The organism is Planotetraspora sp. A-T 1434 (assembly GCF_025420585.1).
Classification (GTDB): domain Bacteria; phylum Actinomycetota; class Actinomycetes; order Streptosporangiales; family Streptosporangiaceae; genus JAOEGB01.
Map to the genome: position 1 here is coordinate 1 of NZ_JAOEGB010000015.1, position 113,572 is coordinate 113,572.

The window sequence follows — 113,572 nt, forward strand, 5'->3', positions numbered from 1 at the left end:
AGCCAGGTCCCCGGCAAACGTCCGACCGGGCAGGTCAACCAGATCCGACTCTCAAGCATCTAAGTAGCGCTACGGCGATCACGCCGGCGACGCGCGGAGGATCGGGGAAGGATCGGACATGGTGGTCAACACGTCCGCGACCGGGGATATTCCCGTCGCGGCGGCGACTCCAGAGGTGGCCGGTCGCCCCGCGCAACCGAACGTACAGTCGTCCGCAATCGCCCCGCGTTACGAACAAGGTGTGAGAGTCCCCGCTCGGCGCCAACCCGGCCGCCCGGACTCTCGCCGGTGGAGGTGGCCATCATGACGCGGTCGGAGTTCGACGACATCCGCGCACACATCGCGGCCGAGGCCGGGCACGCGGGCGACCTGTTTCAGATCGCGCAGGAGCTGCTCGACGACCTGGAGCAGGTCCGCATCCGCGAGGCGACTCTGCGCTCCTACTACCTGGGGCTCCTCACGGCGGCCCGCGCGACCGTGGCCGCGGACACCGCCGGAGACGCCGAGCCTCTGACCTTCCTGGTGCACGAGCTGGCCAAGCACGGGCAGCTGCCGGAGGGGGAACAGGTCCAGCGCATCCTCTCGGACGCCCGGACCGCACAGGCCCTGCTCGCCTACATGGAGGAGCAGGCGCCCCGTCGTTCCACGCCCGGCAGCCGTGCCCGCCGCTGCGGAGGCGTCAGCCGTACCCTCAGAGGCTGAGAGCCGTCCTGGACCTCATCCCGCGGGGATGAGGTCGTGCACGAAGACCACATTGGGGTAGGCCGGGTTGTCGGTGTACCCCTGGACGTTGCCGAGGTAGGCACGCTGGTAGTTGGACACCCACGGCACGGCCACGACGGCCTGCTTGTCGATGAGGGTCGACTGGAGATCGGCATACGTCTTCTGCGCGGCGGCGCGGTTGGTCGCGACGAGTGACGGCAGCCTGTCGATCTGGCCGTCGAGGTCCCTGTCCTTCAGGTAGGTGAGGTTGAAGGACACCGGATCGGCGCTGTGGAAGACGTTGAGGAACCAGGAGTACGCGTCGGCGTAGTCGGGCCACCAGTACATGACGAAGATGTCCTGGCGCTTGGCCGGGTCCTTGGCCTTGCCCTGGTCCCACTGGGCGTTCCACTGCATCGCCCATGCGTGCACCTCGACGTTGAGCCGGCTCAGCGCGGAGGTCAGCAGGGTGACCAGGAGCCGCTCGTCGTCGTCGCCCTGGGCGTAGGTCAGCGTGAGTTCGAGCTTCTTGCCGCCCGGGCCGTACCCCGCCTGTCTGAGCAGCTCGGCGGCTCCGGCGAGGTCCTGGTGCGGGGCGACCTCGGGGGTGTGCCCGAGGAGTCCTTCGGGGACCAGGCCGTTGGCCTTGGTGCCCGACCCCTTGAGCGCCGCCACGACGCCGTCGTAGTCGATCGCCTTCTGCACGGCCTGCCTGAGCCGTACGTCCTTGAGCGGGCCCGAGGCGGAGTTGAAGAGCACGAGCATGTTCTGGAACGAGGGGACCTGGAGCGTCCGGACCCCGGCGGTCGTCCTCGCCTTGTGGAACAGCGACGGGTTGAGCCGCTCGACGAAGCTGGCCTCACCCCGCAGCAGGAGCTGCCAGGCCGTGGTGAGGTTGGGCGTGACCCGGAACTCGACGTTCTTGTAGTGCGCGCCGTCCCAGCCGCCCCAGTAGCCGTCGAATGCCTTGAGCGTGAGCTCGTCGCGGGAGCCCTTCCTCCAGTTCGCCACCGTGTACGGCCCTGAGCCGGCGTCCCTGCCCTGCTGGAACCACTTGGTGAGGTCGCCCGAGCCGGCGGCCGCGGTGTCGTAGACGTAGCCGGCGTAGTCGGCGGAGGCGATGAGGTCGAGCGGCGCCGGATACCTCAGTGTGAACTCCACGGTGAGCGGATCCTTGACCGTGATCTGCCGCACGCAGTCCCAGATGTAGGCCGCTCCCGCGGACAGCCGCTTCGTGCGCTCGATGGACGCCTTGACGGCGGCGGCGTCCACCGGCCTGCCGGTGTGGAACCGTACGCCGTCGCGAAGCGTGAACGTCCAGGTCTTGCCGTCGGCCGACGTCTGCCACCGGGCCGCGAGGCGCGCGCTCGCCCTCTTGGTCACGGGGTTGTAGACGGTGAGCGAGTCGTAGATGTTCTGCATCGCGATGATCTCGTTCGAGTACGACGTCGCGGGGTCCCAGTCGGTGACGACGTCGAGGTTCGAGAGATAGACGAACGTGGCGTCCTTGATGGAGCTCGGGGAGCTCTCCACGGTGGTGTCGCGGACGGCGCCGCCGCCACAGCCTGCGAGGGCCAGCACGGCCACGGCTCCGATGACTCTCAGGACTCCCAAGGTGAGGAAACGGCGCATGCGGCTGCGGGGTCCTTTCCACCGTGAACTACCATGATCAAGCTACTGCAAGATCAGGAAACGAACGATATTTCCTGATATCTCATCTCAGAACTCTCATTTGGCACACACCACTGCTAACCTCTCTCCCTGTCTCACAAGAGCTTTCGGAAGCTCGCCACCCTCAACGGGACGAGGTGCGATGAGTCCTCGTAGGCGCGATCGGCCGATCAGGTTCAGGCTCATCGGCCTACTGCTCGTGCCGCTCTTCTCGCTGATCGGCCTCTGGGCGGTCACCGCCGGTGTGACCATCGGCGACAGCCTCCGCCTGCGCACGTACAACACCCTCTGGTCCACCCTGCGCCAGCCCGCCGACCTGCTCATCGTCGAGCTCCAGAGCGAGCGCCTGGCCTCCGCGCAGTACCTGGGGTCCGCCGCCCACGAGGGCCGTTCCGAGATGGGGGTGCAGCGGCTGCGGACCAACGCCGCCCGCGACTCCGTCCGGAAGCTGGCCCTCTCCGAGCCCTCCCGCGCCGCCACCACGCCCGCCATGCGCGCTCAGGTGGACGAGATGCTCGCCGGGCTCAACCACCTCGACGAGATCCGGGCGGAGATCGACGAGGGCCTCTCCAACCGGCTGCGGGCGATCGAGACCTACAACCTGATCTCCGACGCCATCTACCGGATGCACTACAGCCTGGCGCTGATCGACGACATCCCGATCTACCAGCAGTCCCGCGTGGTGATCTCCCTCGGGTACGCCAAGGAGCTGCTGACCCGGGAGCAGGCGATCGAGGCGGGCGCCGCGGCGTCCGGCACGATGACGGAAGAGGAGCGCAAGCTCTTCACCCAGCTCGTCGGCAACCGCCGCTTCCTCATCGACCAGGCCCTTCCCGAGCTGGACACGGGCCTGCGGCAGATGCACGTCAACCTGATCACCACTCCGCTCTACCAGCGGCTCCGGCTGCAGGAAGAGAAGATCATCTCCGGCGCCCCGCTCTCCGCCAGGACTCAGCGGGTCTGGCAGGCCACCTCCGACGACATCGCCGAGTCGTTCCAGACGGCCCAGACGGACGCGGGGTCACGGCTCGCCGAGCGGGCGGCGCCGATCGCCGACGCGATCCTCAGGCGGGCCGTCCTCGCGGGCGGCGCCGGTCTGCTCGTGGTCATCGTCTCGATCCTCATCTCGCTCCGTGTCGGCTCCCGCCTCGCCCGCGAGCTGGCGGGTCTGCGCCACGCCGCGCTCGACCTCGCCAACGTACGGCTGCCGCGCGTGCTGGAGAAGCTCAAGAAGGGCGACGACGTCGACCTCGCCACCGAGGCGCCCGCGATCCAGACGGCCGGCGGAACCACCGAGATCCAGGACGTCGGCCGGGCCTTCTCGACCGTGCAGCAGACCGCCGTCGAGGCCGCGATCGGCCAGGCACGCCTCCAGCGAGGCGTCAGCCAGGTCTTCCTCAACCTGGCGAGGCGGAGCCAGACGCTCCTCCACCGGCAGCGCACCCAGCTCGACGGCATGCAGCGCCGTACGACCGAGCCGGACACCCTCGAGGACCTCTTCCGTCTCGACCACCTGACGACCCGCATGCGCCGCCACGCCGAAGGCCTGATCATCCTCTCCGGAGCGGCGCCGGGCCGGGTCTGGCGCAAGCCGGTCGCCCTGTACGACGTCGTACGGGGCGCCGCGGCCGAGGTGGAGGACTACAAGCGGGTGACCGTGTTCCCCATGGCGGACAACAGCCTCGACGGCGCCGCCGTGGCCGACGTGATCCACCTGATCGCGGAGCTGATCGAGAACGCGACGATCTACTCCCCGCCGCACACGACCGTGTCGGTCAGGGGCGAGATCGTGGGGAACGGCTTCGTCGTCGAGATCGAGGACCGAGGGCTGGGCATGACCCCGGAGCGGCTCGCGGAGCTCAACGAGCGCCTGGCCAGCCCTCCCGAGTTCGACCTGGCCGACACCGACTGCATGGGACTGTTCGTCGTCGCCCGGCTGGCCGCCCGCCGGGATATCCGGGTGACGCTGCGGCCCTCGCCCTACGGAGGAACCACCGCAATCGTGCTGATCCCATCCGCCCTCGTCGTGGGCCCCAAGGACCCGGATCTCGTCCGCCTGGCGGACGAGGAGGTCACGCCGGAGGACATCATCCTCGCCTCACTGAGCCGGTCGGACATCCGGACGGATATCGGGTCCGACATCCGAATTAACAAGGACAACAAGCAGCCGGGTGAGGAGGAGGCATGACCGATCGGATCCACGACCAGTGGCTGGACGAGGAGGCCGGTCCGGTCGTCCCCGCCTACGCCCTGACGAAGGGGCGGGTCCGGCCGTCCAGCAAGGCGATCGACCTGGTGGCGATCGTGATGGCCACGGGAGGGCCGACTCCGGTCAGCCTCGGGCCGGAGCAGTGGATGATCCTCAGCCTCTGCGCCCGGGCGACTCCCCTGGCGGACATCGCCGCGGCGATCGACCTTCCGCTCGGCGTCGTGCGGGTGCTCGTGGGGGATCTCCACGAGCAGGGGCTGGTGCAGGTGCGGCCGCCGGCCAACGTGGCGCAACTGCCCAACGCGACCATCCTCACCGAGGTGATCAGCGGCCTGCGCGCGCTCTGACGCCGTCGCGCCGCGTGGGTTGATACGGGGGTTTGATGGGGGGTTGATCTCGCCTGGCCGGTGGTACGCCGGCCGGTGCGCGATCAACCCCGGCACTCAGGGGGGCGTCAGCCGCCCGGGTTGTAGATGACCTTCTCGGGAGTGATCCGGACGGTGATCCGCTGCTCTCCCTCCTGCCGGAAGGGGTAGGAGTCGACGCCCAGATACTTCTTGGCCAGGCCGTCGATCACGCCGTCCGCGCCTTCCAGCTCCAGGGTCGCCGTTCCGGAGACGCTGACGAAGTGGTAGATGTTCTTCGGGTCCAGAACGCTGATCGACACCCGGGGGTCGTTGCGGAGCTGCCGCTCCTTCGCCCGCCCGACGGCGGTGTTGAAGACGACGTCGTCTCCGTCGACGTCGACCCATACAACCGTGTTGTGCAGCGATCCATCGGCGCGGACAGTCGTGGCCCAGGCGAGGAGCGGCTGGCTGAGCAGTTCCTTCGCGGCGTCGGTGAGCTTGCTCATCGTGTTCTCCCAAGATCTCGGGGGGCAGTGAACATCGTCAACCTGATCTAACCGCATCCCGTTTCGCGTCAGAACGCGTGGGGGTAGTGCCTCCTGGCGTGCTCCGGCGTGATGTAGCCCTCCCGCAGATCCGCCCGTACGGCTTCCGCGTCCCGCTCGGACGGCGGGCCGTATCCACCTCCCGATCCGGTGCGCAGGTGCACGACCGAGCCCTTGGGCAGGAAGATCCGCGTCTTCAGCGAGAAGTCCTCGGCGTGGCCGTCGGGATACTCCACCGTGAGCCGGTTCGGCCGCCCGGGGAGGCCGCCCGACATGCCCCACGGGTCGAGGGCGGTCCGGGCGAGCCCGGCCGTGAGGTACTGGTCCTCCAGCACGCGGAAGGACAGGTCCAGGCCGAGGCCGCCGCGGTGCCGTCCGGGGCCGCCGGAGTCCTCCGCGAGGGCCATCCGCTCGATCCGCCAGGGATTGCGCGACTCCCACACCTCGGCGGGGGTGAACCGGGTGGCCGACTCCGAGATGTACATCAGCGCGCTCGCGCCGTCCGCGGACCTGGACGCCCCCTGCCCGACGGGGTGGGGCGCGCCGTCGGCCCAGGGCTCGCCGGTCTCCTCCCGGTTCCCCCACCACACCAGGGCGTTGATGTCGCCGCCGCTCGCCGCGGGGACCGAGTCGGGCACGGCTTCCGCCAGCGCGCGGATGATCAGCTCGATGGCGTGGTCGGACGGGATCCCGTACATGAAGCAGGGGGCCGGCCGTACGGGATGGAAGAGGGAGCCCTCCCGCGTGACCAGTTCGAGCGGCCGGAAGTGGCCCTCGTTGGGCTGCTCACCCGCTCCCGCGAGGAAGGCGACGGCGATCCGGACGGCCGCCACGGTCGATGGGAGAGGACAGTTGACCGGGCCGCCGACCTGGTCGGGGCAGTTCGTGAGGTCGACGGTGACCGACGACCCGCCGACCCGCACCTCGACGCCGAAGGGAATCGGCAGGCCGTTCACCCCGTCGGAGTCGATCACGCTATCGGCCGTGTAGACGCCGTCCGGCAGCCGTTCGAACCAGCTCCGGACGAGCGCCTCGCCGTGGGCGTACATCCGGGCGACGGACCGGCGGAACATCTCCGGGCCGTATCTGCGGATCAGCGCGGTGAGCGCCTCGGCCCCCGTCCGCGCCCCGGCGACCATGGCGTTGATGTCGCCGATGACCATCTCCGGCATCCGGCTGTTCGCCAGGATCATCCGGTAGATGTCGCTCACCAGGCGCCCGGCGTCGTAGAGCTTGACGCCGGGGAAGATCGTGCCCTCCTGGAAGACGTCGACCGTGTCCGTGCAGTAGGGGTCCTTGCCGCCGATGTCCAGCCAGTGGGCCTTGATCACCGAATACCCGGCGAGCAGGTCGTCGTAGAAGACCGGCACGACCATCGCGGCGTCCTGGGGGTGCGAGCCGGTGCCGTACGGGTCGTTGTAGAGGATCACGTCGCCCGGGGAGAGCGCCCCCTGGCCGCCCACGCCCTCCACGGCCTCCCGGACGCAGAAGCCGAGCGTGCCCATGAACGCCGGCAGCGTCGGCGCCTGCGCCAGCATGCACAGGTCGGCGTCGTAGAACGCCACCGCGAAGTCGAGCGCCTCATAGATGATCGGCGAGAACGCCGTGCGGATCAGCGACTGCTTCATCTGGTCGGCGGCGGCGTTGAGGCCCTGCCGGATGATCTCCGTGGTCACCGGATCGGCCCCGTCGGCGAGCCCAGGATTGACCTCCGCGTAGCGGGTCCGGACGATCCTCGTCATCGGTCGCCGTCCTTCCGTGTGATGATCAGGCACCCGCTCGGGTGCGCCTCCACGGCGAAGCCCGCGTCCACGTAGGTCGTCGCGGTCGGCTCGATCACGAGCAGCGGGCCCTCCATCGGGCCCGCGAGCCCTTCCCGCGGCACCACCGGGGCGTCGGCATGGGCACGCTCGCGGAACGACCAGAGCCTCGTCGTGCCCAGCGGGGTCGCGCCCGCGGGGGGCGCGGGCACCAGAGGGTGCTCGTCGTCGAGCACCACCCTGCTCGTCGCCCGGACCGTGACCACTTCCAGCGGGTCGGGTAACTCGTGGCCGAACGTCCGGTGGTAGGCGCCGGAGAAGCGGGCCCCGACGGCGGCCACGTCGTCGTCTCCGAGCCGCAGCGGGATCGTCAGCGTGTGCTCCTGCCCGCGATGGCGCAGGTCCAGATCGACCTCCCGTACGGCTCCCGCCCCCGGAGGCGCGTCCGAGCCCGCCAGGCGCTCGAACAGTGAGGCCGCCAGACGCTCGATCACCGGCAGGGCCTCCTCGTCGAGGGCGCGGACCAGCGTCCGGGCGGCCGAGCGCACGATGTCGGCCTGTACGAGCCCCACGGCCGAGAAATTGCCGGCGTTGGGCGGGATCACCACGGTGTCGACGTCGAGCTCGTCGGCCAGCAGGCAGCCGAACAGCGGCCCCGCGCCGCCGAAGGCGACGATGGCCGTGCCGCGCGGGTCCACGCCCCGCTCGACGGTGACTCCCCGCACCGCCTGGGCCATGTGGGCGGCGGCGATCCTGATGACACCCTCGGCGACGGCGTCGGTGCCGTCGATCCCCGTCGGCCCGGCCAGCGGCGCGAGCGCCTCGGCCGCCTTCCCGGGGGAGAGCGAGATCCCGCCCGAGATGTGGCCCGCGGGGATCATGCCGAGGTGCAGCGCGGCGTCGGTGACCGTGGCCTCGGCGCCGCCGCGCCGGTAGCTCACCGGGCCGGGGTCCGCGCCCGCGCTGCGCGGCCCGACGCGGAGCAGGCCACCGGAGTCGGCGTACGCGATCGAGCCGCCGCCCGCGCCGACCGACCGCACGTCGACCCACGGGCTCTGCAGCGGAAGGCCGACGACCTCTCCCTGGAACAGCAGGGGCAGCCTGCCGTCCTCGATGAGCGCCGTGTCGAAGCTCGTCCCGCCGACGTCGGCGGCGACAGCCGTACGCAGTCCGAGGGTCGCCGAGAGCCGCGCGGTGGCGACCGCCCCGGCCACGGGCCCCGACAGGATCGTCTCGAACGGCCGGGCCGCCGCTTCGGAGAGGGTCAGCGCGCCGCCTCCGGACCGGGTCACCAGCAGGCCGCCCCCGAAGCCGCGGGCGCGCAGCTCACGGTTGAGATTGTGCAGGTAGGGGCCCATGCGGTGGCGGACGAAGGCGTCCACGACCGTGGTGCAGGTGCGCTCGTACTCCCGGTACTCCCCCGACACCTCATGTGACAGCGAGATCGGGCCGTCGAACCCCGCCTCACGGAGCAGGCCGGCCGCCAGCGCCTCGTGGGCCGGGTTGGCGTACGAGTTGACCAGCACGATCGCGACGGCGTCGACTCCCTCGGCGGCGAACAGCCGGGCCGCCTGCCGTACGGTCTCGGGGTCGAGCTCCCGCACCACCGAGCCGTCGGCGGCCACCCGCTCGGCCACCTCGGCGCGCAGCCGTCTCGGGACGAGCGGCGGCGGCGGGGTCCAGAACAGGTCGTAGGGGTCGTCGCGGTCGCCGCGCCGGATCTCCAGGACGTCGCGGAAGCCCGCCGTGGTGATCAGCCCGACGGCGGCGCCTCCTTTTTCCCGGCTGAGGGGGCGTTCGAGCAGCGCGTTCAGCCCCACGGTGGTGCCGTGGACGAAGTGGTCGCAGCGGGCCAGCAGCTCCGCGGGGACCGCCGCGTCCACCGCGGCGAGGACCCCCAGCTCCGGCGCGGCCGGAGTGGTGGGCTGCTTGGCGACCCTGATCTCACCCGTCGCGGCGTCGTGGAGGACGAGGTCGGTGAAGGTCCCGCCCACGTCGACTCCGATGACCGTTGTCATGCCTGGCAAGGTAAAGCGGGGCCAGAGTGCCGTCGATGTGGCCTCACAACGACGCGGCGGCCCCTGTTGTGCCCGGGAGACATTCCCGATCGAGGACGACATGGCAGGCGAGCTGAAGGGCGAACCGGGTCTGCGGATCGGACAGGTCCGCGCCGAGCGCGTCGGCGATGCGCCGGATCCGATGGGCGACCGCGTTGGGGTGCAGGCTGAGCAGCTCGGCCGCCCGGGTCCGCGAGCCCCAGCTGTCCAAATACGCCTTGAGGGTCGGCACGGCATGCACCGCCAGCGCGCCCAGCCCGTCGAGCGGGGCCAGCATGTCGCGGGCGGCCATCAAGGCGCTGTCGCTGCCACTCAGCTCGGCGAGGATCGCGTTGACCCCCAGCCGGTCGAACCGCACCATCTCGCCGGCGCCCGCCCGGCCCGCCGCCGCCCGCGCCTGCGACGCCGTACGGCGCAGCCCCTCCGCCCCCACCTGACAGGTCCCCACCCCGGCTCCCAGGGCGCCCCACTGGCCGGAGAAGGGCCAGGACCCGACCCGCTCGTCCGTCGTGACGACGACGAGGATGCCGTCCTGCCAGCGCGTGACGACCGGAGGCCCGGCCAGGTCGCCGGACCCCGGCAGGCCCGCGACCATGCGCCGCACCTGCCGCGAAATAGCCTCGCTCGGCCCCACGGAACCATCCTGGCCGCCGGATTCGACGGCCGCGCCGCTTCTGCCGCCGGCGGCTGCCTCGTGAGGTAAGCCGGGGTCACGGACACCGGCGTCGCACGCAGCGGGGTCGCGGAGGAAGACGGCGATGTGCCAGCCGTCCACCGGGACGCCTTCGTGCCGCGCCCGGCGGGCCGCCCCTGCCAGGTCCTTGGCCCCGGCCCGCAACAGGACCAGCAAGGCCCGCTCGCGCGCCCGCTCGGCGGCGCGGGCCGCCGCCCGCACTCTGCCAAGAGTGGTGGCCACCACCCCGGCGACGATGGCCGCGGCGGGGTCCTCGCCGTCCCAGCACACGAAACCGTCGGGCCGCCCGTCGACGCGGATCACGGCCGAGTTGACGGCCGGCTCCGCCACCTCGGCCACGCCGTACTCCACGCCTATGGACCGGGAGGCAGCCCGCAGGATGTCCTCCTCCCCCGCCCCCTCGATCGCGCCCAGCCCCTCGATCGCCTCGCGGGTACGGCGGAGCAGCAGGCTGGGATCGGCTCGCAGCGCGGCGCTGAGCCCCAGGACGGTGTCCGACAGCGAGTGGTCCGATGCCCCGGCGAGCAGGGCCACCCCTACCTGACGGGCGAGCCCGACGACGTCCGGTGAGGTGCCGGACGGGCCGGGGAGCACGATCGCCGCCGCGCGCCCGCGTCCGGCGATCCGCAGCGCGTCGAGCACACTCGACGCCTGGATGGCGTGGCGGGACAGGATCGCCAGAGCTCCCGGTGGGGCCGACTCCAGCTCGCGCATCTCGTCCACCAGGACCACGCCCTCCACTGGCCGGGCGTCCCAAGGACCCGCGACAAGGGTGAGACGGCGGCCCGCGGGCGTCCGGAGCAAATCACTCACATGGCGCATAGGGGTCTCACCTGTCGCTCAGCGGGCCGTTCGGCAAGGCGCGCAGCCGGTGGGTCCACAGCTGGAGTCAGCGGGAGACCGGCCGGTTGGGGACACCGGCCAGCACCTCCTCCGCGCGATGACACGCAACCCTACGCCCCTCCACCTCACGGGCGGCGGGCGGCTGGTCCCGGCAGACGTCCGTGGCGAGCGGGCAGCGGAGCCGGAACGGGCAGCCCGACGCGGCGGGCGCGGCCTCCGTCCGCCCGGACGGGCGCGGCGGTTTCCCCCCGAGGCGCGGTACGGCGTCGCGCAGAGCCAGCGTGTAGGGGTGAGCCGGGCGCGTCAGCAGGTCCCGCGTGGAGCCCGACTCGACGACGCGGCCCGCGAACAGCACATGGGAGGTGTCGCAGAGCCGGTCCACGACCCCGAGGTTGTGCGTGATCAGGAGGTAGCCGAGCCCGTGCTCGGCGGCCAGCCTCTCCAGCAGGTCGAGGATCCTCGCCTGAACCGTGACGTCGAGCGCGCTGGTCGGCTCGTCGAGGACCAGGAGGCGGGGCTCGACGGCCAGGGCCCTCGCGATGGCGACGCGCTGCCGCTGACCGCCGGACATCTGGTGCGGTTTGCGCACGGCGACGGCCGGATCGAGGCCCACGTCCTCGAGGAGGCTGGTGACCCGTGCCCGCCGGGCGGCTCGGTCCATCCGGTGGTGCGTGGTGAGCGCCTCGCTGATCGAGGCCTCCACGGTCATGCGGGGATCGAGCGCCTCGCTGCCGTCCTGGAAGACCGGTTGTACGGCCCGCCGGAACTCCGCGCGTCCCTTCCGGTCAAGGGAGCCCAGGTCGCGGGAGCCGTACCGGATCGTGCCTGAGTGCGGGCGCAGGAGCCCGAGGAGAGCGCGGGCCAGCGTGGTCTTTCCCGAGCCGCTCTCCCCGATCAGGCCGACCCCGCCGTCGCCGACGGCCAGGGCGACGTCGTGGACCACCACTGTCGAGCCGTACGCGAGCGTCACCCCGTCGGCCCGCAGCATGGCGCCGCGAGGCACAGCGGCGTCCACGGCGGCGGTGCCAGGCACAGTCTCGTCCGCCGCCGTGGGATCCGATGCGGCGGGACCCGGCGCAGTGGTGGCGCGGGCTGTGGGGTCTGAGGGCACCAGCGGGCTGGACAGGTCGTCGCCAGGTCGCTCGGTCATTTCTTGTCCTCCGCTGGCTCCGCCGCGAGGCGGTCGGGGAGTTGGGGGACGGCGGCGATCAGTTCTCGGGTGTAGGCGTCGCCCGGCCGGGCGAAGACGTCGGCGGCGGGGCCGCTCTCCACCACGGCGCCGTCCTTCATCACCACAACTCGATCGGCGATCGTGGACACGAGGGCGAGGTCGTGGGAGACGAGCAGCACGGCCAGGCCGCGCTCGTCCCGCAGGCGCCGCAGCACCGCGACCACCTCCGCCTGCACGGTCACGTCGAGCGCGCTGGTGGGCTCGTCGGCCAGGACGACCTCGGCCCCGAGAGCGATGGCCAGCGCGATGGCGAACCGCTGCGCCTGGCCGCCGGACACCTGGTGCGGGTAGCGCCGCAGGATGGCGGGTTCCAGCAGCACGGCCGTGACCGCGTCGGCCGCCCGGCTCCGCGCCTCCGCGCCCTTGACACCGTGGCGGGCGAGCGCGCGGCGCATCAGTGTGCCGAGCCGCATGGTGGGGTTGAGCGCGGCCTGGGGGCTCTGCATGACGAGGGCGACCCGGGAGCCGCGGATCCGCCGCAGCTCCGCGAGCGGGGCCGAGAGCACGTCCACGCCATCAATAGCGATATTTCCGGAGATGTCGGCGCCCTCGATGAGGCCGAGGGTCGCGAGCAGCGTCGTCGTCTTGCCCGACCCGCTCTCGCCGACGATCGCGACGCACTCCCCGGCGACGACGTCGAGCTCCGGAACGGACGCGATCACGCGGTCGCCCATCCGGACGGCGAGGTCCCTGATCCTGATCATCGTGCCACTCATCTGGCCAGCCTCGCCCTCAGTCCCTCGCCGAGCACGTTGAACGCGAACGCCGTGACGAGGATCGCCAGGCCGGGGAAGGTCACGACCCACCAGTCCGTCGTGAAGAGCGACTGGCCCTGCTGCACCATGAGCCCCCACTCGGCCGTCGGCTCGTGGGCTCCCAGGCCCAGATAGGACAGCGCCGCCGCGGTGAGGATGACCCCGCCGCCGTCCAGCGAGAGCTGCACCAGAACCGGGGTCAGCGAGTTGGGCAACACGTGCCGGAACACGATCAGCGGGGCGGGCACTCCCAGGCAGCAGGCGGAGTCGACGAACCCCCGGGTCGAGACCGAGGCGGCGACCGACGCGGTGAGCCTGGCGTACCACGGCCACCAGGTGACCGCGATGGCCACGATCACAGTGGTCACGCTCGGCTGCAGCACCACGGCCAGCGCCAGCGAGAGGAGCAGCGCGGGAAACGCCAGGAAGACATCGGTGACCCGCATGATCACATCGCGCTCCCAGCCGCCCGCGTATCCCGCGACGACCCCGAGCACCACGCCGACGATCCCGGACAATGCCAGCACCGCCACGGCGATCACGAGCGAGGTCCGCGCGCCGTACAGGACCCGGCTGAGCACGTCGCGCCCGACCTGGTCGGTGCCGAACCAGTGCGCGCCGCTCGGCGGAAGCAGCGCCTCCAGTGGATGGGTGGCCGAGCCGCCGTCGTCCGGATAGGGGGCGATCCACGGGGCGAGCAGCGCGGCGAGCACGATCAGCCCCAGCAGCACAGCGCCCGCCAGCGCGAGCCGGTCCACCCCCGCCAGGCCACCCACGAGACGACTCAGTGCCGTACGGCGGAGCGGGAGCGGGGCGACGGGCGCGCCCGACGGGCCGGGGGCGGTCAACGTGTCCTCACTCTCGGGTCGATCACGCCCTGGAGCAGGTCCACGGCGAGGTTGGCGAGGACGTAGAGCACCGCGACGAGCAGCGTGACCCCGGCGATCGCGGGGGTGTCCAGGGAGCGGATGGAGTCGGCGGCGTAGCGGCCGAGGCCCGGCCAGTTGAACACCGCCTCCACGAGGAAGCCGTTCACGATGGAGTACGCGAAGACGAGCGCGATGAGCGACAGGACCGGGTTGAGCGCCGGGCGCAGGGCGAACCGGGTCAGCACGGCGGTCTCGCCGAAGCCCAGCGCCCGCTCCAGCCGGGCGTGGTCGCGGGCGGACTCCTCGATGAGGGCGGCCCGGGTCATCTGGGCGACCACGCCCGCCGGGTACGCCGCGATCACCAGGGCGGGCAGGACCAGGTGCGAGAGGGTGCTCCCCAGGATCGGCCAGTTGCCGGTGAAGAGAGCGTCCACGGCCGTGATGTTGGTGTAGACGTGCAGGGGGCTGGTCCTGTCGAGGCCCGTGTCGTACTCCCCCGCGACAGGGAACCAGCCGAGCGCGCTGGCGAAGATCGTCTGCAGCGCCAGGGCCAGCCAGAACACCGGCACGGAGACCGCCAGCATGGAGGAGAGCCGGATCGACAGATCCGGAAATTTCCCCTTGTAGCGGGCGGCGGCGACCCCCAGCGGGATCCCGGCGACGACCGCGATGACGAGCGCGGCGCCGACCAGCTCCAGCGAGGCGGGGAACGCCTGGAAGAGGTCGTCCTTGACCGGCCGCCGGGTGTGCAGGCTCACGCCCCAGTCGCCCCCGAGCAGGTCGCGGACGTAGTTCCAGAGCTGCACCGGCACCGGGTCGTCCAGCCCGAACTGCCGGCGCGCCGCGGCGAGCTCCGCCGGAGACGCCCTGGGCCCCGCGTAGGCCACGGCGGGGTCCCCGGGGACCAGCCGCATGATGACGAACGTGAGGGTGACCACGCCGGCCACGACCAGGAGAGCCTGGCCGAGCCGGCGGATCAGGTACCGCGACATGCCTCAGGCACCGGGCTTGAGGTCGTAGGCGAACACGACGTTCGGGTAAGCCGGGTTGTCGGCATACCCCTGCACCGACTTGGCGTAGGCGCGCTGGTAGTTCTGCACGTACGGCACCGCCACGGCGGCCTTCTCGCCGATGATCTTCGTCTGGAGGTCGGCGTACGCCTTCTCCGCCGCGGCCTTGTCGGTGGCCGTCAGCTCGGGCAGCGAGTCGATCTCCTTGTCGATCGCGTCGTCCTTCAGGTAGGAGAGGTTGAAGGACACCGGATCGGCGCTGTGGATCACGTTGACGAACCAGGAGTACGCGTCGGCGTAGTCCGGATACCAGTACATGACGAAGATGTCCTGGCGCTTGGCCGGGTCCTTGGCCTTGCCCTGGTCCCACTGCGTGGTCCACTGCAGGGGCTTGGCCGACAGCTTGACGTTCAGCTTGTCGAGCGCCGAGCTGAGCAGCGTGACCAGCACTTCCTGGTCGGCGTCGCCCTGGGCGTAGGTCAGGCTCAGGTCGAGCTGCTTGCCGCCGGGCCCGTAGCCCGCCTCCTTGAGCAGCGCCTCCGCGCCCGCGAGGTCCTGCTTGGGCGTCTGACCGGGGGTGAAGCCGAGCAGGCCCTCGGGGACCAGGCCGCTGGCAGGGACTCCGGCGCCCTTCAGCGCGGCCACCAGGCCGTCGTAGTCGATCGCCTTCTGCACGGCCTGGCGGAGCCGCACGTCCTTGAGCGGGCCGTTAGCCGTGTTGAACAACGTGAGCAGGTTCTGGAACGACGGCGTCTGCGAGGTCTGGACGCTCGGGGTGCCGCTCGCCTGGGCGTAGAGCTGCGGGTTGAGCCGCTCGACGAAGCTCACCTCGCCGCGCTGCAGGAGCTGCCACGCGGTCGTGAGCTCCGGGGTCACCCGATAGGCGATCTTCTTGTAGTGGGCGCCGTCCCAGCCGCCCCAGTAGCCGTCGAAGGCCTTCAGCGTGAGCTCGGTCTCCTGCCCCTTCTGCCACGTGTCGATGGTGTACGGCCCGGAGCCGGCGTCGTGGCCCTCACCGAACCACTTCTTCAGGTCGTCCGAGGTGGCCGACGTGTCGTAGACGTACGACGCGTATCCGGCCGAGGCGACCAGGTCGAGCGCGGTCGGATACTTGAGCGTGAAGACCAGCGTCGTGGGGTCCTTGGCCTCGATCTTGTCGACCGCGCCCCAGATGTAGGCCGCGCCCTGCCCGATCTTCATGGTCCGCTCGATGGAGGCCTTCGCCGCGGCGGCGTCGACCGGCTTGCCGGTGTGGAACTTCGCACCCGAGCGCAGGGTGAACGTCCACGTCTTGCCGTCCGGCGAGGACGTCCAGGAGGTGGCGAGCCGGGGCTCGGCCTTCTTGGTCTGGGGGTTATAGCGGGTCAGCGACTCGTAGACGTTCTGCATCGCGATGATCTCGTTGGAGTACGAGCTCGCGGGGTCCCAGTCGGTGACGACGTCCAGGTTGGGGACGTAGACGAAGGTCGCGTCAGTGGTGCCCGCCGAGGACGTGCCCGGCTGAGGCGAGCCTTCGGCGCCGCGAACCTTTCCGCCCGCGCACGCCGCGGCGGTCAGGGCCACGGCCGTCACGGCTCCCGCCGCGAGCAGACGCTTGTGCCAGCGCATGTATGGGGGGTTCCTTTCGTATCCACCGGCCTACCGGGCGAGGGGACCGGCGGCCTTGACGTGCAGGCGAACAGCGGGCTCAGGCAGGTAGCTGAGAGGGATCTCACTGAGCTCCACGATCTGGACCGACGCGGGGTCGGCCCCGGCGGCGACGGCCCTGGCGGCCGCCTCCTCCTTGGCTTTTTCGATCAATGTAGCCCTGCCGGTTTCGCCGCCCGCGGCTGGCACGATCGTTTCGAGCCTGCCGCTGGCGAACGCGATCGCCGCGCCCACCGCGTTGGCGACCTCCGCGTGCGCGGGCCGGATGACCTCGCCGGCCCCGGGGACGTCTCCTGCCAGTAGAAACGCGCCGCCGCCCACGGCGATGAGGGGCCGGTCCGCCTTGCCGAGCGCCACCCGGTCCACGGCGTCGGCGACCTGCTCGTCGGCATTTCGTACGGCTCGCGCCAGCCGTTCGCGCCACTCGTCCGGCACCCCGTGGGTGCCCACGGAGCCCCTACCGGCGGCCACGGCGGCGTCGGTCATGGTGGGCGTCGAGCCGCCGAAGACCAAAGCCTCCCGGCCGATCCGGTAGCCGACGGACCGCGGCTCCTCGCCCACCACCGTGCCGCCGCCGAGGGCGATGGACAGGATGTCGGGCATCCGGAAGTTGGTCGTCACACCGCCGATCTCCACGGCCGCGGCCGACTCCCGGGGGAACCCGCCCACGAGCACGCCGAGGTCCGTGGAGGTGCCCCCCACGTCGGCGACGATGGCGTCCTCCACGCCGGACAGGTACGCCGCGCCCCGCAGGGAGTTGGCCGGTCCCGAGCCGATGGTGAGGACGGGATAGCGGGCGGCGTAGTCCACGGCCATCAGCGTGCCGTCGTTCTGGGCGAAGAACGTCTCGACCCTGAGGCCCCTCGATTCGAGGGCGCTCCGCAGAGCCGTGGTGACGTCGCGGGCCACGCCGTACAGGGCGGCGTTGAGGACCGTGGCGTTCTCCCGCTCCAGCAGTCCCAGCGAGCCGATCTCATGGCTGAGGCTCACCGCCACGTCCCCGAGCTCGCCGCGGACGATCTCGGCGACCCGGTTCTCCTGGTCCGCGCTCGCCGGGCTGAACACCCCGGTGACGGCCACGGCGTCGGCCTCGACGCCGGAGAGGAACCGCTTCACGGCGTCGACGTCGAGCGGGGCGATCTCGCGGCCGTCGACGAAGTGGCCGCCGCGCACGATCGCCGTCCCCGCCGCCACGGCCTTCCTCAGGTCGTCCGGCCACTCGCTCAGCGGCGGCACGGAGGTCGTCGCGGGGGCCCCGAGCCGGAGCACGGCGACCCGGCCGAGCGCGCGGCGCTCCAGGATGGCGTTGGTCGCGTGGGTGGTGCCCAGCATGACCCGGCGAACCCGGCCGGGCTCGTCGAGCTCGGCCAGCACGGCGTCGAGCGCGGCCCGCAGCCCCTCGGTCACGTCGGGGCTGGTGGGCCGCTTGGCCTTGGCGACGACGCGGTCGGTGTCGTCGAGCACCACGGCGTCGGTGTTCGTCCCGCCCACGTCGATGCCGATGCGCAGGCCGTTTCCCCCGCTCATGAGGCGATCTTCTCGACGGGGAGGTAGTCGAGGTCGTAGCCGAAGGCCCGGGGCCCGGCCGTCTCCAGGCCCTTGGGCGTACGCCACAGGGGGTCGCACGGCCAGGCGAGCACGGTCACCCGCTGGCCGTAGCGCAGGCCCTCGGTCTGGACGGCCGTCGCCGTCTGGGTGTCCACCACCGTGATCAAATCCGGCACCATCGCTCGCACCCGGCCGTCCTCGACGGCGACCAGGTTCTCGTTCTGGATCTCCAAGGTGAGCGTCCTGCCGCGGTCGTCACCGGTCCCCTCGATCGTCACGGTCCCCCGGACGAAGCCGCCCGTGGTCCGCCGCTCCAGGTCCGTGAGCTTGCCGGTGACCAGCCGTACGGCGCCGAGCTCCTCCTGGAGGGCGGCGAGCGGGTCCTGCGCGCCCTCGGTGGCCCGGCCGATGGCGATCGCCCTGGTCACGGTGCCCTCGATCACCGCGCCTTCGCACTCGCGCGCCGTGAGGACGTAGTCGGCCATCAGCGCGCTCGATCCCGAGGCCACGCAGACGGCGCGGGCGATCTGCTCCGACCACAGCCCGTCGACCGGGCGGATCGTCACGACGTTGCCGACGACGTCGGACATGATGACGAGGTTGGCCGGGATTCCGGCGACGTACATCGACACCATCTGGACCTCGGGGAACGCCCGGCCCATGGCGTCGGCGTCGAGCAGGGGCAGGCCGAGCCGAGCCGCCCAGGCCACGGGCGCGACGCCGTTGGCGCCGCCGATCTCCGACGACATCACGGCAGCCGGCGCCCGGCCGAAGATCCGCTCGATCTCGTCGCGGATCCGGACGGGCTCGTCCTCGGAATGGATCATCTCGTGGCTGACCGTGGGGGCGCCGATCCCGGAGAGCGGCAGGACGAGGGCGTCGCCGGGCAGGTCCCGGAGGCCGACGACCGGAACCTCGCCGTGCTCCCGGATCGCCCGGCGGGCGGCCAGGGCCCCGGCGCGGACGTCTCCGCCGCCGCCGGTCCCGAGCACGGCGCAGCCGCGGGCCAGGGCGGAGACGTCCTCCAGCGAAATGTCGAGCGATATGCGGGCCTGCATGGCGAGAGCCTTCACCACCGACCTGGGCACGCTCAATGTCACCCTTCAACACCTGTCCGACATTTGTTGTCGTACCACGACAAAAGCCGCACGGACTGGTCAATCGGAGAAACACAGAAGGCCCGGAGGAGATCCTCCGGGCCTTCTTATCGTGGTAGCGGGGACAGGATTTGAACCTGCGACCTCTGGGTTATGAGCCCAGCGAGCTACCGAACTGCTCCACCCCGCGTCGGTGTGTATGCCTTAACCATAGCCGCTCCGGGGGATCAGCCGCAAATCGATTGCCGGAACGACGAAGGCCCCGGCCGTCCGGTTTCCCGGACGGCCAGGGCCTTCATTCAGTAGCGGGGACAGGATTTGAACCTGCGACCTCTGGGTTATGAGCCCAGCGAGCTACCGAGCTGCTCCACCCCGCGTCGGTATGTTTAGAGGCTATCCGGCATGCGCGCTGGAGGCAAATCAGCCCACGAACACCGGAACCCCGCGCTCGACGAGCACGGGGTTCCGGGCGTTCTTTTCGACGGTTCAGCCCGTCGGCGTGGGACTAGGACTCGCGCTCGGAGTAGGGCTCGCGGTCGCCGGCGGCGGCGTGGACGTCGCCGGCTGCTGGCCCTGGAGCCTGTTCAGCTCGTCCAGCGCCTGCTTCAGCGCCGTCTGCGCCTTGCCGTACGCGTCCCAGTCGGCCGGGGTGGATGCCAGCGCCTTCTGGGCGTCCGCGTACGCGCTCTGGGCCTTGGCGACGATCGCCGCCAGCGTGGCGTTCGCCGGAGGATTCTGCGCGGGATTGACCGGGTTAGCCGGATTGACCGGGCCCTGTCCCGTGCCGAAGACCTGGCTGAGCGCGTCCTTGAGGGTGTCGGCCGAGCCCACCTTGTCGCCGAACATGACCAGCACACGGCGGAGGATGGGGTACGGCTCCTGCCCCGCCCCGGCGGCCGTCTGCACGTACACCGGCTCGACGTAGACCAGCCCCCCGGCGAACGGCAGGGTCAGCAGGTTGCCGTACAGGATCTGGGCCTTGCCGAGACCGAGGATGTTGAGCTCGCCGGAGAACCGGTTGGTGAAGGTGTTCTGCACCTGGCCGGGTCCGGAGATCGTCGTGCTCGCCGGCATGCGGAGGATCTGCAGCTTGCCGTACCCGTCGCCGGGCGTGGCGTCGACCGCCATGAACGCCGCGAGGTTCGGCCCCTGCCTCGGCACGAACGTGGTCGTCAGTGAGAACGACGACGACAGCGCGCCGGGCATCTTGACCGACAGGAAGTACGGCGGCTGCTTGATGTTCTTCTCGCCCGACGACGGGTCGTCCGGGACGTTCCAGAAGTCCTGGCCGCTGTAGAACGACCGCGCGTCCGTGATGTGGTAGCGGGACAGGACGTCACGCTGCACCTTGAACAGGTCTTCGGGGTAGCGCAGGTGCTGCTTCAGCTCCGCGCTCATCTTGTCCTTCGACTGGACGATGCCCGGGAACGCCTTCTCCCAGGCCTTCAGGATCGGGTCGGTGGAGTCCCACTCGTAGAGCGTCACGGTGCCGTCGTAGGCGTCCACCGTGGCCTTGACCGAGTTGCGGATGTAGTTGATCTGGTCCCGGGGCGGCGGCGTGATCGCCCTGGGGTCCGTCGCGGTGTCCCGGATCATGTCCGAGAAGCTCTTGCTCTGCGAGTAGGGGTACTCGTTCGCGGTCGTGTAGGCGTCGATGATCCAGACGATCCGCCCGTTCACGACCGCGGGGTAGGGGTCGGAGTCGAGGTTGAGGAAGGGCGCCACCTTGGCGACCCGCTCCGCGGGATCCCGGTCGTACAGGATGCGGGACTGGTCGTTGATGTCGCCCGACAGCAGCAGGTTCTTCTCGCCGTACTTCACGGCGTAGAGCAGCCGGTTGAAGAAGGAGGCGAGGGGCACGCCGCCCTTGCCGGTGTAGGTCGTGTTCTGCTGCCCCGTCCCGCTGCTCTCGGGGTAGTCGAGCTCCTGCGGCTTGTTGGGCGAGCCTCCGGCGATGACGTAGTCGGTGCCGCGCTCTCCGAAGTAGACACGGGGCTCCTTGAGGCCCGTGGCCGTGACCAGAGGGCCGGTGACCGGCATGTCCTTGGCGTCGAAGTTGGGCAGACCCTCGGTGTCCACCTCGTTGCCGGGGGCGGCGACGAACCCGTATCCGTGGGTGTAGACCAGGTGCCGGTTGATCCAGTTGTCCTGCTCGGTTGGCGGCCCGGTGAGCTCGCGCACGGCCACGATGTGGTCGCGGACGTTCCCGTCCTGGGCCTTGTACCGGTCGACGTCCAGCGGGTCGGCGAAGTCGTAGAAGCCGCGGATGCGCTGCTTCTGCTGGAAGGTCTTGGCCACCAGCACCGGATCGAGCAGGCGGACGCCGGAGACGGTGTCGTCGTTGGCCGCCTGGCCCTGCTGGGGTGTGCCCTGCGCCTGGTAGGCCACGACGCCGGCGTCCGCGACGCCGTACGCCTTGCGGGTCTCCGCGATGTTCCGCGCGATGTACGGCTCTTCCTTGCCCTGCTGGTTGGGCCTGACCTGGAACTGCTCGACCAGCGCGGGATAGACGCTGCCGATGAGGATGGCCGAGAGGACCAGCAGCCCGAACGCGACACCCGGCCACATCCCGCCCGGCCGGATGACACCCGCGAAGAAGATCAGCGCGCAGATGAGCGCGATGACCGCCAGGATGCCCTTGGCCGGCAGCACCGCGTTGACGTCGGTGTAGGAGGCGCCGTGCACGAAACCGCGGCTGGAGAACACCAGCTCATAGCGGTCGAGCCAGTAGGCCAGCGCCTTGAGCAGAACGAACACGCCGAGCAGCACGGAAAGGTGAGCGCGGGCCGCCCGCGACGCCTGCAGCCCGCCGGGCGACTGGAGCCGGAACCCGCCGTAGAGGTAATGGACGACCGCCGCCGCGATGATCGACAGGATGACGGCCGTGAACAGGAAGTTCAGCACCATCCGGATGAACGGAAAGGTGAACATGAAGAAGGACACGTCGATGCCGAACTGCGGGTCCTTCTGACCGAACGGCGTGGCGTTCTCGAACAGCAGCCAGGTCTTCCACTGCCCGGCGACCGACGATCCCGTGAACAGGGCCAGGACGCCCATGCCGATCAGGAACACGAGCCGCCGGTGCGGGTCCACCGCGACGCGGTAGCGGTCCGCCCCCTGGGGGCCGCCGAACATCCCCGGGCCGAACATCGGCCGCATCCGGTGCGCCAGCACCATGTTGCCGCCCACGATGCCGACCATGAGGAGGGCGCCCACCAGGAAAAGCAGCACCTGGGTGACGAGCATCGTGGAGAACACCGACGAGAAGTCCACCGAGTCGTACCACAGGTAGTCGGTGAAGATCCCGGCGAAGATCAGGAGTAACACCACGACCGTCACGACGGCGATCGTGACGGGAATCAGTAGTCGCGGCCTTCGGGGCAAGCGCATCGCCCGTCCGGCCCCGGGGCTCCGGAAGCTCAACGCCAACCCCTTGTCTCAGAGCAACGGTCCGTGCCTGGCAACCTACACCGCGATAAGCGCGGTCGTGATCCAGAAGCCGGTCCCCCTCAGGCTAGCTCGCAGGGCAGGCGGGCACGTCGCCGGAGCCGGTCCGCAGCGCGTCCATCGCCTTGATCGCGCCTTCGAGCGTCTCGACCTTGACCAGGCGAAGCCCCTTGGGGACGGCCCGCACGGCGTCCGCGCAGTTGCCGGAGGGCGTGAGGAAGATCGTGGCACCGGCGCTCCGCGCGCCGACCATCTTCTGCTGGATTCCGCCGATGGGCCCGACGCTGCCGTTGGGGTCGATGGTCCCGGTGCCCGCGACCGACTTCCCTCCGGTGATCCCACCCGGCGTGAGCTTGTCGTAGATGCCCAGCGAGAACATCAGCCCGGCGCTCGGCCCGCCGACCTGGCCCACGCTGATGTCGACCTTGAACGGGAACTTGTACGCCGACTGCATCCGCACGCCCACGAGGGCCTTGCCGTCGTCGGATCTGGCCGTGGTGATCGTGACGTCGGTGGAGGCCGTCCCGCGCTTCACCGTGAACCGGACCGGCTCACCGGGCTTGTGCTCCTGTACGGCCGCCGCGACCGACTCCAGCTCGGCGACCGGCGTGCCGTCGACTGCCGTGATCTCGTCCCCCGGCTTGAGCTTGCCGTCGGCGGGCTGCCCCTTGTCGGTCTCCGCCACAGAGACCGCCTTCTGGATGGGGATCTTCAACGCGTTCAGCGCCGCGGCCGTCGCCGACTGCTGGGAGTCGGTCATCTCCTGGGTGTTCTGCTCCTCGACCTCCTTGGGCGTCGAGGCCTTCGGGAAGATCGCCTCTTCGGGGACGACCGCGACGGTCGGGTCCACCCAGCCGCGCAGCGCCGTCAGCAGGTCGAGGCGGTTGTCCGGGCCGCCCTGGTAGGCGACGGTGACGAGGCTCAGCTTGCCCTCGGTCGGGTAGGTCTGGTGCCCCGAGATGCTGATCACCGGCTTGCCCTTTACGTCCCCGATCGTGTTCTCGGTGGGCCCCGGGCTCAGCACGACGTACGGCACGGGCAGCACGGCGCTGATGAGCGCCAGCGTGAGCGTGAGGAAACCCGCCACCAACAGGGTCAGAGCGCGTCGGGACATGAGGGAACTCTATGCGGTCCCCCGGGACCCTAATCGCAGGCGCCAACCCACTCGGCGTCACCGTCGGCGAACACCTGGTGCTTCCAGATCGGGACCTCCTGCTTGAGATCGTCGATCAGCTTCCGGCAGGCCTCGAACGCCTCGCCCCGATGGGGGCACGCCACGGCCACGACGACCGCGATGTCGCCCAGCCGCAGGTCGCCGACCCTGTGCACGGCCGCGAGCGCCGTCACCGGGTAGTCGCCCGCGACCTTCTCCGCCACCTGGCGGAGCACCTCCCCGGCCGACGGATGGGCCGAGTAGGACAGGAGCGTCACCGGGCGGCCGTGATCCTGCTCGCGCACGGTCCCCACGAAGACGGCCGTGCCCCCCGCCGCGTGATCCCCGACGGCGCCCAGCACTTCGTCCACGGACAGCGGAGTGTCCCGAATCCCCAGCAACCGGATGACATCCACCCCCCGAGACTAATACGCCCACCCCCACCACAAGCCCGCGACATTGCCCTACTAGGGCCAGCCGTCCTGCGAGGGGCGCGGCGGTGTCTGGACTGAGGAGTCGAGTGGGGAGCGAGGAACGAGCGACCCCGAGCGACGAGGGCTGTGCTCATCGCGCGCCTGCGGCACGACCACGCGGCCTCAATGGCGCCCCGAGCCCGCCGAGCCGGAGGCGCGGCAATTGAACACAGCGAGCGCGATCAGACACGCCGTTTGCGGCGGGCGGCGCGGACGATGGCGGCGGTGCCGATGACGGCCACGGTGGCGCCGGCGGCGGTGATCGTGGCCTCCTTGCCGGACAGGCGGCGGCCGACGACGGCGTGCCTGCCCTCCCTCAGCTCCAGCAACTCCTGCAGGGCCGCGGCGTTCGTCCAGCTCGGTTTCCACCCGGCCTCGCGGAGGGAGGCGCAGTCGACCACCCATGGATAGACGACGTAGTGCAGGTCGGTCGCGGGGGCCGGGGTGATGCCGAGCCGGTGCAGGCGTTGCGCGGTGCCGAAGGTCAGCCCGGCGGGCAGCTCCAAGCGGCGCAGCCCGGAGATCTCCTCGACCTGGTCCATCTCCAGCCAGCCGTCCGAGCCGACCGCGACCACGCCCGTCACCTGGCCGAGCGCGGCGAGCTCCAGCGCGGACACGAGGTCGTCCACGTGGCAGAACTGCCATCGCGGCAGGCAGCCCTTGACCACGAGCAGCCGGGGAGCCTCGAAGTGGCGGGTGACGACGGTGTCGACGCCCTGTCCCACCAGGGCGGCGGGGCGCAGGACGGTCACTTCGAGACCGGGGTGCGAGCGCAGCGAGCGCCGGACCAGCGCCTCGGTCTCCAGGTAGTCCCCGACCACGCCGGTGTCGGGCTCCGCCGCGACGGGAGAGTCCTCTGGCAGCGGCACCGCGTTGTCGGCCGCCGCGCCGTACACCATCGCGCTGGTGACCAGCACGACCCGGCGGACGCGCGCGGCCGCGCAGGCGGTGAGGACGGTCTGGGCGGCGCGGAGGTTGTAGCGGCGGCGCTCGGCCGCGTCGGAGTTCAGCGACTCATCCGTCCCAAGATGGACGAGGACGTCCACATCTGAGATTCGGTTCGCCAAGAGCGGATCACGGATGTCAAGGACGCGCCAGGTGACGTCCGGGACGTCACCGCGGTGGTCGTCGATGGCCACGACTCGGCGGAAATCCGCAGACGAGGCCACTTTCGCGAGGAACGCCCTGCCGATTCCGGAGGCGGCGCCGGTGACGGCGACGACGGGCGGACGAAGGCGTTTCGAGGTAGGCACGAGGTCCTCACTTTGCACTGACCCGCCCCACGGCGGATAACGTGGCGGATGTGGACTCCTCCATCCTGCACGAGGTGGCGCGGTGACTGACCTGCCAGGTCGCGAAAACGACCCCAACGAGAATCCGTTCGCCATGTTCGGCAGCCCGGAGCAGATAGCCGCGGCCATGCGGCAGTTCGCGGACATGCTGTCCGCCTCACCGGACGCCGGACCCGTCAACTGGGACATGGCGAAGAACATCGCCCGGCACGCCGTGGTCGCCGAGGGCGACCCGAGCGTCATGGAGGGCGAGCGACGCCAGATCGTCGAGGCGCTCAACCTCGCCGATCTGTGGCTGAACGAGGTGACGACGCTCCCGAGCGGCGTGGTGAACCCGCAGGCGTGGAGCCGGTCGGAGTGGATCGAGAAGACTGTCCCGGTCTGGAAACAGCTGTGCGACCCGGTCGCCAACCAGATGGTCGAGACCATGGGCGGCACGCTGGGCGCGGCCGGGCTGCCGCCCGAGGCGCAGGCCATGGCCGGGCCGCTCATGGGCATGCTGAAGCAGATGGGCGGCATGATGGTCGGCCAGCAGATCGGCCAGGCGATCGGCACGCTCGCGCGGGAGGTGGTCGGCTCCTCCGACATCGGCCTGCCGCTCTCCGACACGGCCGCGCTGCTGCCCGGCGGGATCGCCACGTTCAGCGAGGGCCTGGAGACGCCGTCCGAGGAGATCAGGCTCTACCTGGCTCTGCGCGAGGCGGCGCACCACCGGCTGTTCCAGCACGTCCCGTGGCTGCGGGCGCACCTGCTCGGCGCCGTGGAGGAGTACGCCAGGGGAATCACCGTGGACGTGTCCGCCCTGGAGGAGAAGCTCCAGGGGCTCGACCTGAGCAACCCGGCGCAGATCCAGGAGGTCCTCGGCGGGGGCGAGTTGCTCAAGCCCGAGGAGACCGAGCAGCAGAGGGCCGCGCTGAGCCGTCTGGAGACCGCGCTCGCGCTGGTCGAGGGCTGGGTCGCGACGGTGGTCGACTCGGCCGCAGACGGCAAGCTGCCGTCCTCCGCCGCCCTGGCCGAGACCGTACGGCGCCGCCGCGCGACGGGGGGCCCCGCGGAGCGGACCTTCGCCACGCTGGTCGGCCTGGAGTTGCGCCCAAGGAGGCTCCGCGAGGCCGCCGCGCTGTGGAAGGCGCTGGGCGACGAGCGCGGGATCGACGGCAGGGACGCCGTATGGAACCACCCCGACCTGATGCCGACGGCGGACGACCTCGACCACCCCGAATCGTTCGTCAAGGGCGAGGCCGAGCTGGACCTGTCCGCGCTTGAGGAGCCCAAGGACGACACGGGCGACCAGGGCCCCAGCGAGACGACCTAACCCCCCCCCCCCCCCCCCCGGCCCACCCCTTGGGGGTGATCATGCACAAGTTCCCGCATGCCGCGCCCGACATGCGCCCCGCCGTTTCGTGATCATGCACGGGTTCCCGCATTCTGGGTTGACGTGGGGATTTGCGGTTCGTGATCTGACACTGCGGCAATGCATGATCACGGATGACATCCGTACAGGTCAGGGGCAGGTACGGGAAAGCGTGCATGATCACGCGCGGGAGGCGGCAGGACAAGGGACCACTGCGGGAATGTGAGCATGATCACGGCCGATGGTGGGGGTAGGCTGCCGCGGTGAGCCTGCATCGTGACGCGCAAGCCGTGCTGACCGGGTGGTCGGCGCCCACGGCCGAGGAGGAGCTGCTCCGCAAGGAGTTCCTGGACCACCTGCACGCGCATGACGACGCCATGTGGCGCGCATGCGTGCCGGGCCACCTGACGGCGACGACGGCCGTGCTCTCCCACGATGGCGCGCGGGTGCTGCTGACCCTGCATCCCAAGGCGGGCATGTGGCTCCCGATGGGCGGCCACTGCGAGAGTGACGATCTCTCGCTCTCCCGGGCCGCGCTGCGCGAGGCGACGGAGGAGTCCGGCATCCCAGGTCTCGTGCTGCTGGACGGTCCGCTCGCGCTGGACCGGCACCAGGTCTGGTGTCACCCTCCGCACAGCTGGCACCTCGACGTCGAGTACGGCGCGGTCGCCCCGGCCGGAGCCGAGGCCGTGATCAGCGAGGAGTCGCTCGACCTGCGCTGGTTTCCCATCGAGGAGATCCCCGAGCTGAGCGACGAGGCGACCCGCCGGCTAGCCCGGCGAGCACGGGAACGCCTGCACGCCGGCTGACCGCCGAGGGCGCCCGGCCCAATGTCACCGTACGGCCGGGCCGGGGCCTGCACATGATCTGCACACGTGTCTTACGTCCCCTTTCATCTTCGCCGGTTAGGGTCGGCCCCATGACGAAGGTCGACGTAGGCGGGGTGGTCGCGGCTCCTCGGCGGCGGCGTCGGCGGGTGCCCGCCGCGCTCGCGTGGGTGGCCGTGACACCGTTCGTGGTGTGGGCCGTGGCACGGCTGGCGGGGCTCGACCGCTGGCCGGTCATCGTCGAGTTGATGACCGGCACCCCCTACGTCGCGGCAGCCTCACTGGGTGCGGTGCTGATCGCGGTGGCCTCTCGCAACCGGGCCGCCATCGCCGTGGCCGCGGTCACGTCCGTCCTCATGGCCTGCGTGGTGCTGCCACGGGCGCTCGGCTCCACGCCGACGCCCACCGGCCCGACGCTGAAGATCCTCACGAGCAACCTGCTCTTCGGGAGCGGCGACGCCCAGACCGTGGTGGACCTCGTGCGGCGCCTCGGTCCGGACGTCCTCACCACCCAGGAGCTCACTCCCGCCGAGGTCGAGGACCTGAAAGCGGCCGGTCTCGGCACGCTGCTGCCGTACGAGCACCTGGAGGCCGGTGAAGGCCCCTCCGGCAGCGGGATCTTCTCGCGCTACCCGCTGACCGAGCTGCCGGACTTCGCGCCCAGCGGGGGCCACAACATGCCGTCGGCCCGGTTGACCCTGCCGACCGGGCGGGTCGTCGAGATCGTCGATGTCCACACCCTCGCGCCTCTTGGCCCGGACGTCGCTACCTGGCAGGCGGACCTCAAGTCGCTTCCCTCGCCGGCCACCGGCGTGATCCGGATCCTCGCGGGCGACTTCAACGCCAGCCTCGACCACTCCGCGCTGCGGGAGGTGCTCGCCCGGGGATACGTGGACGCCGCCGACGCGACCGGGACGGGCCTGAACACGACCTGGCCCGCCAACAGGCGGCTCCCTCCGTTGATCACCATCGACCACGTGCTGTACGACCAGCGGGCGTCGGCCCTGAACACAAGCGTGCACGCCGTGCCCCGAACCGACCATCGCGCCCTGTTCGCCGAGCTCCGCCTGCCGTGAAGCCCTAGCTGAGGAGCGCGCGGGTGTTGTCCCAGCCTTCGAGGCCGGGATCGAGGCGGGCGATGTCGGCCGGCTTCCTGAGGCGGTGCCAGCCGGGGCCGGTGGCGACCATGCGAGGCCCCGGGGCCTGACGGCGGAGCCGTACGACCAGGTCGGGCTCGTCGAAGCCGGGAACCGCCCAGTCCGGGAACGGCAGGCGCGCCGCGAGTGCCACCGCTCCCCCGCCTTCGGCCGGGCAGACGGTGATCTGGGCCCGGCCCAGCTCCCGGAAGAGCTTCCCGATCAGCAGGGGCGGCAGGTCCGGCGCGTCGCCGCTGATCACCACGCCCTCGGTTCCGTACGGCAGGGCCGCGAAAGCCTCGGAAGGGGAGCCGATGGACAGCACCGGCGTGCCGGGCCAGGCGATCGCGTCGAGCCCCGGCACTCCGGCGGACAGGATCACGGGCTCGACCAGCTCCAGTCCGGCGGCCATCTCGTAGGTGTCCTCCGCCATGGCCATCAGGAACTCGGCGGGATCGACGCCCGGGGGCGCGGCGTCCGCCATCGAGGGCGTGACCAGGACCGCGGCGATCCGGGTCAACACTCCTCCGGGGAGCCGCTGGCCGCCATGGAGAAGCCCTCGAGGAAGCCTCTGGCGCGTTCCGCCCGCGGGTAGCGCTCGACCAGCGCCCAGAACCGCGGCCCATGACTCGGGACGAGCAAGTGGACCAGCTCATGCATGATCACGTAGTCTACGACCCAGGCGGGCATGCCCCGGAGCCGCGCGGAGAGCCTGATCGTTCCGTGGTCGGGCGTGCAGGAGCCCCACCTGTGGAGCTGGTTCTCGACCCAGCGCACGCTCGTGGGGGTGGCCCTGCCGTCCAGGTAGCGGTTCGACAGGTCCATCGCTCGATCGAGCAGGTCGTCGTCGCTCGGGCGCCTCCGTTGCTCCTTGGCGGCAAGCCGATCGAGCATGCGGCGCACCCACTGCTCCTCGTCGGTCGAGCTGAGACCGGCAGGGAGCAGCACGATGGTTTTGTCGCCATCGCGGTACGCGGAAACGGTTCGCCGCCGACGTGCGCTCCGACGAACCTCGACTGTCTCGGGGGGCACATATGAAAGGTAGCCGACACGCGCGGATTTCCACAGGGGGTGGAACACGTTCTCCCTGGTCAATCGTGCAAACGCAACCTTGCGGGCATGGAAACTCCGCCGTCCCTCACGTTCAGCAGCCCCCCTCACCCCGGTAATTATCCACAGCCCCCGGGATTCGGGCCCGCATGGGTGGCAAGTGTGCCAAGGTCTGGCGGCTATGAGACCACGCCTGAAGCCGGTCCTGCGCCGCGTCGAGCGGGACGGCCACACCCTCCAGTTCGGCGTCCACCCCCACCGCGCCGTGGTGCTGACCGATCTGGAGCCGGCCGTACGCCGGCTGATCGACAGCCTGGACGGCACCCGCACCCTGGAGCAGGCCGTGGCCGAGAGCGATCTCGACGATGCGGCGGCACGTGAGGTGATCGCCCTTCTCGCGGCGCGCGGCGTGATCGACGACGCGACGGTCCGGCCTCGGCCGCTCGCGAGCCTCACCATGGCGGAACGGGAACGGCTCCGCCCCGACCTGGACAGGCTCTCGCTGACCTCGGCGGACGGTGGCATGGGGGCGCTGGAGCGCAGGAGGGCCGCCCGGGTCCGGATCTACGGCGCGGGCCGGGTGGGCGCCCAGGTCGCCGTCCTGCTGGCCGCCTCGGGCGTCGGCCACGTCTGCGTGGTGGATCCCGGCGAGGCCCGGCCGGAGGACGTGGTGCCGGGCGGACTCGGCTACGCGGATGTGGGGGCGGCCCGTGAGGAGGGGGCGGTCGCCGCCGCCCGCGTGATCGCGCCCAGTGTCAACGCCTGGACGGGCCGGACGGCGTCACGGCTCAGCGACGGCGCGTCCCGGCCCGATCTGGTGATCATCGCTCCTGTGGGCCCGCTCGACTCCGTGCTCGTCCACGAGATCGGCACGGAGCGGATCCCGCATCTGCTGGCGACGGCCTTCGAGGGCTGCGGCTCCGTCGGCCCCCTCGTGATCCCTGGCACCACGCCCTGTCTGCACTGTCTGGATCTCACCCGGCGGGATCGCGACCCCTCCTGGCCGGCCGTCAGCGCCCGGCTCGGCGGCTACCCGGTGGGGGAGATCGCCTGCGACACGACACTGTCTTCGCTGGTGGCGGCTCAGACGGCCGGACACACGCTGACCTACCTCGACGGCGGGGATGTGACGAACGGCACACTCGACCTGATGCCCGACTGGCGTTGGCGTCACCGCTCCTGGGAGCGTCATCCGCACTGTCCTTGTAGTCGAAACGACCTGACTTCGCTAACAATGGTCACGTGAGCGACCTTCCCCATCGTGCGGTGACCCGTTCGGCCAAGCTGGCCACGCTCCCCCTCGGGTTCGCCGGCCGTACCGCACTTGGCCTGGGAAGACGGCTCGGCGGCGCGTCCGCGGAGATCGTCGCGCAGGAGATACAGCAGCGCACCGCCGAGCAGATCTTCAAGGTCCTCGGCGAGCTGAAGGGCGGGGCGATGAAGCTCGGCCAGGCGCTGTCCATCTTCGAGGCGGCCCTTCCGCCCGAGATCGCGGGGCCGTACCGGGCGACACTGACCAAGCTTCAGGACGCCGCGCCCCCGCTCCCGGCGGCCGCCGTCCACAGGGTCCTCGCCGAGCAACTCGGCGAGGACTGGCGGGAGAACTTCGTCGAGTTCGCGGACAGGCCGACCGCGGCGGCCTCCATCGGGCAGGTCCACAGAGCGATCTGGCACGACGGACGCGTGGTGGCCGTGAAGATCCAGTACCCCGGCGCGGGCAAGGCGCTGATCTCGGACTTCAACCAGCTCTCCCGGCTGGGCAAGCTCTTCGGGGCGCTGCTGCCGGGACTGGACATCAAGCCGGTCCTGAACGAGCTGAAGGAGCGGGTGGCGGAGGAGCTCGACTACTTCAAGGAGGCCGAGGCCCAGCACGCCTTCGCACAGGAGTTCAGGAACGATCCAGACTTCTTCGTGCCCGATGTCATCGCGGCCAACGAGCAGGTCCTGGTCACGGAGTGGATGACGGGCACCCCGCTGTCAAAGATCATCACCGACGGCACCAAGGAGGAGCGTGACCGGGCGGGCCTCCAGCTCGTCCGCTTTCTCTTCTGCTCCCCGGCCCGCGTGGGCCTGCTGCACGCCGACCCCCACCCCGGCAACTTCCGGGTCATGGAGGACGGCCGGCTGGGCGTGCTGGACTTCGGGGCGGTCAACCGGCTGCCCGACGGCTATCCCCGCGTCTTCGGCACCCTGACCAGGATCTTCAACCAGGGAGACATGGAGACGGTCGTCCAGGGACTGCGCGCGGAAGGCTTCATCCGGCCGCACATCGAGGTCGACGTCGACGCGCTGCGCGGGTTCCTCGCCCCCTACGTCGAGCCCACCCGCGTGGAGGAGTTCACCTTCAGCCGGGACTGGCTGCGGCAGCAGGCGGCGACCGTCGCCGACCTCCGGCCGAACAACGTGGTCCGCCACCTGAACCTGCCCGCGTCGTACGTGCTGATCCATCGTGTCCACGCCGCCGGGGTCGGTGTGCTGTGCCAGCTCGGCGCCACCGCCCGGTTCCGCGACGAGGTCGTCCGCTGGGTCCCGGGCTTCGCGGACGACCCCGGCGACCCCGAGGACACCCCTCTCGCCGTTGCTTGAACCCCTGTGGAAAACTTCATTGAGTGTTGGACCGATCCCGTAGAGTAACCATCATGGTCACCCCCGAGGAGATCCACGCTCGCCAGGACCTGTGGATCAACATGCTGCACCACTACGAAGAGAACACGGAGAACCACTTCGCCCGGATCGATCGGCAACACGAAGCGATCCGCGGCGACATTCGCGCACTCCGCGACTCACAGGCCAGGACGGAGGGAGCCATCACATGCCTGGAAGGTAACGTGGCCGTCCTCCAGCACGACATGGCCCACCTCAAAGAGGACGTTGCCGTACTCCGGACGGACGTCAACCAACTCCAAACGGACGTCGCCGTACTCCGAACCGACGTCAACCAACTCCAAACGGACGTCGCCATACTCCGAACCGACGTCAACCAACTCCAAACGGACGTCGCCATACTCCGAACCGACGTCAACGCCCTCCAAGCTGACGTCGCCATACTCCGAACCGACGTCAACGCCCTCCAAGCTGACGTCGCCGTACTCCGAACCGACGTCGCGACGCTCAAGGACGACATGAAGGATGTGAAGGCGGCGCTGTTCGAGGTGCTGCGGCGATTGCCGCCTCCGAGTCCTAACTGACGCGTGAGGCAGTGCCGTATGGGACAGAAAGGCCCGGGCCGATGGCCCGGGCCTTTCTCATGTGGGTCGTCTCCCACCCATGACTGCCGTCACAGGCGATTCACGCGGGTCCCGCCGATCCCTCGGCGGTCACCAAGTCACGAGGGTCACCAGGGTTTCGTCATACGCGCGAGAGCGCGTAGCGGAGGCGCTCGGAGGCGCGCTCGACCTGCCGGCGCGCTTTTCGCACGCTCCTGATCCGGCTGGCGAGTCGCTCCTGTTCCGCCTCTCGGTGGAGGTCCCGTATTCGCTCGTCGACCAGTTCATGATGCAGATACAGGGAGGTCGCCGGGGAGATGGTCATTGCAGGTGTCCTTTCACGGTGGTGCGTAAGCATGGGTCAGGCAGCGACGGGCGTCTTGCGGGGGCGTCCACGCGGACGCTTCCGGGGGACGACGGCCCCCCGCAGGATGAGCTCGCCGCCCCAGACGCCCCAGGGCTCCTCGCGCTCCAGCGCGCGGGCCAGGCAGGCCTTCTGGATCGGGCAGCCTCCGCAGAGCGCCTTGGCGAACTCCACGTCCTCCGGAGACTCGGCGAACCACAGGTCGGGCTCGGTACGACAGGGGATTTCGGCTTCGATCAGGTCCATGACCGGGGCCGCCATCTGCGTCACCTCTTCGAATGGGTTTGGTCGGTTTGTCCTCGTGGTGGCGGATTCGTGGCCGGAGAAACAAGAAGGCCGCGGATCCTGTGCGGATCCGCGGCCTGGAGATGGAGACCGGTCAGGTTGTGACGGGTTCTCTCCAGGCATAATGCGGACCCTGCACTCCACCATTGGCGGTGTGGTCGGTCTGCTCATCGCCCATCGGCCGGTCCGTCAGGATCGGTCGGTAGGCGGGGATGCCGTAGCTGGCCACGTCGGCGAGGATGCCGAAGACAGCCGCGCCAGGCTCACTGACGATCAGCGCCTGGGCGCGGGCGGCCTTCGCACGCCGCAGTTTCGACTGCGTGACGACGGAGGCGGCGGCTGGGCATGCGGAAGCGAGCCACGGGGTGGCAAACATGATCGTGCTCTCCACAGGACTCACCTCCACTCGGAATGCGATGGCCGGACAGGACCATCCGGCTGACTTGATGAAGACCCTAAACTGATCCGCAGAACCGGGCAACCTATTTTCTACCTGCGATTTTCACGGCTTCGTGACATCTTCGCTGACGCGGATCATGCACTCCTGCACCACCGAGACGACGAGCTCGCCGGAGGGCGTGAACATCTCACCGCGGGCGAGACCGCGGGCGCCTCCCGACCACGGCGACTCCTGGGCATAGAGGAGCCACTCGTCCGCGCGAAAGGGACGGTGGAACCACATGGCGTGGTCCAGGGACGCGCCGGTCACGTTGGACGAGCCCCACGCCAGCCCGTGCGCGAGCAGCACGGTGTCCACAAGCGTGAAGTCCGAGGCGTAGGCCGCCAGCACGACGTGCAGCAACGGGTCGTCGGGCAGGTCCGCGTCGTACCGGAACCAGACGCTGTTCTCGGAGCTGATGAGGCTAGGGTCCTTCTGGGCCTCCCAGGGGAGCGCGTTCACGTATCGGGAGTCGACCGGGCGCGGCTTGGACAGCCAGTCGCGCCACATGGGGTCGTCGCCGACGACGCTGAACATGCGCTCGTGGAAGGTGGGCAGCGCCTCCGGAGCCGGGACCGACGGCATCGTCACGGCCTGGTGGGAGACGCCCTCCTCCGTGATGTGGAACGACGCCGACATCGTGAAGATGGCCCTGCCGTGCTGGATGGCCACCACGCGCCGGGTCGTGAACGAGCGCCCGTCCCGGACCCGCTCGACATTGAAGACGATCGGGATCGCCGGGTCGCCCGGCCTGATGAAGTAGGCGTGCAGGGAGTGGACCATGCGGTCGGACGGCACCGTGCGGCCCGCGGCCACGAGGGCCTGCGCCGCGACCTGGCCGCCGAACACCCGCTGGAAGCGCTCCTCGGGGCTGCGTCCCCGGAAGATGTCGAGCTCGATCTGCTCCAGGTCGAGCAGATCCAGCAGCTCCTTGAGAGCCGAGTTCACGGGGGCCTCCATCGAGCGGGGGTATTACTGGCCAGTAACACTAGTCGCGGCGCGGCACAGGTCGAGCACCGCTTCGCCGTACCGGTCAAGTTTGACGCGTCCGATTCCGGCGATGGCGAGAAGGCCCTCCTCGGAGGTCGGCACGCGCTCCGCGATGGCCTGGAGGGTCACATCGGTGAAGACGACGTACGCGGGGACCTTCGCCTCCTTGGCGACGGCCGTACGCCAAGACTTGAGCTTCTCCAGCAGTTCCTCGTCGTAGTCGGCGGGACAGGTCGAGCAGCGGCCCAGCTTCTGCTCGGCGGCGACGGCCAGCGTCCTGCCGCAGATCCGGCAGTGCAGCGGCGCCGCGAGCTTCTTGCCGCCTCCGGCGGACCGTTCCGTACGGCTCACGCTCGCGGTGCGCGGCGAGAGCCCATCCAGGAACCGTGACGGGCGCCGGGACCGGCGGCCCCCAGGAGAGCGGGCCAGCGCCCACGACAGGTGGAGGTGCTCACGGGCCCGGGTGATGCCGACGTAGAGCAGCCGGCGCTCCTCCTCGACCTGGTCGGGGGTCTCGGCGTAGATGATCGGAAGCATGCCCTCGGTGAGGCCGATGAGAAAGACGGCGTCCCACTCCAGGCCCTTGGCCGCGTGCAGCGAGGCGAGCGTCACGCCCTCGACGGGCGGCGCGTGCTGCTCCATCGCCCGTCGCTCCAGCTCGGTGACGAATCCCGCCAGGTTGGCGCCTTCTGCCGCCATGTCCTCGGCGAGATCGGCGAGCGCCTTGAGCGACTCCCACTTCTCCCTGGCCTTGCCACCGCCCGGCGGCTCGGGGGTGAGCCCGATGCCGGACAGGATCGCGTGGACGCCGGGGGCGAGCGGCTCCTCGTCGTTGGCCGAGCGGGCGGCCCCCCGCAGCAGGACGACGGCCTGCCTGACCTCGGGCCGCTCGAAGAACCGCTCCGCGCCGCGCAGCAGATAGGGCACGCCGGCCTCGGTGAAGGCCTGCTCGTAGGCCTCCGACTGGGCGTTGATCCGGAAGAGCACGGCGATCTCCCGGGTGGGCACGCCGTCGGCCATGAGCTTCTTGACCGTCAGCGCGACACCCATCGCCTCGGCCGGCTCGTCGTCGTACTCGGTGAAGGCGGGCTCGGGGCCGTCGGGCCGCTGCGCGACCAGCTCCAGCCGGTGGACCGACCGGGCGATCACCCGGTTCGCCAGCGACACGACCTGCGGGGTCGAACGGTAGTCACGGACCAGTTTGATCACGTTGGCCGAGGGGTGCTCGACGGCGAAGTTGGTCAGGTAGTGCGGGGTCGCTCCGGTGAAGGAGTAGATCGTCTGGTTCGGATCGCCCACCACGCAAAGATCGTCGCGACCGCCGAGCCAGGTGTCGAGCAGCAGCTTCTGCAGGGGATTGACGTCCTGGAACTCGTCGACCACGAAATAGCGGTACTGCTGGCGGATCTGGCCGCCCACCTCGCGGTGCTCCGTCATGACAGCCGCCGTCAGCTCCAGGATCGTCTCGAAGTCGATCAGGTTGCGCTGGCGGCGGAGGCTCTCGTAGGCGTCGTAGAGCCGCCCGACCTCCTCCGGCGCGATCGGCGGGGTGCGCCGGGCCTTCGCCGCCGCGGCCGGGTAGTCCTCCGGGCCGATCTGGGTGACCTTGGCCCATTCGATCTCGCTGGCGACGTCCCTCAGCTCGCCGCGGTCGGGGTTCCTCCGGAGGTGCCGGCAGGCCTCGATCAGCAACGGCAGCTTCGACTCCACCACCTGCGGCGGGTCGCCGCCGATCACACGCGGCCAGAAGTAGGTGAGCTGGCGCAGCGCGGCGGCGTGGAACGTGCGCGCCTGGACGCCGGGCGCCCCGAGGCGGCGCAGCCGCTGCTTCAGCTCGGCCGCCGCGCGGGTGGTGAACGTCACCGCGAGCACGCCCTGCGGCTCCACGACCCCGCTCTGCACCGCGTAGGCGATCCGGTGTGTGATGGCCCGCGTCTTTCCCGTGCCGGCCCCGGCGAGAACGCACACGGGACCGCGCACCGCCTGGGCGACCTCGCGCTGCTCGGGGTCCAGACCCTCCAGGACGTCCAAGTAGGGCTCCCAACATGCGATGCGGACGGATGTGCTGGCATCATCCTTCCAGCAGCGGACCGGGCGTGTCCCCGGACCGGGTCGGCAAGACGGCGACACCAAGGCATACCAAAGGCGTACCAAAGGCGTACCAAAGGGGTACCAAGGCGTTACGGCGGCACTACGACGGCCGCAGCGGGGAGGACACAGCCGTGAGGACAAGGGTGGGAACAGCGGTAGGTGCCGGAGCGCTCGCCCTCGCCGCCGTTCTGCTCGCACCGGCCCATGCGGGGGCCTCGGCGGTGGCGAACGCCACAGTGGAGACAAAGGCGGGAGCCAGGGCCGGAACCAGGGCGGAGCCGACGCCCACCGTCACTCCGACGCCCAGCACCAGCCCCAGCGCCGGCCCCACTCCCACCCCGACGCCCACGACCTCGGCGCCGTCCGACATAAAGATCCGGACCTTCTCGTACGGCCCGCACGTCCGGCAGCGGATGGACGTCTGGTGGCACACCACCGGCGCGCGGCGCCCCGCCGTCTTCGTCATCCACGGCGGCTGGTGGTCGGGCGGCGACAAGAAGTACATGACCGAGGTGAGCCGCAGCTACGCCCAGCTCGGCTACACGGTCGTCAACCTCGACTACCGGCTCTCGGGGGACGCGGCGTGGCCGGCGCAGCGGACCGACGCGATCGACGGGATCGCGACCGTGCGAAGGCACGCCGCCCTGTTCAACACCGACCCGGACCGCTACGTGGTCGTCGGCTTCTCCGCGGGCGGCCACATCGCCGCCGCGATCGGCACGTACGGCGACGGCCTTCCCGGGCTCCGCGGGGTCGTCGGCGTGTCCCCCGTCATCTCGCCGCTCACTGCGTACACCGACGGGGACGAGGGCGGCGACGCCGAGCAGCGCAAGCTCCGCCGGGCGGCCATCGTCCTCGCCGGTGGCTGTCAGCCGGCCGAGTGCCCGAAGACCTGGTCGAGCATGGAGGTCCCGTTCCACGCCACGGCCGGGGACGCCCCGGTGCTGACCGTGCACTCCACGGACGAGTTCGTCCCGCCGTACCAGAGCGAGATGCTCAGGCAGGCGCTGGGCGCGGTGGGCGTGCCGATGACCATCAAGACCATGCCGGGCACCGAGCACAGCGCGCCGCTCTACCGGGAGCCCGGAGTCGCGGAGACCGTCCAGGCGTGGATCGCCGCGAGGCTCGCTCGCTAGAAGCCCTTCAGGAAGGCACTGAAAGCCCGGTTTGTGCGGGAACACGGGGATCACGGGCCGTGTTGCCAATGACTGCTCGCGTTCGCGCACCGAAAGGGACGATCATGGCGCTCACGGTCTACACCACGAGTTGGTGCGGCCCCTGTAAGCGGCTCAAGAGCCAGCTGACCCGCGAGGGCATCGCCTACAGCGAGGTCGACATCGAGCGGCACCCGGACGCCGCCGAGTTCGTCATGAGTGTCAACAACGGAAACCAGGTCGTCCCGACGGTGGTCGCCGACTGCCACACGATGACCAACCCGTCCGTCTTGGAAGTGAAGCGCCATCTCCAGGGCGCCTGCTGAGCGGTCGTCCCCGGATCACCACTCGCCCGGGATGGCCCCGCCGTACCAGGTCTCGATGAGCCTCCGCGCGATCGAGACCTGGCCCGGCAGGGCCAGCTCCCCCGACTCGACCTGGGCGGCCAGCTCCTCCCTGGACAGCCAGCGCGCCTCGGCGATCTCCTCGCGGTCGGGGCGGAGCTCCGTCGTGGTGGCGCGGGCGACGAATCCGAGCATCAGGCTGCGCGGGAAGGGCCACGGCTGGCTCCCCATGTAGCGGGGAGCGGTGACGGTGACGCCGACCTCCTCCAGGACCTCGCGCATCACCGCGTGCTCCAGCGACTCCCCCGGCTCGACGAAGCCCGCCAGGACCGACATCCGGCCTTCCGGCCATTCCGGGCCACGGGCGAGCAGGACGCGGTCGTCGTCGTCGAGGACCAGCATGATCACCGCCGGATCGACCCGGGGGAAGTGCTGGCTGCCGTCCTTCGGGCAGATCCGCATGTGGCCCGACGCGGTGATGTCCGTACGACTCCCGCAGCGCGGGCAGAACTCGTGGGTCTCGTGCCATGCCTCAAGGGCCACGGCGTAGACGAGCAGCCCCGCGTCGCGGTCGTCGAGCTGCGCCCCGGCCTGCCTCAGCCCCGCCGCCTCGCCGGGCGGGAGCGGGGCCTTGACCGCGAAGTACGGCACGCCGTCCGCGTCGACCCCGAGCAGGTAACGGGGGCCCTCGGGAGCCTCCAGCGGGGACACGAGCACGAGGGCCGCGTCCTCGCTGAACCGGCGGATCAGGGTCTGGCCCTCGTTCACGATCAGGACCCGGGTCTTCTCGTCGGCCCAGGCCCGCTCCAGCCACTCCTCGTCGCCCCGCAGCGCCGCCGAACGGTCGATGGCGCTCCGCGCCAGGAGCAGGGGACCGAGCAGACCTTCCGAGATTTCCACGGCGTCATCCTTCCACGAGTTCTTTCCGGGAGTTCTTCCGGGAAGTTCTTCGGGGAGCTCCTCCGGGGAGCTCCTCCGGGGGTTCATGCGGGTGGGGTTCATGCGGGGGTTCATGCGGCAACACGTGGCCGCCCGTGGGGATTCCGGCGCGCGGACCGATCTCCATGAGGCTAGGATGTGCCGAGTTAGGTAAGCCTTACCTATGGAGGCTCCGCGTGCGGCTCTACCTCACAGCGCTCAACCCCACGGACTCCGTCCTCGGCGGCTTCCTTCCCGCCGCCGCGTCACTGGGCTGGGATGTCACCGTCCTCACCGACCAGCCGGACGGCTACCCGGGCCAGGAGGTCATCGAGACCAACGTGCGTGACACGCGAGCGGTGATCGACGCCATCGCCGGGCACCACTGGCCGGACGTCGTCTTCTCCAACTCCGACCACCTCCAGGCCGAGACCGCCCTGGCGGCCGGATATTTCGGGCTGCCGGCCAAGGACTGGCGGGCCTGCGTGACCGCCAAGAACAAGGCCCTCATGCGCCGTCGCCTGGCTCCCGTGGAGTCCGTCCGGTCCGTACGGCTCCCGCCCGGGACCGGCCTTCCGCCGGCCCTGCCGTACCCGGTCGTGGTGAAACCGGCGGCGGGGGTGGCGAGCGAGGACGTCATGCTCGCGGCGGACGCCGGAGAGCTGACCGTGGCCGTCGCCGGGATCAGATCGCGCCGGCCCGACGACGTGCTGGTCGTGGAGGAGTTCCTCGACGGGCCGCTCTACACGCTGGAGACGCTGGGCGACGGCCGGACGACCCGCGTGCTCGGCGGATTCCGCACGACGCTGGGCCCGCTCCCGCACTTCGTCGAGGAACGCCTGGACTGGCACCCCGAACCGCCCGAGGAGCACCTGCGCCACGTGACCGCCGCCCTCGACGCGGTAGGAGTGGGCTTCGGGGTCTGCCACACCGAGTACGTCGTCACCCGGGACGGACCCCGGATCATCGAGACGAACTACCGGCTGATCGGCGACAACTGCGACTTCCTACTGGCCGATCTGATCGGTGCGCCGCTGTTCGCGTGGATCCTCCGGGTGCACGCGGGAGAGCCCCTCGACGCGCTCGGCACCGGCACCCCGGCGAGCGATGGGCGGTTTGGGGCGGCGGTGAGCCTCGTCGCCGGGGCTTCGGGCGTGATCACGGCCGCTCCGGCGGACATGTCGGCGGTCGCGGCCGACGGCGTCCGCCTCTGGCATCGGCCGCTGCGCGCCGTCGGCGACCGGATCGAGCTGACCCACACGAACCGCGACTATCTCGGCGTCGTCCGCGCGACCGGGCCGGACCGCCTGAGCGTGGACGCCGCCATCGAGTCCTTCCGCAAGCTCCATCCCTGGGTGATCGCGTGACCGAGCAGTCCGCTCAGGAGCGCTATCTGGCGGTGAGGGTGCTCAACGCGCTGCTCCGCGAGGACTACGCCGGCATCTCCTCGCGCCTGACCAGCGACAAGGACGGCGTGGCCCTGATCCTGGCCTCCGGCAGGAGGGTACGGCTCTGCCCCGGCTCCCCGTTCCAGGACTTCGCCGTGGCCGCACCGGACGCCACGAAGCCCGGGAGGGCCGCATCGGCGGACTTCGGCCTGGAGGAGGTCCTCCGGACTCTGGAAGCGGTCGCCGACCCGGCGGACGCCGAGGGAGTGGCCGCCTTCACGACCGAGTGCCACGAAACCCTCGCCGCCCTGGATCTCCACGAGCATCACCGCGAGGAGGTCATCGCCCGCCTACTCCGCCAGGAGCGCATAGCCCCGGGCTTGGCTGACGAAGTCGGGGATCGCGCCGGGGGTTCGGGGCGCGGTCTCATCTTCTACGAGACCCTGGCGGCAGGGGTCGATCATCCGCTTTATCCGACGGCCCGCTGCCGCCTCGGGGTCTCGGCCGACGAACTGCTGGCACACGCGCCGGAGTTCGCCCCGAGCTTCGAACTGGCCTGGGCAGCCGTCCCCCGGGCGCGCGTCACGCCGTCCCCGGCCGAGGCCGGAGTAGACGTCGGCACGGAAATGAACGCCGGGACGGAAGCCGGCGGCCGCTCAGATGCCGACGCCGGGGCAAATGCCGACGCGGTCGCGGAGGTCGTGGCCGGGGTAGGCGTCGAGGCTGGGGCGAAGGCCGGGGCCGGGGCGTCAGGGCAACCGTCGTGGTGGCCGCGGCCGGGCGACGTCGGGCTGTCACACCGGCTCGCCGGAACGCATGTCCTGTTCCCCGTGCACCCGCTCACCGTGCCCCGGCTCGCCGATATGCCTGACGTGATCGTGGGCCGGAAGCCATACCTGACGGTCCGGCCCACACTCTCCATGCGGACCGTGGAGGTCGAGGAGCGGACGCATCTCAAGCTGCCCCTCGCGACCAGCACGCTCGGTCTGCGCAACCGGAGATCGATCAAGCCGGGCACGCTGCGGGACGGCGCGCTGGCCGAGTCGCTCCTGCGGGAGGTGCTCCAACGGGAACCTCGGATGCGGGTGGCGCTGGCCGACGAGCAGTCCTACGGGCATGCCGGGCATGAGTATCTGGGCTGGCTGATCCGCCGCCTCCCCGAAGGGGAGATCGTCCCCGTCGCGGCGCTGCTCGCCGCGTGGCCCGAGGACGCCATCCGGTGCTCTGAGCAGTTGACCTGGCGGCCGGAGGATTGGACTCTTCGACCCGGCGCGCCGCGGTGCCAGGATTCGGGCCCGTGGCCGGGGAGCGCCACTCCGGGGCGGGAGACCCGGCTGGTGCTGCACGAGCTCGCGGATCGCTTCTTCGGCGGCGACGTGAAAGGTCTGCTGCGGGACTATCTCGCGACGTTGTTCGCGTGGAACGTGGGGCTGTTCGTCCGGTACGGCATCGCCCTGGAGGCCCACCAGCAGAACCTGGCCCTCGTCTTCGGCGACGGGCCGATGCGGTTGCTGGTCAAGGACAACGACGGCCTGCTCGCCTCACCCGACCGGCTGCGCGGGGCCGGGCTGGGCGTGCCGGACTTCGGTGACGACCGCATGCTGACGGACGACCCGCACGCGGTGGCCGACGTGTTCGTGACGATCACCCTTCACCTGGCCGCGGCCGCGATCACCTTCCCAGCCCTGGGCGACGGCCTCCGGGACCCCACGGCGGCGGATCTGCTCCGCGAGGAGCTGTCGGCGGCCCTGGATCCCTTCGGTGACGACCCGATGGCGAGGCTGCTCCGCGCGCGCACTCTGGACGCGGATCGGCTCGTCGGCAAGTCGATGGTCCTTGCCGGGACATTGGTGGACAAGCGGCGCTCCGGGGCCCGCGACATCAACAAGTTCTACGGCACGACGGGCCCCAACTACCTCCGCCCCACCCCCCGCGCGTGATCATGCACAGATTCCCGCGCCTCCTTTCCGACCTTGCCACAACCCCGCCCGTGATCATGCACGGGTTCCCCGGATTCCCGCTCGACCTGGCTCTTCTCCATCCGTGACCATGCAAAGGGCATCTCGACCATGGACCGCCTCCTGATCGACCCGCACACCGCTCTGGCCGAGGGGGCGACGCTCGCCGCGCTGCTGCGCTGCTGCGCCCGCGAGGTGTGCGGCCCGCGCGGCCAGGTCTGGGCGGCCGAGCCGTACCTGATGCTGCGTGTCGCGGGGGCGCTCCTCCGCGTGCGCGCCCGCGGCGGGATCGCGCTGCGCTTCGACGGCCCGCCCGAATGGCTCGCGGACGGGTCCTGGCTGCCGCTGACCTCTGACCTGCTTCTCGAACTCGTAGAACGCGAACTCACCGAACACGGGCCCGCCGAACACGGACCGGCCGAACACAGGCTGGACGGCGTCGGCCAGGAGGCCAACGATGAGTTCGCGGCGCAGGTGGTCTCCAGCCGAGACGCGATCGCGACGATTCTCTCGGCCCGTGCCGAAGCCGCCGAAGACGCCGCACGGGCGTCCCGGCCACCACGGGATCCCTGGCTGGCGTCCGAGCAGGCCCTTGTGTACGGACATCCGTTCCATCCGTCCCCGAAGGCGCGGACCGGCTCCCAGTGGCCGCTGTACGCGCCCGAGACGCACGCCGAGTTCCCGCTGCGGCTGCTCGGCGTCCGGTCGGATCTGGTGGCCGGGCAGGGTGACGCCGGCGTGCTCGACCGGCTGGGCACGGCGCCGCCCGGCTACGCGCTCCTCCCGGCGCACCCGTGGCAGCTCGACCTGCTGGCCGGCGAGCTGCGCGAACCGCTCGGCGACGGGCGGCTGATCGATCTCGGGTACGGCTCCCGCCCGGTGATCCCCACCTCGTCGGTCCGGACGGTGTACGAGCCGGGCACGGGGAGCTGCCTGAAGTTCAGCCTGGACGTCCGGATCACGAACTGCGTCCGGAAGAACGCGTGGTACGAGTTGATCGGGGCGGTCGAGCTGACCGAGCGTCTGCGTCCGGCCTTCGAACGGCTGGCGGACGCCTTTCCCGGCACTCGATGGCTCCCCGAGCCCGGTTACCGTTCGGCGGCCCTCGGCACCCGGCGGCTAGAGGGGCTTGGAGTCATCGTCCGATCAGGCCCCTGGGCCGTGTGCGGCCCCGGCGTCACCCCCATCCTCGCGGCGGCGCTCGCGGCCCCGCCGTACGGCATGGCGGAGGAGGACGTGACGACGGCGGCCGGGGTGCCGGACGCCGTCCGCGCGCGCCGGGCCGGAGATCCGCTGACATGGTGGAGGGCCTACGTCGAGCGGGTCGCGCCTCCGGTGCTGGACGCCTACTTCACACATGGGGTGGTGCTCGAACCCCACGTGCAGAACGTCCTTGTCGGGGTCGACGACGACGGACTCCCCGTTGAGGCGATATTTCGTGATCTGGAGGGCACCAAGCTGGTAGCCGGCCGCCACGACTTGTCTGGATTGCCCGGACGGGTCGCCGAGGCGTTGACCTACGAGGCCGGACGGGGCTGGGACCGGGTCGTCTACTGCCTCGTGGTCAACCACCTCGCCGAGGTCGCGGCGACCGTCGCCGAGCCGGCCGCGAAACGCGCCTCGCTTCTTGATCGGCTGTGGGAGGTCGCGAGGGACGTGCTGGCGCGCTACGCCGACGAGCACGGCCGGCCGGTTCCCCTGGCCGGCCTGCTCGCCGGCGCACCCCTCCCCGCCAAGGCCAACCTCGGCGCGAGGTGGGCCCGTTCAGCGGACAGCGCGGCGGGATACGTCCCGGTCGCCAATCCCCTGGGGGGCTACTGGAGCTGGTAACCCTGGAAGTTGCGGATGAGCTGGTAGGTGTTCTGCAGGCCGCTGCTCTCGATGCTGCGGCAGATGCCCCACTTGGGATGCAGGTAGTTCTTGTCCCGCCACAGGTCGACGGCGGTGGTCCGCCCGCTCGCGACCACTGTGGAGCCGTCGCGCAGCGTCCAGGCCAGGTAGCCGCCGCTGTTGGACGCCTTGAACTCCCGGCCGCGAGCGCGCCCCCGCGTGCTGGACCGCTACACCGTCTCGCGGACGTAGTGGAAGGCGGGTTCGGGGTGCATCAGGAAGTCGTGGTGGGAGATGTTCCAGGCGTACGCCCCGGCCATCGCGAACTCGATCACGTCGCCCACTTCGAGGCGCACGGGCACGTCACGGGCGAGCACGTCCTTCGGCGTGCAGAGCTGGCCGACGATGGTGACGGGATCACCCGCGACCTGTCCGCGCCCCACCAACGGCTGGTCGTGGCCTTTGGTCGCCGGGGTCCGCAGGTGGTGGGTGCCCCCGGCGACGACCGCGAACAGCGCGCCGTGCACGCGCTTCACGTCGATCACCCGGGTGACGTACCGGCCGCAGTAGACCGTCAGCGCCCGTCCCGGCTCGATTCGGAGCACCTCGCCGGGACGGCGGAGCCTCGCCAGGCCCTCGCCGTACGACCGCCAGTCGAACAGCGCCTCCGGGTCGGCGTAGGACACCGCCATGCCCCCGCCGAGATTGATCTCGGTGACGCCCAGGCCCCTCGCGTAGTCGAGCACCACGGCGGCAAGCTCCAGCAGCCGCGGCGCCTCGAGCCCGCTGGCCAGGTGGGCGTGGACGCCGCGCAGCCGTACGACGTCCTGCCTCTCAAGCAGGCGGACGCACTCGGCGATCCCCTGCGGATCCATGCCGAACGGCGTCGCGCCGCCGCCCATGGCCAGGGAAGCCCCTTCGATCGGGACGTCCAGGTTGACCCGGAGCAGTACGTCGGCCGGGCGCCCGGACGCGAGCAGGCGGCGCAGCTCCGTGAGGCTCTCGATGTGCAGCCGGGTGACGTCCGCGAAGAGCTCGCCGTCCGTCTTGCCCGGCCCGCCGAGCGCGACCGCGACACCTGGGAACAGGCCCCGCACGTGCGCCAGCTCTCCTCCGGAGGAGACCTCGAAGCCGTCGACGTGCGGGGCCAGCGCCCGCAGCAGCTCCGGGTCGGGGTTGGCCTTGACCGCGTAGTAGAGCTCCACGTCGCCCAGGGCCTCCCGTACGGCCGCCGCGTGGGCGTCCAGACCCACCAGGTCGTACACGTAGGCGGGCAGGTCGGCGGCGTGAGCCGGCTCCCAGATGGGCGCTCGCGCGGGCGTCGTGACGGTCACGTCGTCGTCTCCGATCATGCTTTGGGGTCAGGTCTTTGCTTTCCGGGAGCAGAACTCCGCACCCGAGGCCCGGGTTCCCTCCACCTTGGCCGATTCGCCGCCGGTACGGCTCGCCTACCGGTTGCTGTTACGTTCCGTCGCGTCTCAGTGACAGCACGTACCATCGGACATGTAGGGAGCCCGAGAGGATGGCGGCGACATGGCGCTCACAAAGCCCACCCGGCACGGAAGGCACCAGCACACCCCCGCTCCGCGACCACCGGATATCGAGCCCGAGCCGCTCGACGAGGAGGACGAGATCCAGCAGCTCTGCCAGGAGCTCAACGACGCCGGCTACACCGCGGAGATCTCCTGGGGCCAGGTCGTCGTGAGCCCGAAGATCAACCGTAGCCAGTCGAACATCACCTTCCACCTGATGGACCAGCTCTTCGACTCCGCCAGGGCGAACGGCTGGTTCATTCACTCCAACTGGGGAGTGCATATCCCGCCATTTCCGGACATGAGGCTTCCTGACCTCATGGTCGCCCCCAAAGACGCCGAGCAGTACGACGACATGCACATCCTGGGTCACAGCGCTCTGCTGGTCGCCGAGGTCTGCTCTCGTGGCACGCGGTCCGTCGACTGGGACGAGAAGCCGCTGGAGTACGCCCGCGCCGGCGTGCCGCTTCTGCTCATCATCGACCCGGTGACAGATCCCGAGACGGTCACGCTCATGACGGAGCCGTTGAAGGATCTCACCGCGGACGACTTGCGGGAGCCGTACCAGCGGATCGTCATGGTCCAGGCCGGGGAGCCACTCTGGCTGCCGGCGCCGTTCAAGCTGAAGATAGACACGGCGGCCCTGTTCGAGTGACGGCAGCCGCGCTCTGTGACTTCTTCGGCCCCCCAGGCGGGGAAGATCGGCGTGCGGCCACCCCGATGTGCCGCCGGCTTGCGCCCGGCGGCACGAGCCCGGGTTCAGCCTTCCGGGATCTGGTGGATCAGGGCGGTGAGGCCGTCGGCGTCGAGGAGGTCGACGGGGCGGACGGTGTCGTTCGACCGGACGTAGTGGAACGCCGCCCCCACCTTCTCCAGCGGCACCCCGGCCAGGGCCGACCAGGCCATCCGGTAGGCCGCGAGCTGGATCGACGCGGTGTCGGCCGCGTTGCCGGTGGGCCGCTCGCCGGTCTTCCAGTCGACCACGACGTAGCCGTCGCCCTCACGGAAGACCGCGTCCATCCGGCCGCGCAGCAGCCGATCCGCGATCATCGTCTCGAACGGCACCTCGAGATCGACGGGCTCGAGCCCGGCCCATTCGCTCTCCTCGAACCGCTCCTGCAGCTCGGCGAGCTGCACATCGGCCTCCGAGAGCTCGTCTGAGGCCCCCGGCAGCTCGAGGTCGTCGATGAGCCGCTGCTGGCCCCAGCGTGACTCCAGCCAGCGGTGGAACGTCGTGCCCCTCCGGGCCAGCGGCGCGGGCTTCTTCGGCACCGGGCGCCGCACCTGCCGCGCGAACGCCGACGGATCGGTGGCCAGCGTCACGAGGGACGACACCGTGAGGCGCGCGGGCAGCTCCACGACGGCCCCGGCCCGATGCCGGTTGGCCTCGCGCTCCCTGAGCAGCAGGTCCGTGTCCCGCGCCCAGGCGCGCATCCGCTCCAGCTCCCAGTCCTTCAGGTCCGTACGGCTCTCGCCCCCCACAGCGCCGTCGGCGGAGCCGGCCGGCACAGCGACGCCGAAGCCGGCCGGCACAGCGTCGGCGAAGACGTCAACGGCGGCTCCGCCGGGGGCGCCGTCGAGCACCGCATCGTCGGTGAAGCCAGCCAGGGCGTCCTCGACCAGGCGGGCGCCGTCCAGCACGGACTCGCGCACCGACACCGACGGCCACAGCGCCTCGGGAGGATCGGCCAGAAGCGGGTTCTCCTCGCTCTCGCCCAGCTCCCACCTGGCGACCTGGGCGCCCGCGTCGCGGATCTCCGTGAGGAAGTCCGACGGCTCCAGTGCCTTGGACGCGGTCCCCCATCGGTAGCCCGAAGCGATCAGCAGATAGTGGGCCCTGGTCACGGCGACGTAGGCCAGCCGCCGTTCCTCCAGGAGATCGCGGTCGCGGCAGCGCTCGTCGAAGTCGGCCAGGGCCTCCTTGTCCAGCCCCGCCAGCACCGGCAGGTCGGCCTTGTCACCCCGAAGGGGATAGGGCAGCTTGCGTGGGTTCTCCGTCCAGCGCGAGTTCGTCACAGGGGTCGCGGGGAACACGCTGCCCTTGGCCAGGCCGCCCTTCTGGGTCGTGAGCTGGGAGAGGCCCGGCACGACGACGACCGGCCACTCCAGACCCTTGGACGCGTGGACCGTCATCAGCTTGACGCTGTTGGTGTCGCCGACCCGGCCGGCCTCCAGCCCGAACTCCTCCGTCTCGGCGGCCTTGAGGTAGGCCAGGAACGCGCCGAGCGTGGGGTCCTCCGAGTCGCCCGCGAACCGGGAGGCCGCGTCGGTGAACGCGTCGAGGTCGGCGCGGGCGGCGAGCGGGCTGCCGCCCCGGGCCGCCACCTCGACGTCGAGCCCGAGCCGCCGTTCGACCTCACTGATCAGATCCGGCAGGGGCTGCCCGGAGTGGGAGCGCAGCAGGCGCAATTCCAGGGCGAGCGCGGGCAGCCGCACACGGGCGAGCGGTGAGAATGCCTCCAGCCATTGGGGCCGATCCGGAAGCTCGTCGAGCGCGTCGACGAGGCTGCCGCGCTCTTCGGCCAAGTCGGCCACGACCTGTTCGAGGGGATCCTCTTCCTTCGGCCCTCGCCGGGTCTCCCTATTGAGCTCGCGGGCGTAGTCGCCCAGGATCTTCAGATCGGCCGGGCCGATCCGCCAGCGCGGTCCGGCGAGGAGACGCACCAGCGCGTCCCCGGCCGTCGGGTCGTACAGCGTCCGCAACGTCGCCACGATGTCGGCCACCTCGGGCACCGTGAGCAGGCCGCCGAGGCCCACCACCTCGACCGGGATGTCCCTGGCCTCCAGCGCCCGCCTCAGAGCCGGGAACTGCGACCTCTTGCGGGCGAGGATGGCCACGTCCTGCGGCTGGAGGGCATTTCCACGTTTGCCGCCACGCTCCCCTTCGCCCCAGGGCAGCCCGTCGGGAGCGCTGTCGAGGCCGAGCGTCCTCGCGACGCCCTCGGCGATCCACTCGGCCTCGTCCTCGGCCGTCTCGTGGAAGGCGCACACCACGCGCCCGCGCCCGGCCCGGTTGTCGCCGGGAACCAGCACCGGCACCTGCCGGGCCTCCCGCCGCAGCGGGCCCTGCAGCGCGGCGGCGACCCCCAGCACCCGCTCCCCGTTGCGGAAGCTCACCGAGAGCTGGCGCACGGGCGCCGGATCGCCCGCCGCCGTCGGGAAGTCCAGCGGGAACCGCGACAGGTTGCCCGCCGACGCGCCGCGCCAGCCGTAGATCGACTGGCAGGGGTCGCCTACGGCCGTGACGGGATGGCCGCCGCTGTAGAGAGCGCGGAGCAGCACGAGCTGGGCGTGGCTGGTGTCCTGATACTCGTCGAGCAGCACGACCGAGAACCGGGACCGCTCCGACACGCCCACCTCGGGGTGCCGGGAAGCGATCCGCGCGGCCAGGGCCATCTGGTCGCCGTAGTCGATGACCTCCCTGCTTCGCTTCAGCCGCTCGTACGCCTCGACCAGCGGGAGGAACTGTTCCCTGACGGCCTGGGTCTTGACCGGCTTCTGCTGGGCCAGGATGGTCCGTCCGGGGAGCGCGGCCAGGCGGTCCCGCAGCCAGTCGCCGACCTCGCGCACCTCCTCGGGGCCGCGCAGGTGCTCTGCCATCTCCCCGGCCAGCTCCAGGACGGCGGCGGTGACGCTCGGCGGCCCGAGGTCCACCTTGTCCATCGGGCCGTCGTACTGCCCCACGACCCGGGCCGCCATCTGCCAGGCGACGGCGGGCGTGACCAGCCGCATGGTCGGCTCCAGCCCCTCGCGGAGCGCGTGATCGGTGACCAGCCGGGCGGCGTACGCGTGATAGGTGGAGATGGTCGGCTCGGTGTCGAGCAGCTCGGCCTCGACCAGCCCGGCGGCGGCCAGCCCGGCCAGCCGCTTGCGCACGCGTTCAGCCAGCTCGGCGGCGGCCTTCCGGGTGAACGTCAGCCCGAGGATCTGCTCGGGCCGGGCGAGGCCGTTGGCCACCAGCCAGACGACCCGCCCCGCCATCGTCTCGCTCTTGCCCGATCCCGCTCCGGCCACGACGACGGCCGGCTCCAGCGGCGCCTTGATGACCGCCGCCTGCTCCGGCGTGGGCGGAAGGACGCCCAGCTTGCCGGCGAGGTCCAACGGGCTCAACGCGGGGCTCACCATGACACCCCCCGAGCACGGACGGCTCGGTCCGGCAGCCCGGGAAAGGATCGGTCCACGGGCACGCGGACGGCCCGCGGGGACCGCATGCATAGGTCCGCCGGTTGGCGCGGGATCAGCACACCTGGCCTCCGTTGTCGTTGACCGGGCAGGCTACCTTGGCCGCGCACGTGCGGCAGCCGTCGTTCACCTTCGCCACGAACACCTTCGCCGACATCCCGGCGGCGACGGTCTCGACGAGCTCCTGCGCCCATTCGGGCTCCGAGTCCTCGCCGAGCGCGCGCTGGGCCTGCTCCTTGGCCCCTCCGGAGGTGCCCGCCGCCTTGCCGACCTGGACGAGCGCCGCGCCTCCGGGCTCGACCAGGCCGTGCCGCTTGAACGCCCCGAGCAGCGTCGCGAGCTGATACACCCCGAGCTGCGGGTGCCGGTCGAGCTCGTCGTCCTTCGGCTTGGAGCTGCCGGTCTTGATGTCGATGATCACTGCCCGGCCGTCGCCGTCGCGCTCCACCCGGTCCACCCGGCCCTTGATGTGCACGCCGTCGGCGACCACCGCCGTGAACGCCTCCTCCAGCGCCACGAGCTCGCGCGGGTTCTCCTGGTGCCACCGTACGAACCGCTCGACCATCTGCTCGGCGACCTTGCGCTGCTTGCGGTTGAACCAGATGCCGCCGAAGTCGAGCTGGTCCCAGATGTCGTCGAGCCGCCGCCCCAGATCGGCGCCGTCCTCCGTGGCCAGGACGGCTATCGCGTGGATGACCGTGCCGAGGCTCTGGGTGACGCTGGTGCCGCCCGCGCCGACCGCCGTCTCCAGCACCCAGCGGAGCCCGCACTTAGTGAAGCTTTCCACGGCCGAGGGGGAGATCCGCACGATGTCGTCGGGCCAGCCGAGGGGCCGGTCGTCGGAGATGGGCGTCATGGCGTACCACTCGCGCGGGCTGGCGCCGGGCACTCCGGCCCTGGCGAGCCGGGCGAGGTGGCCGGCCGCCTCGCGGCGCAGAGACTCGGGCCTGGTCGTGTCACACACGGCCGACCGCAGGTCCGCCACGAGAGCGGGCATGCTGAGCCACCGCGCCCGGTCGTCCACGGTGGCCTCCTCGACCCCACCGGGCAGCAGCTCGGTGAGGAACCGCGACGGCCGCTCGTCGGTGTCCTCGCCGCCGACGGCGGTCACCACCAGCCTGCGGCGGGCCCGGGTCGCGGCGACGTAGAACAGCCGCCGCTCCTCGGCCAGGAGCTTGGACGCCAGCGCGGCCGTCGCCACCTGCGTCGTGTCCAGCGCCGTCCCCGCGGAGAGCTCGACGAGGGCCTCCGCGCCGAGCAGCGATCCCCGCAGCCGCAGGTCGGGCCAGACGCCCTCCTGGACGCCGGCGACCACGACGACGTCCCACTCCAGGCCCTTGGACCGGTGCGCCGTCAGAATCCGTACGGCGTCGCCCTCGGGCGCGTGCTCCGCGAGGGAGTCGCCCGCGATCTCCTGGGAGGTCAGGTCGTCGAGGAAGACCTCCACGCCCGCCTTGGGCAGCCGGTCGGCGAAGCGGGCCGCGTGGTCGAACAGCGCCACGACCCCGTCCATGTCCCGGTCGGCCTGCGCTCCCCTGGACCCCCCGGACAGACTGGCGTCGGCCCACCGCTCGGCCAGGCCGCTGGCCTGCCAGATCTCCCATAGCACGTCCTCGGCCCCACGGCCGTGCCGTACGGCGTGGCGGGCGAGCTTCAGGAGCCGGGCCACCCGCTCCGCGGGAGCGGCCACGTGCGGCTCGACGGGGATGAGCTCGCGGGCGTCCCGGAGCGCGGCGACCAGCATCTCGTCGGACGACCGCGGAGTGAACGGCAGGACCGGCTGCGCCTGCTCCACCCGGCCCGGCGGATCCGGCCGGCTCGCCGGGCCGGCCGCCTCCGCGGCGTTCGACGCGGACGCGGCCTCGTGTTCGGCGATCCGGAGCGCGCGGCGCAGGCGGCGCACTCCGATCATGTCCGTGCCGCCCAGCGGGCCGGTCAGCAGCTCCTCCGCCGTCGGGACGTCGAGGGTGGACGGCCGGGCGGCGACCTTGAGCAGGGTGATCAGCGGACGAACGCCGGGCTCCTGCACCAGCGGCACCTCGTCGCCCGCGACCACGACCGGCACCCCCGCCGTGATGAGGGCCCTCCGGAGCAGGGGCAGCTGCCGAGTGGCGCTGCGCACCAGCACGGCCATCCGCGACCAGGGCACGCCGTCGAGCAGGTGGGCCCGGCGCAGGGTGTCCGCCACGACGGCGGCCTCCTGGCTCTCGCTGTCGGCCAGCAGCACCCTGACCTCGCCCGGTTCGGCGTCATCGGCCGGCACCAGATCCCGGTGTCCGCCGCGCGCCGACCGGCCCCCGCCGCCCGGGGAAGGAGCCACGGGCAGGCGGGACGCGACGCGGCGGGAGGCCTCCAGCAGCTCGGGGCCGCTGCGGCGGCAGACGCGCAGGGCGACGACCGGGGCCTCCTGCCCGTCCAGCGTCCGGAACCTGTCGGGAAACCGCAGGATCCCCTGCACGTCCGCGCCGCGGAAGCCGTAGATCGACTGGTCGGGGTCCCCCACGGCGATCAGGTCGCGGCCCTCCCCCGCGAGCTGCTGGAGCAGGAACTCCTGGGCCGGGTCCGTGTCCTGGTACTCGTCCACGAGGACGACGTCGTAGGCGTCCCGCTCGCGCCGCCGTATGTCGCCGTCGGTCAGCAGCCCGGCGGCCTCGCGGATCAGCTCGGCGTAGTCGAGCGAGGGCACCGGGTCGAGGTCGAAGCGGTCCTGGTAGCGGCCGGAGAACAGCCCGGCGGCCTCCCAGTCGGGCCGGCCGTGCTCACGGCCGAGATGGACGAGCGCCTCGCCGTCCAGCCCGCGCTCGGCCGCCCGGGACAGGAAGTCGCGCAGTTCCTCGGCGAACCCGCGCGTCTTCAGCACCTCGCGCATCCGGTCGGGCCAGTGCCGCGCGCCGTCCTCCAGCTCGCCGTGGAGGAGCCGCCTGATCTCCAGAAGCTGTTCGGGGCCGGTCAGCAGCCTGGGCGGCGGCTCTCCCGCCTGTACGGCCTCGCGGCGCAGCAGCGCGTACGCGTAGCTGTGGAAGGTGAGGGCGAGGGGCGTCCTGGTGGTCCGGCGCATCCGGCCCGTGATGCGCTCACGCAGCTCGCCCGCGGCCTTGCGGCTGAAGGTGAGCACGAGGACCCGCTCCGGGTCGACGCCGCGCCGCTCGATCCGGTCGACCACGGTCTCCACGATCGTGGTGGTCTTGCCCGTGCCGGGTCCGGCGAGCACGAGCAGCGGACCGCCGTCGTGCTCGACGACGGCGCGTTGGTGCTCGTCCAGCACGGGAACGGCACGCCGTCCCACGCCGCCCCGGCGCACCAGCCGGTAGTTCTGACCACTCACAACTCAGAATTCCACCAGAACCCTGGGGTAGATCGTGCCCGAATGACCAGTACAGCGTGATGTGGTCTCAGCCAACGGCACGACACGCCGGGCCATCACCAGCGGATCTGGGGCAAATCCAGTCGATCCGATGGCACGGCTCAGGATGAGAAGACGTGGTCCACCAGGCGTGCCGCGGCCTTGCCGTTGTCGTGGGGGGCGTAGGTCCGGGCGAACGCGGCGTAGCGGTCGGCCAGCTTCGCCGCGACCGTGTCGATCGTCCGCAGGACCTCGACCACCTCGGCCGAGGTCTCCAGCCGCGGGCCGGGCCGCTGCGACTCCAGATCGAGATACAGCCCGCGGGTGGAGCGGTATTTCCCGAGGTCCGGAGTGAACAGCACGACCGGCCGTCCCGTCGCCACGAAGTCGAACATCGACGAGGAATAGTCGGTGACCAGCACGTCGGCGATCAGCAGCAGGTCGGCCATGTCTGGATATGTCGTCACGTCGATGGCGAAGCTCTCATGGGGCAACACGTGCGGAAACGCCTGCATGGCGTGGCCACGCACCAGCACGACGTGATCCTCGCCGAGGACCCGCTTGGCGTCCACCAGGTCGAGCCGGACCGAGGCGTTCCTGCGGTCGTAGTCGCGGAAGGTCGGCGCGTAGAGGACGACGCGCTTGCCCTCCGGAACGCCGACGCGCCGCCTGATCTCGGCGGCCGCCGGCCCGCGCTCGGCCGCGGCCAGCACGTCGTTGCGGGGATAGCCGAACTCCAGGATCTGCCCCTCGTAGCCGAACGCCTTCCGCAGCACGTCGGAGGACCAGGCGCTCTGGGAGAGCAGCACGTCCCAGCCGCGCACCTCGGCGGCCTGCCGGTGCCAGACGGGCGGCCGCGGCTCCCGCTTCATGTGCGCCTGGTCGCGCCCGATGTGCTTGGCCGGAGTGCCGTGCCAGGTCTGCACGCAGACCTGGTCGTCCCGGGTGCGGAACCACGCCGGGAGGAAGCCGTTGGTCACGACGTAGCGCGAGCGGGCGAGCGCCTCGTAGTGCTCGCGGCTGCCGTCGCGGACGACCGTCGGGACGATGCCGTCGTCGAGGCCGAGCTCCCGCGAGCCCGGCGGCACGAAGGCTCCGTCGCGGACGACCCAGATGTGCTCGCCCTCGTCGCCGCGCCGCAGGCGCTCCTCGTAGATCGCACGCGGATTGTCGGAGTAGGACCGGCCGTCGAAGGAGGCGTAGACGGTTGCCTCGCGCAGCGGACGGGCCCGCTCCGCCGGGTAGAAGGTGCGGCTGAGCGCCCAGACGCCCGCCGCGCTCCGCTCGTCGCCGGGCCGGTCCTCGGCCGCCACTAGCACGGGCACGTCGAACCGGGTGGCGACGAACCGGTACACCCGGCCCGAGACCGTCCGGGGGCTCTCGTCGAGCCCGTCGAGCGCGGCGTGGTCGAACCGGACCGGCACCATGGCCGGGCCGTACCGATCCGGAGGAGCCACGGACAGGTTCCAGGTGCCCTCCGCGAGCGGCACGCTCGACCCGAAACGCGGCATCGCGCCGGGCGAGAGCCGTACGGAGAACCGGTCGCCGTCGCGCTCGGCGGGCACGCGGATCGTGAGCCCGCCGCGGTGCCGCAGCACGAGGTCGCGCGGCCCGGGGTCGGCGTCGGGGTACCGCCCGGAGAGCGTCAGGGAGTCGTCGCGCCACTCCGCCGAGGTGATGACCGGCAGGATCTTGTGGCCGGAGATCACCACCCGGTCGCGGCGGTCGCCCTGGACGGTGATCTCGCGGTCGCCGACGATCAGCCGGGTCTCGTCGGCGCCCTCCAGCATCACCGCCGCGGCGGGGTCGCCCTTGGGCTCGACCCACAGCCGCCGCGCGTCCCAGGTCAGCATGGTCTGTACGGCGACGGCCAGCGAGAAGCGGGTGCCACCGTCGGCCGGGGTGAAGTCCGCCGACATGCGGTGGCCGCCCACCCGGGCCTTCCCCCTGGTGACGGGCCTGCCGGGGATGAATCCGGTCAGCTCGACCATGGGGCCGTCCAGCCGGACCCCGGTCAGCTCGGCCCGGGTCGGCTGGAGCACCACCTGGAGGGCCTTGTCGGAGGTCCACACAGGACGCACCCACCACCGCGACCGGACCCGCAGCCCGGCCGGGCGCTCCGTGCGGCCGATCGCCGGACCCCGGAGGGGACCCCTGGCCCGCGCGGCACGGCTCCAGATGACGATCTCGGCCCGCCAGGTCGTGGTGTCCTGGACGGAGTGGCGGCGCCGGAGCAGCCGCTTCCCTCCGCGCACGACGGCCCGCAGCCCGGCGCGCCAGCGCAGCGAGAGCGGGTTCAGCTCGGCGGTGAACCCGGCCCAGTCGTAGTTGCAGCCCGGCTCCTTGGCGGCGTGCGTCGCCTCGGGCCGATAGATTCGCTTGGTCTTGAGCGTCACCGGGGGCAGCCACCGGGGGCCGCGCAGCACGACCGTGGCGCGGTTGAAGCGGCCGCTCCGGACGGACAGCCCGGCGAGGTAGGCATGGCCCGTGATCCGCAGGCGGCCGTCCGCCCACGTGATGTCGTCGATCTGGGTGACCGGCACGAGGTCGGCCGCCCGGAGGCGCAGCAGCTCGGGCTCGACCTCCACCGGCAGGTCGGCATACCACCGCAGGCCCTTGCGCACCCGGCGGGACGGCTCCGCGGCGGCGGCGGCCAGCTTGGCCAGCACGTCGCTCTCGGCGAGCTCCTCGGGATCACGGGTCTCGATCAGGTGGAAGGCGACCCGGCGGCCGACCGGAAGGTCGCGCTTGACCTTGGGATCCACTTCCGCGAGATACGGCCGGAGGGAGTCGATCGCCTGACGGCGCCGTGCGGGGCCGCGCTTGGCCGCCGCGTCGAGCCGCAGCCCGAGCGATCCGGCGAGCGCCTCCCGATCGACCTCGCGGCGCTCCACCCCGGTCAGGCCGCCTTCACGGACCAGTGCGACCAGGGCTTCGATGGGCTCGCCCCGGTCATAAAGCTCCTGGACAGCCCGCAATCGGTCGGCGACGGCGTCGCTCGTGCGTGCGGGTGTCATAAGGGAGGCACCACCCTTCGGAGACCGGTGTTCTAGAAATGGTAATGCCGGTCATGGAGTCCGCCCGTCCCATCGAGCCGCACGCATGTCCGCCCGGCCCCTTTTTACGGGAGTTCCTTCCTGACGCCACCTGGCGAGACACTCGGATTCCAGGCCCGGCGCGGGGCTTCCGTCGGCCCGGATCACCCGCCACCATGGCACGCCGCCGCCCCACAGGGACATCACCCGGCCGACCTGCCGGGGGCCGCCCTCACCGAGGTACTCCGCCACGTCCCCGTAGGACATGACCCTGCCCGGCGGGATGCGCTCGACCACGCCGAGCACCCGCTCGGCGTACGGCGTCGGCTCGCGATGGGCGCGCTGCCCCATTCAGGCGTGCCCATCCGGGACGTGGCGCTCGGATCCGCGAGCGAACGGCGTGGCTCTCAGGTGCTCCACTCGGAGGGCCCGGCCGCGATGATCTCTTCCAGCTTGCCGAACTCGTAGCTCGCCGAGCCGTGTATCTGCTCGACGACGCCGTTCCTGATCCCGTAGGCCTCGCCGTCCTCGCCGACCAGCCGGGCGCCCATCCGGTCGGTGAGGCGCGCGAGCTGAGCCACCTGCCAGTCCGATCCCGGCTGACCGATCAGCCGTCCCGACCAGGTCGCGACGTGGTGCACGGAGTCGCCGTGCCGCGCGACAACCTCGCCGGCCTCGTGCGACCCGCGCAGCTCGAATCCGGCCTCCGCCGAAACCACGCTCGCGAGTTCGGCGTAGGCGAGCGGTGCTTCCCGCTCTACGCGCAGCTCGTACCCCATGAGGCGGGACCTTAGCGAAACTTGACCCCGTCCTGTCACAGGAAACCGGAACATCCCAGGGACCGCAGCCGAAACGCGGCCAAATGGCGGCCAACATGTGATCACCGTCGGCTGAGCGCCACGGCGCCGGCGGCGAAGCCGCCCAGGCCGAGGACGACGGCGATCGCGTAGATCCAGAGCCTAACCGGATCCGGGCCGGGGCGCGCGGGTCCCTCGGAAACCGGCCCCTTCCCGAAATGCAGATCGTCCCGCACCGGGACCGTGCGGCTGTAGCCCGCCAACTCCGCCGCCTTTGTCAGAGCCGCCGCCGCGTCCACCACTCCGAATCCCACTTTGTCGTCATAACCGGCACGCGGGCGCGGGCGAGATGTCGAAGTAAGAGCCCGCGAGATGAGTTCCGGCGCCATATCCGGATATTTCGCTTTTATCAGTGCGGCGATTCCCGCGACGAGCGCAGTGGACACCGGCGTCCCCGATATCGTGCCGTGCGAGCCGCCCGCCAACGCCACGGGCACGTCGACTCCCGGCGCGGCGACCAGGACCGAGAGGTTGTCGCTGCTCCACGCCGCCTTCCGGCCCTGCCGGTCGGCCGCCGCCACGCCCACGACCCCCGGATAGCCCGCGGGGAACCTCCAGTAGGAGGTCCCCGTCCGCTGGGCGTACTCCGACTGGCCGCCGTCCCCCACCGAGGCGACCAGGACGACCCCGCGCGACAGCGCGTAGGAGATCGCCTCGCGGTCCGTCCGGTCCACGCCGTAGTCCGAGATCGGCAGGCAGATCACCGTCGCTCCGTGGTTGGCGGCGTACCGGATGCCGCGCGCCACCGGCCGGTCCTGCGGCACGCCGGTCTCGGCCTCCGGCTCGAGGAAGTTCCCGTCGGGTTTCGGCTCGGCCACCGGGATGGACATCACCCGCGCGCCGGGAGCGACGCCCGCGATCCCGCCGTCGCGCCCGCTGCCGGCGACCAGCGAGGCCAGGGCGGTCTCGGCGTCGCCCGGCACCAGGCCCCCGAAGACCCTGCCGGTCATGTCCGGGCCGTAGAGGACCTTGTCCTTCAGCTCGGGAATGCCGCCGTCGGGCCGGGCGGCGCCGAGCACGGCGACGGTCACGCCCTCGCCCCGGGTGACCTTCCACGCCTTCTCCGCGTTGACCGCGTCGAGCGCCCAGCGTTCCCCGGCGGGCTCCGCCAACGCCGGGCCGGCCAGCGCGGGACCCGCCAGCGCCGGGCCGGCCAGCGCGGGACCGGCCAGCGCGGCGCTCAAAGCGATACTCAGGGCGATCGGCCTCAGCACACGTTCCCCTGGGTGCAGCGCGGGACGTCGGGCGGCTCGCCCAGGGATCGCGCGATGCGCCCCGCGACAGACTCCGCGACCGGCCACATCTCGCTGTTCAGCAGTTCCTCCTGCGCGACGGAGTCGCGGGTCCTCCCGTCGGCGTAGCCCACGGTCGAGAAGACGATGTACGGCCCGGCGCCCACCCAGGCGGTCCGCTGCCGCTGTGCCGCGCCGAACATGTCCGTCACCGTGCCGGGGAAGGCGACCGGCCGCACGCCCACGCGGTCGTCGACGGGGAGCTTCGCGGCGGCCCCCATCCGCGCCTCCTCGTCCTTGAGGACGGCGACCCCGACCGTGATGGCGAATGTCGAGGTCTGATCGACGTAGGTGGCCCGGAGCATCGTGCGGCAGCCCTGCTCGCGGAGGGCGGAGGCGACCGGGGAGTCGACCGTGGCCGCGCACGCCGCCTCGGGAGCGACGCCGACCCGCCGGGCGTACTGCTGGGCCCGGGCGAGGCCGGTGTACTGGACCTCCTCGGGAAAGACCATGCCGACCGGCCACGCGTGCCACCTGCGGGCCACGTCCTCCGCGACGTACTTGGCCCGCTCGGCGTCGGTGAGCGGCCGGGACCGGGTCTCCTGGAGCAGCCCGATCGACCCGAGAAGCACGTTGGCCGCCGCGACGGCCAGCACCACGCCCATCACCGTCAGGAAAATCGACCGGAACCGGATGCCGCGCTCCAGTTCCGCCCGCTCCCGCGCCGCCTGCGCGGCCGCCGCCCGGCCGCGTGACGCGGGCCAGGGGCGCGCCCGAGGGCGGCCGGAGGACGAGCCGAGAGGCAGTCCCCGCCGGCCACCGGGCGGTGTCCCCGGCCTCCCCGGTGTTCCCGGTGTCCTGGGCTGCTCGGGCGGCATACCCCGATGCTACGTCGGTAGGCCCGTCGGCCGGGGTGACGACATGACCAGAGCCTCGTGCTCCTTCCTCCTGGCCCGCCGTACGAGCAGGATCAGGACGACGAGGCTGGAGACCGCGCCGCCGAGGCCCGCGATGGCGACGCCGCCGTAGACGGTGATCGCCCGCTCGTCGCGGCGCACGACCACGATGGGGCCGCCCCGGTCGGTGGCCGCGCGCACGGTCCGGCCTGGATCCTGGACGCCCGGCCCCGACGCCGTGGCCCTGTGGCGGGCGAGGACCGCCGCCATGCTCAGCGCCCGGTACGCGTTGACCACACCGAAGCCCGTGCCGGTGTTGTACGGGCTCTTCTGGGCCGGAGACGAGGTGAGCGCCTGGGCGACGAGCGCGGGCGACATCCCCGGGTGGCGCGACTTGATCAGCGCCGCCACCCCCGACACGAGCGCGGTGGCCTGCGAGGTCCCCCGGCCGACCCAGTATTCGTCGCCCGGCCCCGCGCCAAGGACGTCGACGCCGGGCGCCGCCACGAGGACGGAGGAGTTCCGGTTCGAGAACGACGCGCGGCGCAGCGCCGGCGTGACCGCTGCCACGGAGATCACGCCGGGGATGGAAGCGGGGTACGAGTACGGCGCGGTGCGCTTGCCGGCGCCGTCGTTGCCCGCGGCGGCCACCAGCACGACCCCTTTGGAGATCGCGTAGCGGATCGCCTCACGCTCGGCCTCGGTCGGGAGGTCCTTGGAGATCGACAGGTTGATCACCTCCGCTCCGTGGTCCACGGCGTACCGGATGCCCTTGGCGACCACGCCCTCGAAACGGGGGTCGGAGTTGAACGTGCGGAAGCCGGGCTCCTCGTCCTCCAGGATCACCCGCACAGACAGCACCCTGGCCTCCGGCGCGACGCCGATGACGCCGTCGCCGCCTCCCGGGCCGTGCCCGTGGCCCGCGATGAGGGAGGCCATGTAGGTGCCGTGCAGGCGGACCGGCTCGACGTCGTCCGGGTTGGCCCCGGCGGTGAAGTCCTTGCCGATGACCACCGATCCGGCCAGGTCGTGGTGCTCGGGGTCCACCCCCGAGTCGAGGACGGCCACGGTCACGCCCCTGCCCTTGGTCACGGCCCAGGCGTCCGCGACGTCCAGGGTCCGCAGGACCGCCTCCTGGCTCACCCGCACGTCGTCGGCGAGAGCCGTACGAGGCGCGACGGGAAGCAGGGCGGCGGCGAAGGCGAAGGCCGCGACGGCGTGCCCGGCGCGTCTCAGCACTGCCACTCCCTGGCGGCGCAGTCCGGGGACGCCGGGGCGGTGAGCGTGGCGGCGATGTTCCCGACCAGGTCGCCGGTGAAGGAGAACATGGTCGGCCGCTGACTGCCGACGCCTCTGGCCGGGCGTCCGTCCACCTGCCCGACCGTGCTCATCACGACGTAGGGGCCGGCCTGCCGCACGGTGCCGGCCTGGCGGCCTCCGGCGGTGAAGCGATCTGTCACGGTGCCGGGGAAGGCCAGGGCGCGCAGCCCCGGGTACGGCCCGCCGTTCCGGGGGAACGCCGCCTTGGCGGCCGCCGCCGAAGCGGCGTCGGGGAACGCCGCGACCCCGATCGTCACCACGATGCCCTGGAGCGCGTCGAGGTAGGTCGCCCGGAGGATCGCGTGGCAGTGGGCGGCCAGCACCGCCTTGCGCAGTGCCGCGTCGACGGCTGCCCGGCAGTCGATCCTCGACGAGATGCCGACCCTGCGCGCCGTCTCCCCGCCTCCCTGTTCGCCGGTGTAGGGCAGCGTCGGCGGGAAGATCCGGCCGGCCGGCCATAACGCCCAGCGCCGGGAGACCTCGGTGGCGCTCGCCTGCCGGATCTCGGCCGCGCTCGGACCGCGGGTCAGCTCGGCGCCCGCGGCGGTCGCCGCGACGCCCGCGACCGCGGCGCAGATCAGGGTGAGCGCGGAGGCCACGAGCAGGGCCGGCCAGGTCCTGGTCTCACCCACCACGCCTCCGCTCACTCGGTTCGCGGGTTCACCTCAGCGACCTTAACCCGACTTGACACCCATCATCCCCACAAATCCGCCTGGAAAGTACTTGACGGTACGGAAAGCGGAAAGTATTTTCCACTATGGAAAGTAAATGCCGAGACAGTGGAGGAACCCCTGTGAATCCCCTCATGAATCCTCAGGAGGCGGCGCAGAGCCTCGCCGACATCCGTAGAACGCAGGCGAAGGCCGTCGGATCCCAGCCGTGGTTCCCGACCTGGTACATGGTGGGGGTGGGCCTCTTCGTCACCGGCGCCCAGTTGGTCACCGAGCCCGGGACGCCTGCCGTCGTCATGGCGGCCGGCGGCGGCGTGCTCGCCGTGGGCCTCGGAGCGCTGATCGCGCGACTCGTGACGTCACGGCGGATGACCGCGCACCGCAGCGTCCTGTCGGCCGCCGGAATGGCGGGCTTCGCGCTCTGGCTCGCGCTGAGTATCGGCCCGGCCCTGGCGCTGGCGCTGTGGATGTCCACCCGCGAGGTGGCCTACGCTCGGACCTACGCGGCACTGGGGATGAGCGCCTTTATGGCGCTGACCGGGCCGTACGTCGCCCGGTGGATCTCCCGCCAAATGGCTATGAAGATCGAAAAAGGGGTGTGATGGAGCTCGATCCCGTCATTCACGCCCCCACCCGGCTGCAGATCGTGTCACTGCTCGCGGCGGCGGAGCAGGCCGAGTTCGGCTTCGTGAGGGACACCCTCGGCATTAGTGACTCGGTGCTGTCGAAGCACGCGAGCGCGCTGGAGGCGGTCGGATATGTGCATATAAAGAAGGGCCACGTCGGCAAGCGGCCCAAGACCTGGTACAGCCTCACCGAGGTCGGGCGGGCGGCGTTCACCCTATACGTGGCGAACCTGCAGAAGATCGTCTCCCCCAGCGGCCTGACCGTCCTCTCCGACTGAGCCCCACTGAGCGCTCCAACGCGTACGGCTGCCGCCTCCGCGTGGGAGGCGGCAGCCGTACGAGAGGCGATCAGTAGGTGGGCAGGCTCGGGTCGACGGTCTTGACCCAGCTCAGCACGCCGCCACCGACGTGGACGGCGTCGGAGAAGCCGGCGTTCTTGAGGACCGCGAGGACCTCCGCCGACCGGCCGCCGGACTTGCAGTGCAGGACGATCTTCTTGTCCTGCGGCAGGCCCTCGAGCGCGGAGCCGTTCAGGAACTCGCCCTTGGGGATGAGCACGGCGCCCGGGATGTTCACGATCTCGTACTCGTTCTGCTCGCGGACGTCGATCAGGAAGATGTTGTCCCCCCGGTCCTGCATGTCCTTGAGCTCGGCCGCCGTGATCGTGGAGCCCGCGGCCGCCTCCTGCGCCTCGTCGGAGATGGTGCCGCAGAAGGCCTCGTAGTCGATCAGCTCGGTGATCGACGGGTTCTTGCCGCAGAGCGGGCACTCCGGGTCCTTGCGGACCTTGACGTCCCGGTACTTCATCTCCAGCGCGTCATAGATCATCAGACGGCCGACGAGCGGCTCGCCGATGCCCGTGATGACCTTGATGGCCTCGTTGACCTGGATCGAGCCGATCGAGGCGCACAGCACGCCGAGAACGCCGCCCTCAGCGCAGCTCGGCACCATGCCGGGCGGCGGGGGCTCCGGGTAGAGGCAGCGGTAGCAGGGGCCGTGCTCGGCCCAGAACACGCTGGCCTGCCCGTCGAACCGGTAGATCGACCCCCAGACGTACGGCTTGCCGAGCAGCACGGCCGCGTCGTTGACCATGTAGCGGGTGGCGAAGTTGTCCGTCCCGTCCACGATCAGGTCGTAGCCGGAGAAGATGTCCATCACGTTGTCCGTCGTGAGGGCCACGTTGTGGATCACGACGTTGACGAGCGGGTTGATCTCGCGCACGCTGGCGGCGGCCGACTCCGCCTTGAGCCGCCCCACGTCCGACTGGCCGTGGATGATCTGCCGCTGCAGGTTCGACTCGTCGACGATGTCGAAGTCGACGATCCCGAGAGTCCCCACCCCGGCCGCGGCCAGGTAGAGCAGCGCGGGAGAGCCCAGGCCACCCGCCCCCACACACAGCACCTTGGCGTTCTTGAGCCGCTTCTGCCCTGCCATGCCCACGTCAGGGATGATCAGGTGACGCGAGTAGCGGCGCACCTCGTCGACGGTCAGCTCAGCTGCCGGCTCTACCAGCGGTGGCAACGACACAGTTCCACTCCTGCTCGGCTCCATGGGCTCATCACAAGCCCTTCTCACAACTTAACCGGCGCGTTCCGCATTCCCAATCACGCTGTCCGCCGTATGGACACCTGTGTTTCGCGAATTCGCGTCTCGGCGAGCAGGCGCCGTGCCTCCCTGGCGACCACCTCGGGGAACTCCATCTGCGCGACGTGCCCGGCGTTGGGCAGCGTGACGAGCCGGACGTCCGGGAACGTACGGCCCGCCCGGTGGGCCATCCGGGCGTCGACCAGCCGGTCACGGCGGCCGTAGACGACCAGAGTCGGCGCGGTGACCCGGGCCGCCTGCCGCCAGAGGTTGTCCGGACCGGTGCGGAAATACTCGTTGACGATCGCGCGGGCGCAGCCCACCATCGCCTCCCCCGAGTACGGCAGGCCGTCACGCCGCCGCAGCTCCTCCACCGCGTCGCGGAGCCGCTCGGGGTGGACCCTGTTGAGATCGGCGTAACACATACTCAGGGTCGCCCGGATGCGCCGCTCGGCGGGGACGGACGAGAGCCAGCGGACCGCGAGCTCGCCCAGGCGCGGCGCGGCCGACATGGCCACCCGGGCCGGGCCGTACCGGGGCAGCAGGTCGGGCATCGCCGGGGAGACGAGCGTCAGCGACCTGACGAGGTCGGGCCGGGCGGCCGCGACCCGCACGGACACGGCCCCGCCCATGGAGTTGCCGAACAGGTGGACAGCGCCACCGATGTGCTCCACTAACCGCACGACCGCGTCCGCGTGGCCGTCCAGCGAATAGCGGCCGTCGGGGGGCGCGGGCGAGTGCCCGGCTCCCGGCAGGTCGATGGCGACTCCCCGCACGTCGCCGGCGAGCTCGCCCATGAGGTCGGTCCAGTTCGTGGCGGAGCCTGCCAGACCGTGAACGAACACGGCCGTGTCGGGCGGCCCCTCCGGGGTGGTCCTCACGTGGATCCGCGTCTCACCCAGATCGATGTGCTCGCCCGGCCAATGCGGAATCGGCTCGACACCCACGCGTCCTCCCTCGTTCTCCTTCTGTTTCGACGATAACCCCCGGCCGTACGTCTCCCAGCCGCCCCCGCGACTACGGGCAGTAAGCACCTTTGCGATCCCTCCCTATGTACCGGTTCGTCGATATTGCTCATATCGGACATTTCAAATGCGACATAAATGACATTTGCGGGCGAAGTGATCAGTAGCGGTCCAACGTCGTCAATAAAGCGATAAGCAGATGGCAAAAGCCACCGATCGCCGTTTGTCGCTTGGGCGGCGAGGAAATCAAGACAATGCAGGGATGATCCGCAAGGGTCATCAGAAAGTACATTTTCCAACTGATTTGGAAAATGTCGGAGTGTCGGGGCAGTAGTCCTTCAAGGAGCAAATGAAATGCCCAAGTTCAACAACATCGTCGGGATCCTCGCGATCAGCGCCGCTCTGACCGGTGGAGCCGTCGCCCTCGGCAACGCGATCACCAGCAGCGCGAGCGCCTCCACCGTCATGGGCGGCTGGGTCGGTGGCGGCGGCGGTGGCGGCGGCTGCAACTGGGGCCGTGGCCACCGGAACCACAACAAGAACAAGAACAAGAACAAGCAGTGGCAGCACGAGCGTCAGCACCAGCGGCAGCACCAGTTCCTGCTGCGGGACTTCACCCTCGTCCTGACGCCGTTCCAGAAGACCGAGACCGACTCGCGGGCTCTGCCGTACAACTGGCAGAACTCCGACAGCAAGGCGCAGCCCTGGAACCGCCAGGACTCCTTCTCGGACTCGAAGACCGAGCCGAAGCAGAAGCAGGAGGCGGAGCAGGAGAACGAGCAGGAGGCGCAGCAGCAGCAGGAGGAGGCGGTCCCGGTCACTCCGACGCCCACCAGCACGCGTACGCCTCACTAATCCAAGCATGCGATCTCATGCATTCGCATGGAGATCGCAGATGGCCTCCGGGCCATAACTGAGGGGCTGAACGCTGTCCGTGCTCGTTGCCACCGGGAGCCCTCTCGGGACGCGCTGATCAACGAGTGCGAACGGGCCCTTGTGCGGACGCAGACCATCAGGCCGTTCCGGCCGCAATCAGCGAGGGCTCCGCGTCGAACGCGGAGCCCTCATTCCTTGGTCCATGCCGCCGCCTTGGCCAATCGATATCCCGGCTCAATAGGCGACTCGACAACGCGACCCTGTCGTGCGATCACGCGACGCGATCCGCGCTGTGCGCTCATGCCCGCAGTGAACGCCGCGGCATTCACACCGTGTGTTGACGGAACGAATGCGCGCGGGTGAAACGCACGCCCACCGCTCCCAAGGCGTTCCCGAGTCTCGGCGGATCGGGAAACCAGAGCGCAGGGGCAAAACTCTTCAAGGGAGAAAGTAGCAATGTCGTTCAAGAACCTCGCGAGGGTCCTCGCCGTCAGCACCGCGCTGACCGGCGGGGTCATCGCCCTGGGTAGCGCCGTGAGCACCACGTCCGCGAGCGCCGCCACCGTCATGGGCGGCGTCGGCGGTGCCCCAGTGGCCCGCCACGTCCGCCACGTCGTCCGCGGCGTCTGCGCACCCGCGCAGAGTCACCGCAACAAGAACAAGAACAAGAACAAGCAGAAGCAGCACCACCGCCAGCACCAGACCCAGGACCAGTTCCTGATGCGGGACTTCACACTCGTCCTGACGCCGTTCCAGAAGACCGAGAGCGCGGCCCACGCCCTGCCGTACAACTGGCAGCACTCGGACTCCAAGGCCCTGCCCTGGAACAACCAGCGCAACCACACGGACTCCGAGTCCAAGCCGAAGCAGAAGCAGGAGAACGAGCAGGAAAACGAGCAGGAGGGGAACGAGCAGCAGCAGCCCCGCCAGGAGGAGCAGCAGGCCAACGCCGGCCAGCGTAAGGGCGGCGGAGACGACGATCCCGCGGCCGTGGCCAACGCAGACGGCGGCACCGGGAGCGCAAATGGTAACGCCGGCACCGGCACCGGCACCGGCACCGGCACCGGCACCGGCACGGGCGGCGCCAACCTCGGCGTAGGCGCCAACCTCGGCCTGGGCGTCGGCGTCGGTGCCGGCGTCGGCACACCGGCAGCGGCACCGGCCGCACCGGCGGCACCGGCAGCTGGTTAGTAAACGCATATGAAGCCGTTCCGGCCCTGGTGAGCGCGGGCTCCGGCGTCAAACGCGGAGCCCGCGCTCCATGGTCCATCGCACCGCCTCGCCCACACAACTGGTGAAGACCGCGGTATTCACATCGTGATTTCACTGCATGTTCGCGTGCGGGCGAATGCATGCCCAACGCTCACGCCCGACGTTCCCGACGCTCGGCCAATTGGGAGAACGTCAGAGCACGGGCGAAATTCTTTCAAGGGGGAGAAAGTAGCAATGTCGTTCAAGAACCTCGCGAGGGTCCTCGCCGTCAGCACCGCGCTGACCGGCGGGGTCATCGCCCTGGGTAGCGCCGTGAGCACCACGTCCGCGAGCGCCGCCACCGTCATGGGCGGCGTCGTCGGCGGCCCAGTGGCCCGTCACGTCGTCCGGGGCGTCTGCGCACCCGCGCAGCCCCTGCGCAACAAGAACAAGAACAAGAACAAGCAGTGGCAGCACGAGCGCCAGAACCAGAACCAGAACCAGTTCCTGCTGCGGGACTTCACCCTCGTCCTGACGCCGTTCCAGAAGACCGAGAGCGCGGCCCACGCGCTGCCGTACAACTGGCAGCACTCGGACACCAAGGCGCTGCCCTGGAACAACCAGCGCAACCACACGGATTCCAAGTCCGAGCCGAAGCAGAAGCAGGAGAACGAGCAGGAAAACGAGCAGGAGGAGAACGAGCAGCAGCAGCCCCGCCAGGAGGAGCAGCAGGCCAACGCCGGCCAGCGTAAGGGCGGCGACGACTAGTAGTGCATAGGGCCGTTCCGGCCGTTATTCAGCGAGGGCTCCAGCGGACGCCGACCGCGGAGCCCTCGCTCCATCGCGCGGCCGTGCCTCGCGGCTTGCTTCCCGGCCGGTATTTCAGGCCGCGTAGCAGAGGCGGGCGTGATACACCCTCAACACCCACGCCAAACGTCGCCCAGTCTCCAGCGTGCGTGGAGCGAGCCCGTGTAATCGATCACAGGAATCCCGCCTGTGACACGGCCCGGCGCAGCCTCCCCCGCGCCAAGCCCGCGGACCCCTGGAATGCAGCTTTACGGCAGGCATGACACCGTTACTAAGCCGGCGGTCGCGGTCACGGCCCAGAGGGCGGCCGACACCGCCACGCTGTGGCGCCTATATCGCCGTGTCTTCGCTGTCACAACGCTGGGCGTGGAGAGCAGCGACCTTCGCCGCTTGCTCCCAAGAACGAGCGGGCGGCGATCGTCGTGGTCGCTGTCCGCGCCATTCACGAGGGCTCCGCTCCGACCTCCTCCTCCGCCTTGCGATGCATCCATCTGGATCCACGCCCCCGACGGGCAGGCATTTGTAAGACCCTCCCTATGGATCTGCGAACACCGCTGCAATTGACCGGCCACTGCGGCCCGTCTCCTCCCGCTCCAGGCGGGGGTCGCGTTTACACCCGCTAACGGCCGCCTGCCAAGGCCGTCCCCTGGTGGCCGCTGGTTCATGGCCGCACGGCCGTCGGACGCTCCCGGACGCTCTCGGACGCTCTCAGATGCGAGTCTTTTCCTTACTTCAGCGTCAGCGTCCACTTCTCGCCGCTGAGGTCTCGCGCACGCAAGTTTCCCCGTGCTGACCCGCCGTTTGCGGAGAGCGCCCGCGACGAGCTGGTCTCTGGCTTCTCCTGGTCGCTCGCTCACGCTGCCGGTTTGGGCACGGGGTTTCCGGCTTACGCTTCCCTCCTCTAACAAACCCTGCAGCCATGGAGGACCTGAGAGACGCGTCCTGGGCCTCTGTCCCGTCCTGACTGGCGTCTCCTCATGCTCGCCGCCCCGTAAACGCGCATCGGCGCCGGCGGCTTCGCTCATCCCGTGTGGCGTCTCCTACCCCGGGCCACATGGCGACTGTTGTCCTCAGATTCATCGGCATCGCCTTCAGTTCATACGGACACGCGCATGCCCCCTGCTCGCCTTTCCCGGGTGACCAGTTATTGCGGCGCGGGAGGGATTGACCTCGCCGCAAAATCGGACATTTTGCTACAAAGCCGTCATCAATAGTCTAAGGGCGGCTATAAAGTGATAATAAGCGATCAAAAGCAGCAGATCTCCGTTTGTATCACCATGTGCCCGGAAATCAAGTCAGCGCAGGCAGATGGTCCAACACGGACCATGACAACATTTCTCAGGCATTCCCCGAAATATCGGAATGCCGCAAGGTTCGAGGCAATCGAATCCTTTCAAGGGGGAACACATAATGCCCATGCTCAAGAAGATCCTCGCCGGGGTCGCCCTCAGCACCGCTCTCGCGGGCGGCGCCCTGGCCGTCGGCGTCACCGCCGCGAGCGCCGACACGACTCCGAAGAGCCACGAGTCGGAGAAGTCCCACGACCACGACCACAACCGGGACAACAAGTGGTGGCAGGACCGGGAGAACCACTGGTGGCAGGACAAGAACTGCTTCCAGAACAACAACTGGTGGAAGAACCAGAAGGACGACCACACCAACTTCGGACTCGCGGTCAAGGACATCGCCATCGGGTTCCAGGACAAGACCCAGAAGGATGACTTCTGGAACAACCAGCACTGGTTCCAGAAGGACAACTGCTGGAACAACAACAACCGGAACTTCTGGAACAACGACGACAAGAACGACGACGACCAGTCCGAGACCTCGCACGAGTCCGAGCCCGAGAACTGAACCGAACTGAACTGAGCTGAGCTGAGCCACATCCCGCAGCACAGCTGACCTGACGCCCTTCAACTGAGCCGTAAACCTTGGTCACAATCTCAAGGTTGTCATGAGATTGCAGGACAGCGCATTCCGAGAAATCTCGGAAAACCAGAATCGAATCCTTTCGAGGGGGAGACGAAATGGCCACGTTCAAGAAGGTCTTCGCCGGACTCGCACTCGGCACCGCTCTCGCGGGCGGCGCCCTGGCGCTGGGAGCCACGGCTGCCAGTGCCTCCACCGTCCCGGTCAGCTGGCACAACAACAACGACAACAACAACTGTTGGAATGACAACAACAACTGTTGCTGGCAGGACAACAACTGCTTCAACAACTGCAACAACTGGCACAGCTCCAAGGACGACTGCGACAGCTTCGCCATCGCCACTCCCTGCGTTGCCATCGGCTTCCAGGACAAGACGTGCCGGGACGACTGCTGGAGCAACAACAACTGCTGGCAGAACAACAACTGCTTCAACAACAACGACAACTGCTCCTTCAACAACAACGACAACAACGACAACTGCTGGGGCGACGACTGCAACTAGGGCCCGGATCTGACGGCCTTCGGGTGATCAAACGCTCCGGGCCGATCGGCTGGAAGACTGGAGTGACCGTGCTTCACAGGGATCTCGGCGCCTGCCGACGTAGATAGCTCCCGAAAGGACGAGCGCACGGTTTCCGGGCGCCATCGCACCTTCCGGCGAGTGCCTTCAGGGCCTAGGAACGAAGTTTCATCCTCCAGCGCAAAGAGCAGGGGCTCCGGCGGATCTTTTCCGCCGGAGCCCTGACCTTTCCGGGGCTCTCACGTTTCTCCGCCCGACCGGCCGCCCCCAGCCGCACGTCCGATGCCACACGTCGCCCCGCCCGCGCGCCGACCCATGGCACGGCGCACCACCTCCCCGCGGCCACCACGCCGCACACGACCTCCCCGCAGCCATCACACCGCGCACCACCTCCCCGCAGCCATCACACCGCGCACCACCTCCCCGCAGCCATCACACCGCGCACCACCTCCCCGCGGCCCAGGACCCTCAGTCCGCGCGGCCCGATTCCCATTGCGCCAAACTTGCCCACCCGCCCTCTCATGGGCCCCCTCCCCCGCGCCTGACCTCCGCCCCAGCCCGCGCGGGGTCATCTCGCCACGCGGTATCCGCCCCGGGCCCTCCGCGCCTCCCCGTCTCCCGCCGGCCCTACGCGTAACGGCCCTACGCCTGACGGTTCCCGCCGCCTTCGTGTCGGGCCGCTGCCGCTGCGCCCGGCATCCACCAAGCCGGCGCCCGATCAGCCCGCCGCGCCTCACCCCGTCCTCTTGTCAGGCGGTACGGCCCTCACCCTCCAGCCGGCCGACCCAGAGAAACGGACATTTAGGGATGAAAGCCCCAGCCATCTTCTCAAATCGCCCATGATGGGACAATCGGGCATCAAAGGCCGGAGTGTCGCCGTTTGTCCCGCATCGCCCTCGGCAATTAAGACATCGCGGGAGGGATGGCCCATTCGGGCCTTTCGACGACATTTCTCCTCTATTCATGAAATGTCGCGAATCGGGCAATCGATCCTTTCAAGGGGGACACCCAATGCCCAAGCTCAGAGACGTTATCGCGGGGCTCGCGATCAGCACAGCGGTTGCCGGCGGAGCTGTCGGCCTGAGCACCGCGACCACCGCCACCGCGGCGAGCGCGGCCACAATCCACAGCGACTGGGGCGACTGGGGCGGCTGGGGAGACTGGGCCAACTGGGGCAGCTGCCACAGGAACCGCTGGCACAAGTTCAGCCACACGAGGTTCCACCACAGGCACCGCCACCACGGCGACGTCAATAAGGTCGTAATCGTCAAGGCCAACGCCCGCGGCATGAGTGACATCGACTTCGACTGAGCCGGTGGCCTGCCGCGATGAGTGAGCTACGCGCCCCGGGCTGAGGGGCGAGAAGACCGGCGTGCCCATGCGCAGGGCGGCGCCAGCGCCTGGTCTTGTGACGCATCGACCTCTCGAGGCCGCTTCTCAGCCCGGACCTGGAGCCGGCTCTTCTCCAGGGCGTAGAAGTGAGGGCTCCGGCGGAACGATCTCCGCCGGAGCCCCCGCATCCGAACTCAACTCACGCCGAGCGGCGCGTCTTCCGCTTGGCGGAAGCCTTCTCCTCTTCCGCGCTCTCCTCCCCCTCAGCCTCCCCCTCGGCCTTCTTCGAGGCCGACTTGGCGGTGGTCTTGGCAGTGGTCTTCGCGGTGGTCTTCGCGGTGGTCTTCGCGGCGGGTTTGTCGGCGGCCTTCTTCTTGGTGACGGCAGCGCCCTCGCGCTCGGTCTTCGCGGCAGCCGTACCCTCGCGTTCGCGCTTGGCGGCCTCGACGCTGGCGCGCAGAGCGGCCATCAGGTCGACAACGGGCCCCTGCTCGGCCGGAGCCTCGGCCGCGACGACCTCCTTACCGGCGATCTTGGCCTCGATGACCTCCTGCAGGGCCTCCCGGTAGGCGTCCCGGTACTCGTCGGGGTCGAAGTCGGCGACCATCGTGTCGATCAAAGACTCGGCCATCTTGAGCTCCTGGGGCCGGACGTCGACGTCCTCCTCCAGGAACGGGAAATCGGCCTCGCGCACCTCGTCCGGCCAGAGCATCGTCTCCAGCACGAAGACGCCGTCGCGGACCCGGAGCGTCGCGAGTGACTCGCGCTGCCGGAGCGCCACCTTCACGATCGCCACGTGCCCGGACTGCTCCAGCGCGTCCCTCAGCAGCACGTACGGCTTGGCCCCCTGAGCGTCCGGCTCCAGGTAGTACGACTTGGCGAAGTAGATGGGGTCGATCTGCTCGGCGGGGGTGAACTGCAGCACGTCGATCCGCCGGGACGTGGTGAGCGGCAACTGCGCGAAGTCCTCGTCCGTCAGCACGACCATCTCGCCGGTGGCCAGTTCATAGCCCTTGGCGATGTCCGCGTACGGGACCTCTTCGCCGTCGGCGGTGCAGACCCTCTTGTACCTGATCCGCCCACCGTCTTCCCGGTGCACCTGGTGGAAGGTGACGTCCTTCTGTTCGGTCGCCGAGAACAGCTTCACGGGTATAGTGACCAACCCGAACGAGATGGCGCCCTTCCAGATGCTCCGCATAGCCACATTCTCGTCTCTGTGTTCGAATACCGCTATACCTAGATTCAAGTGACTTACCTCATGGGCAGGTACCCACTATGGCGGTTCCGTACCCGGTTGAGCCAATGCTCGCGGTCGCCGGAGAGCTCCCTTTGGACTGCGCGGCATACGCCCTTGAGGTCAAGTGGGACGGCATCCGGACGATCGCGTACATCGACGACGGCGTCAGGGTCACCGGCCGCCGCGGCACCGACTTCACCTCCCGCTATCCCGAGATCGCGAAAGCGGTCGCGCCGCTCGCCGGGCGCCGGGCCGTCATCGACGGCGAGGTCGTGGCCTTCGACCCCGCCGGACGGCCCAGCTTCGAGCTGCTCCAGCGGCGGATGAACGTGCCGGATCCGAAGGGCGCCGGGCTCCTCGGCGTCGTCCCTGTCTCCTATCTGCCCTTCGACCTGCTGCATCTCGACGGGCACACGCTGTTCGACCTGCCGTACCGGGACCGGAGGGAGCTGCTCGACTCGCTCGGGCTGGACGCCCCGCCGTACCTTCCGTGCGATCCGGCCGTGCTGGAGGCCACCCGCGCGCAGGGCTTGGAAGGCGTGGTGGCCAAGCGGCTCGACTCGCCGTACCGGCCGGGACGGCGCAGCGACTGGTGGGTCAAGGTCAAGAACCTCAACACCGCCGAGGTCGTCGTCGGCGGCTGGCGCCCCGGCAAGGGCCGCCGCGAGGGCGGCGTCGGCTCGCTCCTCGTCGGCATGTACGGCGGGCCGTTCCCCGCCGGGCACGGGTTCCTCTACGTCGGCCATGTGGGCACCGGGTTCACCGACGCCGTGCTCGACCACCTGTACCGGCTGCTCAAGCCCCTGGAGATCGGGCAGAGCGCATTCTCGACCAGTCTTCCCAGGGAAATAAGCAAGGACGCACACTGGGTTCGGCCCGAGCTTGTGGGGGAGGTGGCCTTCACGATGTGGACGAACGAAGGCCGGCTCCGCCATCCGGTCTGGCGTGGCGTGCGGACCGACAAGGTCCCCGCCGAGGTGCGGCGAGAGGAGCAGCAGGGATGACGCAGAAGGTGCTGGTGAGGGTCGACGGCAGGGAGCTGTCCCTGAGCAACCTGGACAAGGTGCTCTACCCCGACGCGGCGTTCACCAAGGCCGAGGTCATCGACTACTACTCCCGGATCGCCCCGGTCCTGCTCCCTCATCTGAAGGACCGCCCGCTGACCGTGAAGCGCTTCCCCAACGGCGTCAACGGCGGGTTCTTCTTCGAGAAGAACGCTCCCTCGCACACGCCCGACTGGATCCCCACGGTCAACCTCCCCGCCCCGGGCAGCACGAAGAACCGGGAGACGATCGACTTCCCGATCGTGAACGACCTGCCATCGCTGGTCTACTACGCCAACCTCGCGGCCCTGGAGCTGCACCTTCCGATGTGGCGGGTGACGGAGGACGGCGAGCCGCTGCCGCCGGACACACTCGTCTTCGACCTCGACCCCGGCGCGCCCGCCACGATCGTCGACTGCTGCCGCGTCGCCGTGCTCCTGCGGGACACCCTCAAGGAGGACGGCCACGAGAGCTTCCCGAAGACCAGCGGCAACAAGGGCATGCAGCTCTACGTCCCATGGGACCAGGGGCCGGGCACGTCCGACTACGCCAAGGCGCTCGCGCAGCGGCTGGAGGCCGAGAACCCGTACGTGACCAGCGTGATGGCGAAGCGGGCCCGGCCCGGGAAGGTCTTCATCGACTGGAGCCAGAACAACCCCTACAAGACCACGGTCGCGCCGTACTCGCTGCGCGCCAACCGGATCCCCACCGTGTCCACCCCCCTCCTCTGGGACGAGGTCGAGAGCTGCGGCAGCCCTGACGAGCTGGTCTTTACCGCCCCGGACGTGCTGGCCCGGGTGGAGGAACACGGCGACCTCTTCATGCCCGCCCGCGCTTAGGTCCTTGAGTGGCGGCCCGAGCCGTGACGTGGACCTGCCGTAGTGTGGGACCTGTCGCAGCAGACCCCCGGACGGGAGGACGTGCACATGTCCGAGATGGAACCCCTCGACGAGGTGGTCGAGGAGCTGCCGATCGAGGCCCCGGAGGCTGACGCGGTCGAGCAGCGCCAACTCGTGAAGGTCGCGGAGGACAACCGCTGGCCGGAGCAGGTCCCGTTCGAAGCCGACCCCGCCGACGTCGCCGAGCAGGAGCGCACGGTGGACCTCGGCGATGACGAAGACTATCGCTGACCTGGTTACCGCCGCGTAGGATGAGCCACGGGGCGGCGAGCCCCCCGATATCCCTCCCCACAAGGAGACTGCCGTGACCGCTACCCCGGACGCCAAGCCCCGGGGCACCCGGCTGCCCCGGATGGCCCGCCGCCGCCAGCTCCTGAGCGCGGCCCAGGAAGTGTTCGTGGAGAACGGTTACCACGCGGCGGCGATGGACGAGATCGCCGAGCGGGCCGGAGTCAGCAAGCCGGTCCTCTACCAGCACTTCCCCGGGAAGCTGGAGCTCTATCTCGCCCTCCTCGACCTGCACGTCGAGGACATGGTGACCCGCTGCCGCGAAGCGCTGGCCTCCACGACCGACAACAAGCAGCGGGTCCAGGCGGCCATCGGCGCCTTCTTCGACTTCGTGTCCAGTCAGGGCGAGGCGTTCCGGCTGGTCTTCGAGTCGGACCTGCGCAATGTCGCGCCCGTGCGCCAGCGCGTCGAGCGGTCCCTCCAGGAGAGCGCCGAGGCGATCAGCCAGGTGATCCAGGAGGACACCGGCTGCTCCAGCGACGAGGCCCACCTGCTCGGCGTCGGCCTGGTCGGCATGGCCGAGGTGAGCGCGCGCTACTGGCTCACCAGCCACGGCTCCATCCCCAAGGAGGCGGCCACTCAGCTCATGGCCCGGCTCGCCTGGCGCGGCATCAGCGGCTTCCCCCGGACCGGCTGACGGGCGAATTGTGTTCGCTTGACGCGATCACAGGGCTCATCGCGCCCCTCGGCGACGACGATGGGTATGAACAGCCCTCTCGAAAGGGGAGCCCGATGGAAATCAAGATCGGCGTGCAGTCGGTGCACCGCGAGATCATCGTGGAGACCGACCTGTCGGCCGAGCAGATCGAGGAGGAGCTCCGCAAGGCGCTCGCCACCGAAAAAGGCGTCTTCTCGTTGACCGACACCAAGGGCCGGCGCGTCGTCGTCCCCGTGGCCTCGCTCGGTTTCGTCGAGATCGGCGAGGACGAGCAGCGCGCCGTCGGCTTCGGCGGAACTCTGTAGCCACCCTCCTTCGGCGTGGGCCGCCGCGCGGTCACCCATATCCGCATCCGCGGGGGCGACGGCCGTGGTCCGCGCCGTGGGTGTCACCCCGCCTCCGGCTGACTGTCGGACAGTCCGCGCTGCCCCTCCGCAGCACGGCGCGCGAAGTCCAGCGATTCGGCCCACATCTCGTGAAGGAACTGCCGTAGCGGCGCGAGGCCCTCATGCCTCGCACGGTACAACCGTTTGGCGCCCTCACGCCGCTGGATCAACAGACCGGCTTCGGCTCACGCGCCGGGCGTCAGCCCGAGAGCCGCCATCCGCTTGCCGTGCTCCTCGGTCAGCCTGGCGAAGAGGCGGCCGACCTCCGCGAGGTCCTCACCCTCCTCCCCTACGAGCAGGCCGGCCAGCTCCGGGCGGGCCGCGGCGAGCCGCTGACCCTGGCTCAGCGCCTCTCCCACCATCCGGCGCGCCCACAGCGCCAGCCGTCCGCTCAGCCGGGGGTCGGCCTCGATCGCCGCCCGGACCCTTTCCACGGCGAACTCCGAGCGGCCCGTGTCGGCAAGCACCTCGTCCACCAGCTCCCTCGTGGACGGGTCGGCCCGCCGCGCGGCCTCGCGGTAGAAGTCCCCCGCGATCCCGGTGCCCACGTATGCCTTCACCAGGGCCTCGTGCCAGTCCCTGGGCTTCGTCTGGGCGTGCCAGGCGTCGATGGCGTCCACGAAGGGGGCCATCGCCTCCTCCGCGTCGACGCCGAGCGACTCCAGCCGGTCACGGAGCACGCGGAAGTGTCCGTACTCGGTGGCGGCGACGTCACCCAGCGCCGCCCGGTCGTTCAGGGTCGGAGCCAGCAGCGCGGCGTCCTCGGCCAGCCGGAGGAACGCGGTCAGCTCGGCGTACGCCAGCACGCCCAGGAGGTCCACGATGCCGGGAGAGCTATCAGTCATGGGTGCAGCGTAAGGGTGCGGCGTGAGGGTCCGGGGTCACGCCTCCGGAGCGACGGGCGCGGGACCGCCCGCATCCGGTAGGAGGAGGGACTTTTAGCGGGAAGGAGCAGAAATCGGTTCCCCGTTGTGGTATCGAGTAGACTGCTCTGTGAAAGTGCGACCGCACTATGTTGATCCGGGGTATTGGTTCCCGGAGCCCCCAGTAATTGGATGCCGCGGTCGCTGATCACGACGAAGGCGCGACATCCGCGAGGGCCCGACCGGGGGAGATCTGCCGGCCAGGATGACCCGGAAGGCCGCCTTCGCACCGATTGAGGCAGGCCACGCTGACAACGACCTTCCGAGACCTGGGAGTCATCCCGGAGATCTCCGACGCCCTCGAGACCGAGGGCATCATTTCACCGTTCCCGATTCAGGAGATGGCGCTCCCCCTGGCCCTCGCCGGCCAGGACGTCATCGGCCAGGCGCGGACCGGCACGGGCAAGACGTACGCCTTCGGCGTCGCCATGCTCCAACTCGTGGGCAAGCCGAGGAAGAACCGCAAGAAGCCCCGCGGCCTCGTCCTCGTGCCCACCCGTGAGCTCGCTCTGCAGGTGACCGAGGACCTCGTCCTCGCGGCCGGCAAGCTGGGCTCGCGCATCCTCACCGTCTACGGCGGCCGCGCGTACGAACCCCAGATCGAGGCGCTCAAGAACGGCGTCGACGTCATCGTCGGCACCCCCGGGCGCCTGCTCGACCTGGTGAAGCAGAAGCACCTCGACCTGAGCCAGGTCGGCATGCTCGTCCTGGACGAGGCCGACCGGATGCTCGACCTGGGCTTCCTGCCGGACATCGAGCGCATCATCAAGCTGGTGCCGGAGAAGCGGCAGACGATGCTGTTCTCGGCCACCATGCCCGGAGAGATCGTCGCCCTCTCCCGCCGCTATCTCACCCGGCCCACCAACGTCCGCGCCGAGAACAACGAGGCCGAGGCGGAGGCCACGCCGCAGACCACGCAGTTCGTCTACCGGACGCACCGCATGGACAAGATCGAGATCCTCGCGCGGCTGCTCCAGAGCACCGGCAGCGGGCTGACGATGGTGTTCTGCGAGACCAAGCGAGCCTGTGACATGGTCTCCGAGCAACTGCGCGAAAAGGGCTTCGCCGCAGCGGCCGTGCATGGCGACCTCGGGCAGGGCCAGCGCGAGCAGGCGCTGCGCGCGTTCCGCAACGGCAAGATCAATGTCCTGGTGGCCACCGACGTGGCCGCCCGCGGCATCGACATCGACGACGTCACCCACGTGGTCAACTACGACTGCCCGCAGGACGAGAAGACCTACGTCCATCGGATCGGCCGCACGGGCCGGGCCGGCCGGACCGGCGTCGCGGTGACCTTCGTCGAGTGGACCGAGCTGACCCGCTGGAAGGTCATCAACAACGCGCTCGGGCTCGACTTCGCCGACCCGGTCGAGACCTACTCCAGCTCGCCGCACGTCTACACCGACCTCGGCATCCCCGAGGGCACCAAGGGCGTGCTGCCGCGCGCCAACCGGTCGCGGGCCGGCCTCGATGCCGAGGAGATCGAGGACCTCGGCGAGACCGGGCGCGCCCGCTCCCGCAAGTCCGACCGCGCCGAGCGGGGGAGCCGCGGAGACCGGGAGGAGCGCCGCGAGCGTCCCGCCCGCACCCGCGAGCGCCGCCGCACCCGTGGCGGCCGCACGCAGGAAGCGGTCACGTCCGACGCTCCGGCCGGATCCGGTACGGCTGACACCTCCCCGGTCAGTACGGCTACCGCCTCCACGTTGGGGGACATCTTGGGGGACATCTTGGACGAGACGCCGCCCACGGTCGAGACCACGACCGGCCGCCGCAGCCGGAGGGGCGCCAACTCGGCCGCCCTCAGCGGCGCGCTGGCCGACATCACGCCCGCCCAGCCGCAGGACGACGGCGCGGCCCCCGCGCTGCCCCAAGCGGAGCCCGTCGCCGAGCCGATCAGTGGGCCGGTCACTGGACCGATCAGTGGGCCGATCAGTACGCCGGTCAGTACGCCGGTCAATGGGCCCGCCGCAGAGACGGTCGTCGAGAAGAAGCCGGCCCGCCGCAGGACTCGCGCGGTGGCCGCCCCCGCTCCCGAGACCTCCCCGGAGGCGACGGAGCAGCCGGCGGTCCAGCCCGCCGGACCGGCCGAGCCAGTGCCTTCCGGCCAGGACGAGCAGGTGGCCGCCGCGAGGCCCGCCCGCCGCAGGGCCCGCGCCGCGGCGGTGGACGCGCCGGAGACCGGCACTCCGCGGGCAGACGCCCCGCAGGCCGGTGCCGCGCGCCGAGGACGGGCGCTGCTCGACGACGCGCCGGTCGAGACGCCGGTGATGAAGGCGCCCGTGCGGGTGCCGGTTGAGGCGCCAGTAGAGGTGCCCGTGGATGTGCGGGCGCAGGCGGTGGAGGCAGTGGTGGAGACGCCGCAGCCCCGGCCGGAGCCCGAGCGGATCATCCCGGCCAGCCCGTTCGTGGTGGTCTTCCAGTCGCCCGACCTCGCGACGGAGGACGACGATCCGGCCCCCTCGGCCGCGACCGAGCGGGCCCAGCAGCGGCGCCGCCCGGGACCGCGGCCCCGGCCCCGCCGTACCGGCTGATCCTCGGCGCACGCGATCGACGGCGAGCACGATGAACCGCGAGCACGCCGGGCGGCCTCATGGCGCCCGGCGTCCCGCCTGCCAGGGGACCGCTTTACCTCAAGTGGGTATGGACCTTGGCAGGAGGCACGCGCGATGAGCATTCGCAACCCGCGTAGCGTTTTTGGCGGTGTCGCCAGGATCTCGACTCGGTATCGTGATGCCACGTGAGCGAGCCAGCCGACAGGCACAGCAGATGGTCCGGGGCGCGGGTGCCGGCGGGACCATGCGTCCCATCGGTCCCAGCGGTCCCGGTAGGGGCGGAGGAGGCCTCGTGAGTACGCCGCGATTCCTGACCCTGCCCCCCGGGGTCACCGTCCTGCAGATGGAAACGCCCGTGGGCTCGTTCGCGGCCCTGGAAGCGCTGCCCGTGAGCGGAGTGGCGGAGCGCTGGCCCGCCCTCCTCGTTCCGGGATTCACCGGGAGCAAGGAGGACTTCCTCTCGGTCATGCAGACCCTCGCACAGGCCGGCCGCCGCGTAATCGCGGTCGACATGCGGGGGCAGTACGAGACGCCCGGCCCCGACGACCCCAAGGCGTACACCTGCGCGGCGCTGGGCGCGGACGTGGACGCGATCGCGACCGTCGTCGGCGGCGGCGAGCCCGTCCACCTGCTCGGACACTCGTTCGGCGGCCTCGTCACCCGTGAGACGGTGCTGAACGGCACCGCCAAGCTGGCGTCATTCACGCTGATGAGCTCGGGTCCGGGCGGGATCACCGGGCCCCGTGAACGGGCGGGCCGCGTTTTGCTCGCGGAGCTGCCGGAGCACGGGGTCGACTACATGTGGGCGAACCGGATGGAGCCCGAGGCGCTCAAGGCGGGCGTCCCCGACGACATCGTGGCGTTCCTCCGCAAGCGGCTGCTCGCCAACTCCCCCACCGGCCTGCTCTCCATGGCCGACGAGGTCCTGAACGCCGCCGACCGCGTGCCCGACCTCGTGCAGTGCGGGCTGGACATCCTCGTCCTGTACGGCGAGCACGACGACGGCTGGCCGCCCCTCCTCCAGGCCGAGATGGCCCGCCGGCTGCGGGCCGAGTGCGTGGTGGTGCCCGGCTCGGCCCACTCTCCCGCCGTCGAGGCTCCGGAGACCACGGCGGCCGCGCTCACCCGGTTCTGGAACGCCGCGGAGAGCCGGCTGCTCCAGCAGCACGCCTGATCGCGCTCCGCGACGCGGGCCGCCGTGGACGGGCCCCCGGCGGGGTGTCATCATTTACTCACGATGGCTTCGCCAGAGGGCCTGACGGCCCAACCTCCCCACTCGGCCACCTGGCTGGTGCACGTCGACCGGTCCATGTGGGTGGGCGGCGTGCGCGGTCTAATGCTCCAGGCGCTCCATCCGTTGGCGATGCGCGGCGTCTGGCAGAACTCGAACTTCCAGGAAGATCCATTCGGGCGGCTGCGCCGCACCGCCGACTTCGTGGGCCGGGTGACGTACGGCAGCCCGGAGGAGGCCGAGGAGATCGGCAGGCGCGTGCGGGGCATCCACCGCTCCCTGCGGATCCATGATCCCGACACGGGGAAAACCCATCGGGTGGACGACCCCGAGCTGCTGCTCTGGGTCCACTGCGCCGAGGTCGCGTCCTACCTGGAGACCGCGCGCCGGGCCGGCGTGCGGGTCACCGACCGCCTCGCCGACCAGTACCTCTGGGAGCAGCGCCGCAGCGCCACCTATGTCGGCCTGCATCTGGAAGACGTGCCCGGCTCGGTCAGCGAGATGGAGCACTACTTCGAGGAGATGCGGCCCAAGCTCAGGGTCATCCCGGAGTCGGCGGCCACGATCCGGTTCCTGCTGTGGCCGCGCGTCCCGCAGGATCTGCGCTTCCTCACCCCGGCCAAGCCGGCGTACTTCCCGTTCGGCGCGCTGTGCTACTACACGCTTCCCGGCTGGGCCCGCGAGCTGTATGGCGTGCTGCCCGAGGTGCCGCAGACCACGGTGACGGCGGCGCTGCGGGCGTTCCGGCTGGCCATGAACTCCGTGCCGGAATCCGTGCACAGCCGCGTCTTCCAGCCGGCGACGAGGGCGATGCTCCAGGCGACGCGCGAGCGCCTGGCCGCCGCCGGTTACGACCTCGGCAAAGGGCTCAGAGGGCTGGTCGATCCACGCCGCCGACCGGGACGGATCGCCGTCTAGGGCTCCGGTAGACGAAGGGCGCGTCGCCCTGCGACCGGGTGAGCTCCTCGATCACATGGTGGTCCGCAGACAGCCGGCACGCCGGGTCCGTGGCCGCCGCGTCGCCGGTGATCGCGTACGCCTGGCATCGGCAGCCCCCGAAGTCCAGGTCGCGGCGCGGGCAGCTCACGCACGGCTCGCGCATCCACTCCGTTCCCCGGTAGGCGTTGAACGCCGCCGACTCCTCCCAGATCCACCGCAGCGAGTGGTCCTGCACGTTCGGCATGGCCAGCCCCTCCATGGCGTACGCCGCGGGGCAGGGCAGCACGCTGCCGTCCGGCCCGACGGTGAGGGAGATCGCCCCCCAGCCGCCCATGCAGGGTTTCGGGACGCCCTCGAAGTAGTCGGGGATCACCCAGATCAGCTCGATCCCGTCGAGCCGCTCCCGCCAGTGGTTGAGCCGCTCCTCCGCCCGCGCGAGCTGCTCCCGCGTCGGCAGCAGCGCCGCCCGGTTGAGCAGGGCCCAGCCGTAGAACTGGGTGTTGGCCAGCTCGATCCGCTCGACGCCCCAGGAGACCCCGAGGGCCACGATGTCGTCGATGGAGTCGAGGTTGTGCCGGTGCAGAACGACGTTGAGGCCCAGCGCCAGGCCGGCCTGGCGTACAAGCGCGGCGGCGGCCTCCTTGGCGGCGAACGACCGCTTGCCCGCGATGAGGTCCGACTGGGCGGCGTCGCCCGCCTGCACCGAGAGCTGGACGCTGTGCAGCCCGGCGGCGACCAGCTCCGCCAGGCGCGCCTCGGTGAGGCCGACGCCACTGGTCACCAGCTGGCTGTAGATGCCCGCCCGCTCGGTGGCCTCGACGATCGCGACCAGGTCGCCGCGCAGCAGCGGCTCCCCGCCGGACAGGTGGGCGTGGACGACGCCCAGCTCGGCCGCCTCCGCCATGACGCGTTCCCAGTCCGCCGTGGCGAGCTCCCGGGAGCGGCTGATCAGCTCGGTCGGGTTGGAGCAGTAGGGGCAGTGCAAGGGACAGCCGTGCGTCAGCTCGGCCAGCATCGCCCACGGCGGGGGAGGTTTGAGCGGCGCGGGCTCCTGGGGCGCGGAGTGTCGTATCGCGGGCTCCTGGGGCGCGGAGTGTCGTATCCCGGGCTTCTCGGTCAACGGAGCCAGCCTTCCTTCTGGACGCGGCCGAGGAACTCGGGGACCTCCTCGGCGACCGGAGCCTCCGGGAACTCCCCGGCCAGCTCGGCGACGATCTCGTCCACGGTCCTCGTGCCGTCACACAGCTCGACGATGGAGGCGGCCTGGCCGTTCAGCACCACGACCCGCTCCGGCATGATCAGCAGGTCGGCCTCGCGGACGGCGTCGTAGCGGAGGACGACCGACGGCGCCAGCGCGGGCCGCCAGGAGGTCATTCCGACGCCCGATCGATCGCGTCGAGCAGCGACCAGAGCAGGTCGCACTTGAACCGCAGGGCCGCCACCGCGCTCTCCTGCTGCTCCTCGGTTCGCGCCCACTCCAGCACCAGCGGCAGGGCCTCGCCACTGTCCCGGCGCCCCTGGGTGACCCGGTTGCGGAAGTACTGCAGGCCCTCGGAGTCGATCCACGTGTAGTGCCGCTCGAACGCCTGGATCCGCGTCCGCATGATGTCGGGGGCGAACAGCTCGGTGAGGGAGGCGGCCACCGCCTCAAGCGGCGTGCCGAGGCGGCAGAGGTTCACGTAGCCGTCCACGGCCAGCCGTACACCCGGGAGAACGCCCTCGCCGGACAGAAGCGCGTCGCGGCTCAGCCCGGCGGCCTCGCCCAGGCGGAGCCAGCGCTCGATGCCGCCCTCGCCCGGCTCCGTCCCGTCGTGGTCGTGGATCCGGTGGATCCACATGCGGCGCAGCTCGCTGGTCTCCAGCTTGGACAGGATCAGCGCGTCCTTGATGGGGATGTGCCGCTGGTAGTGGAACCGGTTGAGGATCCACCTCCTGATCTCCTCCGGGCTCAGATCGCCCGCGTGCATCCGCACGTTGAAGGGGTGCAGGTGGTGGTAGCGCTCCTCGGGCACCGCCCGGAGCCGCTTCTCGAACTCCGCCGGGGTCCAGTTCACAGGTCGATCACCATTCCGTCCGCCGCCACCTCTACCCCGTAGCCGGCCAGCAGCCGGTGCTGCGGCGCGTCCGGGTCCAGTAGCGGGTTGGTGTTGTTGAGATGCGTGTAGAAACACCGGCCGGGCAGACCGGCCAGCATCGGAGCGGTCACCTCGATCGGAACGTGGCCCATCTGGGTCGCCGTCTTGGAGGAGATGCCCGTCCTGCGCGGCTCCTCGTCATCCCAGAAGGTGCCGTCGATGATCACGCAGTCGGCCTCCGCGAGCGCCTTCTCCAGCGCCGGGGGGAACGTGCCGACGGCGGGGGCGTAGACCACCGTGGCGCCGTCCGACAGGCGCAGCGCGCTCACCCAGCCGTCCTCCGGGCCGCCCTCAGGGGCGTAGCGCGGCCTCTTCCCCGACACCGGCACGGCGCTCACCTGCAACGACTCCCCCAGCGCGACGGGCTGCCCGAGGTCCTTCCAGACGAGTTCGGTGTACGGCGAGAGCACCTCCTCCAGCCGGAGCCGCTCTGTGAGGGCATGCCGTACGGCGGGGGTGGCGACGATCTCCACCTGGTCCGCCTCGCGGAGGCGGGCGATGCCCAGTGTGTGGTCGAGCTCGGCGTCGGTGAGGATGATCCCGGCGAGCGGCGTGTCCCTCAGCCCCGGCCCGGGGACCAGCCACTCGCTCGCCTCTATCTGGTCGCCGATGTCCGGGGTCGCGTTGACCACGTGGCATCGGCCGTCCGGCGTCCGGACCGCGAGGGAGGCGTGCCGGCGGCGCCACGAAGGATGTGCGCGTGCCCCGGCGCAGCCGGGACACGCGCAGTTCCACTGCGGAACGCCGCCGCCTGCCGCGGTGCCAAGTACCCGCAGGCGCACGGTGCTGTGTCACTCCAATCTCAGAGAGATCACTGAGAGATCGCTGAGAGCGGGCGACGACTACCTGGTGGCCAGGAAGTACGCCGACATCTCCATCGAGGCCTCGACGACCTGGTAGTCCGGCTTGTGCCAGGTCGTGTCCTCGCCACGGGTCTTGCGACGCTTGCCGTGGGCCCGCGGGGGCTGCTTGCTGCCCTGGTCCTTCTGCTCCGCCATGAGCGCACCTGCCTTCCATGAGATGGTTCTCATTTGTTATGGACCCTTACGATCAACTCGTCAAGAGGTCCGGGGCGAATACATCGGAGCTGTCAACGGGCATGCGGGTACGGTGACATCCGCCAACACAGCGTTCGCTGCTTTCATCGGAGGTGTTCGGGATGCGCCGGCGTACCAGAAAGCCCGGCGCGCGAAGGCCTCCCCGGGACGCCCCCCCCCCGTCGCCGTGATCATGCAAGGTTTCCCGGGAAGCTCGGTGACGTGGGATTCCCCGGATCGTGATCATGCATCGATTCCGCCGCACGCGTCCTGACCAGGGCCGACACTGTTCGTGATCATGCAGTGCCCGCCCCTCGGGTACACCCTCGTGATGCATGATCACGCCGGACAAAACGCCACGTAGGACGGTGCGTGCGGGAGCATGTGCATGATCACGCCGCAAGGGGGGCTCGGAAGGGCCCACACCTTCTTTCCGTGCTTGACCGGCGTTCTAGGCGGAGCCGGCCGTGTCGAGCTCGGCGGCGAGGCCGTCCCACGGGAGCCGGTCGGGCGCGGCCGCCCGACCCTCGGCGCAGTGCCGCCGGAAGTCGCACCAGGAGCACACCGGCCCGGGGCTGGGCGGGAAGATCGCGTCGATCTCCGGCGGGACCTGTGCCGGACCCTGCGCCTGACCTTTTGCCGGACCCTGCGCCTGGCCTTTTGCCGGAGCCTGCGCCGGGACCTGCGCTGGATTGCGCTTCGGGACCTGCGCTCCCGTACGGCTTCCGCTCCGGCCCGCCCAGGCGCGGTAGGCCTCGTCGGCGGCGGACGCCTCCAGGGCGATCTCCTCGGCCCTGCGGAGATGGCGGCCGAGAGACTCGTCAGTGTGCTCCCACTCGATGACGGCGCCGGTGGGCAGGTGGTGGAGCTCTACCTGGCGGGAGGTCCGGTGCATCATGCGTGACGCCGCGATGGCGTAGATCGCCAGGGCGATCGAGGATCGGGCGTCGTCGGTGGTCAACGACCGGCGGCCGGTCTTGTAGTCCACCACGACGAGCTCGTCGCCGCGCCGGTCGAGCCGGTCCACCCGGCCCGAGACCGCGATGACCGCCGTCCGCGTGGCCACCGTGCGCTCGACACCGACCGGGTCGTCCGAGGGATCAAGGGTCTTGACATATCCGGACACCATTTCGCGGGCGCGGTCGCGCCATAAGGCCGACTGCTCCTCGTCGCGGTAGCCCTCGGTGATCCAGCCGTTCGTCACCAGGATCGCCGCCATCAGCGGCGTGCGGCGCTCGTACGGCTCGCGCCACCATCCGGCCAGCGCGTTGTGAACCGACGCTCCAAGGCTGTTGTGGGCCCATGCGGGGCCCTTCTGCGGGGCGGGGCGGTCGAGGTAGGTGAAGCGATACCGCCGGGCGCAATCGAGCCACGAGTTGAGGCGTGACGGCGTGCAGGTGTAGAGCCGCCTCGGCATGCCGTCGAGGCCGAGCTGCTCCATCGTCCCTACTCGTCGAGGTCCAGCTTGATACCCGACACGCCGGTGCCGTCCACCAGCGGCGGCGGCTCGGGCGTGACGGTCCCGGTGAGCGACCCGGCGAGCCAGCCGTCGAACTGCGGCTCCAGATCGCCGATGAGGCCCTCCTCGCCGTGGGCCGGCAGGACCCGGGTCTCGTGCGGCAGCGTGAACAGCCGCTCGCCGATGGAGGTGAGCTGGTCGGCGAGCGCGGGATACTCCCCGCCGAGCTTGCCGGGGCCGTCCATCAGCAGCGTCTTGCCGGTGAAGACCGCGCCGAGCTCCTCGCAGTAGAGGGAGACGCCGCCCTGGGTGACACCGGGGGTCGCCAGGACCTCCAGCTCGACGTCGGCGACCGCGAACAGGCCCTCGTCCTCCATGTCGATGTCGGGCCAGGTGTCCTCCCAGGTCTGCCGCCACAGGCGCTTGTCCTTGGGATGAACGGCGATCACGGCCTCGTCCTTGGCTGCCACCTCGATGGCGGCGCCCACGTGGTCGGGCAGGCCGTGGGTGCAGATGACGGCGAGGATCTCGCGGTCGCCCACCTTCTCCAGGATCTTCTCGGCGTCCCGCGCGGGATCGATGACGATCACCTCGTCGTCGTCGCCCACGATCCAGGTGTTGTTCTCGACCTTGTGCTCGGCGTCGTCGATCTCGACGAGGCCGGAGGTCACCACTCGTTCGATACGCGCTGTCACGGCTCAGAACCCTACTATCCTCAGCGGATCAGCCGAGCCATCTAGCTCTCTCCGTTCAGACGGGGGGAGAACGCCCCGAACGGCAGGTCCAGTGCCTGGTCCTGGTCGCGCAGGTCGCGGAGCGAGAGATGGGCCAGCGCGATGAAGCACCCGGCCTCGGCGGGCCACGCGATCGTCCAGAGCCAGTTGCCGAGGGCCTCCCCGACGTAGACAGCCCGGTCGCCCGGCACGCTCCCCGCGCACCACAGGGCCGTCGGGTGTCCGCGAGCGTCGATCTTCGCGTGCGGCGGTCCGGCGTCGAACCCGGCTCCGGGATCCGGGCCGTGCAACCCCGCGAGGGCGGCTCCGAGCCCGACTCCGGGCTCCTCGGCGACGAGCAGCATGTCGGCGGGACCATGGGTGACCGACGGGCCGGTCAGGGCGACGACGCTGGCCCTGGCCCCGCTGCGCTCGTCTCCCACCTCGGCGAAGCCCGTCACCAGCCAGCCCGGCGGCAGGGGCCACGGGATCCACACGGGAACCCGGGCGGCCTGGCACAGGGCCTCGACGGCGGCCTGGGAAGGGCGCCGGGGAGGCTGGAAGGGCAGGACGTCCCCGTGCTGGTCACAGCGCCAGGCGCTCGACCAGACGCTCGGCTCGTGCAGCGGCCCGAAACACCGCGGACACGTGGGCGCGGTTCTCACAACTACTCACGGTGCTGCGGGGAGCCGCCCACGTCAAGGACATACTCGTTATCGAGCCGTAATCTTGGCATGTGCGGTTCATCAGATGTGTCGGAGCGATCATCGCGGACGGCGACGGCAGGCTCCTGCTGGTCCGCCGGGGACGCCCGCCGGGAGAGGGGCTCTGGTCGCTGCCCGGCGGCAGAGTTGAGGCGGGCGAGACCGACACGGAGGCCGTGCGCCGTGAGGTGCACGAGGAGACCGGTCTCGACGTGGCCGTCGGCGCCCTCGCGGGGACCGTCGAGCGTCCCGGGCCCGGCGGCGTGACCTACGAGATCCACGACTACCTGGCCACCGCCTCAGGCGGGCCGTTCCGCGCCGGTGACGACGCCGCCGACGCCCGCTGGTGTCACCCCTCCGATCTCGTACGGCTCCCGCTCACCGACGGCCTCCTCGACGCCCTCTCAAGCTGGGGGATCATCGATCCCCCAGGCTAGCGAGTCGGCCAACCGTCGCCGTGATCATGCAGGGTTTCCCAAGAAGCTCGGGGACGCGGCTTTTCCCGAATCGTGATCATGCGTGGATTCCACCGCACGGGGTCTGAACAGGGCCGACACTGTTTGCGATCATGCAGTGTCTCTCCACCGGGCACACCCCTCGTCGTGCATGATCACGCCGCACAAAGCGCCAGGTGGGACGGAGCGTGCGGGAACATGCGCATGATCACGCCGCACAAAGCGCCAGGTGGGACGGGGCATACGGGAACATGTGCATGATCACGCGGCAGGTCTGGGTGAGGGATCATCGATCTCCGGTTGTGACCGAGCTGCGCCAGATCGTCAGGTGATCGTCGGCATAGGTCGTCGACCGGCCGATCGCCAGCACGCGGCTCCCCGAGACGGCCACCGTGCCGAGCCACTGGGCGCCCGGGCCGCCGAGACCGTCCTGGGTGAGCGTCTGCCGGGCCCAGTCGAGGCCGTCCTCGGAGATCCACGCGGCGCTGTCGCCCTCCCCCGCCGGCCCGTGGGATCCGACGGCGACCAGTCCCTGGCCGGTGACGGTCAGATCGAGCACCACCGCGGCCTCCTCGGCGGGCAGCCAGCCGTACTCCCAGTGCGCGCCGTTGTCCGTGGAGACGGCGGAGAATGGGCGGACGCCGTCGTCGGTCATGGCGGTGCCGACCGCCACGACGCCCGACTTGGTCGCCACGACGTGCCGCAGGCCCGCCGAGCGCGCGTCCGCGGGGACGACCCGGCTCTTCGACATCCAGTTGAGGCCGTCGGGCGAGACCCATACGACGCCGGTCTCCCGGTCGGCCGTACCCGACCCGCCGACCGCCATGAAGCCGGACGGCGTGGCGGTGACATCGCTGATGCGCACCCCCGCTCCCCCGGCGGGCATGCTGGCGGGCGCCGACCGGGTGAAGCGCTTGAGGTCGGGGCTGAACCAGAGGGCGGGCAGCGTTCCGGTCGCGCCACGGTCCTCGCCCACGAGGACGTAGCCCTTCCGCCCGGCCGTGACGACATGGGGCGCCAGCAGGAAGTGCCCGGCGGGGACGTCTATGGCCGGGCCCGGCCTCCAGGTCCTGCCGTCCGCCGAGGTCACGAGCAGCGGCCGGGTGACCGCCGGGTCGGTCATCGTGCCGCCGACCGCCAGCCATCCCTTGGAGCCGTGCGCCACTCCGCTCAGCGCCTGCCGGCCGGGGCCGCCGAGCAGGTCGGGGAAACCGGCGTCCTTCCAGTTGGCCCCGTTGTTCCCGCTGGTCCAGATCGCGGCGTCGCCGTTGGCCGAGCCGACCGCGACGAACGCGCCGCCCGCGGCCGCGACGTCGGCGGTGTCCCTGGCGAGGCGGTTCAGCCCCGCGATGGCCTCCAGCGGTACGGCCCTGGCCGACTTGCCCTTCTCCGCCGCCATGAGAACGGGCAGATTCTCCACGTCGCCCGGGCCGCGCTTGTCGCCGCCCGCGACGAGCACGCCCGTGTCGGTGATGGTGAGCCCCCGCAGCGTGCCCGGGATCTCGCCCAGGTCCGCGCTCTTGGTCCACTTGTGACCGTCGTCGCTGGTGAAGACGGCGTACTTCTCCCAGGCCGATTCGGTGACGGCCGCGATCCCCGCCGCCGACGACGCGAGGCCGCGGACTCCCGTGCCTTCGGAGCTGAGGTGCCCGATGACCCCGCACTGGCTCCAATGGGCGCCCTCCGGCGAGCAGTAGACGCCCACATCGCCAGCCGCCGACTTCTGCCGTGTCGGGACCAGGACGAACCCCTTCCTGGTCGCCACGAGCGCGCCCGGCTCCGGCCGCACGTCGGCGAGCGCCGCGGCCGTGCGCAGCCAGCTCCGGCCGCCGTCGTCCGACCGCAGGATCACCGAGACCGTGTCGCCCGATCCGGGATCGGCCAGCGCCACCACCTGGTTTCCGCGCGCGACCACGGCCCGCATTCCCCGCACCTTGTCCGGCGTGCCGATCTGGTCGGTGTCCACCCTCGACCAGCTCTTGCCATCGGGCGAGACCCAGGCCACCGGGCCCGCCGTGCCGTCTCCCAGGATCGTGGAGCCCACGGCGACGAAGCCGGTGGAGGTCCTGGCGAGATCGGCGATCCGGTCCTGGCTCCAGAAGGCGGTGAGCCCGGCCGGGTCCACCGCGGTCCACGACCTGCCGTCCGTGGACACCCACATCCCCCGGGCGGCCGGACCGGCGGATCCGGGGGCGTCGGTCCCGACGGCCAGCCAGCGCCCGCCGCCCCCGGTGACCCGGCCGACGGCGCCCGCGCTCGGTTCGTATCCGGCCGGGCCGGCGACCCGGCCCAGCTGCCAGTCCTTGCCGCCGTTCGGGGAGACGAGGAACAGCGGCCTCGGGAGAGGGCTCGTGGTGTCGCTGCCCACCGCGACGACCGTCGAGCCGACCGACGTGATCGCGTTGAGCACCTGGCTGGAGCCGTTGCCGGGCAGGCCGGGCGCGGCGAACGCCGCGTCGCCGGACTGGCCGTCCCCGGCCGCCAGCCGAAGGCCCGTCGTGGACGGGGTTCTGGCCCAGTTGACGACCCCCACGCCCAACAGGCCGGCCGCGATCAGGACCAGCGCGATGAGGACGGGCGTCACCAGCCTCCCGGGCCGGATTCGGCGTGGCGGAAGGACCCGCCGGTGGCGGCGTGTCCCGCCCCCTTTCGGCGGGCCAGTGGCCACCAGCACGTCCGGTTTGGCGGGCCTGCCTCCCGGTGGACGCCCGATTCGCTGCACCGGCTCCGGAACAGGCTCGTCCAACTCCCCGGAGACCGGGTGATGCGCCGGCTGATGCTCGGGCTGTCCCGGCCGCCTGGAACCGGGCTGGTGACCCCACCCCTGGGTCCGCTCAGGGTCGGACTGTTCGAGGTGCCCCGGCACAGACTGCTGCTGCGGCCACCCGGTTCCGGACTGGTGTCCCTGTTCGGGGACGGGCTGTTCGTGTCCGGGCGCGGACCGCTGACCCGGCTGTCCCGGCCACCCCGCACCAGGGTCGTGCCCCGGCTCGTCCGGCCACCCGGTGCCGGGATGGTGGCCCGGCCAGGGTGCCTGTTCGGGCTCGGCCGGGATCTCCGGGCGCATCCGGATGCCGCCGGACGAGTCCCCCGCACGGTGACGTGGGCCCTGCTCCGGCGGCGGACTGATCCGGGACTGCTCGCTCCCCGAGGAGCCATGCGCCGCGTCCCGGGAGGGGCCACGCGAAGGATCGCCCCAGGACTCACGGGAGGGATCACGCGGGGAAGGGTCTCCGGGGGCGCCGTCGGAGGGGCCGCTCGAAGCGTCGTCGCGGGAGGAGCCGCTCGGAGGGTTGCGTAAGGGGTCGCTCGGAGGTGTACGTAAGGGGTCGCGCGAGGGGTCACGCGGCGGGTACGGCGAGCGGCGCGCCCTTCTGGAGGGCATGGTCGACTCGGGGTCTTCGCTCGGGGTGCCGGACGGCGTTCGCGGCGGGCCGGAGGCGACGAGCTTGTCCGGCCGGTTCACCAGCCGCCGTGGCCTGCCGTCGGCCGATTCGGCGGGCTTTGGCGGGGCCGCCGCCGAAGGGCCGCCGGGCTCCTGCGCACGGCTGTGGCGAGGCTCGGGCGAGCCGTACGGCGCGGAGTAGGGCCGCCGCCCGCTGCGCGGGCCGTGCTCGGTCTCGGGCACAGACCCGGACGAAGTCCGGGGGGCGGACCCACGCGCGGACCCCTGCCCGGAGCCGGACACGGAGCCGGAGCCGGACACGGAGCCGGACGGAGGCCCGGACGCGGGATCGGACTCGGACCCGCCGGCGGACTCTCGGGCGGCCCCGGAGGCGGGGTCTGGCTGGGATCCGGGGGCTGGGGCCGGCTGGGGCGACCAGGTGTGCCCGGGAGGCTCAGTGTCCTCCGGATCTTCCGAGTCGTCCGGGACGGGCGCGCCGAATGGGGGCAGAGCCCACGGGGAGGGTCCCGGCGGGGAATGGTGCAGCGCCGGAGGCGACGCGTGCTGCGGCGGGGACTCCTCCTGGCTCTGGTCGTCGGCGGCGTGCCGGCGGTCGCGCTCGTGGGGGCCCGAGGACACGCCAGTACCTCCTACCTCTGGCCCAGAGGGGTTGTTCCGGACCGTTCCACCTCTTGTACGGCAAAGCGGACGCGATCATTTTGATACCCCATCACCATCCCAGAGCAACACGGGAACGCCGACGCGAACAGACCTCTCTAGTCAGATTTATCGGGAGACCGCCTGAATTGCCCTCTTTCGGGCGATTATTACTACGGCAAAGCCGTACACGGCGAACTGCACGACCGTTCCGGCGATGGACTGCCACGGCAGCGCGCCTTGCTGAAGGGCGCTCCCGAGGTCGCCGGAAGCGGCGGTGAGGCCGAACGCCACCACGTTGTTGGTCACGTGCAGCGCTATGGGCGCCTCAAGTCCTCCGGTGCGGACCGCGAGCCAGCCCATCAGGACTCCGAATCCGAACACGTACCCGATTCCCCAGTCGGTGTAGCCGTGCAGCGCGGCGAAAGCGGCCGAGCCCAGGAGGATGCCCGGCCACGGGTTCTTCAGGTAGGCCCCGAACGCCTGAAGGATCCAGCCGCGGAAGATGTACTCCTCGGCCGCCGCCTGGAAGGGGACCAGCAGGAGGATGACGACGATCGCGGGCAGGAAGCGGTCCCACCCCGCCCAGCCGTAGCCGGGGTCCGCCCCGGTCAGCACGAGCGTCACCGTCTCCGCGACCTGCGCCAGCGCGACCGCCACAAGGGCCACCAGGACGCACGTGGCGAGCCACCCCCAGCGGAGCCGGAAGGCGACCGACGAGAGCGTCCCAGGCGGCCGCCGCTGGATCACCCATGCCGCGCCGTACACCAGCGGGATGGCGAGGGCGAGCAGGCCAAGCTGGAACCCAAGGTCCAGGAGGGGATCGGTGAAGAACCGCGTGCCGTCCCGCGCCAGCGAGAGGTGGACGATCACGGAGAGGACCGAGGCGGCCAGGACCATCGCGAGCGACACGACGATGAATCCGGCGACGATGGCGAGTGAGCCGACGATCGGCCGCCACCAGCGATGCGCCGCCGTACGGGCCAGCCGGTCGTAACGGGTCCCCGGAGGCGGCGGCACCGCCCACGGCAGCCGCGCCGGCGCCTGCCACGGGTGGGCCGCCCCCGGGTACGACCCACCCGGATAGGCCGCCCATGGATGGGGTGACTGCGCCGGGTACGGCCCGCCATGCTGAGGCTCCCCCGGGTACAGCCGGCCCTGCTGAGGCTGAGCCCCGTACGGGTGGCCCGGCTGGGGCTGCCCCGGATACGGCTCACCCGCCGCGTACGGCAGGCCTGGCTGAGGCTCGGCCGGGTGATGAGGCTGAGCCGGATGGCGCTCCGGCGCTTGCGGGTGCGGCCAGGCCCGGTCCGGCTGTGGTTCGCTCATGGATCCATTGTTCGCAACGGCTCCTCGCCCCAGCGCGACGCCCCTGCCATGCGCGTGGCAACACTCCCCTCCACGTCTCCGGCCATGTGCGTAGAAGTCTCCGGCCATGTGCGTAGAAGTTCACAGACACCAGGCGGCGAAGGCAGTTCACTCGGGAAAGCACCCACCGAAATCATCCCAGGAGCACGCGAAATGAGCCGGCTAGGACCCATGTATACGCTGGCCGCGGGCGCGGTGATCGCCGTCGCCCTCGGAGCGGCCAGCTTGAAGGCGGCGCCTGTCATCCAGCAGGTCGCGGCGCAGGAAGACACGTCGCAGACGGCGTCGTCTCCCGCCGAGGCGTCCGCGAGCGCCACGCCAGAGGCCTCGGAGACACCCACGACACCCACGCCGACCACAACCGGCACCGCGACGCCTGCCGACACGACGCCGAAGAAGGCCGACTACGCGGGAGTCGCCCAGGGCAACGGCGGCCTCGTCGCGATCGCCGTCCGGAACGGCAAGGCGGTCGCGTACTTCTGCGACGGCCACATCGAGGCGTGGCTGAAGGGCACCGCCGAGAACAACACGATCACCCTCGAAGGCAGGGACTCGCTGATCACGGCGGCGCTCGGCGGCGGCAGGGCGCAGGGCAGGCTGCAGGTCGGCCACGCGAAGTGGCGGTTCGTCGCCCCCGTGGTGAAGAAGCCGTCCGGCCTCTACCGGGCCACCGCGATCGTCCGCGGCGCGAAGATCGTCGGCGGCTGGATCGTCCTCCCGAACGGCCAGGAGGTCGGGCGTGTGGCGATCGGCGGCAACGGCGAGCCCGCTCCTCAGTTCACGCCGGGCAGCCCAGTCGACTACTACGGGATCCCGCTACGGCCGCAGGACCCCGACTACTTCATCGACGAAGTCACCCCCTGACCGCCTGGAGCCCCCCATGAACGACACCCACGTCACCCCCAAGCAGAGCGTCGCTCCGCTCCTTGTGCCGCTGGTCGTCGGCGGCCTGGTCGCCGTCGCGCTCGGCGTGTACGGCAGGGCGCACGCCCCCACCGGGTTCGCCGTCGGCGTGGCCGGGTTCTCCGGGCCGCTGGCCATGAAGGCCTGGCTCACCACCGGCGCGGCCCTCCTCGCGATCGTCCAGGTGCTGTCCGCCATGGCGATGTGGGGCAAGATCAAGGTCAGTGCAGCCTGGGTCGCGCTCCTGCACCGCTGGTCGGGCCGGATCGCGTTCCTGCTGACGATCCCCGTGGCGTTCCACTGCCTGTACTCGCTGGGCGCGCAGTACGACGTGCCCCGCGTGATGATCCACTCGCTGCTCGGCTGCTTCTTCTACGGCGTCTTCACCGCGAAGATGCTGGCGCTGCCCCGGCGCGGCCTGCCTGGCTGGACGCTGCCGGTCCTCGGCGGCCTGGCCTTCACCGCGCTGATCGGTCTCTGGCTGACCTCGTCGTTCTGGTTCTTCACCACGATCGGCGTGCGGTTCTAGGGCGCTCCGCGCCAGATCACGAAAGACGTCTCTCCTGGTCAGACCGCACCACCGGGAAGGTGTGCATGATCACGACATGGGTTGGCGCAGGTCGGGGCGGGTCACGGGGAAAGTGAGCATGATCACGGCAAGGGGGGAGCGGGAGGGGTGAAGGAGGTCGGCCGGGGGAGGCCGGCGGCGCGGCCCTTGGCGGCGACCACGAGCGCCATCTTGCGCGAGGCCTCGTCGATCATCTCGTCGCCGAGCATGACGGCGCCCCGCTTCTCGACCGTCGTGTAGTAGTCGTAAGCGTCGAGGATGAGCTCGGCGTGGTCGTAGTCCTCCTGCGACGGCGCGAACACCTCGTTGGCGGCCTCCACCTGCGAGGGGTGCAGCACCCACTTGCCGTCGAACCCGAGCGCGGCGGCCCGGCGGGCCACTCTGCGGAAGCCGTCCAGGTCGCGGATCTGCAGGTACGGCCCGTCGATCGCCTGGAGATCATGAGCGCGGGCGGCCATCAGGATCCGCATGAGGATGTAGTGATAGGCGTCGCCCTCGCCGTACCCGGGCGGCTGCTCCCCCACCACCAGCGTCCGCATGCCGATCGAGGCCATGAAGTCGGCGGGGCCGAAGACCAGCGTCTCCAGCCGCGGCGACGCGCCCGCGATGTCGTCCACGTTGACGAGCCCGCGGGCGTTCTCGATCTGGGCCTCGATCCCGATCCGGCCCTCGGGCAGCCCGGTGGCCCGCTCGATCTGGCCCAGCAGGGTGTCGAGCCAGGCCACGTGGGAGGCGTCCTGGACCTTCGGCAGCATGACGCAGTCGAGCCGGTCCCCCGCGCTCTCGACGACCTCGATGACGTCGCGGTAGGTCCACTCGGTGGTCAGGTCGTTCACCCGGACGACGACGGTCTTTCCCGTCCAGTCGCCCTCGCGGAGCGCGCCGGCGACGTTCTTGCGCGCGTCCTCCTTCGCGCCGGGCGCGACGGAGTCCTCCAGGTCGAGGAACACCTCGTCGGCCGCCAGACCCTGGGCCTTCTCCAGAAACCGGGGGTTGCTTCCGGGCACCGCGAGGCAGGAACGTCGAGCACGCATGGCCACACGCTAGCGAGGGTCGCCCCAATCGTCGCGTCCGGGGGGGCGCGGCACCGCCTTCGTAGGCGGCCTTCGTAGGACCACCACAAGTGCCGCACGCGGAGCGGCCCTCTTTCGCTTGTACGGCAGGTCAGCCCCTGTCGATTCACTACAAATCAGGCCAAGTGTTCTTGGCTCCGCCCTCGTACGGCTTTCGCCACGGCCGGCGAACAATGGACAGCGGTAAAAGGGTCCTCCGCGCTGGGACAGGCGGAGGCAACGAGTGAAAAGGGAGCCAGCGATGGCCAACGCCGCCACGGGGGGCCGCCCCGCCGTACTGTCCGACCTCATTCCCGCCATCCCCGAGATTTCCGCCATGTCAGGAACGGCGCGGGCCCGCGTCCGGGACGCCGCACTGATCGTCGCGGGTGCCGCGTTGACCGGCCTGGCGGCGCAGCTCAGCGTGCCGGTGCCCGGCTCCCCGGTTCCGGTGACCGGCCAGACCTTCGCGGTCGTGCTTGCCGGCGCCGCGCTGGGCCTCAACCGGGCGGCGCTGAGCATGGCGTTCTACGCGATCGCGGGTGTGGCCGGGGTGCCGTGGTTCGTCGGGGGCAGCCACGGCTTCGGCGGCGCGACCTTCGGTTACGTCCTCGGGTTCATCGCGGCCGCCGCTCTCGTGGGCTGGCTCGCCGAGCGCGGCGGCGACCGCACGGTGGCCCGCACGGTCGGGACCATGGTCCTCGGCAACCTGGTGATCTACGCCTTCGGGCTTCCCGTGCTCATCGCGGTGACGCACATGGACCTCGGGACCGCCCTCGTCGAGGGTGCCGCGAAGTTCCTGATCGGCGACGCCCTGAAGATCGCCATCGCGGCCGGCCTCCTGCCCGCCGCGTGGTGGCTGACCCGCCGTTAGGCCAGATCTCCCGGGTCAGAGCTCCGCGAGGAACGCCGGGACGCGGTCCCGCATGAGGTCCGCCGGAGGACTGCCGTCGTGGAAGAGGATCGCTCCCATGCTCGGCCGGTCGGGCCGTGTGAAAGGCTGCCGGCATGAGCCTGCCGCTGATCGAAGAGGGCGCGAAGAAGTCCGGCATCCTGTGGATCGCGCTTCCCTCCGGCAGGCGGCTGGCCTGGCACGCGTGGCACGACGGCGCCATCTACGTCGTGACGGGCGGCGGCGAGCAGGACCTGCCCGGCCTGGTGGAGGCCGCCGAGGTCGAGATCATCCTTCGCAGCAAGGACAACGGGGCCGAGCTGGTCCGGTTCCCGGCCTCCGTCGAGGTCGTCGACCAGGCGGAGGCGGCCGAGGCAGTGGCCGTGCTGGCCAAGGAGCGCCTCAACGCCCCCGACGCGGCCGGCCTGGTCAGCCGCTGGGCCGCCCACTCGGCAGTCGTACGGCTGACGCCTCGGGAGCCGTAGCCGCGGCGGGCGAGAGCCGTACGGTAACGGACTGGGCGATCAGGGCGCCCGTGAGGACGATGACCCCTCCGGTGATCTGGGCGGCGCCGAGGTGCTCACCCAGGAGGACCCAGGCGATGACGGCGCCCGCGATGACCTCCACCGACGCGACCGTGGCCCCGACGGCGGCCGACAGGCGGCGGACCGCGGTGACCCCCGTGACGTACGCCGCGACGGTGGCGATCAGGATCAGCCAGACAGTGGCGCCGAGCACCGGCAGGGTGTGGCCGCCGAGGGTGGCGGCTCCGGCGAACGCTGACCAGGGGATCTGCCACGGCCGGGAGATTGGCAGGAGGACGACCGCCGACCCCGCCATGCCCCACGCGATGAGGCCCAGCGTGTCGACGTCGTCCGAGAAGGAGTCGCTCAGCAGGAAGTAACCGGCGCAGCAGGCGGACGCGATCACGGCCAGCAGGAGGCCGAGGGCGTCCAGCCGCAGCCCCTCCCAGACCTGCACGACGATCGCCAGGCCGACCACCGCGATGAGCGCGCCGAGGTAGGCCGTTCGCGGCAGCCGTACCCGCCGGACGAACCGCACCCAGAGCGCCACCATCACCGGCGAGGTGTACTCGATGAGCAGCGTGACGCCGACCGGCAGCCGCGTGATGGCGAGGAAGAACAGGGCCTGCACGGCCGCCACCGCCACGACGGCGTAGGCCGCGAAGAACAGCAGCCGGTCGCGCGGGATGCGCAGGGCACGCGGGCGGGCGATCGCGAGCACGACGAGGAGGATCAGGCCCGCTCCGGCCATCCGGACCCAGACGGCCTCGAGCGGCGTGAGTCCGGCGGCTCCGAGGAATTTCGCCATCGGACCCGAGAATCCGAAGCACAGGGCAGAAACGACCGCGATCCCCAGACCCACAGCCTTCACCGTCCATGTAATTACTGTTGAAGGCCTTTGATCCTGTCATATCAGCAAGTTGCTCGCATCTCCGCGTAACCTGACAGCGTGGATCGGATCTTCGTGGCCCGGCTGGCCGGGCTCGCGGTCTTCGATCCGGCCGGAGACAAGATCGGCCGGATCCGGGACGTCGTGGTCTCGCTGCGCGGCCCGCTGCCGCCGCGGGTCCATGGCTTCGTGGTCGAGGTCCAGCCACGCCGCCGGGTGTTCCTGCCGATCACCCGCATCACGAGCATCGAGGCCGGCGCGGTCATCTTCACCGGCAAGCTCAACATGCGCCGGTTCGAGCGGCGGGACGCCGAGACGCTCGCCATCGGGGAGATGCTCGACCTCGGCGTCGAGTACAAGGGCGAGCCGGTGACCGTGCACGACCTCGCCATGGAGCAGCCGCGGCCGTCCGAGTGGCTGATCTCCAAGGTGGCCGTCCGGCGCGGGTCCCGGCGCAGGGGCGAGACGCTCATCGTCGACTGGGACGAGGTCACCGGGTTCGGGGTCACCCAGAAGGACCAGGGCGCGGCCAACCTGCTCGCCGCCTTCGAGACGCTGCGCCCGGCCGACCTGGCCAACATGCTGCACGAGCTGCCGCGCAAGCGGATGGCCGAGGTCGCCTCCGCGCTCGACGACGACCGGCTCGCGGACGTGCTCGAAGAGCTCCCCGAGCGCGACCAGGTGATCGTGCTGAGCCAGCTCCACCGGGAACGGGCCGCCGACGTGCTGGAGGAGATGGCCCCCGACGACGCCGCCGACCTGCTCCAGGAGCTCCCGAGCGACCAGGCGGAGTCGCTGCTGCGGCTGATGGTGCCCGAGGAGGCCGCCCCCCTGCGGCGGCTGCTGACGTACGACGAGGACACGGCCGGCGGCATGATGACCACCGAGCCGGTGATCCTGCCGCCCAACGCCACCGTGGCGGAGGCACTCGCGCACATCCGGCAGCGGGAGCAGACCCCGGCGGTCGCCGCCCAGGTGTACGTCACCCGGCCGCCGACCGAGACCCCGACCGGGCGGTTCCTGGGCGTCGCCCACTTCCAGCGGCTGCTCAGAGAGCCGCCGTCGACGCTGCTCGGGGCCGTGATAGACATCAGCGTGGATCCGATCAGGCCCGAGCTGACCGTCACGGAGGTGGCGGCCTACCTCGCGACGTACAACCTGGTCGCGATCCCCGTCGTGGACGAGCTCGGGCGGCTGCTCGGCGCGGTGACCGTCGACGACGTGGTCGACCACATGCTGCCGGCAGACTGGCGGGAGAGACATTGACCGAGCGCCTCGACCAGCCCCGCGAGCTGACCACCCGCTTGCGGCCGTACTACGACCCGGAGGCGTTCGGACGGCTGTCGGAGCGGATCGCGCGGTTCCTCGGCACGGCCCGCTTCATCGTCTACATGACCGTGTTCGTCGGGTGCTGGATCCTGTGGAACGCCCTGGCGCCGCACAAGTTCGACCCGTACCCGTTCATCTTCCTCACGCTCATGCTCTCCCTCCAGGCGTCGTACGCGGCGCCGCTGATCCTGCTCGCGCAGAGCCGGCAGGCCGACCGCGACCGGGTCCAGTACGAGCAGGACCGGATGACGGCCGAGCGCGACCAGGCGGAGATCGAATACCTCACCAGGGAGATCGCGAGCCTGCGCATCGCCCTCAGCGAGGTCGCCACCAGGGACTACATCCGATCCGAGCTCCAGCGGCTCCAGGACGAACTCGGCGGGAAGGCCACCTCTCCGTAACCGGCGCGGGAACGCGCCCCACCCGGTGGTCAGAGGACCTCGGCTGAGTCCATAGCATGGATCCATGGCACCATCCCCAGAACTGGTAACGGCTGCGCTGGCGACGGTCAACGATCCGGAGATCCGCCGGCCGATCACCGACCTTGACATGGTCAAGAGCGTCGACATCTCCCCGGACGGGGTGGTGCGCGTCGGCGTGTTCCTTACCGTCGCGGGCTGCCCGATGCGGGACACCATCACGCGCGACGTCACGGCCGCGGTCTCCAAGCTCGACGGCGTCACCCGTGTCCACGTGGACATGGACGTCATGAGCGCCGAGCAGCGCAAGACCCTGCAGACCAAGCTGCGCGGCGACCGGGGGCCGGAGAAGGAGATCCCGTTCGCCAAGCCGGGGTCGCTGACCCGCGTGTTCGCGGTCGCCAGCGGCAAGGGCGGCGTCGGCAAGTCGTCCGTCACCGTCAACCTCGCCGCCTCGATGGCCGCGTCCGGCCTCAAGGTCGGCATCGTGGACGCCGACATCTACGGCCACTCGGTGCCCCGCATGCTCGGCGTCAGCGAGCGGCCGACCAAGGTCGAGGACATGATCATGCCGCCGCTGGCGCATGACATCAAGGTCATCTCGGTCGGCATGTTCAAGCCCGAGGGCAACACTCCGGTGGTCTGGCGAGGCCCCATGCTCGACCGGGCGCTGCACCAGTTCCTGGCCGACGTCTACTGGGGCGACCTCGACGTCCTGCTCATGGACCTGCCCCCGGGCACCGGCGACATCGCGATCTCGGTTGCCCAGCGGATGCCGTCGGCGGAGATCCTGGTCGTCACGACCCCGCAGCAGGCGGCCGCCGAGGTCGCCGAGCGGGCCGGCTCGATCGCGGCGCAGACCCACCAGCAGATCGCGGGCGTCATCGAGAACATGGCGTGGCTGCCCTGCCCGCACTGCGACGAGCGCATCGCGGTCTTCGGCGAGGGCGGCGGCCAGACGGTGGCCGACGCGCTGACCCGCACGCTGGGCTCCCGGGTGCCGCTGCTCGGCCAGGTGCCGATCGACCTGCGGCTCCGCGAGGGCAGCGACGAGGGCAAGCCGCTCGTCCTGACCGACCCCGACGCACCGGCCGCGGCCGAGCTGCGCCGGATCGCGGCGGGCCTGAGCAAGAAGTCCACCAGCCTCAAGGGCCTGAAGCTGGACATCTCGCCCGCCGCCAGACACTGACAACACGCCCGGCCGTGCCGAGCCTCACTCCGGGCCGGCTGCCCCACCCGCGCCCCCGACCGGCTCCGCACGCTGGACGGGCATCGCGCTGGTGGGCCGTACGGGTAGCGGGCAATCGTCGCCATGCGTCGCTGACGCGTTCGCCCGCTCTCGGTCCTCCGCCTGGGCGAGGGTCAGGTCGCCTCGCTGTCGTACGGCGGGATCTCGCCGAACGACAGCTCGGGCTCGGCGGCCGCCTGGATGTACGGTTCCGGGGCGGCGGGCGCGTTCCAGTCGTTCTCGAGGTCGTCGAGCAGGTGTTTCCGCACGAAGGTCTTCGGGTTCAGGTCGGCCGGGTCGAAGTTGGAGAACTCCGGCCCGAGGTTCGCCTGAAGATCCGCCTTGGCGTTGTTGGCCATCTGCCGTAGCTGCCGCAGCGTCCGGCCCGCCTGCGACGCCGCCTGCGGCAGCTTGTCGGGGCCGAAGACGAGCAGGGCGATCACCACGAGCGCCAGAAGCTCCGGCCAGCCCAGTCCGAACACGGTGATCTCCTTCTGAGGCGATGACTGGTTTCAGCCTAATCGGTCACGAGGGCTGGGCGGTCGGGGCAGGGGCCGCTCCGATGGTCACCGCGGCGACCTTCTCCTGACCGTCGTGCTGGAACTTGATGGTCACCCTGTCCCCGGGGGCCTTGCTCCGGATCGTGACGATCAGCTCCCGGCTGTCGCCGACCGGGTGGCCGTCGACCTCAAGGATGATGTCCCCGGCCCGCAGGCCCGCCTGGTCGGCCGGGCCGCCGGGCGTGACCGGCGCGGCCCCGCCCTCGGCCTGCGTCGCGATCCGCACTCCCGTGCCCTGGTAGCCCTGGTCGATGGTGATCCCGATCCGGGAGGTCCTCGCCGTGCCGGTGCTGATCAGCTCCTGGGCGATCCGGCGGACGTGGTTGACGGGGATCGCGAAGCCGAGGCCGATGCTTCCGGCCTGCTGGCCCGCCGGCGCGCCGCCGACCGTGGCGATCGCCGAGTTGACGCCGATCACCTCGCCGGCCGCGTTGACCAGCGGCCCACCCGAGTTGCCGGGATTGATGGCGGCGTCGGTCTGGATCGCGTTGATCAGCGCGTAGTCCGAGCCGGTCGAGCCGCCCGCCTCCACGGGACGGTTGAGCGAGCTGACGATGCCCGTGGTGACGGTGCCGGACAGGCCGAGCGGCGAGCCGATCGCGATGACCGGATCGCCCACGACCACACTGTCGGAGTTGCCGAGAGGAAGCTCCGGGGCGGTGACCGGGGCGTCGGGCTTGACAACGGCGATGTCCGAGTTCGGGTCCCGCCCGACGACCCTGGCGCCCGTCGAGCTGCGGTCGTTGTAGCGGATCCGGATCTCGCCGCCGTCTCCGGCGACGGCGACCACGTGGTTGTTGGTCACGATGTAGCCGCCCTTGATGACGAACCCCGACCCCGTGCCCGCCTCCGCGCTGCTCTTGACCTCGAGGGAGACGACGCTGGGCAGAACCTTGGCCGCCACCCCGGCGACCGACTCCGGGGCGCGGCCCGTCAGAGCGCTCGGCGGCGCGCTGAGGGTGTATCCGGGGTCGGTGCCCGCCGGGGGACGCGTCAACAGGAACGTGCCCCAGCTCGCGACGCCGCCCGACACGAGCGCGATGACCACGGCCAGGGCGGCGTAGAGCCCCACCCGGCGCGGGGCGGGAGCCGTACCGGCCAGTGGCGGGGGAGGCGGCGCCCAGCCCGGGCCCATGCCGTACGCGCCCTGCGGCGGGTTCGCGGGGTAGAAGTCGGGCCGGTCCGACGCGTCATAGGGACGCGTTTGGTCGGTCATCGGGGAAACTCCTCGCACGACGGGCTAGCTGTAAGGCCCGATCGTATGCGGTCTCCCCGTATCAGCGCGAAGGCTCCGGGGTGACGCTGTGTGACGGCGTGGGGGACGTCTTCACCAGTGGCGCCTGGTTGAAGAGCACCACCGGCGACGGGTCCTGGTGGGCGGCCGAGCCGCCGACCATGAACATCGTGCCGAGCGCCACGGCCGCCGAGGCCACTCCCACCGCGACGTAGCCCGCCCGTCTCGTCCGGGTCGAACGCCCGGGCCCGGATGAACCGGACACACGCCGTGGCCGGTTGTCCAGCGGGGCGATGCCGTGCATTCCGGGCAGCCCGTTGGAGGCGAAGGCCGGGTGGTCGGGAAAGGGCCGCATTCGTGGCGGCAGCGGCCCTCCGGGCTCGGACATGCGGAGCAACGACATCGTCAGGTCCACCGGCATGGCCGGCGGGTCCATCGACCGCAGGCGGCTCTTCAGCGTCCGCAGCGCGTCGACCTCGGCGCGGCAGTCCGCGCAGAATGTCAGGTGCGCCAGCGCCCGCTCCCGGTCGTTGTGACCCAGCTCGCCGTCGATGAGCGCGGAGACGCGCTCCCCAAGATGACTCATAGCCCCTCCCTGCTGAACGAAGGGGGGAATTGATCGCCGTTCCTGTTGGTGGAGGGCGACCGGTGCTCCAGCGCCTCCCGCAGTTGCGCCCGGCCGCGGTGGATGCGGCTGCGCACGGTGCCGAGCTTCACGCCGAGCGTCGCGGCGATCTCCTCGTAGGACAGCCCCTCGATGTCGCACAGCACCACGGCCGCCCGGAACTCGGGCGCGAGCGCGTCGAGCGCCGCCTGGATGTCGGGCTCCAGATGCGCGTCGTCGTACGCCTGCGCCGGCGAGGGCTCGCGGCCGTGCAGCCGCTCGGCGGCGTCGTCCGCCAGGCCCTCGAAGCGGATGCGCTGCTTGCGCCGCGCCATGTCGAGGAAGAGGTTCGTCGTGATCCGGTGCAACCAGCCCTCGAAGGTGCCGGGCGTGTAGCTCGACAGGGACCGGAACACGCGGACGAAGACCTCCTGCGTGAGGTCCTCCGCATCGTGCACGTTGCCGGTCAGGCGGTACGCCAGCCGGTACACCCGTGCGGAATGCGTTCGGACGACCTCCTCCCAGGTGGGAGGCGTCCAGCCGGACACTGTAGTCTCCGCCTGGTGGTCGTGGTCGTCCACCGGCATTCCTCTCTGCAGGATCGTCGCTACAGCCATAGTGCCTGGTTTCGCCCCTTCCTGCGCACCGCGAGCCGAGCGGCCTTACACAAAGACCGTTCAAAGCGTGCAACGTCCCCGTTGTGGCGTGAGTTCCCGTTCCGGGCCGACTCCCCTAGGCTGCGACCAACATGAAGCAGGGGAGGGAGAGGCCGATGGCGACACCGGCCAGCCTGGAGTACGCGGAGGACTTCGTCCCGGAGGACGACATCCTGCGGACCGCACGCCAGCGTGGCATCGAGGTGGGAGCGCCCCCGATCCTGCCCGGGTGCGGGGCGGCGCTCTGCTTCCTCGCGACCGTGGTCAACGCCCGCTCGGTGGTCGAGGTCGGCACCGGCTGCGGCGTCTCCGGGCTGTGGCTGCTTCGCGGGATGCGCCCGGACGGCACGCTGACGAGCGTGGACGTGGAGCCCGAGCACCAGCGCATGGCGCGGCAGACGTTCGCGGAGGCCGGATACTCCGGCAGCCGCATCCGCCTGATCGGCGGCCGGGCCCTGGACGTGCTCCCCCGCCTCGCCGACGGCGGCTACGACATGGTCTTCTGCGACGCCGCCACCCAGGAGTACCTCGACTACCTCACCGAGTCGGTACGGCTGCTCCGGCCCGGCGGCGTCGTGGCCTTCGACAACGCCCTCTGGCGTGACCGGGTGGCCGACCCGACGCAGCGCGATCCGGACACCGTCGCCATCCGGGAGCTGGGCCGGATGGTCCGGACCGACGAGCGGCTCCGGCCGCTCATGCTGCCCCTGGGCGACGGCCTCCTGGTCGCCGTCAAGCTCCCGGCGTAGTCTCGGGCAGGGCCTCCGCGAGGTAGCGCAGGAGGATCCGGACGCCGAAGCCGGTGCCGCCCTTGGTCGTCTCCCCCTCGTCGGCGGTGGATCGCGCGGGCCCGGCGATGTCCAGGTGCGCCCAGGGCCGACCGCCCGTGAACTCCCGCAGGAACAGCGCGGCGGTGATCGACCCGGCGGAGCCCGACATCTTCTTGTCCACGTTGGTCAGGTCGGCGACGTCGGAGTCCAGGTCGCCGCGGTAGTCCTCGATCAGCGGCATCCGCCACAGCCGCTCCCCGCTGGTCTCCCCCGCGGCGAGCAGCGCGTGGGCCAGCGGCTCGTCGTTGGCGTAGAGAGCGCCGAGGGAGACGCCGAGGGCCACCTTGGCCGCGCCGGTCAGCGTGGCCAGGTCGATCAGCACGTCCGGGTCGAGCTCGGCGTCCGCGTAGGCCAGCGCGTCGGCCAGCACGAGCCGGCCCTCGGCGTCGGTGTTCAGCACCTCGACCGTGCGCCCGCCGTACTGGGTGATGACGTCGCTGGGCCGCTGCGCGGAGCCGGAGATGGCGTTCTCGGCGCAGGCGACCAGCCCGGTGACCCGGACGGGGATGCCGAAGCCGGCGAGCGCGCTCATCGCCGCGATCACGGCCGCGCCGCCCGCCATGTCGGTCTTCATCGTCTTCATGCCCTCGGTGGGCTTGAGCGAGATGCCGCCGGTGTCGAACGTGATCCCCTTACCGACCAGCACGACATGCGGAGCCCGCTCCACGCTGTCCGCGGAGCGGCCCTCCGGGGTGTAGGAGAGCCGCACGAGCCGGGGCGGGCTGGCCGAGCCCCGGCCGACCGCGCGGATCCCGCCGAACTCGGCGAGATCGTCCCCCTCCCAGACCCGTACGGCCAGGCCGGAGCGGGCGGCGACCTCCTCGGCCCGCTCCGCCAGCCATGCGGGCGTCTTCACGGACGCGGGGGTGTTGACAAGGTCGCGCGCCAGCGCGGCGGCATGGGCGACAGCCTCACCCCGGCGCAGCGCCGCCTCGTCTCCCCCGGAGAAGACGATCTGCCCGACCGCGGCGGTTCTCGCCTTGCCGATCGTGAACGTGTAGGAGGCGAGAAGCGCTCCCTCGGCGAGAGCGGCGGCGTCGCCCTGGGGCGGGACGGCGACGGTGAGGGACGGACGGCCCTTGGCCTTGCGCGCGAGGGCCGCCCCGGCCTTGCGGAGGGCGGGAGCCGTACAGTCGCCGGTGCCGTAGAGGAGGACGCGGCCCACGCCGTCACCTCGGGGAACGGGCACCTCGAAGACCTCGCCGGGCTCGCCCTTGGCCTCGTAGTGGGCGAGCAGCGCGCCGACCGGCACGGGCAACTCGACGGGCAACTCGAAGGGAGGAGCAAGGTCCGCCCCGAAAGGCACGGCCGCGAACTCCGCCTCGGCGGCGGGCCGGGCGGTGAAAGCCAGCGTGGTCTCGATCGGCACGAACACCTCCAACAGGGCGGCCCCGGCGCGGGGGAATCCGTCGCCAGGGCCGAAAATCGAACAGGTCGGCTGAAATTCAGCCGACCACCTTCTTGAGCGCGTCCCCGAGGGCGCTGGCCTCGTCCGCCGAGAGCTCGACGACGAGTCGGCCGCCACCCTCGAGGGGGACCCGCATGACGATGCCCCGTCCTTCCTTGGTGACCTCCAGCGGACCGTCGCCAGTCCGCGGCTTCATCGCCGCCATGCGTGTATCCCTTCCCGCGTTGTCGGCCACCCCGAAGAGTGACCGGCGCATTCACGTTTCTGTGATGTTCTATTATCCCGCCTCCGAGCTCAAATGGGTAACGTCCCGGATCCGTTCAGCCGATCAATGAGGCCTCGGGCGCATTGTCGGAGACCGATCCCGACCCTCACACTGGAGGGGATGAACGCCCGATCCGCGCTTTTCGACCTCTACGGGGACCACCTTCGCACTCGAGGCGGCCGAGCCTCGGTGGCCGCGCTCGTCCGGCTGCTCGCGCCGCTCGACGTCGCAGCCCCCGCCGTGCGGACCGCGATCTCCCGCATGGTCCGCCAGGGCTGGCTCGACCCCGTACGGCTCCCGCAGGGCCCCGGCTACGCGGTCACGCCGAAATGCGAGAGCCGCCTGGACGACGCCGCCTCACGTGTCTATCGGATCGGGGCCGTCACCTGGTCTGGACGGTGGCACGTGCTGGTCCTCGAACCGGTCAGGGACCGGACCAGACGCGAGCGGCTCCGCGCCGACCTCGCCTTCCTCGGCTACGCGCCGCTGACCGAGACCACCTGGATCGGGCCCCGGCCCTCGCCGGAGCTGGACGCCCTGCGGCTGCCCGCCCACCGGTTCGACGCCGCGCTGGAAGGCGACCCGCGAGAGCTGGTCGCCCGCACGTGGGACCTGGACGGCGTCGCCAGGGCGTACGACGACTGGCTGGCCGGCGCCGTGGACCTGGTGGGATCGCTGCCGGGCGACGCCCCCGACCACCGGGTCTTCGCCGTCCGCAGCAGGCTGGTGCACGGCTGGCGGAACTTCCTGTTCCGCGACCCCGGCCTGCCGGTCGAACTGCTCCCGCCGGGCTGGCCGGGAGAGAAGGCACGGGACTACTTCGAGCAGGAGGCAGCCCGGCTGCTTCCTCCCGCCGCGGCGTTCGTCGACCGCAATCTCGATGGAGGATCGTGACAAGAGCATGACCCCCGGGGCTGCCACGGTCTCTCAGGAAGAACCGGCCGCCGCGCGCAGGCCGCTGACCTCCTCGCGCACGTGGCAGTCGGCCATGTGGTCGTTGACCAGGCCGATCGCCTGCATCAACGCGTACGCCGTGGTCGGGCCGACGAACCGGAAGCCGCGCCGCTTCAGCTCCTTGGCCAGCGCCTTCGACCCGGCGGTCTGCGCCGGGATGTCGCCGGGACCCTTCGGCACCGGGCTGGACCAGTCGGCGTGATTCCAGACCAGCTCGGAAAGCCCGCCGGGCAGCTCGGCCGCCGCCCGGGCGTTGGCGATGGCCGCCTCGATCTTCGCGCGGTTGCGGATGATGCCCGCGTCGGTCATCAGCCGTTCGACGTCGGACCCGTCGAAGGCCGCCACCGCCGGAATCGAGAACCCGGCGAAGGCCGCGCGGAAATTCTCCCGCTTGCGCAGGATGGTCAGCCACGACAGGCCGGACTGGAACGCCTCGAGGGTGACCCGCTCGTACACACGGTCGTCACCGACGACCGGACGGCCCCACTCGTCGTCGTGGTAGGCGATGTAGTCCGGCGCCGAGGTGGCCCAGGAACAGCGGATCACCATGTCTGTCGGCACGTCTGCCGGCATGTCCGTCACCATGCCGTCACGATATCCGTCATCATGCCGTCATCATGCCGTCATCATGCCGTCGGCATGCCGGTCAGGGCGTCGTCGCCATGCCAGTCACCATGCCCGTCACCAGGCCGGTCACCAGGTCTCCTCCGCGTCCGACCGGTCGCTCTCCCACCCGTTGGCGGCCGCCGTGGGGACCTCGGGCTCGTGCTCCGTACGCGCCGGCTCGGCGGGCCTGGCGTAGACCTCCTGCCGCGCCTGCAGGCGACTGGACAGCAACTCGGCGACGCGCTGCTCCAGCACGGCGATCCGGGTGTCCCGCTCGCTGAGCGCGGTCGCCGCCCGGTGCAGGGTCTCGTCGACGATCTGCGTGTGGTATCCGACCAGGCTGATGGGCAGATGCAGCGCGATGAAGTCGGCGGCGGTCAGGTGGCCCGCGTCGGGCAGCTCAAGCGGCGGCACGTCGGGGGGAAACTCGGCCAACTCGCCGCCATGGCCCAGGGAGACCATCACCACGCAGACAAGAACGGCGAGCCCGGCGATGATGAGTACGACCAGCACATACGAATCGTGCCACAAGTCGCTTGCATGCGACCATTGAAGATATGACCGTTGTGATCGGCCCAGGCGACGAGATCGAGCCCGGCTGGGTGGAGGCCGCCTCCCTGTCCGAGGTGTCCCGGCTCGCCGCGGCCGGCCGTACGGTCCTCGTGACCCTCCCCGAGGACGAGACCGAGGCGCTCGCGGCGGCGGCCGTCTACGCCTGGGCGGGCGCGCGGGTCTTCCGCACCTCCCATCCCGTACGGCAGGCGCTCGACATGACGGAGTCGCTGATCGGACGGCGGCCCCCCACCCTGACCCGCCGCGGCCTGGCCTAGAGAGCCGCCCCCATCGCCGTGATCATGCAGGGTTTCCCGGGAAGCTCGGGGGCGTGGGGCTCCCCGGATCGTGATCATGCATGGATTCCGCCATATGTGTCTGATCAGGGCCGACGCTGTTTGTGATCATGCGGTGTCCGCCCGTCGGTCGCACCCTCGTCATGCATGATCACACTGCACAAAGCGCCAGGCAGGACGGCACGCACGGGAACATGTGCATGATCACGCTAACTCGGCGGCCGCCGTCCTGGCGGCGGCCGCCCCTGGAGACAGGTGGCTTAGGGCTCGCCGAGTTCCTCCGCCGTGGGACGCAGATGCGGGGCCGCCTTCTCCAGCAGCTCGAAGGCCTCCTCGACCGTGGTCGTCCAGGAGATCGCGTCGAAGACGTTGGCCCTGGTGAAACCCTGGTCGTACATCCCCTCGACGAGCTCGCGGAGCGGCGCGTAGAGGCCCCACGGGTCGAGCACTACGAGGGGCCTCTCGTGCAGGCCGAGCACGCGCGAGGTCCAGATCTCGAACAGCTCCTCCAGCGTGCCGATGCCCCCGGGCAGCACGAGGAACGCGTCGGACCGGGCGTCCATGACGCCCTTGCGCTCGCGCATGTCCGCGGTGACGATCAGCTCGCCGGAGTCGGTGTCGGCGATCTCGATGTCCACCAGCGCCTGCGGGATCACCCCCACGGTGTGGCCGCCGCCGTCCCGGACGGCCCTGGCCACCTCCCCCATGCAGGAGACGATCGCGCCTCCGCTGACCAGGCCGTGACCCCGGCGGGCGAGCTCGGCGCCCACCTCCCTCGCGAGGTCGAGGTATTTCGGATCGATCTTCTGGCTGGATGAGCAGAACACGCAGACGAACACGCAGCCACCTTACTGAGCGGACGCCCGCTGCTGATCGGCGGCGACGATGATCCGGACCGCCTCGTCGGGGTCGTCGGTGACCTGCATCAGGTCGACATCCCCCGGGGAGATCTTGCCCGTGGAGACCAGTGTCGTACGGACCCAGTCGATCAGCGGCGACCAGAACTCCGAACCGATCAGGATCACGGGGAAAGAGGTGACCTTCCGGGTCTGGACCAGGGTCAGCGCCTCGAACAGCTCGTCCAGCGTGCCGAACCCTCCGGGGAGCGCGATGAAGCCGCTGGCGTACTTGACGAACATGGTCTTGCGGACGAAGAAGTAGCGGAACTCCACCCCGAGGTCGACGTACTCGTTCATGCGCTGCTCGTGGGGCAACTCGATGCCGAGCCCGACCGAGATCCCGCCGGCCTCCAGGGCTCCCTTGTTGGCGGCCTCCATGATTCCCGGCCCGCCGCCGGTGATGACGGCGTACCCGGCCCTGGCCAGGGCGCGGCCGACCTGTTCGCCCATCTCGTAATCAGGGCTGTCCTTGGGCGAGCGGGCCGACCCGAAGACCGTGACGGCCGGGGGAAGGTCGGCGAGGGCGCCGAAGCCCTCGACGAACTCGGACTGGATGCGCAGGACCCGCCAGGGATCCATGTGCAGCCACTCGGTCGGGCCCTTCCGGTCGAGCAGCCGCTGGTCATAGGTGGAGTCGGGGACGAGGTCCCCGCGGAGCACGGAGGGGCCCCGGCGTCGTTCAGGTCGGGCGTGGTTCATGCGGTCACGCTAGCCTCACCGGAACGCGCGCGCGTCCCCACTCGGCCGTGAAAGGGCCCCTCACGCCCATGGCCCCGTACGGCATGCGCCGGCGCTCTCCGAGGTTCGATAAATTGCGAACCAGGTCAACGATGGTGAGGTGAGTCGATGGCGGCAGGAACCGGGGAGCCCGATCTGGCGGGGCTCGGTGAGGGGTTCGCCGCCTTCTGGCGCGAGCGGCACCTGTGCACGCTCACCACGGTCCGCCCGGACGGCACGCCGCACGTCGTGCCGGTCGGCGTGACGCTCGACCTCGGCGCCGGCATCGCCCGGGTGATCACTTCACGCGGGTCGCGCAAGGCCCGGCTGGTCGCCGGGGCCGGCCCCGAAGGCGCTGCGGTCGCCGTCTGCCAGGTCGACGGGCGCCGCTGGTCCACGCTGGAGGGCCGCGCGGTGATCAGGGACGAGCCGGAAGAGATCGCCGACGCCGAGCGCCGATATGCGGAGCGCTACCGCCCGCCTCGCCCGAACCCGCAACGCGTCGTCGTCGAGATCCGGGTCACCCGGGTCCTCGGCAACGCCTGAGGACAAGGCGCCGCCGCAGGGGCGCACTCGGCCGGCTGACCGGTGGGCGTACCCGTTTCCGCAGGTCACTGCCCGGACGGGCGGCCCGCGAAAATATCTTGAAATTCTGCCGGAACACGCGGAACCGGTTGTCGCGGAGGGCCCGTCTAAGAGACGAGGGTGCTGCTCGGGACTGAAAGTGGCTTTCCCCGCCAAATGGCCGGCGAGGAAAGCCACTTTCTCTTTTCCGCCCCTTTTCGCCACTCCGGCGGGGCCTTCAGCTTGGCCTTTCAGCTCAGCCAGGCAAGCAGGCGGCGCTCGATCTCCGCGATCACGGCGAGGCTCACGTGCTCGCCGGTCACGCTAGTGTCCTGCGTCAGAAATTCGTCCGTTAAGTCCGTGGTGGTAGGGCGCGGACCGGACGGCCGAAAACTCCGGTAACGCTCTCGGATGAGGAGCGGGTGATCCTGAAGCGCTGGGCCCGGCGAGGTAGGTCCTCACAGGTCCTGGCGATGCGATCCAAGATCGTGCTGGCGTGCGCGGCCCCGCTTCCGGCAACTGCCGGGGGTCCGTGCGCGCCGAGGATTCACACGTGGCCCGGGTGAGGATCGGCCGTGGGCCCCTCCAAGGCGAGGAATGGTTCCAGAAGGCCGAGCAGTGCGTCGGGGCGGTGCAGGGGGATGATGTGGCCGCAGTCCTCGATGGTGTGGCCGACGAGATGGTCGGCCATCGGCCGTAGTTGCTGTTCGAGTGCCCTGCCCACGGGGTGGGCGCCGATGGCCATGGTGGGTACGGTCAGCCGGCCCGTACGGGCGGCTTCCTGGATCTGCCGGGCGCTGGAGGGCAGCGCACGGTAGTACGAAAAGGCGCAGCGCAGGGCCTCGGTTCCGGTGTACGCGTGGACGAACGCGTCACGGATGGCGGGTTCTACGCCCTGTCCGAGGGTGCCGGCGTTGAGGAACCAGTCGATGTACTGCTCTTCGTGCCCGGTGAGTACGGATTCCGCGAGGCCGGGTTCGGTGTGGAAGCCGAACCACCATGGTGGCCCCGCGGTGAGGAATTCCTCGCCGCCTGGCAGTGTGCCCAGGAGTGACTCCATGACCACGAGTTGTCGGACGAGGTCGGGGCGGCGCATGGCAAGCAGGAAGGCCGGCGGGGTGCCCGCGTCGATGCCGATCACGGCTGCGGAGTCCTCGCCGAGAGCGTCAAGGAGGGCTTCGGCGTCGGTTGCGAGTGTGCCGGCGTCGTAGCCGTCTTCCGCTCGCGAGCTCGCGCCGAGTCCTCGCAGGTCGGGTGCGATCACGCGGTATCGCCCGGCGAGCCGGTCCAGCACGTCGGTCCATAGTTGCCAGGTGTGCGGGAAGCCGTGGAGGAGCAGGACGGCCGGGCCCTCGCCGGCCAGGGCGACGTTGAGGTCGACGCCGTTGACCCTGGTCCGCTGGAGTTCGACGCCGGCTCGTTGGCGGTTGGACGTTCGGCTCGGTGCGACAGGCACGGGAGTCTCCGGGGAGGTAGTTACCAATAGTGACAACAGAACGGTAGGTGACTAATGTGGGAGGGCCAAGGTCGCACTTCTGCCACAGGTGGTGAGCCCGAGGTGACCTCCTCAACTCCGCGGTCCCCTCGCGGGAATCGTGGGAATCTGTTGGATCCGCAGTGCCCGACCCGCCGCCTGCTCGACCGGATCGGCACGAAGTGGATGTCGATGGCCGTCAAAGTGCTGGCGGAGGCGTCGCCGGAGGAGGTGCGATTCGCGGAACTGCAGCGCAGGATGACCGGAGTCTCACAGAAGATGCTGTCGGTCACCCTCCAGGGGATGGCTCGTGACGGCCTGGTCAGCCGCCGGGTGGAACCGTCGGTGCCGCCACGTGTGTACTACCGGCTCACTCCGCTCGGCCTGTCACTGGAAGGGCCGCTGGCTGCGGTCCGCGCATGGGCCGAGGAACATATGGCCGAGGTCGACCGCGCCAACCAGCGAAGCCAAGAACACACCACCGACGACTGACGACC

General features: G+C 70.6%; 107 protein-coding genes and 2 tRNA genes. 46 read left to right on the plus strand and 63 right to left on the minus strand.

The genetic code is table 11. From position 1 onward, the window contains the following. The first annotated feature begins 303 nt into the window (after positions 1–303). Positions 304–702: a hypothetical protein gene (locus N5079_RS20110; protein WP_261585482.1), complete on the plus strand. Its 399-nt coding sequence runs from the start codon at positions 304–306 to the stop codon at positions 700–702. Positions 703–717: 15 nt separating this feature from the next. Here the strand turns inward: N5079_RS20110 and N5079_RS20115 are convergent, their stop codons facing one another. After that, on the minus strand, positions 718–2,334 hold the full coding sequence (locus tag N5079_RS20115; protein WP_261585483.1) for an ABC transporter substrate-binding protein: 1,617 nt from the start codon (positions 2,332–2,334) through the stop codon (positions 718–720). 181 nt (positions 2,335–2,515) lie between these two features. Between N5079_RS20115 and N5079_RS20120 the strand changes: the two genes are divergently transcribed. Together N5079_RS20120 and N5079_RS20125 are read left to right on the plus strand one after the other, a co-directional pair. Further along, positions 2,516–4,561, plus strand: coding sequence for a nitrate- and nitrite sensing domain-containing protein (locus N5079_RS20120; RefSeq protein ID WP_261585484.1), 2,046 nt, complete (start codon positions 2,516–2,518; stop codon positions 4,559–4,561). After that, positions 4,558–4,929 (plus strand): DUF742 domain-containing protein, encoded by a 372-nt coding sequence (locus tag N5079_RS20125; protein ID WP_261585485.1) that lies wholly within the window; start codon positions 4,558–4,560, stop codon positions 4,927–4,929. The genes N5079_RS20120 and N5079_RS20125 overlap by 4 nt, the downstream gene beginning before the upstream one ends. A 107-nt stretch (positions 4,930–5,036) precedes the next feature. Here N5079_RS20125 and N5079_RS20130 read toward each other — a convergent pair whose 3' ends face one another. The 17 genes from N5079_RS20130 to N5079_RS20210 form a co-directional block, all read right to left on the minus strand. After that, a complete protein-coding gene (locus N5079_RS20130) occupies positions 5,037–5,435 on the minus strand; it encodes a PPOX class F420-dependent oxidoreductase (RefSeq protein ID WP_261585486.1) in 399 nt (132 codons plus the stop codon). A 68-nt stretch (positions 5,436–5,503) separates the two neighbouring features. Next, positions 5,504–7,216 (minus strand): hydantoinase B/oxoprolinase family protein, encoded by a 1,713-nt coding sequence (locus tag N5079_RS20135; RefSeq protein ID WP_261585487.1) that lies wholly within the window; start codon positions 7,214–7,216, stop codon positions 5,504–5,506. Further along, entirely contained in the window at positions 7,213–9,252 is a 2,040-nt protein-coding gene (locus tag N5079_RS20140) for a hydantoinase/oxoprolinase family protein (protein ID WP_261585488.1), read from the minus strand. The genes N5079_RS20135 and N5079_RS20140 overlap by 4 nt, the downstream gene beginning before the upstream one ends. A 43-nt stretch (positions 9,253–9,295) precedes the next feature. Then, positions 9,296–10,798 (minus strand): helix-turn-helix domain-containing protein, encoded by a 1,503-nt coding sequence (locus tag N5079_RS20145; RefSeq protein ID WP_261585489.1) that lies wholly within the window; start codon positions 10,796–10,798, stop codon positions 9,296–9,298. Between the two features lie 76 nt (positions 10,799–10,874). Further along, positions 10,875–11,978: an ABC transporter ATP-binding protein gene (locus tag N5079_RS20150; protein WP_261585490.1), complete on the minus strand. Its 1,104-nt coding sequence runs from the start codon at positions 11,976–11,978 to the stop codon at positions 10,875–10,877. Continuing rightward, positions 11,975–12,775 (minus strand): ABC transporter ATP-binding protein, encoded by an 801-nt coding sequence (locus tag N5079_RS20155; RefSeq protein ID WP_261585491.1) that lies wholly within the window; start codon positions 12,773–12,775, stop codon positions 11,975–11,977. The genes N5079_RS20150 and N5079_RS20155 overlap by 4 nt, the downstream gene beginning before the upstream one ends. Continuing rightward, a complete protein-coding gene (locus N5079_RS20160; RefSeq protein WP_261585492.1) occupies positions 12,772–13,662 on the minus strand; it encodes an ABC transporter permease in 891 nt (296 codons plus the stop codon). Before N5079_RS20160 ends, N5079_RS20155 begins: the two co-directional genes overlap by 4 nt. Continuing rightward, on the minus strand, positions 13,659–14,675 hold the full coding sequence (locus tag N5079_RS20165; RefSeq protein WP_261585493.1) for an ABC transporter permease: 1,017 nt from the start codon (positions 14,673–14,675) through the stop codon (positions 13,659–13,661). Before N5079_RS20165 ends, N5079_RS20160 begins: the two co-directional genes overlap by 4 nt. 3 nt (positions 14,676–14,678) lie before the next feature. Beyond that, a complete protein-coding gene (locus N5079_RS20170; protein ID WP_261585494.1) occupies positions 14,679–16,301 on the minus strand; it encodes an ABC transporter substrate-binding protein in 1,623 nt (540 codons plus the stop codon). Positions 16,302–16,331: 30 nt separating this feature from the next. Continuing rightward, positions 16,332–17,867 (minus strand): hydantoinase/oxoprolinase family protein, encoded by a 1,536-nt coding sequence (locus N5079_RS20175; protein WP_261585495.1) that lies wholly within the window; start codon positions 17,865–17,867, stop codon positions 16,332–16,334. Then, positions 17,864–18,976 carry a DUF917 domain-containing protein gene (locus N5079_RS20180; protein WP_261585496.1) on the minus strand — a complete coding sequence of 371 codons (1,113 nt, stop codon included), beginning with the start codon at positions 18,974–18,976 and terminating at the stop codon, positions 17,864–17,866. The genes N5079_RS20175 and N5079_RS20180 overlap by 4 nt, the downstream gene beginning before the upstream one ends. A 122-nt stretch (positions 18,977–19,098) precedes the next feature. Beyond that, positions 19,099–19,175, minus strand: a tRNA-Met gene (locus N5079_RS20185). 113 nt (positions 19,176–19,288) lie between these two features. Continuing rightward, positions 19,289–19,362: transfer RNA gene (locus N5079_RS20190), tRNA-Met, on the minus strand. Between the two features lie 109 nt (positions 19,363–19,471). After that, positions 19,472–22,375, minus strand: a complete 2,904-nt coding sequence (locus N5079_RS20195; protein ID WP_261585497.1) for a UPF0182 family protein — start codon at positions 22,373–22,375, stop codon at positions 19,472–19,474. 124 nt (positions 22,376–22,499) lie between these two features. Then, positions 22,500–23,546, minus strand: coding sequence for a PDZ domain-containing protein (locus N5079_RS20200; protein WP_261585498.1), 1,047 nt, complete (start codon positions 23,544–23,546; stop codon positions 22,500–22,502). Between the two features lie 29 nt (positions 23,547–23,575). Then, positions 23,576–24,001: a molybdenum cofactor biosynthesis protein MoaE gene (locus N5079_RS20205; RefSeq protein ID WP_261585499.1), complete on the minus strand. Its 426-nt coding sequence runs from the start codon at positions 23,999–24,001 to the stop codon at positions 23,576–23,578. Between the two features lie 239 nt (positions 24,002–24,240). Then, positions 24,241–25,311 (minus strand): NAD-dependent epimerase/dehydratase family protein, encoded by a 1,071-nt coding sequence (locus tag N5079_RS20210; RefSeq protein ID WP_261585500.1) that lies wholly within the window; start codon positions 25,309–25,311, stop codon positions 24,241–24,243. A gap of 82 nt (positions 25,312–25,393) precedes the next feature. On the opposite strand from N5079_RS20210, the gene N5079_RS20215 reads away from it, so the two are divergent. From N5079_RS20215 to N5079_RS20225, 3 genes are all read left to right on the plus strand, one after another. Further along, positions 25,394–26,665, plus strand: a complete 1,272-nt coding sequence (locus tag N5079_RS20215) for a zinc-dependent metalloprotease (protein WP_261585501.1) — start codon at positions 25,394–25,396, stop codon at positions 26,663–26,665. Between the two features lie 302 nt (positions 26,666–26,967). Continuing rightward, positions 26,968–27,513: an NUDIX hydrolase gene (locus N5079_RS20220; RefSeq protein ID WP_261585502.1), complete on the plus strand. Its 546-nt coding sequence runs from the start codon at positions 26,968–26,970 to the stop codon at positions 27,511–27,513. A 110-nt stretch (positions 27,514–27,623) separates the two neighbouring features. Beyond that, positions 27,624–28,607, plus strand: a complete 984-nt coding sequence (locus N5079_RS20225) for an endonuclease/exonuclease/phosphatase family protein (RefSeq protein WP_261585503.1) — start codon at positions 27,624–27,626, stop codon at positions 28,605–28,607. 4 nt (positions 28,608–28,611) lie between these two features. On the opposite strand, the gene N5079_RS20230 is transcribed toward N5079_RS20225, so the two are convergent. Both N5079_RS20230 and N5079_RS20235 read right to left on the minus strand, forming a co-directional pair. Beyond that, positions 28,612–29,187 (minus strand): hypothetical protein, encoded by a 576-nt coding sequence (locus tag N5079_RS20230; protein WP_410007812.1) that lies wholly within the window; start codon positions 29,185–29,187, stop codon positions 28,612–28,614. Beyond that, positions 29,184–29,699, minus strand: a complete 516-nt coding sequence (locus N5079_RS20235; RefSeq protein ID WP_261585505.1) for a M48 family metallopeptidase — start codon at positions 29,697–29,699, stop codon at positions 29,184–29,186. Before N5079_RS20235 ends, N5079_RS20230 begins: the two co-directional genes overlap by 4 nt. A gap of 199 nt (positions 29,700–29,898) precedes the next feature. Between N5079_RS20235 and N5079_RS20240 the strand changes: the two genes are divergently transcribed. The 3 genes from N5079_RS20240 to N5079_RS20250 are packed head-to-tail and all read left to right on the plus strand — an operon-like array spanning position 29,899 to position 32,905. After that, positions 29,899–30,963 (plus strand): ThiF family adenylyltransferase, encoded by a 1,065-nt coding sequence (locus N5079_RS20240; protein WP_261585506.1) that lies wholly within the window; start codon positions 29,899–29,901, stop codon positions 30,961–30,963. Then, a complete protein-coding gene (locus N5079_RS20245; protein WP_261585507.1) occupies positions 30,960–32,303 on the plus strand; it encodes an ABC1 kinase family protein in 1,344 nt (447 codons plus the stop codon). Before N5079_RS20240 ends, N5079_RS20245 begins: the two co-directional genes overlap by 4 nt. 53 nt (positions 32,304–32,356) lie before the next feature. Then, positions 32,357–32,905, plus strand: coding sequence for a hypothetical protein (locus N5079_RS20250; protein ID WP_261585508.1), 549 nt, complete (start codon positions 32,357–32,359; stop codon positions 32,903–32,905). Positions 32,906–33,284: 379 nt separating this feature from the next. Here N5079_RS20250 and N5079_RS20255 read toward each other — a convergent pair whose 3' ends face one another. From N5079_RS20255 to N5079_RS20270, 4 genes are all read right to left on the minus strand, one after another. Beyond that, complete coding sequence (locus N5079_RS20255) at positions 33,285–33,548, minus strand: WhiB family transcriptional regulator (RefSeq protein ID WP_067142218.1); 264 nt, start codon at positions 33,546–33,548, stop codon at positions 33,285–33,287. A 118-nt stretch (positions 33,549–33,666) separates the two neighbouring features. Continuing rightward, the gene (locus N5079_RS20260) at positions 33,667–33,963 is read right to left on the minus strand and encodes a hypothetical protein (RefSeq protein WP_261585509.1); all 297 of its coding nucleotides are present in this window, start codon (positions 33,961–33,963) and stop codon (positions 33,667–33,669) included. A gap of 111 nt (positions 33,964–34,074) precedes the next feature. Continuing rightward, positions 34,075–34,959, minus strand: a complete 885-nt coding sequence (locus N5079_RS20265) for an acyl-CoA thioesterase (RefSeq protein WP_261585510.1) — start codon at positions 34,957–34,959, stop codon at positions 34,075–34,077. A gap of 24 nt (positions 34,960–34,983) precedes the next feature. Beyond that, positions 34,984–37,032, minus strand: coding sequence for an ATP-dependent DNA helicase UvrD2 (locus N5079_RS20270; RefSeq protein WP_261585511.1), 2,049 nt, complete (start codon positions 37,030–37,032; stop codon positions 34,984–34,986). 191 nt (positions 37,033–37,223) lie between these two features. Between N5079_RS20270 and N5079_RS20275 the strand changes: the two genes are divergently transcribed. Both N5079_RS20275 and N5079_RS20280 read left to right on the plus strand, forming a co-directional pair. Further along, positions 37,224–38,228, plus strand: a complete 1,005-nt coding sequence (locus N5079_RS20275) for an alpha/beta hydrolase (protein WP_261585512.1) — start codon at positions 37,224–37,226, stop codon at positions 38,226–38,228. Positions 38,229–38,332: 104 nt separating this feature from the next. Then, positions 38,333–38,572, plus strand: a complete 240-nt coding sequence (locus N5079_RS20280) for a mycoredoxin (protein ID WP_261585513.1) — start codon at positions 38,333–38,335, stop codon at positions 38,570–38,572. A 15-nt stretch (positions 38,573–38,587) separates the two neighbouring features. Here the strand turns inward: N5079_RS20280 and nudC are convergent, their stop codons facing one another. Continuing rightward, positions 38,588–39,490: an NAD(+) diphosphatase gene (nudC, locus tag N5079_RS20285; protein ID WP_261585514.1), complete on the minus strand. Its 903-nt coding sequence runs from the start codon at positions 39,488–39,490 to the stop codon at positions 38,588–38,590. Between the two features lie 215 nt (positions 39,491–39,705). Here nudC and N5079_RS20290 point away from each other — a divergent pair, with 215 nt between their 5' ends. The 3 genes from N5079_RS20290 to N5079_RS20300 all read left to right on the plus strand — a co-directional run bounded on the left by N5079_RS20290 (position 39,706) and on the right by N5079_RS20300 (position 44,684). Then, the gene (locus N5079_RS20290; protein WP_261585515.1) at positions 39,706–40,875 is read left to right on the plus strand and encodes a siderophore biosynthesis protein; all 1,170 of its coding nucleotides are present in this window, start codon (positions 39,706–39,708) and stop codon (positions 40,873–40,875) included. Then, entirely contained in the window at positions 40,872–42,836 is a 1,965-nt protein-coding gene (locus N5079_RS20295; protein ID WP_261585516.1) for an IucA/IucC family protein, read from the plus strand. Before N5079_RS20290 ends, N5079_RS20295 begins: the two co-directional genes overlap by 4 nt. A gap of 129 nt (positions 42,837–42,965) precedes the next feature. After that, positions 42,966–44,684 (plus strand): IucA/IucC family protein, encoded by a 1,719-nt coding sequence (locus N5079_RS20300; protein ID WP_261585517.1) that lies wholly within the window; start codon positions 42,966–42,968, stop codon positions 44,682–44,684. Here N5079_RS20300 and N5079_RS20305 read toward each other — a convergent pair. Together N5079_RS20305 and N5079_RS20310 are read right to left on the minus strand one after the other, a co-directional pair. Next, entirely contained in the window at positions 44,669–44,821 is a 153-nt protein-coding gene (locus tag N5079_RS20305; RefSeq protein ID WP_261585518.1) for a hypothetical protein, read from the minus strand. The two genes, N5079_RS20300 and N5079_RS20305, sit on opposite strands and share 16 nt — an antisense overlap. A 93-nt stretch (positions 44,822–44,914) precedes the next feature. Then, entirely contained in the window at positions 44,915–46,036 is a 1,122-nt protein-coding gene (locus tag N5079_RS20310; protein WP_261585519.1) for an alanine racemase, read from the minus strand. Positions 46,037–46,217: 181 nt separating this feature from the next. Between N5079_RS20310 and N5079_RS20315 the strand changes: the two genes are divergently transcribed. Beyond that, on the plus strand, positions 46,218–46,871 hold the full coding sequence (locus tag N5079_RS20315) for a Uma2 family endonuclease (RefSeq protein ID WP_261585520.1): 654 nt from the start codon (positions 46,218–46,220) through the stop codon (positions 46,869–46,871). Between the two features lie 104 nt (positions 46,872–46,975). On the opposite strand, the gene N5079_RS20320 is transcribed toward N5079_RS20315, so the two are convergent. The 9 genes from N5079_RS20320 to N5079_RS20360 all read right to left on the minus strand — a co-directional run bounded on the left by N5079_RS20320 (position 46,976) and on the right by N5079_RS20360 (position 61,713). Further along, complete coding sequence (locus N5079_RS20320) at positions 46,976–50,341, minus strand: ATP-dependent helicase (RefSeq protein WP_261585521.1); 3,366 nt, start codon at positions 50,339–50,341, stop codon at positions 46,976–46,978. Between the two features lie 112 nt (positions 50,342–50,453). Beyond that, entirely contained in the window at positions 50,454–53,723 is a 3,270-nt protein-coding gene (locus N5079_RS20325) for an ATP-dependent helicase (RefSeq protein ID WP_261585522.1), read from the minus strand. Between the two features lie 140 nt (positions 53,724–53,863). Further along, positions 53,864–56,758 (minus strand): CDP-glycerol glycerophosphotransferase family protein, encoded by a 2,895-nt coding sequence (locus tag N5079_RS20330; RefSeq protein WP_261585523.1) that lies wholly within the window; start codon positions 56,756–56,758, stop codon positions 53,864–53,866. A 51-nt stretch (positions 56,759–56,809) separates the two neighbouring features. After that, positions 56,810–57,127, minus strand: coding sequence for an MGMT family protein (locus N5079_RS20335; RefSeq protein WP_261585524.1), 318 nt, complete (start codon positions 57,125–57,127; stop codon positions 56,810–56,812). A 56-nt stretch (positions 57,128–57,183) separates the two neighbouring features. Next, complete coding sequence (locus N5079_RS20340; protein WP_261585525.1) at positions 57,184–57,555, minus strand: hypothetical protein; 372 nt, start codon at positions 57,553–57,555, stop codon at positions 57,184–57,186. A 101-nt stretch (positions 57,556–57,656) separates the two neighbouring features. Then, positions 57,657–58,847 carry a S8 family serine peptidase gene (locus tag N5079_RS20345; RefSeq protein WP_261585526.1) on the minus strand — a complete coding sequence of 397 codons (1,191 nt, stop codon included), beginning with the start codon at positions 58,845–58,847 and terminating at the stop codon, positions 57,657–57,659. After that, on the minus strand, positions 58,841–59,743 hold the full coding sequence (locus N5079_RS20350) for a hypothetical protein (RefSeq protein WP_261585527.1): 903 nt from the start codon (positions 59,741–59,743) through the stop codon (positions 58,841–58,843). The genes N5079_RS20345 and N5079_RS20350 overlap by 7 nt, the downstream gene beginning before the upstream one ends. A gap of 9 nt (positions 59,744–59,752) precedes the next feature. Then, entirely contained in the window at positions 59,753–61,000 is a 1,248-nt protein-coding gene (locus N5079_RS20355) for a S8 family peptidase (RefSeq protein ID WP_261585528.1), read from the minus strand. Beyond that, positions 60,994–61,713, minus strand: coding sequence for a hypothetical protein (locus N5079_RS20360; protein WP_261585529.1), 720 nt, complete (start codon positions 61,711–61,713; stop codon positions 60,994–60,996). Before N5079_RS20360 ends, N5079_RS20355 begins: the two co-directional genes overlap by 7 nt. 161 nt (positions 61,714–61,874) lie before the next feature. On the opposite strand from N5079_RS20360, the gene N5079_RS20365 reads away from it, so the two are divergent. Then, a complete protein-coding gene (locus tag N5079_RS20365) occupies positions 61,875–62,354 on the plus strand; it encodes a hypothetical protein (RefSeq protein WP_261585530.1) in 480 nt (159 codons plus the stop codon). Beyond that, the gene (locus N5079_RS20370) at positions 62,354–62,656 is read left to right on the plus strand and encodes a winged helix-turn-helix domain-containing protein (RefSeq protein ID WP_261585531.1); all 303 of its coding nucleotides are present in this window, start codon (positions 62,354–62,356) and stop codon (positions 62,654–62,656) included. The genes N5079_RS20365 and N5079_RS20370 overlap by 1 nt, the downstream gene beginning before the upstream one ends. 70 nt (positions 62,657–62,726) lie before the next feature. Here the strand turns inward: N5079_RS20370 and moeZ are convergent, their stop codons facing one another. Together moeZ and N5079_RS20380 are read right to left on the minus strand one after the other, a co-directional pair. Beyond that, positions 62,727–63,905, minus strand: a complete 1,179-nt coding sequence (gene moeZ, locus N5079_RS20375; protein ID WP_261585532.1) for an adenylyltransferase/sulfurtransferase MoeZ — start codon at positions 63,903–63,905, stop codon at positions 62,727–62,729. A 77-nt stretch (positions 63,906–63,982) separates the two neighbouring features. Then, positions 63,983–64,909: an alpha/beta fold hydrolase gene (locus tag N5079_RS20380; protein WP_261585533.1), complete on the minus strand. Its 927-nt coding sequence runs from the start codon at positions 64,907–64,909 to the stop codon at positions 63,983–63,985. A gap of 372 nt (positions 64,910–65,281) precedes the next feature. Between N5079_RS20380 and N5079_RS20385 the strand changes: the two genes are divergently transcribed. The 6 genes from N5079_RS20385 to N5079_RS20410 all read left to right on the plus strand — a co-directional run bounded on the left by N5079_RS20385 (position 65,282) and on the right by N5079_RS20410 (position 71,562). After that, positions 65,282–65,782, plus strand: coding sequence for a hypothetical protein (locus N5079_RS20385; protein WP_261585534.1), 501 nt, complete (start codon positions 65,282–65,284; stop codon positions 65,780–65,782). A gap of 477 nt (positions 65,783–66,259) precedes the next feature. Further along, positions 66,260–66,994, plus strand: a complete 735-nt coding sequence (locus tag N5079_RS20390; protein ID WP_261585535.1) for a hypothetical protein — start codon at positions 66,260–66,262, stop codon at positions 66,992–66,994. Positions 66,995–67,249: 255 nt separating this feature from the next. Further along, positions 67,250–67,762, plus strand: coding sequence for a sodium/glutamate symporter (locus N5079_RS20395; RefSeq protein WP_261585536.1), 513 nt, complete (start codon positions 67,250–67,252; stop codon positions 67,760–67,762). Between the two features lie 1,455 nt (positions 67,763–69,217). Further along, entirely contained in the window at positions 69,218–69,655 is a 438-nt protein-coding gene (locus tag N5079_RS20400) for a hypothetical protein (RefSeq protein ID WP_261585537.1), read from the plus strand. 173 nt (positions 69,656–69,828) lie between these two features. Further along, a complete protein-coding gene (locus N5079_RS20405) occupies positions 69,829–70,233 on the plus strand; it encodes a hypothetical protein (RefSeq protein WP_261585538.1) in 405 nt (134 codons plus the stop codon). 1,029 nt (positions 70,234–71,262) lie between these two features. Then, positions 71,263–71,562 carry a hypothetical protein gene (locus N5079_RS20410; RefSeq protein ID WP_261585539.1) on the plus strand — a complete coding sequence of 100 codons (300 nt, stop codon included), beginning with the start codon at positions 71,263–71,265 and terminating at the stop codon, positions 71,560–71,562. Positions 71,563–71,782: 220 nt separating this feature from the next. Here the strand turns inward: N5079_RS20410 and N5079_RS20415 are convergent, their stop codons facing one another. Next, on the minus strand, positions 71,783–72,781 hold the full coding sequence (locus N5079_RS20415; protein WP_261585540.1) for a Ku protein: 999 nt from the start codon (positions 72,779–72,781) through the stop codon (positions 71,783–71,785). A 77-nt stretch (positions 72,782–72,858) separates the two neighbouring features. Between N5079_RS20415 and ligD (N5079_RS20420) the strand changes: the two genes are divergently transcribed. From ligD (N5079_RS20420) to N5079_RS20440, 5 genes are all read left to right on the plus strand, one after another. Continuing rightward, positions 72,859–73,824 (plus strand): non-homologous end-joining DNA ligase, encoded by a 966-nt coding sequence (gene ligD, locus N5079_RS20420; protein WP_261585541.1) that lies wholly within the window; start codon positions 72,859–72,861, stop codon positions 73,822–73,824. Next, on the plus strand, positions 73,821–74,702 hold the full coding sequence (gene ligD, locus N5079_RS20425) for a non-homologous end-joining DNA ligase (protein WP_261585542.1): 882 nt from the start codon (positions 73,821–73,823) through the stop codon (positions 74,700–74,702). Before ligD (N5079_RS20420) ends, ligD (N5079_RS20425) begins: the two co-directional genes overlap by 4 nt. An 87-nt stretch (positions 74,703–74,789) precedes the next feature. Beyond that, positions 74,790–74,993 carry a hypothetical protein gene (locus N5079_RS20430; RefSeq protein ID WP_261585543.1) on the plus strand — a complete coding sequence of 68 codons (204 nt, stop codon included), beginning with the start codon at positions 74,790–74,792 and terminating at the stop codon, positions 74,991–74,993. A 73-nt stretch (positions 74,994–75,066) separates the two neighbouring features. Continuing rightward, the gene (locus N5079_RS20435; protein ID WP_261585544.1) at positions 75,067–75,687 is read left to right on the plus strand and encodes a TetR/AcrR family transcriptional regulator; all 621 of its coding nucleotides are present in this window, start codon (positions 75,067–75,069) and stop codon (positions 75,685–75,687) included. Positions 75,688–75,782: 95 nt separating this feature from the next. Next, positions 75,783–76,013 carry a DUF3107 domain-containing protein gene (locus N5079_RS20440; protein WP_261585545.1) on the plus strand — a complete coding sequence of 77 codons (231 nt, stop codon included), beginning with the start codon at positions 75,783–75,785 and terminating at the stop codon, positions 76,011–76,013. 266 nt (positions 76,014–76,279) lie between these two features. Here the strand turns inward: N5079_RS20440 and N5079_RS20445 are convergent, their stop codons facing one another. Beyond that, positions 76,280–76,939: a ferritin-like domain-containing protein gene (locus N5079_RS20445; RefSeq protein WP_261585546.1), complete on the minus strand. Its 660-nt coding sequence runs from the start codon at positions 76,937–76,939 to the stop codon at positions 76,280–76,282. Between the two features lie 419 nt (positions 76,940–77,358). On the opposite strand from N5079_RS20445, the gene N5079_RS20450 reads away from it, so the two are divergent. From N5079_RS20450 to N5079_RS20460, 3 genes are all read left to right on the plus strand, one after another. Then, positions 77,359–79,548, plus strand: a complete 2,190-nt coding sequence (locus N5079_RS20450; RefSeq protein ID WP_410007816.1) for a DEAD/DEAH box helicase — start codon at positions 77,359–77,361, stop codon at positions 79,546–79,548. 313 nt (positions 79,549–79,861) lie between these two features. Beyond that, positions 79,862–80,743 (plus strand): alpha/beta fold hydrolase, encoded by an 882-nt coding sequence (locus N5079_RS20455; protein ID WP_261585548.1) that lies wholly within the window; start codon positions 79,862–79,864, stop codon positions 80,741–80,743. A gap of 63 nt (positions 80,744–80,806) precedes the next feature. Beyond that, a complete protein-coding gene (locus N5079_RS20460) occupies positions 80,807–81,718 on the plus strand; it encodes an oxygenase MpaB family protein (protein ID WP_261585549.1) in 912 nt (303 codons plus the stop codon). On the opposite strand, the gene pqqE is transcribed toward N5079_RS20460, so the two are convergent. The 8 genes from pqqE to N5079_RS20500 all read right to left on the minus strand — a co-directional run bounded on the left by pqqE (position 81,669) and on the right by N5079_RS20500 (position 87,748). Continuing rightward, on the minus strand, positions 81,669–82,859 hold the full coding sequence (pqqE, locus tag N5079_RS20465; RefSeq protein ID WP_261585550.1) for a pyrroloquinoline quinone biosynthesis protein PqqE: 1,191 nt from the start codon (positions 82,857–82,859) through the stop codon (positions 81,669–81,671). The two genes, N5079_RS20460 and pqqE, sit on opposite strands and share 50 nt — an antisense overlap. Next, complete coding sequence (pqqD, locus tag N5079_RS20470) at positions 82,856–83,113, minus strand: pyrroloquinoline quinone biosynthesis peptide chaperone PqqD (RefSeq protein WP_261585551.1); 258 nt, start codon at positions 83,111–83,113, stop codon at positions 82,856–82,858. Before pqqD ends, pqqE begins: the two co-directional genes overlap by 4 nt. Further along, a complete protein-coding gene (gene pqqC, locus N5079_RS20475) occupies positions 83,110–83,793 on the minus strand; it encodes a pyrroloquinoline-quinone synthase PqqC (RefSeq protein WP_261585552.1) in 684 nt (227 codons plus the stop codon). Before pqqC ends, pqqD begins: the two co-directional genes overlap by 4 nt. Next, a complete protein-coding gene (pqqB, locus tag N5079_RS20480; RefSeq protein ID WP_410007813.1) occupies positions 83,790–84,656 on the minus strand; it encodes a pyrroloquinoline quinone biosynthesis protein PqqB in 867 nt (288 codons plus the stop codon). Before pqqB ends, pqqC begins: the two co-directional genes overlap by 4 nt. 60 nt (positions 84,657–84,716) lie before the next feature. Continuing rightward, complete coding sequence (locus tag N5079_RS20485) at positions 84,717–84,872, minus strand: hypothetical protein (RefSeq protein WP_261585554.1); 156 nt, start codon at positions 84,870–84,872, stop codon at positions 84,717–84,719. A gap of 490 nt (positions 84,873–85,362) precedes the next feature. After that, entirely contained in the window at positions 85,363–86,352 is a 990-nt protein-coding gene (locus tag N5079_RS20490) for a RecB family exonuclease (protein WP_261585555.1), read from the minus strand. A 5-nt stretch (positions 86,353–86,357) separates the two neighbouring features. Then, complete coding sequence (locus N5079_RS20495; protein WP_261585556.1) at positions 86,358–87,065, minus strand: MBL fold metallo-hydrolase; 708 nt, start codon at positions 87,063–87,065, stop codon at positions 86,358–86,360. A 41-nt stretch (positions 87,066–87,106) separates the two neighbouring features. Next, entirely contained in the window at positions 87,107–87,748 is a 642-nt protein-coding gene (locus N5079_RS20500) for a DUF6758 family protein (RefSeq protein WP_261585557.1), read from the minus strand. 71 nt (positions 87,749–87,819) lie between these two features. Here N5079_RS20500 and N5079_RS20505 point away from each other — a divergent pair, with 71 nt between their 5' ends. Further along, entirely contained in the window at positions 87,820–88,224 is a 405-nt protein-coding gene (locus N5079_RS20505; protein WP_261585558.1) for an NUDIX hydrolase, read from the plus strand. A gap of 304 nt (positions 88,225–88,528) precedes the next feature. On the opposite strand, the gene N5079_RS20510 is transcribed toward N5079_RS20505, so the two are convergent. Next, positions 88,529–90,826: a hypothetical protein gene (locus tag N5079_RS20510; RefSeq protein WP_261585559.1), complete on the minus strand. Its 2,298-nt coding sequence runs from the start codon at positions 90,824–90,826 to the stop codon at positions 88,529–88,531. Positions 90,827–91,006: 180 nt separating this feature from the next. On the opposite strand from N5079_RS20510, the gene N5079_RS20515 reads away from it, so the two are divergent. Together N5079_RS20515 and N5079_RS20520 are read left to right on the plus strand one after the other, a co-directional pair. Next, positions 91,007–91,543, plus strand: coding sequence for a hypothetical protein (locus tag N5079_RS20515; RefSeq protein ID WP_261585560.1), 537 nt, complete (start codon positions 91,007–91,009; stop codon positions 91,541–91,543). Next, positions 91,536–91,829, plus strand: coding sequence for a hypothetical protein (locus N5079_RS20520; RefSeq protein ID WP_261585561.1), 294 nt, complete (start codon positions 91,536–91,538; stop codon positions 91,827–91,829). The genes N5079_RS20515 and N5079_RS20520 overlap by 8 nt, the downstream gene beginning before the upstream one ends. Before the next feature lie 584 nt (positions 91,830–92,413). Here N5079_RS20520 and N5079_RS20525 read toward each other — a convergent pair. After that, complete coding sequence (locus N5079_RS20525; RefSeq protein ID WP_261585562.1) at positions 92,414–93,613, minus strand: CPBP family intramembrane glutamic endopeptidase; 1,200 nt, start codon at positions 93,611–93,613, stop codon at positions 92,414–92,416. Between the two features lie 192 nt (positions 93,614–93,805). Between N5079_RS20525 and N5079_RS20530 the strand changes: the two genes are divergently transcribed. Then, the gene (locus N5079_RS20530; RefSeq protein ID WP_261585563.1) at positions 93,806–94,516 is read left to right on the plus strand and encodes a hypothetical protein; all 711 of its coding nucleotides are present in this window, start codon (positions 93,806–93,808) and stop codon (positions 94,514–94,516) included. A 16-nt stretch (positions 94,517–94,532) separates the two neighbouring features. Next, a complete protein-coding gene (locus N5079_RS20535; protein ID WP_261585564.1) occupies positions 94,533–95,084 on the plus strand; it encodes a DUF6529 family protein in 552 nt (183 codons plus the stop codon). Between the two features lie 122 nt (positions 95,085–95,206). Here N5079_RS20535 and N5079_RS20540 read toward each other — a convergent pair whose 3' ends face one another. Beyond that, a complete protein-coding gene (locus N5079_RS20540) occupies positions 95,207–96,157 on the minus strand; it encodes an HpcH/HpaI aldolase/citrate lyase family protein (RefSeq protein ID WP_261585565.1) in 951 nt (316 codons plus the stop codon). Between the two features lie 280 nt (positions 96,158–96,437). Here N5079_RS20540 and N5079_RS20545 point away from each other — a divergent pair, with 280 nt between their 5' ends. Together N5079_RS20545 and N5079_RS20550 are read left to right on the plus strand one after the other, a co-directional pair. Beyond that, positions 96,438–97,049 carry a biotin transporter BioY gene (locus N5079_RS20545; RefSeq protein ID WP_261585566.1) on the plus strand — a complete coding sequence of 204 codons (612 nt, stop codon included), beginning with the start codon at positions 96,438–96,440 and terminating at the stop codon, positions 97,047–97,049. 134 nt (positions 97,050–97,183) lie between these two features. After that, positions 97,184–97,552 (plus strand): hypothetical protein, encoded by a 369-nt coding sequence (locus N5079_RS20550; RefSeq protein WP_261585567.1) that lies wholly within the window; start codon positions 97,184–97,186, stop codon positions 97,550–97,552. On the opposite strand, the gene N5079_RS20555 is transcribed toward N5079_RS20550, so the two are convergent. Beyond that, complete coding sequence (locus tag N5079_RS20555) at positions 97,497–98,462, minus strand: EamA family transporter (RefSeq protein ID WP_261585568.1); 966 nt, start codon at positions 98,460–98,462, stop codon at positions 97,497–97,499. The genes N5079_RS20550 and N5079_RS20555 overlap by 56 nt on opposite strands. Before the next feature lie 78 nt (positions 98,463–98,540). Between N5079_RS20555 and N5079_RS20560 the strand changes: the two genes are divergently transcribed. The 3 genes from N5079_RS20560 (at position 98,541) to N5079_RS20570 (ending at position 101,417) form a co-directional block, all read left to right on the plus strand. Beyond that, positions 98,541–99,746 carry a magnesium transporter MgtE N-terminal domain-containing protein gene (locus tag N5079_RS20560; protein ID WP_261585569.1) on the plus strand — a complete coding sequence of 402 codons (1,206 nt, stop codon included), beginning with the start codon at positions 98,541–98,543 and terminating at the stop codon, positions 99,744–99,746. Continuing rightward, on the plus strand, positions 99,743–100,210 hold the full coding sequence (locus tag N5079_RS20565) for a DUF1003 domain-containing protein (protein WP_261585570.1): 468 nt from the start codon (positions 99,743–99,745) through the stop codon (positions 100,208–100,210). Before N5079_RS20560 ends, N5079_RS20565 begins: the two co-directional genes overlap by 4 nt. 64 nt (positions 100,211–100,274) lie before the next feature. Then, positions 100,275–101,417 carry an Mrp/NBP35 family ATP-binding protein gene (locus N5079_RS20570; RefSeq protein WP_261585571.1) on the plus strand — a complete coding sequence of 381 codons (1,143 nt, stop codon included), beginning with the start codon at positions 100,275–100,277 and terminating at the stop codon, positions 101,415–101,417. A 173-nt stretch (positions 101,418–101,590) separates the two neighbouring features. Here N5079_RS20570 and N5079_RS20575 read toward each other — a convergent pair whose 3' ends face one another. From N5079_RS20575 to sigE, 4 genes are all read right to left on the minus strand, one after another. Next, positions 101,591–101,938: a sec-independent translocase gene (locus tag N5079_RS20575; RefSeq protein WP_261585572.1), complete on the minus strand. Its 348-nt coding sequence runs from the start codon at positions 101,936–101,938 to the stop codon at positions 101,591–101,593. A 43-nt stretch (positions 101,939–101,981) separates the two neighbouring features. Further along, on the minus strand, positions 101,982–103,232 hold the full coding sequence (locus N5079_RS20580) for a S1C family serine protease (protein WP_261585573.1): 1,251 nt from the start codon (positions 103,230–103,232) through the stop codon (positions 101,982–101,984). 61 nt (positions 103,233–103,293) lie between these two features. Beyond that, on the minus strand, positions 103,294–103,836 hold the full coding sequence (locus N5079_RS20585; protein ID WP_261585574.1) for an anti-sigma factor family protein: 543 nt from the start codon (positions 103,834–103,836) through the stop codon (positions 103,294–103,296). Further along, on the minus strand, positions 103,833–104,441 hold the full coding sequence (sigE, locus tag N5079_RS20590) for an RNA polymerase sigma factor SigE (RefSeq protein WP_261585660.1): 609 nt from the start codon (positions 104,439–104,441) through the stop codon (positions 103,833–103,835). The genes N5079_RS20585 and sigE overlap by 4 nt, the downstream gene beginning before the upstream one ends. Before the next feature lie 185 nt (positions 104,442–104,626). Here sigE and N5079_RS20595 point away from each other — a divergent pair, with 185 nt between their 5' ends. Then, positions 104,627–105,259, plus strand: coding sequence for an O-methyltransferase (locus tag N5079_RS20595; protein WP_261585575.1), 633 nt, complete (start codon positions 104,627–104,629; stop codon positions 105,257–105,259). On the opposite strand, the gene N5079_RS20600 is transcribed toward N5079_RS20595, so the two are convergent. Both N5079_RS20600 and N5079_RS20605 read right to left on the minus strand, forming a co-directional pair. Then, positions 105,243–106,709, minus strand: a complete 1,467-nt coding sequence (locus N5079_RS20600) for a leucyl aminopeptidase (protein ID WP_261585576.1) — start codon at positions 106,707–106,709, stop codon at positions 105,243–105,245. The genes N5079_RS20595 and N5079_RS20600 overlap by 17 nt on opposite strands. Positions 106,710–106,785: 76 nt before the next feature. After that, the gene (locus tag N5079_RS20605) at positions 106,786–106,953 is read right to left on the minus strand and encodes a DUF3117 domain-containing protein (protein ID WP_076433904.1); all 168 of its coding nucleotides are present in this window, start codon (positions 106,951–106,953) and stop codon (positions 106,786–106,788) included. A gap of 180 nt (positions 106,954–107,133) precedes the next feature. On the opposite strand from N5079_RS20605, the gene N5079_RS20610 reads away from it, so the two are divergent. Then, positions 107,134–107,907, plus strand: a complete 774-nt coding sequence (locus tag N5079_RS20610; protein ID WP_261585577.1) for a PaaX family transcriptional regulator C-terminal domain-containing protein — start codon at positions 107,134–107,136, stop codon at positions 107,905–107,907. A 33-nt stretch (positions 107,908–107,940) separates the two neighbouring features. On the opposite strand, the gene N5079_RS20615 is transcribed toward N5079_RS20610, so the two are convergent. Then, a complete protein-coding gene (locus tag N5079_RS20615; protein ID WP_315967873.1) occupies positions 107,941–108,552 on the minus strand; it encodes a DNA-3-methyladenine glycosylase I in 612 nt (203 codons plus the stop codon). A gap of 108 nt (positions 108,553–108,660) precedes the next feature. After that, complete coding sequence (locus N5079_RS20620; RefSeq protein WP_261585578.1) at positions 108,661–109,086, minus strand: hypothetical protein; 426 nt, start codon at positions 109,084–109,086, stop codon at positions 108,661–108,663. Between the two features lie 44 nt (positions 109,087–109,130). Between N5079_RS20620 and N5079_RS20625 the strand changes: the two genes are divergently transcribed. Continuing rightward, positions 109,131–109,403, plus strand: coding sequence for a hypothetical protein (locus N5079_RS20625; protein WP_261585579.1), 273 nt, complete (start codon positions 109,131–109,133; stop codon positions 109,401–109,403). A 278-nt stretch (positions 109,404–109,681) separates the two neighbouring features. Here the strand turns inward: N5079_RS20625 and N5079_RS20630 are convergent, their stop codons facing one another. Beyond that, positions 109,682–110,260 carry a TIGR00730 family Rossman fold protein gene (locus N5079_RS20630; protein WP_261585580.1) on the minus strand — a complete coding sequence of 193 codons (579 nt, stop codon included), beginning with the start codon at positions 110,258–110,260 and terminating at the stop codon, positions 109,682–109,684. 9 nt (positions 110,261–110,269) lie between these two features. Then, positions 110,270–111,019, minus strand: a complete 750-nt coding sequence (locus N5079_RS20635; protein WP_261585581.1) for a TIGR00730 family Rossman fold protein — start codon at positions 111,017–111,019, stop codon at positions 110,270–110,272. A gap of 147 nt (positions 111,020–111,166) precedes the next feature. On the opposite strand from N5079_RS20635, the gene N5079_RS20640 reads away from it, so the two are divergent. Next, positions 111,167–111,583 (plus strand): pyridoxamine 5'-phosphate oxidase family protein, encoded by a 417-nt coding sequence (locus N5079_RS20640; protein ID WP_261585582.1) that lies wholly within the window; start codon positions 111,167–111,169, stop codon positions 111,581–111,583. 565 nt (positions 111,584–112,148) lie between these two features. Here N5079_RS20640 and N5079_RS20645 read toward each other — a convergent pair. Then, positions 112,149–113,057 carry an alpha/beta fold hydrolase gene (locus N5079_RS20645; protein WP_261585583.1) on the minus strand — a complete coding sequence of 303 codons (909 nt, stop codon included), beginning with the start codon at positions 113,055–113,057 and terminating at the stop codon, positions 112,149–112,151. Between the two features lie 150 nt (positions 113,058–113,207). On the opposite strand from N5079_RS20645, the gene N5079_RS20650 reads away from it, so the two are divergent. Beyond that, positions 113,208–113,567, plus strand: coding sequence for a winged helix-turn-helix transcriptional regulator (locus N5079_RS20650; RefSeq protein ID WP_261585584.1), 360 nt, complete (start codon positions 113,208–113,210; stop codon positions 113,565–113,567). Positions 113,568–113,572 lie beyond the last annotated feature (5 nt).

Excerpts from the sequence above, each read along its gene's own strand:
- N5079_RS20300 (WP_261585517.1), top strand. The coding sequence starts at position 42,966 with ATGGACCGCCTCCTGATCGACCCGCACACCGCTCTGGCCGAGGGGGCG.
- N5079_RS20580 (WP_261585573.1), bottom strand. The coding sequence starts at position 103,232 with ATGACCGACCAAACGCGTCCCTATGACGCGTCGGACCGGCCCGACTTC.
- N5079_RS20610 (WP_261585577.1), top strand. The coding sequence starts at position 107,134 with ATGAACGCCCGATCCGCGCTTTTCGACCTCTACGGGGACCACCTTCGC.
- N5079_RS20350 (WP_261585527.1), bottom strand. The coding sequence starts at position 59,743 with ATGCCGCCCGAGCAGCCCAGGACACCGGGAACACCGGGGAGGCCGGGG.
- sigE (WP_261585660.1), bottom strand. The coding sequence starts at position 104,441 with ATGCCGGTGGACGACCACGACCACCAGGCGGAGACTACAGTGTCCGGC.
- N5079_RS20195 (WP_261585497.1), bottom strand. The coding sequence starts at position 22,375 with ATGCGCTTGCCCCGAAGGCCGCGACTACTGATTCCCGTCACGATCGCC.
- N5079_RS20460 (WP_261585549.1), top strand. The coding sequence starts at position 80,807 with ATGGCTTCGCCAGAGGGCCTGACGGCCCAACCTCCCCACTCGGCCACC.
- N5079_RS20330 (WP_261585523.1), bottom strand. The coding sequence starts at position 56,758 with ATGACACCCGCACGCACGAGCGACGCCGTCGCCGACCGATTGCGGGCT.
- N5079_RS20225 (WP_261585503.1), top strand. The coding sequence starts at position 27,624 with ATGACGAAGGTCGACGTAGGCGGGGTGGTCGCGGCTCCTCGGCGGCGG.
- N5079_RS20545 (WP_261585566.1), top strand. The coding sequence starts at position 96,438 with ATGGCCAACGCCGCCACGGGGGGCCGCCCCGCCGTACTGTCCGACCTC.
- N5079_RS20385 (WP_261585534.1), top strand. The coding sequence starts at position 65,282 with ATGCCCAAGTTCAACAACATCGTCGGGATCCTCGCGATCAGCGCCGCT.
- N5079_RS20550 (WP_261585567.1), top strand. The coding sequence starts at position 97,184 with ATGAGCCTGCCGCTGATCGAAGAGGGCGCGAAGAAGTCCGGCATCCTG.
- N5079_RS20315 (WP_261585520.1), top strand. The coding sequence starts at position 46,218 with ATGGCGCTCACAAAGCCCACCCGGCACGGAAGGCACCAGCACACCCCC.
- N5079_RS20320 (WP_261585521.1), bottom strand. The coding sequence starts at position 50,341 with ATGGTGAGCCCCGCGTTGAGCCCGTTGGACCTCGCCGGCAAGCTGGGC.
- pqqD (WP_261585551.1), bottom strand. The coding sequence starts at position 83,113 with ATGACCTCCTGGCGGCCCGCGCTGGCGCCGTCGGTCGTCCTCCGCTAC.
- N5079_RS20445 (WP_261585546.1), bottom strand. The coding sequence starts at position 76,939 with ATGACTGATAGCTCTCCCGGCATCGTGGACCTCCTGGGCGTGCTGGCG.
- N5079_RS20625 (WP_261585579.1), top strand. The coding sequence starts at position 109,131 with ATGACCGTTGTGATCGGCCCAGGCGACGAGATCGAGCCCGGCTGGGTG.
- ligD (WP_261585542.1), top strand. The coding sequence starts at position 73,821 with ATGACGCAGAAGGTGCTGGTGAGGGTCGACGGCAGGGAGCTGTCCCTG.
- N5079_RS20540 (WP_261585565.1), bottom strand. The coding sequence starts at position 96,157 with ATGCGTGCTCGACGTTCCTGCCTCGCGGTGCCCGGAAGCAACCCCCGG.
- N5079_RS20170 (WP_261585494.1), bottom strand. The coding sequence starts at position 16,301 with ATGCGCTGGCACAAGCGTCTGCTCGCGGCGGGAGCCGTGACGGCCGTG.
- N5079_RS20440 (WP_261585545.1), top strand. The coding sequence starts at position 75,783 with ATGGAAATCAAGATCGGCGTGCAGTCGGTGCACCGCGAGATCATCGTG.
- N5079_RS20150 (WP_261585490.1), bottom strand. The coding sequence starts at position 11,978 with ATGACCGAGCGACCTGGCGACGACCTGTCCAGCCCGCTGGTGCCCTCA.
- N5079_RS20525 (WP_261585562.1), bottom strand. The coding sequence starts at position 93,613 with ATGAGCGAACCACAGCCGGACCGGGCCTGGCCGCACCCGCAAGCGCCG.
- N5079_RS20255 (WP_067142218.1), bottom strand. The coding sequence starts at position 33,548 with ATGGCGGCCCCGGTCATGGACCTGATCGAAGCCGAAATCCCCTGTCGT.
- N5079_RS20395 (WP_261585536.1), top strand. The coding sequence starts at position 67,250 with ATGTCGTTCAAGAACCTCGCGAGGGTCCTCGCCGTCAGCACCGCGCTG.
- N5079_RS20570 (WP_261585571.1), top strand. The coding sequence starts at position 100,275 with ATGGCACCATCCCCAGAACTGGTAACGGCTGCGCTGGCGACGGTCAAC.
- N5079_RS20635 (WP_261585581.1), bottom strand. The coding sequence starts at position 111,019 with ATGAACCACGCCCGACCTGAACGACGCCGGGGCCCCTCCGTGCTCCGC.
- N5079_RS20175 (WP_261585495.1), bottom strand. The coding sequence starts at position 17,867 with ATGAGCGGGGGAAACGGCCTGCGCATCGGCATCGACGTGGGCGGGACG.
- N5079_RS20485 (WP_261585554.1), bottom strand. The coding sequence starts at position 84,872 with ATGGCGGAGCAGAAGGACCAGGGCAGCAAGCAGCCCCCGCGGGCCCAC.
- N5079_RS20450 (WP_410007816.1), top strand. The coding sequence starts at position 77,359 with ATGGCGCTCCCCCTGGCCCTCGCCGGCCAGGACGTCATCGGCCAGGCG.
- N5079_RS20595 (WP_261585575.1), top strand. The coding sequence starts at position 104,627 with ATGGCGACACCGGCCAGCCTGGAGTACGCGGAGGACTTCGTCCCGGAG.
- N5079_RS20200 (WP_261585498.1), bottom strand. The coding sequence starts at position 23,546 with ATGTCCCGACGCGCTCTGACCCTGTTGGTGGCGGGTTTCCTCACGCTC.
- N5079_RS20640 (WP_261585582.1), top strand. The coding sequence starts at position 111,167 with ATGGCGGCAGGAACCGGGGAGCCCGATCTGGCGGGGCTCGGTGAGGGG.
- N5079_RS20490 (WP_261585555.1), bottom strand. The coding sequence starts at position 86,352 with ATGGAGCAGCTCGGCCTCGACGGCATGCCGAGGCGGCTCTACACCTGC.
- N5079_RS20310 (WP_261585519.1), bottom strand. The coding sequence starts at position 46,036 with ATGATCGGAGACGACGACGTGACCGTCACGACGCCCGCGCGAGCGCCC.
- ligD (WP_261585541.1), top strand. The coding sequence starts at position 72,859 with ATGGCGGTTCCGTACCCGGTTGAGCCAATGCTCGCGGTCGCCGGAGAG.
- N5079_RS20530 (WP_261585563.1), top strand. The coding sequence starts at position 93,806 with ATGAGCCGGCTAGGACCCATGTATACGCTGGCCGCGGGCGCGGTGATC.
- N5079_RS20120 (WP_261585484.1), top strand. The coding sequence starts at position 2,516 with ATGAGTCCTCGTAGGCGCGATCGGCCGATCAGGTTCAGGCTCATCGGC.
- N5079_RS20585 (WP_261585574.1), bottom strand. The coding sequence starts at position 103,836 with ATGAGTCATCTTGGGGAGCGCGTCTCCGCGCTCATCGACGGCGAGCTG.
- N5079_RS20410 (WP_261585539.1), top strand. The coding sequence starts at position 71,263 with ATGCCCAAGCTCAGAGACGTTATCGCGGGGCTCGCGATCAGCACAGCG.
- N5079_RS20415 (WP_261585540.1), bottom strand. The coding sequence starts at position 72,781 with ATGCGGAGCATCTGGAAGGGCGCCATCTCGTTCGGGTTGGTCACTATA.
- N5079_RS20280 (WP_261585513.1), top strand. The coding sequence starts at position 38,333 with ATGGCGCTCACGGTCTACACCACGAGTTGGTGCGGCCCCTGTAAGCGG.
- N5079_RS20140 (WP_261585488.1), bottom strand. The coding sequence starts at position 9,252 with ATGACAACGGTCATCGGAGTCGACGTGGGCGGGACCTTCACCGACCTC.
- N5079_RS20605 (WP_076433904.1), bottom strand. The coding sequence starts at position 106,953 with ATGGCGGCGATGAAGCCGCGGACTGGCGACGGTCCGCTGGAGGTCACC.
- N5079_RS20135 (WP_261585487.1), bottom strand. The coding sequence starts at position 7,216 with ATGACGAGGATCGTCCGGACCCGCTACGCGGAGGTCAATCCTGGGCTC.
- N5079_RS20515 (WP_261585560.1), top strand. The coding sequence starts at position 91,007 with ATGCGCCGGCTGATGCTCGGGCTGTCCCGGCCGCCTGGAACCGGGCTG.
- N5079_RS20165 (WP_261585493.1), bottom strand. The coding sequence starts at position 14,675 with ATGTCGCGGTACCTGATCCGCCGGCTCGGCCAGGCTCTCCTGGTCGTG.
- N5079_RS20370 (WP_261585531.1), top strand. The coding sequence starts at position 62,354 with ATGGAGCTCGATCCCGTCATTCACGCCCCCACCCGGCTGCAGATCGTG.
- N5079_RS20125 (WP_261585485.1), top strand. The coding sequence starts at position 4,558 with ATGACCGATCGGATCCACGACCAGTGGCTGGACGAGGAGGCCGGTCCG.
- N5079_RS20115 (WP_261585483.1), bottom strand. The coding sequence starts at position 2,334 with ATGCGCCGTTTCCTCACCTTGGGAGTCCTGAGAGTCATCGGAGCCGTG.
- N5079_RS20535 (WP_261585564.1), top strand. The coding sequence starts at position 94,533 with ATGAACGACACCCACGTCACCCCCAAGCAGAGCGTCGCTCCGCTCCTT.
- N5079_RS20110 (WP_261585482.1), top strand. The coding sequence starts at position 304 with ATGACGCGGTCGGAGTTCGACGACATCCGCGCACACATCGCGGCCGAG.
- N5079_RS20240 (WP_261585506.1), top strand. The coding sequence starts at position 29,899 with ATGAGACCACGCCTGAAGCCGGTCCTGCGCCGCGTCGAGCGGGACGGC.
- N5079_RS20615 (WP_315967873.1), bottom strand. The coding sequence starts at position 108,552 with ATGGTGACGGACATGCCGGCAGACGTGCCGACAGACATGGTGATCCGC.
- N5079_RS20250 (WP_261585508.1), top strand. The coding sequence starts at position 32,357 with ATGGTCACCCCCGAGGAGATCCACGCTCGCCAGGACCTGTGGATCAAC.
- N5079_RS20405 (WP_261585538.1), top strand. The coding sequence starts at position 69,829 with ATGGCCACGTTCAAGAAGGTCTTCGCCGGACTCGCACTCGGCACCGCT.
- N5079_RS20400 (WP_261585537.1), top strand. The coding sequence starts at position 69,218 with ATGCTCAAGAAGATCCTCGCCGGGGTCGCCCTCAGCACCGCTCTCGCG.
- N5079_RS20155 (WP_261585491.1), bottom strand. The coding sequence starts at position 12,775 with ATGAGTGGCACGATGATCAGGATCAGGGACCTCGCCGTCCGGATGGGC.
- N5079_RS20390 (WP_261585535.1), top strand. The coding sequence starts at position 66,260 with ATGTCGTTCAAGAACCTCGCGAGGGTCCTCGCCGTCAGCACCGCGCTG.
- N5079_RS20130 (WP_261585486.1), bottom strand. The coding sequence starts at position 5,435 with ATGAGCAAGCTCACCGACGCCGCGAAGGAACTGCTCAGCCAGCCGCTC.
- N5079_RS20335 (WP_261585524.1), bottom strand. The coding sequence starts at position 57,127 with ATGGGGCAGCGCGCCCATCGCGAGCCGACGCCGTACGCCGAGCGGGTG.
- N5079_RS20340 (WP_261585525.1), bottom strand. The coding sequence starts at position 57,555 with ATGGGGTACGAGCTGCGCGTAGAGCGGGAAGCACCGCTCGCCTACGCC.
- N5079_RS20430 (WP_261585543.1), top strand. The coding sequence starts at position 74,790 with ATGTCCGAGATGGAACCCCTCGACGAGGTGGTCGAGGAGCTGCCGATC.